Below are 112,227 nucleotides of genomic sequence, written 5' to 3'. Positions count from 1 at the left end.
ACCCCGGGAAGCCATTTCCGGGGTTTGTCGCATTTGCCTGATCCAGATCAACGGCTCTATTTCCGGGCCGCTCATACGACCATGGTCGCGGGACGGCACCGGGCGAAATCTCTAGACTGCGCTTCCAGTAGCTTCAGTAGCCTGAGATAACAATCCATGTACCGTGATCGTATCCGCTTGTCCTCCCTGCACAGCAAGGTAATGAGTGCGGCTGATGCCGCTGGCCTGATCGAGGACGGCATGACCGTCGGCATGAGCGGTTTCACCCGCGCCGGCGAAGCCAAGGCCGTGCCCCACGCCCTGGCCGAGCGCGCCAAGCAGTCGCCGCTGAAGATCAGCCTGATGACCGGCGCCAGCCTGGGCAACGACCTCGACAAACAACTGACCGAAGCCGGCGTGCTCGCCCGGCGGATGCCGTTCCAGGTCGACAGCACCCTGCGCAAGGCCATCAACGACGGCAAGGTGATGTTCATCGACCAGCACCTGTCGGAAACCGTCGAGCAATTGCGCAACAAACAGCTGACCCTGCCGGACATCGCGGTCATCGAAGCGGTGGCGATCACCGAGCAGGGCCATATCGTGCCGACCACCTCCGTCGGCAACTCGGCCAGCTTCGCGATCTTCGCCAAGCAGGTCATAGTCGAGATCAACCTGTCGCACAACGCCAACCTCGAAGGCCTGCACGACATCTACATCCCGACCTACCGCCCGACCCGCACGCCGATCCCGCTGGTGAAAGTCGACGACCGCATCGGCAGCACCGCGATCCCGATCGACCCGGCCAAGATCGTCGGCATCGTCATCAGCGACCAGCCGGACTCGCCCTCCACCGTGCTGCCGCCTGACCACGAAACCCAGGGCATCGCCGACCACCTGATCGCCTTCCTCAAGGGCGAGGTGGACGCCGGGCGCATGAGCAACAATCTCGGCCCGTTGCAGGCCGGCATCGGTAGCATCGCCAACGCCGTGATGTGCGGCCTGATCGAGTCGCCGTTCGAAAACCTGACCATGTACTCCGAAGTGCTGCAGGACTCGACCTTCGACCTGATCGACGCCGGCAAGCTGAGCTTCGCCTCGGGCAGCTCGATCACCCTGTCGAGCCGCCGCAACGCCGACGTGTTCGGCAACCTGGAGCGCTACAAGGACAAGCTGGTGCTGCGTCCGCAGGAAATCTCCAACCACCCTGAAGTGGTGCGTCGCTTAGGCATCATCGGCATCAACACGGCGTTGGAGTTCGACATCTACGGCAACGTCAACTCCACCCACGTCTGCGGCACCAAGATGATGAACGGCATCGGTGGTTCGGGCGACTTCGCCCGCAACGCTCACCTGGCGATCTTCGTCACCAAGTCGATCGCCAAGGGCGGCGCGATCTCCAGCGTGGTGCCGATGGTCAGCCACGTCGACCACACCGAGCATGATGTGGACATCCTGGTGACCGAGGTGGGCCTGGCCGACCTGCGCGGCCTGGCACCACGCGAGCGTGCCCGGGTGATCATCGACAACTGCGTGCACCCGGACTACCGCGCGGCGCTCAACGACTACTTCGAACGCGCCTGTCAGCGCGGCGGGCACACTCCGCACATCCTGCGCGAAGCGCTGAGCTGGCACGAGAACCTGGAAGAAACCGGGCGCATGCTGGCCGGCTGAAACCAGTTCGCCAGCAAGGCTGGCTCCTACAGCTTGAGACCTGCCTCAAGCTGTAGGAGCCAGCCTTGCTGGCGAACCAGGCGGCACGGGATCACCTTGGCGTTTACTGGGTCTGCACCAGGCTCGGGCTCGGTACCTGCAACAGGTACTCGATCAACTCCCCCACCGGCAACGGCCGGCTCACCAGGAAGCCCTGCACCTGGTCGCAGCCAAACGCCCGCAGCAACGCCAGCTGCGCTTCACTCTCCACCCCTTCGGCAACCACCTCCAGGTTGAGGTTGTGCGCCAGGTTGATCATGGCGTGCACCAGCTTGGCGTTTTCCTCGCGCTGCTCCATGCCGCCGACAAAGCTGCGATCGACCTTGAGCAAGGTGATCGGCAAGCTGTTCAGGTGCACGAACGAAGAGAACCCGGTGCCGAAGTCATCCAGCGAAAAACGCACACCCAGGCGGCCCAGGGCATCCATGGTCTGGCGCACCAGTTCGTTACGGCGCATCACCGCCGTTTCGGTCAATTCGAACTCCAGCCAGCGCGCGTCCACGCCATGCTCGACGATCAGCCGGCTCAGGGTCGCCAACAGCTGGCTGTCCTGGAACTGGCGGAAGCTCAGGTTCACCGCCATGTGCAACGGCGCCAGGCCATGCTCGCGCAGGGCCTGCATATCGCTCAGCGCGCGGGAGATGACCCAGTAGCCCAGCGGCACGATCAACCCGCTCTGCTCGGCCAGCGGCACGAACTCGGCGGGCGGCAACAGGCCGCGCTCGGGATGGTTCCAGCGCACCAGGGCCTCGAGGCCGACGATGCACCCATCGGCCAGGTTCAGCCGTGGCTGATAGTGCAGCTCCAGTTCGTCACGGCGCAGGGCGCGGCGCAGCTCGCTCTCCAGGTCGGCGAGGCTGCGGGCATTGCGGTTGATCCGTTCGTTGAACACGTGGAAGGTGCAGCCTTGGCTGCCCTTGGCCTGGCGCATGGCGATGTGCGCATGCCACATCAAGGGGTCGGCGCCAGCCTGGGCGCGGGCATGGGCGATGCCCAGGCTGCAGCCGAGCAGCAGGCTCTCGCCGTCGATCCAATAGGGTTCGGTCAGTGCCTCGATGATCCGCTCGGCCATCCACTCGGCGCGGCTGGCGTCGCGGCGGGTATCGATCAGCAGGGCGAACTCGTCGCTGCCCAGGCGCGCCAACTGGTCGCCGGCTTCCAGCTGCTTCTTCAGGCGGGCGACCACCTGCAGGATCAAGCGGTCGCCGCCCTGATGGCCGAGCGCATCGTTGACGTGGCGAAAATTGTCGAGGTCCAGATGACCCAGCGCCAGGCCACGGCCATCGTTCTCGGCCAGGCGCGCGGTGAGCAGTGCCTGGAAGCCCTGGCGGTTGGCGATGCCGGTCAACGGATCCTGCTCGGCCAAGCGCTGCAAGGTGGCGACCAGCACACCGCGCTCGCGGACATGGCGCAAGGAACGGCGCAGGGTATCGGTGCTCAGTTGCGCCAGCACCAGCCAGTCGCTCACGCCCACTGGTGCGCTGGCCGGCTCCTGCTCCAGCAGCAGGATGGTCGGTAGCTCGCAGCGCCCCGGAGCCGGCTGCAGGGCCGGGGTAGCCAGCACCACCGCCTGGCGGTCATGGGCGAACAGGCTGTCCACCGCCGCCCAGTTCGGCGCGGTCAGCAGCACGACGCTGCCGTCCAGCGGCTGCAGGCACTCGCGCAACTGCACGGCCCATTCCGGCTCATCGGCCAACAGCAGCAAACGCAGGGGTTCGACAGGCGTGGACAAGCGGGCTCCTTAGACGAGGGCGGTGAAACGACGAGCGCGGGCCATCCTACCCGAATAAGTGGAAATGATTTTCACTTTTAATCATTGCCTGTCCATGGCCGCCATCCCGACGCAATTTGACGTGCATCCTGCGCGAAAGTAGCAGAAGCGGCAAATCCGATTCGCGCCCTGCATCACACTGTCAGACGGTCGCGCATTAAAGGCCCCATGCCTGCTAGAATGCGCGGCTATTTTCTGGTGACCCCCGGTTTCTAGCATGTCCCGACTCAATCCCCGGCAACAGGAAGCCCGTGACTACGTCGGCGGCCCTCTTTTGGTGCTCGCCGGTGCAGGCTCCGGCAAGACCAGCGTAATCACGCGCAAGATTGCCCACCTTATCCAGAACTGCGGCATCCGCGCCCAGTACATCGTCGCCATGACCTTCACCAACAAGGCCGCGCGCGAGATGAAGGAGCGGGTCGGCACCCTGCTGCGTCCGGGGGAAGGCCGGGGCCTGACCGTGTGTACCTTCCACAACCTGGGCCTGAACATCATCCGCAAGGAGCACGAGCGCCTGGGCTACAAGCCGGGGTTCTCGATCTTCGATGAGTCCGACATCAAGGCGTTGCTGTCGGACATCATGCAGAAGGAATATTCCGGCGACGACGGCATCGACGAGATCAAGAACATGATCGGTGCCTGGAAGAACGACCTGATCCTGCCACCCGAGGCCCTGGAAAAGGCGCGCAACCCGCGCGAGCAGACCGCGGCCATCGTCTACACCCACTACCAGCGCACGCTCAAGGCGTTCAACGCGGTGGACTTCGACGACCTGATCCTGCAACCGGTCAAGCTGTTCCAGGAACACCCCGACGTGCTCGAGCGCTGGCAGAACCGCGTGCGCTACCTGCTGGTGGACGAATACCAGGACACCAACGCCAGCCAGTACCTGCTGGTAAAGATGCTGATCGGTATGCGCAACCAGTTCACCGTGGTCGGCGACGACGACCAGTCGATCTACGCCTGGCGTGGCGCGCGCCCGGAAAACCTGATGCTGCTCAAGGAGGACTACCCCTCCCTGAAAGTGGTGATGCTCGAGCAGAACTACCGCTCCACCAGCCGCATCCTGCGCTGCGCCAACGTGCTGATCGCCAACAACCCCCACGAGTTCGAGAAACAACTGTGGAGCGAGATGGGCGTGGGCGACGAGATCCGCGTGATCCGCTGCAAGAACGAGGAAGCCGAGGCCGAACGCGTGGCCATGGAGATCCTCACCCTGCACTTGCGCACCAACCGCCCATACAGCGACTTCGCCATCCTTTACCGCGGCAACTACCAGGCCAAGCTGATCGAACTTAAGCTGCAGCACCACCAGGTGCCGTATCGCCTTTCGGGCGGCAACAGCTTCTTCGGCCGCCAGGAGGTCAAGGACCTGATGGCCTACCTGCGCCTGCTGGTGAACCCGGACGACGACAACGCCTACCTGCGCGTCATCAACGTGCCGCGCCGCGAGATCGGCTCGACCACCCTGGAAAAGCTCGGCAACTATTCCACCGAACGCGGCATCTCGATGTACGCCGCCAGCGAGGAGCTGGGCCTGGGCGAGCACCTGGACGCCCGTTACACCGAGCGCCTGCAGCGCTTCAAGCACTGGCTCGACGGGGTCCGCCACAAAGTCGCCCTGGACGATCCGATCGCCGCGCTGCACGAGATGATCCGCGACATCGACTACGAGAACTGGATCCGCCAGCAGACCGCCAGCGACAAGGCCGCGGAGTTTCGCATCAGCAACGTCTGGTTCCTGGTCGAAGCACTGAAGAACACCCTCGAGAAGGACGAAGAGGGTGACATGACCATCGAGGACGCCATCGGCAAGCTGGTGCTGCGCGACATGCTCGAGCGCCAGCAGGAAGAGGAAGAGAACGCCGAGGGCGTGCAGATGATGACCCTGCACGCCTCCAAGGGCCTGGAGTTCCCTTACGTGTTCATCATGGGCATGGAGGAGGAGATCCTCCCCCACCGCTCGAGCATCGAGGCCGACACCATCGAGGAAGAACGCCGCCTGGCCTACGTGGGCATCACCCGCGCGCGCCAGACCCTGGCTTTCACCTATGCCGCCAAGCGCAAGCAGTACGGCGAAATCATCGACTGCACGCCGAGCCGGTTCCTCGACGAACTGCCGCCGGACGACCTGGCCTGGGAAGGCCTGGACGATGCGCCCGTGGAAGTCAAAGCCGCGCGCGGCAACAACGCGCTGGCCGATATCCGGGCCATGCTCAAACGCTGATCAACCATTACTCTTTAACTTTGCCGCTTCTAGCGGCCACCTTTGCTACATCGAGGAATAAACAGTGGAAGCACTGCAGCAGAAGATTCGCGAAGAAGGCATCGTGCTTTCCGACCAGGTACTCAAAGTCGATGCGTTTCTAAACCACCAGATCGACCCTGCCCTGATGCAGCTGATCGGTGACGAGTTCGCTCGCCTGTTCGCCGACTCGGGCGTGACCAAGATCGTCACCATCGAAGCCTCGGGTATCGCCCCGGCGGTGATGACCGGCCTGAAGCTGGGCGTGCCGGTGATTTTCGCCCGCAAGCACCAGTCGCTGACCCTGACCGAAAACCTGCTGACTGCCTCGGTGTACTCCTTCACCAAGCAGACCGAGAACACCGTGGCCATCTCGCCGCGCCACCTCAACAGCAGCGACCGCGTGCTGGTGATCGACGACTTCCTGGCCAACGGCAAGGCGTCCCAGGCGCTGATCTCAATCATCAAGCAGGCCGGCGCCACCGTGGCCGGCCTGGGCATCGTCATCGAGAAGTCGTTCCAGGGCGGCCGCGCCGAGCTGGACAGCCAGGGCTACCGCGTCGAGTCGCTGGCTCGGGTCAAGTCGCTGGAAGGCGGCGTGGTCACTTTCATCGAGTGATGTCGCCTGCTCCGGCCACTTCGCCGGCAAGCCGGCTCCTACAGGTGATCGCATTCCCGCGTAGGAGCCAGCCTTGCTGGCGATGGGCTGCGCAGCAGCCCCGGCAATCACCGGGTTGCCGCCAACCCTGCCAGCAGCAACCGCTGGTATAGCTCCTCCTTCAGCCCCTGCGGCTGCACAAGCCCCATGCGCGCCAACTGCGCCGCATAGGCCTCGGGCGCCGGTGCCTCCAGCGCCGCCTTGCCCAACTCCAGCGCCTCGCTGAGCTTGAACTTGCTCTTGAGCCAATTCAGCGCCCGCAACAAGTCACGCTCCTCGGCCGTGAAATCGCTGCCCAACGGATATTCCGGGAACAATCGCGCATGCCGCGCGCGGGTTGCCTCCAGGCGCTCGGGAGTGTTGTCGGTATAGCGCTCATCCAGCATGAAGTCCTTGGCCAGCTTGCCCGCCGCCTTGGCTCGCTCCATCAGCTCGCGCTGAAAACGAGAGTCACTGATCGCCAGCAACCGCGCAATCACCTCGCTGTCGGTCTGCCCGCGCAGGTCGGCGATGCCGTATTCGGTGATCACGATATCTCGCAAGTGCCGGGGTATGGTGCAGTGGCCGTAGGTCCAGTAAAGGTTGGAGGTCACCTCGCCCCCGGCCTCGCGCCAGCTACGCAACAACAGGATCGAGCGACCGCCCTCGAGCGCGTGCCCCTGAGCCACGAAGTTGTACTGCCCGCCCACGCCGCTGAGCACCCGGCCATCTTCGAGCTGGTCGGCGACACCAGCACCCAGCAAGGTCATGCCGAATACCGTATTGATGAAGCGCGCATCCCGGCGCTGACGGCGCTTGCGCTCTTCCTGGCCGTACAGCTCGTTGATGTAGCTGATGGCGGTCATGGCGAAGCGTGCGCGCTGCTCCAGCGGCATCTCGCGCAGACGCTGGTAGAACGCCCGTGGGCCAAGGAAGAAGCCGCCATGCACCAGCACGCCGTGCTCGTCGGCCGGGCGGCGCACCACACCGGCTTCGGCCAGGGCAAGCAACCCGTTGACGAACATTTCGCTGCAGCCATACAGCCCCTGGGCGAAGGTATCCAGCCCCCCTTCCCGCTCGATCAGTGCCTGCCATGGGCCGACATCCAGCTCATCGAGCAGCGCACGATAGCCTTCGTTGTCGCCCTGGCGTGCCAGCAGCGCCGCCGCCACCGCATCGCCCATGGCGCCGATGCCAATCTGCAGCGTGCCGCCGTCGCGCACCAGGGTGCTGGCATGCAGGCCGATGCAATGGTCCTGGGTATTCACCGGCATGTTTGGCGTGGAGAACAACCGGCGACTTTCGGGCAGGTCGATCAGCAGGTCGAACTGATCCAGGCCCAGCTCCGCGTCCCCTGGCATGTAGGGCAGTTGGTCATGGATCTGGCCAAGCACCAGGATGGTCTCGCCCTCAGCGCGGCGCCGGGCGATCATCGGCAGCAGGTCGAGGGTGATGTCGGGGTTGCAAGACAGGCTCAGGTGATCGCGCCGCTCGGGCGTGGCCGCCACCAGCTGCGCGATCAGGTTCAGCCCCTTGGCGTTGATATCCCGTGCGGCGTGGCTGTAGTTGCTGCTGACGTAGTCCTGCTGGGCCGCGTCGCTGTGCAGCAGGCTACCGGGTTGCATGAAGAACTGCTCGACGCGGATGTTTGGCGGGAGCTTGTCGCCACGCAGATCGGCCAGGTAGGCGAGCTCCTCATAGTCGGCGAATACACGCTCGACGAAAGGCTCAAGGAAACGCCGTTGCAAGCCATCGCCCAACGGTGGGCGGCCGAGGGACAGGGCGGTATAGATGGTCAGACGACGCTCAGGCAACTCGCGGATGCGGGCATACAGCGCGTTGACGAAGGCGTTGGGTTTGCCCAGGCCAAGCGGCAGGCCCATGTGAATATGACTGGGCAGCCTGGCCAGGGCCTGTTCGACAGCCTGGTCGATGGAGCAGCGATACATCTGGGCCTCCTGAGTCATCCGTGGGTTCAGGGGTTGGACACAAGTCGCAGCGGGTTGGTTGCCTGTTCCGGGCCTATCGCTGGGCCATCTGAGCCCGAAAAAAACAAAAGCCCGCCAACAATGGCGGGCTTTACGCGAATCAGATCAGGCTCACAGCCCGGACATCTTCTTGATCGCACCCTTCAGGTCATCATCCGAGCAGTCCGCGCAGGTGCCCTTCGGTGGCATGGCGTTGATCCCGGTGATGGCCTTGGCCAGGATGCCGTCGAGGCCGCCCTGGTGGTCGGCGCGCTCTTTCCAGGCGGCGGTGTCGCCAATCTTGGGCGCGTTCAGCAGGCCGGTGCCATGGCAGGCATTGCAATGCTTGGCGATAATTTCGTCCGGCGTCTTGGCCGCGCCGCCGCCGGCAGTGGCGGCCACTTCCATGCCCTTGCATTCCTGGCCCTGCACGCACACCTGGCCCACCGGCTCTAGCCGCTTGGCGATGTCGTCGTTGGTTGCAGCGGTTGCGCTCATTGCCCAAAGGGCGAATACAGCTGCTGGTACGGCCAGCATCTTCTTGATTTGGTTCACGCGAACACCCTCATGGTGGCTAATCACGCCCGCGGCCACGGAATTGCGAGCGTTGAAAAGTATAGCGGGAACCCAGAAGGCGTGAAACGACCACACTCAGGGAAAGGGTATTGGCGAATCAATGCACTGCGCTGGATCAAAAGTTCGACGGGGTGGCGGCGCTGATCAGCCGGGCCGGCTCGGCGAACGGATTGCGGAAACGGTGCGGGCGGGTGCTTTCGAAGTAGTAGCTGTCGCCGGCTTCGAGAATGAAGATCTCGGTGCCGACCACCAGCTCCAGGCGGCCCTCGAGGAGGATGCCGGTCTCTTCGCCATCATGGGTGAGCATTTCTGCACCGGTATCGGCGCCCGGCGGGTAGACCTCGGTGAGGAACGCGATGGCGCGGTTGGGGTGCGACTTGCCGACCAGCTTCATGGTCACCGCACCGTCGGAGATGTCGATCAGCTCATGGGCCTTGTAGACGATCTGAGTCGGGCTTTCCGGCGCCAGCTCCACCGAGAAGAACTCGACCATGGACATGGGGATGCCGCTGAGCACCTTGCGCAGGGAGCTGATCGACGGGCTCACGCTGTTCTTCTCGATCATCGAGATGGTGCTGTTGGTCACCCCCGCGCGCTTGGCGAGTTCGCGCTGGGACAGGCCCTTGAGCTTGCGGATGGCTTGCAGTCGTTCACCGACGTCCAAAGCGGGAGCCTCCTGAAACGGTCGAGGTGGGGGAAGTGTGAACGATATGATGGCAATGCCGTTCAGTATTTACAACACACAGCCCCGCAGCCTGTCCGCTTCAGCGCCTTATTCGCCGATATAGTCCAGTGGCACGCGCTTGAGATTGCAGAAGATCTGGTACGGAATGGTCCCCGCCTGCATCGCCACGTCGCTGGCCAACACTTGCTTGCCCCACAGCTCGACCGGGCTGCCGACGGTGGCCTCGGGCACCTCGGTGAGGTCGACGCAGAGCATGTCCATCGACACCCGCCCGATCAGCTGGGCGCGCTTGCCGGCCACCACCACCGGAGTGCCAGTCGGTGCCTGGCGCGGGTAGCCATCGGCATAGCCCATGGCAACCACGCCGACCCGGGTCGGGCGCGGGCTGATGAACTTGGCGCCGTAGCCAACCGGCTCTCCGGCAGGCAGTTCGCGCACGCTGATGATCCGCGATTGCAGGGTCATCACCGGCTGCAGACGGGTAGCCTCGGCTTGTGCCACCTCGAAGGGGGTGGCGCCGTAGAGCATGATGCCCGGGCGTACCCAGTCGCTCTTGATGCTCGGCCAGCCGAGCACGGCCGGCGAGTTGCGCAGGCTGCATTCGGCGGCCAGGCCCTGGCGAGCGGCCTCGAACACCGCGACCTGCGCCTCGGTGGCGGCGGCGTCCAGTTCATCGGCGCGGGCGAAGTGGCTCATCAGCACGATGCGCGAAACCTTGCCGCTGGCCAGCAGACGCTGGTAGGCGTCATGGTAGTCCTTGGGGTGAATACCGACCCGATGCATGCCGGTGTCCAGCTTCAGCCAGAAGGTCAGCGGCTTGTGCACCTGCGTCTTTTCAATCGCTTCGAGCTGCCAGGGCGAATGCACCACGCACCACAGGTCATGCTCGGCGATCAGCGCCAGCTCGCTGGCCTCGAAGAAGCCTTCGAGCAACAGTACTGGTGCCTTGATGCCCGCCGCGCGCAGCTCCAGCGCCTCCTCGATGCAGGCCACGGCAAAGCCGTCGGCCTCGGTTTCCAGGGCCAGGGCGCACCGCACCGCGCCATGGCCATAGGCATCGGCCTTGACCACGGCCAATGCCTTGGCGCCGGTCAGCTCACGGGCCAGGCGGTAGTTGTGTCGGAGGGCTTGGAGGTCGATCAGGGCACGGGCGGGGCGCATGGCGGCAGCCTTTTGAAGTGTTCTGGTGTTGATGGGTGGAGCATACCGGCCCTATCGCAGGGCAAGCCCGCTCGCACATTGGCCGGTTGAGCCTGAGTGGGCGTGAGCTTGTCCCGCGATAGAGCCAGTACCGTCGAAGCGCTTACTGGTGCGCAGGCGCGGCATGACCGTGCTTGGCCACTTCCCGGTTGTTGCCGTAGCGGGAAATGTCCAGGCCTTCGGCACTGATCTGCGGTTTCTTGCGCGCGATCAGGTCAGCCAGCAGGCGGCCGGAACCACAGGCCATGGTCCAGCCCAGAGTGCCGTGACCGGTGTTGAGGAACAGGTTACGGAACTTGGTCGCCCCGACGATCGGGGTGCCGTCCGGGGTGGCCGGGCGCAGGCCGGTCCAGAAGCTCGCCTGGCTCAGGTCGCCGCCGCGAGGATAAAGGTCGTTGACGATCATCTCCAGCGTTTCGCGTCGACGCGGGTTCAGCGACAGGTCAAAACCGGCGATTTCAGCCATGCCACCAACACGGATGCGGTTGTCGAAACGGGTAATGGCGACCTTGTAGGTCTCGTCGAGGATGGTCGAGGTCGGTGCCATGTCGCCATTGGTGATCGGCACGGTCAGCGAGTAGCCCTTGAGCGGGTATACCGGCGCCTTGATGCCCAGCGGCTTGAGCATTTGCGGCGAGTAGCTGCCCAGCGCCAGCACGTAGCGGTCGGCGGTTTCCAGCTTGCCGTCGATCCACACGCCGTTGATGCGATCACCAGCGAAGTCCAGGCGCTGGATATCCTGGCCGAAACGGAATTCGACACCCAGCTTGATGGCCATCTCGGCGAGCTTGGTGGTGAACAGCTGGCAGTCGCCGGTCTGGTCGTTGGGCAGGCGCAGGGCGCCGGCCAGGATGTCCTTGACTCCGGCCAGGGCCGGTTCGACGCGGGCGATGCCATCGCGGTCGAGCAACTCGTAAGGCACGCCGGACTGCTCGAGCACGGCGATATCCTTGGCCGCGGCATCCACCTGGGCCTGGGTGCGGAACAGCTGGGTGGTGCCCAGGCTGCGGTTCTCGTAGGCGATGCCGGTTTCGCCGCGCAGCTCGTCGAGGCAGTCGCGGCTGTACTCGGACAGGCGCACCATGCGCTCCTTGTTCACCGCGTAACGGCTGGCGGTGCAGTTGCGCAGCATCTGCGCCATCCACAGGTACTGGTCGACATCGCCGGTCAACTTGATGGCCAGGGGCGCGTGGCGCTCGAGCAGCCACTTGACGGCCTTGAGCGGCACGCCTGGGGCGGCCCAGGGCGAGGCATAGCCGGGCGAGATCTGGCCGGCGTTGGCAAAGCTGGTTTCCATGGCTACCGCCGGTTGGCGGTCGACCACCGTCACCTCGAAACCTTGCCGGGCCAGATAGTAGGCACTGGCGGTTCCGATGACACCGCTACCAAGTACCAGCACTCGCATTGTTCATCCCTCGCACGCGGCTCGCCGCAGTCTTTTGTTGATATGGCATGGATGCGCGCATTGTATGAACTAGAGCCCAGTGCAATTCACTATATAAACGCCTATATTTGGCGAGAATTCTCGGCAATATCGCCTTTCACGGAGGGGCATCCCCTATGAGAACCCAGCACCAGAGCAAGCGTGAACTGGACAAGATCGACCGCAACATCCTGCGGATCCTGCAGAATGACGGGCGCATCTCGTTCACCGAACTGGGCGAGAAAGTCGGGCTGTCCACCACCCCCTGCACCGAGCGCGTACGGCGCCTGGAGCGCGAGGGGATCATCATGGGCTACAACGCCCGCCTCAACCCGCAGCACTTGAAGGGCAGCCTGCTGGTGTTCGTCGAGATCAGCCTGGACTACAAATCCGGCGATACCTTCGAAGAGTTCCGCCGCGCGGTACTCAAGCTGCCCCATGTGCTGGAATGCCACCTGGTGTCGGGGGACTTCGATTACCTGGTGAAAGCTCGCATTTCGGAAATGGCCTCGTACCGCAAGCTACTCGGCGACATCCTGCTCAAGCTGCCGCATGTGCGTGAGTCGAAGAGCTACATCGTGATGGAGGAAGTCAAAGAGAGCCTGTGCCTGCCGATTCCGGACTGAAGCCTCAGACCAGCACCTGACGGGTGCTGGCGATATAGTTGTGGACCAGCTGTTCGGCCGCCGGGTCGATCGGCTGCTGCGGGCCACGGCCGCGGGGGCAGGCCAGGCGCGGCGTGGTGCCGAACAGGCGGCAGATCATCGGCCGCTCTTCATACACCGTGCAGCCATCAGGCCCCAGGTGCACGCAGTCCAGGCGTTCCAGCGCGACGTCCTGCTCGGCCTGGGTCTTGCGCGGCAGGCGGGCCATTTCTTCGGCGGACGTGGTGACCGGGCCGCAGCAATCGTGACAGCCGGGCTCGCACTCGAACGAGGGGATGAGTTCGCGCAGGAAGTGGATCTTGTGGCGGTTGCAGGGCATGACCGAGGACAGAACGATGAATGTGGCTGGATTATAAGCCCAATCGCGCTGCGCCGATGCGACTTGCCCCGCGATTGGCCAACTGCCTATCCTCCCCCTTTCGTCTCAACCCAGGAATCGACCGATGGTCCATAGCGCGCAGCACGCCGCCTCCTACTACGCCGCCAGCAGCGCGCCGCATCCAGACCATCCGTTCCTGCAAGGCGAGCACAGCGCCGATGTGTGCATCGTCGGCGGCGGCTATTCGGGCCTGAACACCGCCATCGAGCTGGCCGAGCGCGGCCTTTCGGTGATCCTCCTCGAGGCGCGCAAGATCGGCTGGGGCGCCAGCGGGCGTAACGGCGGCCAGCTTATCCGCGGCGTCGGCCATGGCCTGGAACAGTTTCTCCCGATCATCGGCGAGGACGGTGTGCACAGCATGAAGCTGATGGGCCTGGAGGCGGTGGAGATCGTCCGCGAACGCGTCGAGCGCCACGCCATCGACTGCGACCTGACTTGGGGTTATTGCGACCTGGCCAACAAGCCCGCCGAGTTGCAAGGCTTCGCCGAAGACGCCGAGGAACTGCGCGGCCTCGGCTATCGCCACCCACTGCGCCTGGTGCAGGCCGCCGACCTGCATACGATCGTAGGCTCCGATCGTTATGTCGGCGGCTTGGTCGACATGGGCTCCGGCCATTTGCACCCGCTCAACCTGGCGCTCGGCGAAGCCGCCGCCGCCAGCCGCCTGGGTGTACGCCTGTACGAGCAATCGCAGGTTACCCGCATCGACTACGGCCCCGAGGTGAAGGTCCACACCGCGCAGGGCCGGGTGCGGGCCAAGACCCTGGTGCTGTGCTGCAACGCCTACCACAACGACCTCAACCGCGAACTGGGCGGCAAGGTGCTGCCCGCCGGCAGCTATATCATCGCCACCGAGCCGTTGGGCGAGGAGCGCGCGCGGCAACTGCTGCCGCAGAACATGGCGGTATGCGACCAGCGTGTGGCGCTGGACTACTACCGCCTGTCCGCCGACCACCGCCTGCTATTCGGCGGCGCCTGCCATTATTCCGGGCGCGACCCAAGGGATATCGCTGCCTACATGCGGCCGAAGATGCTCAAGGTGTTCGCGCAACTGGCCGACGTGCGCATCGACTACCAGTGGGGCGGCATGATCGGCATCGGCGCCAACCGCCTGCCGCAGATCGGCCGCCTGGCCAGCCAGCCCAACGTCTATTACGCCCAGGCCTATTCCGGCCATGGCTTGAACGCCACCCACCTGGCCGCACGCCTGCTGGGCGAGGCCATCAGCGGCCAAGAGGGCGGGCGCTTCGACCTGTTCGCCAAGGTGCAGCACCCGACCTTCCCCGGTGGCAAGCTGATGCGCTCGCCGTTACTGGCGCTGGGCATGCTCTGGTACCGGCTCAAGGAGCTGGTCTGACGCTACCCGCCGAAGCAGGCCATGGACCGTCCTGGGCGCCGCCTGACCAGCGGGGCCGGCGCCATCCGCTAGGCCTTCCAGAACGGCTTGCAGCCCTCTTTCCACGCCTCTTCGCAGCTCAACCCGATATCCTGCAACTGGCGCGCATCCAGGTCCAGCAGGGCCTTGCGGGTGCGCCATCGGTGCAGCATCAGGCCAAGGCGAGTGTCGTAGACCTGGGTTCGCTGCCCTGCCTCCAGTTCCTTGGCCAACAACTGCACACGCACATCGCTCATGCTTCCCATCGCCGTACTCTCCCTACTCAGCTGATACTGTGGAGTGAGCATGCGCGCCAGACGACCGAGGATACAGATCCAACACCGGTTTATTATTTCCATACAGAATTGGCACAAACTCGGCTGAATGCAGTATTTTCTGGCTATCTGTATCGGTACCTGATCCGCACCCTGCGCAGGAGTATCCCGTGACGCTCTACTTCAACCTGGCCGAGCTGCTTGGCTCGCGCATCGAACAAGGCCTCTATCGCCCGGGCCAGCGCCTGCCGTCGGTGCGTGCCCTGAGTGTGGAACACGGCGTCAGCCTGAGCACCGTGCAGCAGGCCTACCGCCTGCTGGAGGACAACGGCCTGGTATCGCCCCGGCCCAAGTCCGGCTACTTCGTCGCCGAGGACCGCCAGCTCCCGGCCCTGCCCGACATCAGCCGACCAGCCCAACGGCCGGTGGATATCTCCCAGTGGGAACAAGTGCTGGAACTGGTGCGCGCCACGCCGCGCCCCGACGTGATCCAGCTAGGCCGCGGCATGCCCGATGTCGACAGCCCCACGCTCAAGCCACTGCTGCGCAGCCTGGCGCAGATCAGCCGGCGCATGGACATGCCCGGCCTGTACTACGACAACATCCACGGCAACGCCCACCTGCGCGAGCAGATCGCCCGGTTGATGCTCGACTCCGGCTGCCGCCTGGGCCCGCCCGACCTGGTGGTGACCACCGGTTGCCATGAGGCGTTGTCATGCAGCATCCGCGCGGTGTGCCAGCCCGGCGATATCGTCGCGGTCGACTCGCCCAGCTTCCATGGCGCCATGCAGACGCTCAAGGGCCTGGGCATGAAAGCCCTGGAGATCCCCACCGACCCGATCACCGGGATCAGCCTGGAGGCCCTGGAACTGGCCCTGGAGCAATGGCCGATCAAGCTCATCCAGATCACCCCCAGCTGCAACAACCCGATGGGCTACATCATGCCCGAAGCGCGCAAGAAGGCCTTGCTGACGCTGGCCCAGCGTTACGACGTGGCGATCCTCGAGGACGATGTGTATGGCGACCTGGCCTACACCTACCCGCGTCCGCGTACCCTCAAGTCATTCGACGACGATGGCCGGGTACTGCTGTGCAGTTCGTTCTCCAAGACCCTCGCCCCCGGCCTGCGGGTCGGCTGGGTGGCGCCAGGGCGCTACCTGGAACGGGTGCTGCACATGAAGTACATCAGCACCGGCAGCACCGCCTGCCAGCCGCAGTTGGCGGTCGCCGACTTCATCGCCGAAGGCCACTACCAACCGCACCTGCGGCGCATGCGCAGCCAGTACCAGCGCGGCCGCGACCTGATGTGCGACTGGGTGACCCGCTACTTCCCGCCCGGCACCCGCGCCAGCCGGCCACAGGGTGGTTTCATGCTATGGGTGGAATTGCCGGAAAGTTTCGATACGCTGCGCCTGAACCGCGCTTTACTGGAACAAGGTGTACAGATCGCCGTCGGCAGCATCTTCTCGGCCTCGGGCAAGTACCGCAACTGCCTGCGCATGAACTTCGCCGCCCGGCCGACGGCGCAGGTCGAGGCCGCCGTGCGCAAGGTCGGTGAAACCGCCCTTCGTCTACTGGATGCCGAACGCACCGACGGGTAACTTTGCGCCGCTTGCCACGGTCAAACCCCATAAGCCCTTGCTACACAGGACGATCCACCCTTGAGACTCCAGCGCGCCTTGCCTGTGCTGCTGGCGCTGCTGCTCGGCCTGTCGGGCTGCGCCAGCGTCGGCACGCCCCGCGAAGTCAGTCAGGCCCTGCCAGCCAGCGACTCGCCGTTCGGCCGTTCGGTGCAGCGCCAGGCCGCGCCCTACGAAGGGCGCTCGGGCTTTCGCCTGCTGCCCAACAGCAACGAGGCGTTTCGCGCCCGCGCCGAACTGATCCGTAACGCCCAGGCCAGCATCGACTTGCAGTATTACATCGTCCACGACGGCCTCAGCACCCGCGCGCTGGTACATGAGCTGCTGCGCGCCGCCGACCGCGGCGTGCGCGTGCGCATCCTACTCGACGACACCACCAGCGACGGCCTGGACAACCTGATGGGTACCCTCGCCGCCCACCCAAACATCCATATCCGCGTGTTCAACCCCCTGCACCTGGGGCGCAGCACCGGGGCGACCCGCGCCGTCGGTCGGCTGTTCAACCTGTCGCGCCAGCACCGGCGCATGCACAACAAGCTGTTCCTGGTGGACAACAGCATGGCCATCGTCGGCGGGCGCAACCTGGGCGACGAATACTTCGACGCCGAGCCCAACCTCAACTTCACCGACATCGACCTGCTGGGCGTCGGGCCTGTGGCCGCGCAGCTCGGCCACAGTTTCGACCAGTATTGGAACAGCGCCCTGAGCCGCCCCATCGGCGACTTCCTCTGGTGGCCGCCCGACGCTGACGACCTGTGGCGCAGCCGGCAGCGCCTGGAAGTGTCCCTGGCCCAGGCGCGTACCCAGCGCAAGGCCCTGTACGACCGGCTCATGGCCTACCAGACCGAACCGCGCCTGGACATCTGGCGCAACGAGCTGATCTGGGCCCACGGCCAGGCACTGTGGGACGCACCCAGCAAGGTACTGGCCGATGACGAGCCAGACCCGCAACTGCTGCTGACCCAACAACTGGCCCCGGACCTGAACGCCGTGCACAAGGAGCTGATCCTGGTGTCGGCCTATTTCGTGCCGGGCGAACCGGGCCTGCTGTACCTCACCAGCCGGGCCGATGCCGGCACCTCGGTCAAGCTGCTGACCAACTCGCTGGAGGCCACCGATGTGCCAGCGGTGCACGGTGGCTACGCGCCCTACCGCCGCGCCCTGCTGGAGCACGGCGTACAGCTGTACGAGCTGCGCCGCCAGCCCGGCTCGCCGCGACTGCGGCTTGGCTTTCACGGCAGCTCTGATTCGAGCCTGCACAGCAAGGCGATGGTCTTCGACCGACGCAAGACCTTCATCGGCTCGTTCAACTTCGACCCGCGCTCGGTGTTGTGGAACACCGAAGTCGGCGTGCTGGTGGACAGCCCGGAGCTGGCTGAGTACACCCGCGAACTGGCGGTGCAGGGCATGGCCCCGGCACTGAGCTACCAAGTGAAGCTGGTGGACGGCAAGCTGGCCTGGGCGACCGAGGACAATGGCCAGCGGCACATGCTGGCGACCGAGCCCGGCGGACTGTGGCGGCGCTTCAATGCCTGGATCAGCAAGGCGGTCGGGCTGGAGAAGATGTTGTAATTGGGATTGCTCGGGGGCGCTTTGCGCCCCTTTCGCGGCACAAGGCCGCTCCTACAGGAGACCGCGATCTTCTGTAGAAGCGGCCTTGTGCCGCGATGGGCTGCGCAGCAGCCCCAGGATGGATCAGGCCGACGCCGGCTCGAAGGCACCCCGCCGCCGGGTCAGCAACACCAACCCCGCCGCGCCCACCGCCATCAGCAACGGCAACGCATGCCCGCTGATCCATTGGCTACCCGCCCCAGCCAGCAACGGCCCGATCAGGCAGCCAATCCCCCACAGCTGCGCCACATGGGCGTTGGCCCGCACCAGCGCGTCATCCCGGTAGCGCTCGCCAATCAGCACCAGCGACAATGTGAACAAGCCACCGGCACTGGCGCCGAACAGCACCCATAACGGCCAGATCGCCAGCGTATGCAACAGCAACGGAATCGCCAGGCTCGACAGCAGCAGGGTCACGGCGCAACCGCTGAACAGCGTGCGCCGCGACATGCGGTCGGCCAGTGCGCCAATCGGCAGTTGCAACAGCGCATCCCCCACCACCACCGTGCTGACCATGAACAAGGCCACTTCAGTCGTGAAGCCCTGCTGCAGGCAGTACACCGGCAACAGGGTGAGGATCATCGCCTCGAACGCGGCGAACAAGGCGATGGCCCAGGCGATCACCGGAAGGCGCCGGCAGAAGCCGAACAGGTCGACGAGGGTAACGCTGCACGCCTCGGTGGTCGGCGCGCCACCGCGCCCCAACAGGATCAACGGCGCGACCAGCAACAAGCCGGTAGCCGCCCAGAACCCGAAATCATCGTCCGAGCCCAGGAAACCCAGCACCAGCGGCCCGGCCAGTTGGCTCAGGGCATAACTGCTACCGTACAGCGCCACCAGCCGACCACGCCACTGCTCGACCACCAGTTGGTTGATCCAGCTTTCGCCGAGGATGAACACCACTGTCAGCGACATGCCGATCATCAGTCGCAGCAACAGCCACAGCGTATAGCTGGGCAGCAGCGCCAGCAGGCCGATCGACAACGCCCCGCCCCACAGGCACAAGCGCATGGCCGTGGGTACGCCGACCCAGCCAGCAAGGCGGCTGGACAAGCTGGCACCGACCAGCACGCCGAGCGCCGGCATCGCCGCCATCACGCCAATGGCAAACCCACCGTAGCCCCAGCCCTCCAGGCGCAAGGACACCAGCGGCATGCTCACGCCGAGCGCGAGCCCGACACTGAGCACTGCGGCCAGTACGGCAAAGTAGGTTCCCCAACGCATCACAGCCTCCTTTCAGCGCAAATCGTGTATGACAGAGACGACAAAGCCGGGACGGCGTGAACCGGCCCGGCTGTCTGCGGATCATCGCGGGGCAAGCCCGCTCCCACGAGCCCCGCAATGAGACGTTACTGGATCACAGCTTGATCCAGGTCGCCTTCAGCTCGGTGTATTTGTCCAGGGCGTGCAGCGACTTGTCACGGCCGTTGCCCGACTGCTTGAAGCCACCGAACGGCGCGGTCATGTCGCCGCCGTCGTACTGGTTGACCCAGACGCTGCCGGCACGCACGGCGCGGGCGGTGTTGTGGGCCTTGGAGATATCCGCGGTCCAGATCCCGGCAGCCAGGCCATACGGCGTATCGTTGGCAATCGCCACCGCTTCTTCGGCGGTGTCGAAAGTGATCACCGACAGTACCGGGCCGAAAATCTCTTCCTTGGCGATCTTCATGGCATTGGTCACGCCGTCGAAGATGGTCGGTTCGACGTAGGTGCCGCCGGTTTCTTCGAGGATGCGCTTGCCACCAGCCAGCAGCTTGGCACCGTCCTGGTGACCGGCGTCGATGTACGACAGCACGGTGTTCATCTGCTGGGTATCGACCAGTGCGCCGACGGTAGTCGCCGGATCCAGTGGGTTGCCTGGCTTCCAGGCCTTGAGGGCCTCGACCACCATCGGCAGGAACTTGTCCTTGATCGAGCGCTCGACCAACAGGCGCGAACCTGCGGTGCAGACTTCGCCCTGGTTGAAGGCGATGGCACTGGCCGCGGCCTCGGCGGCGGCCTGCAGGTCAGGGGCGTCGGCGAAGACGATGTTCGGGCTCTTGCCACCGGCTTCCAGCCAGACGCGCTTCATGTTCGACTCGCCGGCATACACCATCAGTTGCTTGGCGATCTTGGTCGAGCCGGTGAACACCAGGGTGTCGACGTCCATGTGCAGGGCCAGGGCCTTGCCCACGGTGTGGCCGTAGCCTGGCAGCACGTTCAGCACGCCTTTCGGGATACCGGCCTCGATGGCCAGCTGGGCGATACGGATGGCGGTCAGCGGCGACTTTTCCGATGGCTTGAGCACGACCGAGTTACCGGTGGCCAGGGCGGGGCCGAGTTTCCAGCAGGCCATCAGCAGCGGGAAGTTCCAGGGCACGATGGCGCCAACCACACCCACTGGCTCGCGGGTAACCAGGCCGAGCTGGTCGTGCGGGGTCGGCGCGACTTCGTCGTAGACTTTGTCGATGGCTTCGGCAGTCCAGTGGATGGCCTGGGCCGCGCCGGGAATGTCGATGGAAGAGGAGTCACCGATCGGCTTGCCCATGTCGAGGGTTTCGAGCAGGGCCAGTTCCTCGACGTGCTTGCGCAGCAGATCGGCGAAACGGATCAGCTTGGCCTTGCGCTTGGCCGGGGCCAGGCGCGACCAGGCACCGGATTCGAACACCGCGCGGGCGTTGTCGACGGCGCGGTTGGCGTCGGCCAGGTCGCAGCTGGCGACCTTGGCCAGGAAGCGTCCGTCCACCGGGCTCAGGCAGTCGAAGGTTTCACCGGAGGCGGCATCGGTGTATTCGCCGTCGATGAAGGCACGGCCTTCGATCTTCAGTTGCTGGGCACGCTGTTCCCAGTCCGCACGAGTCAGGGTGGTCATAGGAAACTCCTCTCTTGTTAAGGTGCAACGCCGCACTGAGGACTCACGGGCGCTGTCAGAAATTCTGGCCGGGCGACGAACGCACACCGGCACCCGACACCCTAAACCAGGGCGGGGAAACTATCAATATATTTGACACGAATGGCCTAAACGCCTACTGATGTGCATTTTATTAAACAACAACAGGGGAACCACCATGAGCATCGCCAGCATCGTCGATTTTGCCCAGGTACTCACCGAGGCCGAACGCTACCGCCCGGCGGCGGAGAAAATCCTCAAGGGCGAGCCTGACCAGGCTGTCTACAACCATTACGCCAGCCCCTGCGGGCAGTTCGCCGCCGGCGTCTGGGAGGGTGAGGTGGGGCAATGGACGGTGAGCTACACCGAGCACGAATACTGCGAGATCGTCCAGGGCGTGTCGGTGCTGCGCGACCAGGACGGCAACGCCAAGACCCTGCGCGCCGGTGACCGCTTCGTCATCCCGGCCGGCTTCAAGGGCACCTGGGAGGTGCTGGAGCCGTGCCGCAAGATCTACGTGCTGTTCGAGCAGAAGTAAGCACGGGGAGCGGGCTTGCCCGACGATGCCGTTCGGACAGGCATAAAAAAACCCGCGTCCTTTCAGATGCGGGTTTTTTCAGGTTGCCGATCAATTACTTGATCTTGGCTTCCTTGTACACCACGTGCTTGCGGACGACCGGATCGTACTTCTTGATCTCGATCTTGTCCGGAGTGGTGCGCTTGTTCTTGTCGGTGGTGTAGAAGTGGCCGGTACCGGCACTCGAAACCAGACGGATCAATTCACGCATGACGTTCTCCTTAGAACTTTTCGCCGCGAGCGCGCAGCTCGGCCAGCACTACGTCGATACCACGCTTGTCAATGACGCGCATGCCTTTGGCGGATACGCGCAGACGCACGAAACGCTTCTCGGACTCAACCCAGAAACGGTGGTGCTGCAGGTTCGGCAGGAAACGACGACGGGTTTTGTTGTTTGCGTGGGAAATGTTGTTCCCGGTTACTGGACCCTTACCAGTAACTTGACAGACTCTCGACATGACTCAGCCCTCTAAAACCACATGCCCAACCCGGCATGGGTTGGCCGCTTAATCTCTCAGTCTTTGGCGCCAGGCGCCGTGATTCTGGAGGTCTTATCGACCGGATCCGCTGATGCGACAGGCCGAGCCCCTAGAAAAGAGCGCTGCTTTATACCAGAAAGACTACGCTGCAACAACAGAAGATGAGCATCGCCGTGCTGCAAATTGCGCGCGAGCAGCATAGCGACTCGCCCGCCGCACTGTCGACCACTCGTCGCCAGGCAATGGAAAAAGGGAGTGGTCATTTCGGAAAACGCGCACTAGGGTAGGACGATTTCCAGACTGCACCGGCAGATGGGCCATCTCACCAGCCAAGGAGCCACCATGCGTGCCGCCGCCCTCTCCCTCTTTTTCACCGCGCTGTGCACCGCCGGCCTGGCCCAGGCTGCGCCGCTGGCGGTATGCACCGAAGCCAGCCCCGAAGGCTTCGACGTGGTGCAGTACAACTCGCTGACCACCACCAACGCCTCGGCCGACACGCTGATGAATCGCCTGGTCGAGTTCGACGCCGAAGCAGGCAAGGTGGTGCCGAGCCTGGCGCAAAGCTGGACGGTGTCGCCCGACGGCCTGATCTACGACTTCAAGCTGCGCCCGGACGTGAAGTTCCACACCACTCCTTACTTCAAGCCGACCCGCGAACTGGACGCCGACGACGTGCTGTTCAGCTTCCAGCGCATGCTCTATCCCGCCCATGCCTGGCACAAGACCGCTCCAGGCGGCTATCCGCATGCGCAATCGTTGCAACTGGGCAGCCTGATCAAGGCCATCGATGCGCCAGATCCGCATGCCGTGCGCTTCACCCTGACCCACGCCGACGCCACCTTCCTGGCGACCCTGAGCATGGGCTTCGCCTCGATCTACTCGGCCGAGTACGCCGACAAGCTGCTCAAGGCCGGCACCCCGGAAAAACTCAACAGCCAGCCGATCGGCACCGGGCCGTTCGTGTTCCAGCGCTTCCAGAAGGACGCCATGGTGCGTTACCGCGCCAACCCGGATTACTTCGCCGGCAAGCCAGCCGTCGACCCACTGATCTTCGCCATCACCCCGGACGCCAACGTGCGCCTGCAGAAGCTCAAGCGCGGCGAATGCCAGGTGGCCCTGTCGCCCAAGCCGCTGGACATCGCCGAAGCCGGCAAGGATGGCAACCTCAAGGTCGCCACCACCCCGGCGTTCATGACCGCCTTCGTCGCTATCAACAGCCAGCACCCACCACTGGACAAACCCGAGGTGCGCCAGGCGATCAACCTCGCCTTCGACAAGCCGGCCTATCTCAAGGCCGTGTTCGAAGACACTGCCATCGCCGCCAACGGCCCCTACCCGCCCAACACCTGGAGCTACGCCAAGGACCTGCCCGGCTACGCCATGGACCACAAGAAGGCCAAGGCGCTGCTGGCCAAGGCGGGCCTGGCCAAGGGCTTCGAGACCACCATCTGGACCCGCCCGTCGGGCAGCCTGCTCAACCCCAACCCCAGCCTGGGCGCGCAGATGCTCCAGGCCGACCTGGCCAAGATCGGCATCAAGGCCGAGATCCGCACCATCGAGTGGGGCGAGTTGATCCGCCGTGCCAAGGCCGGCGAGCATGACTTGCTGTTCATGGGCTGGGCCGGCGACAACGGTGACCCGGACAACTTCCTCAGCCCGCAGTTTTCCTGCGCGGCGGTCAAGTCGGGGACCAACTTCGCACGGTTCTGCGACAACCGCCTCGACCAGTTGATCAACGCCGGACGCACCACCAACGACCAGAGTGTGCGCAGCCGCCTCTACCAGCAGGCGCAGACGCTGATCCAGCAGCAGGCACTGTGGCTGCCACTGGCCCATCCGACGGCGGCGGCACTGTTGCGCCAAGGCGTGGAGGGTTACCAGGCGAACCCGTTCGGGCGACAGGATTTCAGCAAGGTATCGGTGATTCGCTGAGATCTGGTTGGCTGGACCGGCTCCTACGGGTTAAACCGGTAGGCGCCGGCGTGCCGGCGAAAGAGCCAGCAAGGCCTGTCGCAAGCTAACCCGCCAACCACCCATGCTCGACCATCGACAACGGCTCACCCTCACCGACGATGACATGATCCAGCACCCGGATATCGATCAACGCCAGTGAACGCTTCAAGACCTGCGTCAAGTGCACGTCGTCCTGGCTCGGCTCGCAACTCCCCGACGGATGGTTGTGGCACAGTATCAACGCCGCCGCGTTGTGCAGCAGCGACCGACGCACCACCTCCCGCGGGTAGATGCTCGCCCGGTCGATCGTGCCGCGAAACAGGATCTCGAACGCCAGCGGACGGTGCTTGGTATCCAGGAACAGGCAACCGAACACCTCACTGGCCTCATGCCGCAACATGGCCTTCAAATAGCGCCGCACGGCCTGCGGGCTATCCATGGCCGACTCGCGCTCGATAGCCATCGCCAGGTGCCTGCGACCGATTTCCTGCAATGCCTGCAACTGGCTGAACCTGACCGGGCCCAACCCCAGCTCGCCGACAAACGCCTCGCGGTCGGCCTCAAGCACCTGGCGCAAGCCGCCAAACCTGCGCAACAGACCGCGCGCCAGCTCCAACACATTACGCCCGCGCACCCCGGAACCGAGAAACACCGCCAACAGCTCGGCATCCGACAAGCTACCCGCCCCCCGCAGCAGCAGTTTCTCCCGCGGCCGCTCCTGCGGCGGCCACTCCCTGATGTTCATGCCCCCCCCCTCCTGCGTTACTGCGGCCCCTCCGGGCGCTGTGTTAATCTAGTTCGCTTCGCAGATGCGACGTTCTGCCGCAGGCAGCCAACGTCGCCACCCGCTTTCACTGGAATAAGGCAAGGCCTATGCAGCGGTTGTATCGCAAGCGCATCGTTCTCGGCGTCGGTGGCGGCATCGCCGCCTACAAGAGCGCCGAGCTGATTCGCCGACTCCTGGAACACGGCGCGCAGGTGCGCGTGGTCATGACCCGAGGTGGCGCCGAGTTCATCACCCCGCTCACGCTGCAGGCGCTGTCCGGCCACCCAGTGCACCTGGATCTGCTCGACCCCGCCGCCGAAGCCGCCATGGGCCATATCGAGCTGGCCAAATGGGCCGACCTGGTGCTGATCGCCCCGGCCACCGCCGACCTGATGGCACGCATGGCCCAGGGCATGGCCGACGACCTGCTGACGACCCTGGTGCTGGCCACTGACGCCACCGTGGCCGTGGCCCCGGCGATGAACCAGGCGATGTGGCGCGACCAGGCCACGCAAGACAACCTCGAACTGCTCAAGCGCCGCGGCATCCAGGTGTTCGGCCCGGCCTCGGGTAGCCAGGCCTGCGGCGACGTCGGCCTGGGCCGCATGCTCGAAGCCACGGACCTGGCCTGGTGCGCGGCCGAGAGCTTCAAGCGCGAAGCCCTGACCGGCAAGCACGTGCTGATCACCGCCGGTCCGACCCAGGAAAATATCGACCCGGTGCGCTACATCACCAACCATAGTTCAGGGAAAATGGGCTTCGCCCTGGCCGAGGCGGCCGCCGAGGCTGGGGCCCGGGTAACCCTCGTCACCGGTCCGGTGCACCTGCCGACGCCTGATCGGGTCAGCCGCATCGACGTGGTCAGCGCCCGAGACATGCTCGCGGCCTGCGAGGCGGCCATGCCCTGCGACCTGTTCATTGCCTCGGCTGCGGTCGCGGACTACCGCCCTGAGGTCGTCGCCCCGCAGAAGCTCAAGAAAGATCCCACCACCGGCGACGGCATGCTGCTGCAGATGGTGCGCAATCCCGATATCCTTGCGACCATTGCCGGTCGTGCCGATCGCCCGTTCAGCGTCGGCTTCGCCGCCGAAACCGAGCACCTGCTCGACTACGCCACGCGCAAGCTCAAGGACAAGAACCTCGACCTGATCGTCGCCAATGATGTGGCCAACCCCAGCATCGGCTTCAACAGCGAGGAAAACGCCCTGACCGTGATCGACCGGCAGCAGCATCAAACCCTCTTCGCGCAGACCAGCAAAGGCAAGATTGCCCGCCAGTTGGTCGCCTTCATCGCCGAACGGCTCAACCAGGTTCAATAAGTTACATGCACGCTCTTCAAGCCAAGATCCTCGACCCACGCCTGGGCTCCGAATTCCCCCTGCCGCAGTACGCCACCCCTGGCTCGGCCGGCCTCGACCTGCGCGCCCTGCTCAAGGAGGACACCGTCCTCGAGCCGGGCCAGACCCTGCTGATCCCCACCGGCCTGTCGGTGTACATCGGCGACCCGGGCCTGGCCGCCATGATCCTGCCGCGCTCGGGCCTGGGCCATAAGCACGGCATCGTGCTGGGCAACCTGGTCGGCCTGATCGACTCGGACTACCAGGGCGAGCTGATGGTGTCCTGCTGGAACCGCGGCAACACGCCATTCACCATCACCGTCGGCGAGCGTATCGCCCAGCTGATCCTGGTGCCGGTGGTACAGGCGCACTTCGACATCGTCGAGCAGTTCGACGAGACCCAGCGCGGCGCCGGCGGCTTCGGCCACTCGGGCACCCGCTGAGTCGACAGCCGACCGTCGGGGCCATGGATGGCGAACTCTCTGGCGAAAGCACCGTCCAAGCGTTCAGTTTGTGCCTGCCCAGAAGCCTTTGAATACTTGGAGTCCCAGAGATGAACGACATGGCCCAGCTGGTCCCCGCACTGCCCGACAGCATCTTCCGCGCCTATGACATCCGCGGCGTGGTCGGCAAGACCCTGCATGCCGAGACCGCCTACTGGATCGGTCGCGCCATCGGCGCCCAGACCCTCGCCCAGGGCGAGCCACAGATCTCGGTCGGCCGTGATGGTCGACTGTCCGGCCCGATGCTGGTCGAGCAACTGATCAAGGGCCTGGCCGACGCCGGTTGCCAGGTCAGCGATGTCGGCCTGGTGCCGACCCCGGCGCTGTACTACGCGGCCAATGTGCTGGCCGGCAAGTCGGGCGTGATGCTCACTGGCAGCCATAACCCATCGGACTACAACGGTTTCAAGATCGTCATCGCCGGCGACACTCTCGCCAACGAGCAGATCCAGGCCTTGCTGACGCGCTTGAAGACCAACGACCTGACCCGCGGCGAAGGCCGCGTGGAAAAGGTCGAGATCCTTGATCGCTACTTCCAGCAGATCGTCGCCGACGTGAAGCTGGCCAAGCGCCTGAAGGTGGTGGTCGACTGCGGCAACGGCGCGGCCGGCGTGGTCGCTCCGCAACTGATCGAAGCGCTGGGCTGCGACGTCATCCCGCTGTTCTGCGAAGTCGACGGCAACTTCCCCAACCACCACCCGGACCCGGGCAAGCCCGAAAACCTGGTCGACCTGATCGCCAAGGTGAAAGAGACCGGTGCCGATATCGGCCTGGCCTTCGACGGTGACGGCGACCGCGTCGGCGTGGTGACCAACACTGGCAGCATCGTCTACCCCGACCGTCTGCTGATGCTGTTCGCCCAGGACGTGCTGTCGCGCAACCCAGGCGCCGAGATCATCTTCGACGTCAAATGCACCCGCCGCCTGACCCCGCTGATCGAACAGCATGGGGGCCGCGCACTAATGTGGAAAACCGGCCACTCGTTGATCAAGAAGAAGATGAAGCAGACCGGTTCGCTGCTGGCCGGCGAGATGAGCGGGCACATCTTCATCAAGGAGCGCTGGTACGGCTTCGACGACGGCATCTACAGCGCCGCGCGCCTGCTGGAGATCCTCAGCAAGGCCAGCCAGGACGCCGAAAGCCTGTTCGCCGCGTTCCCGAACGATATTTCCACGCCGGAAATCAACATTGATGTGACCGACGAGGGTAAATTCAGCATCATTGATGCTCTGCAACGCAACGCCGACTGGGGCGATGCCAGCCTGACCACCATCGACGGTGTGCGGGTCGACTACCCCCACGGCTGGGGCCTGGTCCGCGCCTCCAACACCACGCCGGTGCTGGTGCTGCGCTTCGAGGCCGACAGCGCGGCGGAGCTCGACCGTATCAAGGCTGTATTCCGCACGCAGTTGCTGCGGGTCGAACCAGGCCTGCAACTGCCGTTCTGACGACTATCCGTTCCTTACCTGGAGCCCTGCATGACCCTCGATCGCGATGCCGCTTCCCATGTAGCCGAGGTTTTGTCCGAAGCACTGCCTTACATCCGCCGCTTCGTCGGCAAGACCCTGGTGATCAAGTACGGCGGCAACGCGATGGAGAGCGAGGAGCTCAAGACCGGCTTCGCCCGTGACATCGTGCTGATGAAGGCCGTGGGCATCAACCCGGTGGTCGTGCACGGTGGCGGCCCGCAGATCGGCGACCTGCTCAAGCGCCTGTCGATCGAAAGCCGCTTCGTCGACGGCATGCGCGTCACCGACGCGGCGACCATGGACGTGGTGGAGATGGTCCTGGGCGGCCAGGTCAACAAGGACATCGTCAACCTGATCAACCGCCATGGCGGCAGCGCCATTGGCCTGACCGGCAAGGACGCGGAACTGATCCGCGCCCGCAAGCTCACCGTCACCCGCCAGACGCCCGAGATGACCACCCCGGAAATCATCGACATCGGCCACGTCGGCGAAGTCGAGAGCGTCAACACCGACCTGCTGAACATGCTGGTCAAGGGCGACTTCATCCCAGTGATCGCGCCGATCGGCGTGGGTGCCAACGGTGAGTCCTACAACATCAACGCCGACCTGGTGGCGGGCAAGGTGGCCGAGGCGCTGAAAGCCGAGAAGCTGATGCTGCTGACCAACATCGCCGGCCTGATGGACAAGCAAGGTGAAGTCCTGACCGGCCTGACCACCGAGCAGGTCAATGAACTGATCGCCGACGGCACCATCTACGGTGGCATGCTGCCGAAGATCAAATGCGCGCTGGACGCCGTCCAGGGCGGGGTCAACAGCTCGCACATCATCGACGGCCGCGTGCCCAATGCCGTGCTGCTGGAGATCTTCACCGACAGCGGCGTGGGCACCCTGATCACCAACCGCAAGCCGCGCTGATCCAGCCGGGCGCAGACCGTAGGAGCCAGCTTGCTGGCGAAACAAGCACCGCAGTGCATGGCACCGTCTACGCCGGTGTGAGCCGGCAAGCCGGCTCCTACGGACCTTGCGCCGACACACGCAAGAAGATGGCTCAAGGCCACCAACCTTCATCTTTGACCATCAAGAATCCCGGTAAACTGCCGAGACAACGTGGCAGAATGCACGCTCGTTGCAAATAGTTTCTATTTACCTGGAGAACTCGCGTGAAATACGCATCACAAGGACTCGTGCTGGCAGCCGCCCTGGCTGTCGGGTCCATCGCCGGCTGCGCCACTGAAACCTCCACCGCTGTTGCCGTGCAACAGGTCGAAAGCGTCAACCGCCCCTACAGCGGCGTGCGCACGCCCATCGCCGTGGGTAAGTTCGACAACCGCTCCAGCTACATGCGCGGCATCTTCTCCGACGGCGTCGACCGCCTCGGCGGCCAGGCCAAGACCATCCTGATCACCCATCTGCAGCAGACCAACCGGTTCAATGTGCTGGACCGCGACAACATGGGCGAGATCCAGCAGGAAGCCGCCATCAAAGGCCAGGCCCAACGCCTGAAGGGCGCCGACTTCGTGGTCACCGGCGACGTCACCGAGTTCGGCCGCAAGGAAGTCGGCGATCACCAGCTGTTCGGCATCCTCGGCCGTGGCAAAACCCAGATCGCCTACGCCAAGGTGGCGCTGAACATCGTCAATATCAGCACCTCCGAGGTGGTGTACTCCAGCCAGGGCGCGGGCGAATACGCCTTGTCCAACCGCGAAGTCATCGGCTTCGGCGGCACCGCCAGCTACGACTCGACCCTCAACGGCAAGGTCCTCGACCTGGCCATGCGCGAAGCGGTGAACAAGCTGGTCGGCGCCGTCGAAAGCGGCCAGTGGAAACCCCAGGCCCAGTAACGCGAACAAGCCAAGGAAGACCGTTCGATGAACATCACCTCCCCGGCCCTGCGTACCGTCGCGGGCCTGTTGCTGGGCGGCGCCCTGCTGTCCGGCTGCAACACCCCGAAACCCCTGTACCAATGGGAAAGCTACCAGCCGCAGGTCTACAGCTACCTCAAGGGCGACTCCAAGGAAGAACAGGCAATCGCCCTGGAGCGCGACCTGGAGAAGATCAAGGCCAAGAACGGCGCCGTGCCGCCGGGCTATCACGCCCAGCTTGGCCTGCTCTACTCCAGCCTGGGCAAGGATGACCAGATGATCCAGCAGCTGCGCACCGAGAAGGCGCTGTTCCCCGAGTCGGCCAAGTACATGGACTTCCTGATGAGCAACGCCAGCAAAGGGGCCAAGCAATGATCCAGCACCTGTCCCGCCTGATCGTCGGCGTTTGCGTACTGGCGCTGTTCGCTGGCTGCGCCGAGCGCAAGAGCATCGACTACTCGGCCTACAAGCAGAGCCGGCCGAAATCGATCCTGATCCTGCCGCCGCTGAACGAGTCGCCGGATGTAAAAGCCACCTACAGCATGCTGTCCCAGGCTACCTACCCACTGGCCGAAGCCGGCTACTACGTGATGCCGGTCGCCCTGGTGGACGAGACGTTCCGCCAGAACGGCATGACCACGCCGGCCGATATCCATCAGCTGCCAGTGGCCAAGCTGCAGGAGATCTTCGGCGCCGACGCTGGCCTGTACGTGACTGTCAGCGACTACGGCACCCGCTACATGATCCTCAGCAGCGCGACCATCGTCACCGCCAGCGCCAAGCTGGTCGACCTGAAGACCGGCGCCACCCTGTGGACCGGCAGCGCCACCGCCTCGAGCGAGGAAGGCCGGCAGAACCAGGGCGGCTTGATCGGCATGCTGGTAGCCGCCGCGATCAACCAGGTCATCAGCAGCGTGCAGGACGATGCCGGCTACCCGATCGCCGGGATCACCAGCGCGCGCCTGCTGTCGCCGTACCCCAACGGTGGGATCTTGTACGGGCCACGTTCGCCGAAATACGGTACCGACTGACCGATAACGGTAGGAGCCAGCCTTGCTGGCGAACCAGGCGACGCGGTTAATGGCACCGGCTACGCCGGTGTTCGCCGGCAAGCCGGCTCCTACGGATTCACGCCCGCTTTAGAGTCTTCCCACAGCAATGCCGGACAGGTACTACAACACCTGTTTTCATCGCCTGATTAGCATGGACACTTCTCACACTTAGGAGATCCAGCGATGAAAAAAGACGAGGTACCCTACGGCAGCGATGTTTCCGCAGGCAGCTACGCATGCGCGGATTGCGGTTACGAGTACTCCAACCAGAGCAAGAAATCATTGCCGCCCTGCCCCGACTTCAACGTCATCCCCCACCCCAAGCGTGCGTGGAAGATCCTCACTGGCGCCGGCGATGCCGAGCGGGATCCCTACCCCAATGGCCGTTGAATCACAGGCATGAAAAAAGGCGACCCTCAGGTCGCCTTTCTCGTGGCCGCTGCTACCTCAGATACCGTACTGGGCACGGTAGGCTTCGACCGCCGGCAAATGCTGCTTGAGCTGCGGATCGTCGGCCAGGAACTCCAGAACCTGGGTCAGCGAAACGATGCTGACCACCGGGATACCAAAGTCGCGCTCGACTTCCTGAATCGCCGACAGCTCGCCATTGCCGCGCTCTTCGCGGTTCAACGCGATCAGCACGCCAGCGGCCTTGGCCTGCTGGGCGTTGATGATCTGCATGACCTCGCGGATAGCGGTCCCGGCGGTGATCACGTCGTCGATGATCAGCACGTCACCGGCCAGCGGCGCGCCGACCAGGCTACCGCCCTCGCCGTGATCCTTGGCTTCCTTGCGGTTGAAGCACCACGGCACGTCGAGCTGGTGCTGTTCGGCCAGGGCCACCGCAGTGGCCGCCGCCAGCGGAATACCCTTGTACGCCGGGCCAAAGAGCACATCGAAGGGGATCTTGCTGTCGACGATGGCCGCGGCGTAGCAACGCCCCAGCTGGGCCAGCGCGGAACCTGTATTGAACAGGCCGGCATTGAAGAAATACGGGCTGGTACGCCCCGATTTCAGGGTGAATTCACCGAAGCGCAGAACGCCGCGATCGATGGCAAAACGGATGAAGTCGCGCTGATACGGCTGCATGAAAGGTCCCGGACACCACGGATTTAGCTAAATGTGTTGAGCTCGGGTATCATACACGCACGAGATTTTTGGGGCCATTTATGCGGATCATCAGTGTGAACGTAAATGGCATTCAGGCTGCGGCCGAGCGTGGATTGCTCAGCTGGCTGCAAGCCCAGAATGCCGACGTCATCTGCCTTCAGGATACCCGCGCCTCGGCCTTTGAACTCGACGACCCAGCTTTCCAGCTCGATGGCTATTTCCTTTACGCCTGCGATGCGGAGGTGCCCACCCAAGGTGGCGTGGCACTGTATTCGCGCATGCAGCCCAAGGCAGTCATCACCGGCCTGGGCTTCGAGACGGCCGACCGTTACGGGCGCTACCTGCAAGCGGATTTCGACAAGGTAAGTATTGCCAGCCTGCTGCTGCCTTCGGGCATGAACGGCGATGATGACTTGAACCAGAAGTTCAAGTTGATGGACGACTTCGCCAAGTACCTGGACAAGCAGCGTCGCAAGCGTCGCGAATACATCTATTGCGGCTCGTTCTACGTGGCGCAGCAGAAGCTCGACATCAAGAACTGGCGTGACAGCCAGCAGGCGGTCGGCTTCCTGCCGCCAGAGCGCGCCTGGATGGACGCGATCACCGGCGACATGGGCTATGTCGATGCGCTGCGTGAAGTCAGCCGCGAAGGCGACCAGTACAGCTGGTGGCCAGACAACGAACAGGCCGAGATGCTCAACCTGGGCTACCGTTTCGACTACCAGATCCTCACCCCAGGCCTGCGCCGCTTCGTACGCAACGCCCGCCTGCCGCGCCAACCGCGCTTCTCGCAGCATGCGCCGCTGATCGTCGACTACGACTGGACGCTGACCATCTAAACGCATTGGGGCCGCCTCGCGGCCCATCGCCGGCAAGCCGGCTCCTACATGGATCGTGCAAAACCTGTAGGAGCCGGCTTGCCGGCGATGGGCCGCAAGGCGGCCCCGATTGCTATCTGTCAGTCAGCCAGGGCGGCGTTCTGCAGCTCGAAGATCTCGCTCATGCCTTTTTGCGCCAGCGCCAGCATGGCGTTGAAGTCTTCAGGCTGGAACGGCGCGCCTTCGGCGGTGCCCTGCACCTCGATGAAGCCACCGGCGCTGGTCATGACCACGTTCAGGTCGGTCTCGGCGGCGGAGTCTTCGAGGTAGTCGAGATCGAGTACCGCCTCGCCCTGGTACATGCCCACCGACACCGCGGCGATCATGTGCTTGAGCGGGTTGCCGCCCTTGAGGCCGCCGCGCTTCTTGATCACCGCCAGGGCGTCGCACAGGGCGACCATGGCACCGGTGATCGAGGCGGTGCGGGTACCGCCATCGGCCTGGATGACATCGCAGTCGACGTACAGGGTGATGTCGCCGAGCTTGCTCATGTCCAGTGCGGCGCGCAGCGAGCGGCCGATCAGGCGCTGGATCTCGAGGGTGCGCCCGCCCTGCTTGCCACGGCTGGCTTCGCGCTGGTTACGTTCGCCAGTGGAACGCGGCAGCATGCCGTACTCGGCGGTCAGCCAGCCTTGGCCCTGGCCCTTGAGGAAGCGGGGAACACCATTTTCGACGCTGACCGTGCAGATGACCTTGGTGTCACCGAACTCGACCAGTACCGACCCCTCGGCGTGCTTGGTGTAGTTGCGGGTAATGCGGATCGAGCGGAGCTGATCGGCGGCGCGACCACTTGGACGTTTCATCTGGGATACCTGTACCGGGACATTTGAATCTGTCGAGCATTATAGAGCCCGACGCCCGCTGAAGACATGCCTATCGTCGTACCCGCGCTACCTGTCGCCTTTTCCCATCGACTTACGCACCTGCCGGTAGCATGGGCGCCTGGGCCGCACTGCGCTACAATCCTGCGCCTTGCAGCCGGAAGGCTCTCCCCCTATTCACCTGAAGTCGCGAGGTACGCCCCATGGTGCACAGCATGACCGCATTTGCCCGTGTCGAGCGCGCAGGCAGCCAAGGCACCCTGGCCTGGGAGCTGCGCTCGGTCAACCACCGCTATCTCGAACCCCACCTGCGCCTGCCCGAGGCCCTGCGCGACCTCGAGGGCGCGGTGCGTGAAGGCCTGCGCCAAGGCCTGTCGCGCGGCAAGGTCGAATGCACCTTGCGCCTGAGCGAGGACAACGCCGGCAAGCCGCTACAGGTCGACCGCGAGCGCGCTGCGCAACTGGTCGCCGCCGCCGAGACCGTCGCCGGCCTGATCAAGCAGCCAGCCCCGCTCAACCCCCTGGAAGTGCTGGCCTGGCCTGGCGTGCTGGTGGCCGATGCAACCGACCCCCAGGCGCTCAACGCCGAAGCCATCGCGCTGTTCGACGAGGCCCTGGCCGAGCTCAAGGCTGGCCGGCAGCGTGAAGGTGCCGAACTGGCCCGGCTGATCAACGAACGCCTGGACAGCATGGCCAGCGAAGTCACCACCCTGCGCGCCCTGGTGCCGCAGATGCTGGCGGCGCAACGGCAGAAAGTCCTCGACCGTTTTAGCGACATGCAGGCCGAGCTCGACCCACAGCGCCTGGAGCAGGAGATGGTCCTGCTGGCGCAGAAGAGCGACGTCGCCGAGGAACTCGACCGCCTCAGCACCCACGTCACCGAGGTGCGCCGAGTGCTCAAGTCCGGCGGCGCTGCTGGCCGGCGCCTGGACTTCCTGATGCAGGAGCTCAATCGCGAAGCCAACACCCTCGGCTCCAAGGCGTTCGACCCGCGCAGCACCCAAGCGGCGGTCAACCTCAAGGTGCTGATCGAGCAGATGCGTGAACAAGTACAGAACATCGAGTAAGGCCACCCCTACCATGAACCACAGCAGCGGCACCCTCTACATCGTCTCGGCCCCGTCCGGCGCCGGCAAGACCAGCCTGGTCACGGCCCTGATCAAGGACGACCCGCGCGTACGCGTATCGGTCTCCCACACCACCCGAGCCATGCGCCCGGGCGAGGTGCACGGGGTGAACTACCACTTCGTGATTCACGAAGAGTTCAAGACACTGATCGCCCAAGGCGACTTCCTTGAGCACGCCGAGGTGTTCGGCAACTTCTACGGCACCTCGCGCAGCGCGCTGCAGGAAACCCTCGACCAGGGCTACGACCTGATCCTCGAGATCGATTGGCAAGGTGCCCAGCAGGTACGCAAGCTGATGCCCGAGGCGCGCTCGATCTTCATCCTGCCGCCAAGCCAGGAGGCCCTGCGCCAGCGCCTGGACGGTCGCGGCCAGGACAGCGAGGAAATCATTGCCGGACGCATGAAGGAAGCGGTCAGCGAGATGGTGCACTACGACGAATATGAGTACGTCATCATCAATGATGACTTCGCCGTGGCCCTGGAAGAGATGAAGGCGGTGTTCGCCTCGAACCGCTTGCTGCTGGAAAAGCAGCAACAACGCCATGGCGCGCTGCTGAAACAGCTGATCGGCTGAACGCGCATTCGCCGGCAAGCCGGCTCCTCCGGGCGCGACGCCAAACCTGTAGGAGCCGGCTTGCCGGCGAAGGGCTGCCAAGCAGCCCCATTCTTCATTCCTGCAGTGGGATGGTCGCCTGCTGACGCAGGGTAGCCCCCAGGAAATACGCCGGCGCCCGCAGGCGGGACAGCATCATCAGCACGATCCCCAGTGCCGAGATGATCGCCGCGATCACGAACACCAACCCCAGCCCAGCCACATGCGAGCCGCTGCCGAAGTCCGGCGAAGCGCTGTCGATGGCGGTGCGCACGAAGATCACCGACAGGATCACCCCACCCACCAGCGGGCACACGCCGCGCATGAAAAAGTGCCGCACGCTGTCGAACAGGCTGTGGCGGAAATACCAGACACAGGCGAACGCGGTCAGCGAGTAATAGAAGCAGATCATCATGCCCAGCGCGGTGATGGTGTCGGCCAGCACGTTCTCGCTGAGGGTGCGCATGGTCACGTAGAACACGCCCGCGGCGATACCGGCGCAAATGGTCGCGTAGCGTGGCGTCTGCGAACGCGGGCAGACCTTGGCGAAGCGCTGTGGCACGGCACCGTAATAACCCATGGCCAGCAGCGTGCGCGCCGGCGACACGAAGGTCGACTGCAGCGAGGCGGCGGTACTGGCCAGCACGGCAATGGACATCAGGATCGCCAGCGGCCCCATGACCGGGCCGGCCAGGTGGGCGAAGACGTTTTCCTGGATACGCGGGTTGCCCAGGCCCAGGCCTTGATCGCTGATCCCGGCGAACTGCAAGGTGGCGATGGCGGTGAGCAGGTACAAGCCGAGAATCAGCAGCACAGTCCAGGTGGCGGCCTTGCCCGGCACCTCTTCGCTACCCACCGACTCTTCGCTGACGGTCAGGCACACGTCCCAGCCCCAGAAGATGAAAATAGACAGCGACAGGCCGGCGGCAAAGGCGGAGAACGACTCGACACCGAACGGGTTGAACCAGGCCAGGTCGAACGCCAGCGGCGGCGGCGCGGTGGTTTCGCCGAAGGCGGCGAAGGCAAAACCGATCAACACCAAGAGCTGCAAGGCCACCAGGCCATATTGCACCGTCATGGTAGTGGCCATGCCGCGGCAACAAATCCACACCGCCAGGGCGATGAACACGCAACAGGTGCTGACGTTGACCAACAGGTTGTCGGCCAGGGCCGCCAGCGCCTGGTTGCCGGTGATCTGCGCGAGGAACAGATAGAAGAAGTCCACCGCCACGCCCGCCAGGTTGGACAGCACGATGGTGGTGGCCACCACCAGCCCCCAGCCGCCAATCCAGCCGATCATCGGGCCAAAGGCGCGGGCCGACCAGGTAAAGGAGGTGCCACTATCAGGCTCCGCCGAATTAAGCTCGCGGTAACCTAGGGCCACCAGCAGCATCGGCAGGAAGCCGACGATGAACACCGCGGGCAGGTGAGCGCCGACTTCGCGCACGGTCGGGCCAAGCGCGCCGGTCAGGGTGTAGACCGGGGCGATGGTGGAGATGCCCAGCACGACGCTGGCCAACAGGCCGAGCCGCCCCTTGGCCAGGCCCTTGCTGCGCTGGGTGTTGCCCGAGTCGGACGCCGCGTCGGGTGGACGCCCGGCTTCTGTGTATTCATTCATGAGTCTGCGCCGTAACTATTGGAATTGTTTTCACAGGCCCGCCGTAGAGGGCCCGCTTTCACTCATTGAAAGCTCGCGGTGGGGGCACGGTCATCCAGGACCTTCGGCTAACGTCAGGGTGTTTCCCGACGCACCCCCTCCCGTGCAGCATGGGCAATGCAAGCCTCGCGGAACGCCTCGAACAGGCGCAGCGAAACCGGGTTTTCGGCGAAACGCCATTCAGGGTGCCACTGCACGCCAAGCACAAAGCCCGGCGCGTCAGGCATCGACACCGCTTCGATCAGGCCATCCGGGGCCCGTGCCTCGACACGCAGGCCCGGGGCCAGGCGGTCGATGCCCTGGCTGTGCAGCGAGTTGACCTCGAACTGCGCAGCCAGGCCCAGGCGCTCGAACACTCCGCCAGGCTCAATGCCGACCGGGTGCCGAGGGCCGTACTGCACCTCCAGGGGTGCGTCCTCAGGTTCGCGGTGATCCAGGTAGCCGGGCAGTTCCTGCACCCGCTGGTGCAAGCTGCCACCCAGGGCCACGTTCAGCTCCTGGAAACCACGGCAGACGCACAACACCGGCACGCCGGCGACGATCGCCGCCTGCAGCAGGGGCAACGTCAGCCGGTCGCGCGCCAGGTCATGGCGGGTACCTTCCACGCTGGGCGCGCCATTGTAATGATGCGGCTCGACATTTGAAGGCGAACCGGTAAAAAGAATGCCATCCAGGCGTGCCAGCAGCGCCTGCGGGTCGCTGCCACCATCACGCGCCGGCAGGATCAGCGGCAGCCCGGCGAAGCCCGCGGCCTCGACGTACTTGTCACCCACCGTGTGCGACGAGTTCTTCCCCACCTGCTGGCGGCAGGCGCTGACACCGATCAAGGGGACCGCAATTGCGCTCATGGGCTTACACCGTGTGCAGGTACCAGTTGTACTCGAGGTCGGAGATCGACACTTCGAACTCGGCCAGCTCGCTCTCCTTGCAGGCCACGAAGATATCGATGTAGTCCGGGCTGATGTATTGGTTGAGCACTTCGCTGTCGTCCAGCGCGCGCAAGGCGTCGCGCAGGTTGTTCGGCAGGCTCTGCTCCAGTTGCTCGTACGAGTTGCCCTCGATTGGCGCGCCCGGCTCGACCTGGTGGGTCAGGCCGTGGTGGATGCCGGCAAGGATCGCCGCGAGCATCAGGTACGGGTTGGCATCGGCACCGGCCACGCGGTGCTCGATGCGCACGTTGTCACTGCTGTCGGTGGGCACGCGCACGGCCACGGTACGGTTGTCCAGGCCCCAGCTCGGTGCGTTGGGCACGTAGAACTGGGCGCCGAAGCGGCGATAGGAGTTGATGTTCGGGCAGAGGAAGGCCATCGACGCCGGCATGGTCTCCAGCACGCCGCCGATGGCATGGCGCAGCGCGTCGCTTTGCAGCGGGTCGTCGTTGGCGAAGATGTTCTTGCCGGTTTTCTTGTCCAGCAGCGAGATGTGCACGTGCAAGCCGTTACCCGCTTGGCCCGGATAGGGCTTGGCCATGAAGGTGGTGTCCATCTCATGGTCATAGGCGACGTTCTTGATCAGGCGCTTGAGCAAGATCGCGTAGTCGCAGGCCTTGAGCGGGTCGGCGACATGATGCAGGTTGACCTCGAACTGCGCCGGGGCGCTTTCCTTGACGATGGCGTCGGCCGGCAGGCCTTGTTCCTTGGCAGCCTCGAGCATGTCCTGCAGGCAGTCGGCATATTCATCGAGGTCGTCGATCAGGTACACCTGGGTCGACTGCGGGCGCTTGCCCGAAAGCGGCGAGCGTGGCGGCTGTGGCCGGCCGTTGAGGTTGTCCTGGTCGATCAGGTAGAACTCCAGCTCGAAGGCCGCGCAGATATCCAGGCCCAGGGCATCGAACTTGGCCACCACCTGGCGCAGCACTTCCCGCGGGTCGGCGAAGAACGGCGCGCCGTCCAGCTCGTGCATGGTCATCAGCAACTGGGCGGTCGGGCGTTTCTGCCACGGCTCGTCGGACAGCGTGCCGGGGATCGGGTGGCAGACACGGTCGGCGTCGCCGATGTCCAGGCCCAGGCCGGTGCTTTCGACGGTCGAGCCGTTGATGTCGAGGGCGAACAGCGAGGCCGGCAGGTTGATGCCCTTTTCGTACACCTTGTGCAGGCTGGCGCGCTCGATGCGCTTGCCGCGCACCACCCCGTTCATGTCGGAGATCAGCAGGTCGACGTACTGGGTATCCGGATGGGCATCCAGGAACTCATTCATCTCGCGGGAAGAACTGGCGCACGGGGAGACCGACGTCATGGCTGTACATCCTTCGATTTGGAGCGGCGATGTGGGAACTGCGGATGACGCCTCGAAAGGCGACGATGGTGCTGCTGTTGTTCTTTTCACTGGCCCATCGTTGGGGGCTGGTCGCCGACCGGGTGCATTGATTCCGGGGGGCCGTTTCACTATAAAATGGCCCCCACGCAACAGACATTGGCATTTCGGCAAGCAGAGCGTGCATCGATGCAATATCAGATCAACCATGCGGACCTCGCCCTGGTCCTGGCGCTGGAACGCGGGCGCTCCCTGGCCAAGGCCGCCGAGCTGCTCAAGGTCGACGTTTCCACGGTGTTCCGCTCGATCCGGCGACTGGAATCGGCACTGGGCACCGCGCTGTTCGTCAAGAGCCGCAAGGGCTACCTGCCCACCGACACCGCCCAGGCCCTGGCCGAGCAGGCCGAACGCGCCGAGCAGGCGCTGGACGCCGCGCGTATCGCCCTGACCAGCGGCGAGCAGGTGGTCAGCGGCACGGTGCGCCTGACCTGTACCGAGGCGGTGCTGCACAGCCTGCTGTTGCCGGCGCTGGCCGAGTTCATGCCCAACTACCCAGCGCTGTCGCTGGAAATGGGCACCTCCAACACCTTCGCCAACCTCAGCCGACGCGACGCCGACATTGCCCTGCGCCTGACCAATACGCCACCGGAGCACCTGGTGGGCCGTTGCCTGGGCTCGACCAGCTACGTGATCTGTGGGCGTGCGCAGCTGCGCGAGCGGCTCGATGCCTCGCCCGCCAGCGTGCCGTGGATCGCCCCCGACGACTCCATGCAGGACCACGCCACCGTGGTCTGGCGCAACCAGTATCACCCAGGGCTGATCCCGCGCTACCAGTGCAGCGGCATGTCGACCATCGCCCAGTTGGTGACCACCGGCCTGGGCGTGGCGGCGCTGCCCGACTACATGGTTCACGCCCTGCCGGGGGTAGAGGCGCTGAGCGGCCCACTACCGGGCTGCGACACCCAGCTGTGGCTGCTGACCCGCCCGGATTGCCGGGCCTTGCGTTCGGTGCAGACGCTGTTCGAGGAGTTGACCCCGCGCCTGCGCGACGCAATGTTGCGTTAACGCGTCAAGGGCGGTTGTGTCGGCGATGGACGGCAAGCTATTGTCGGGCATCGGCGGTTGGCTCCAATTGCCTGGATCGGCCCTATCGCGGGTCAAGCCCGCCCCCACCTTGCCCCGATTCGGGAACACATGCGTGGGAGCAGGCTTGCCCCGCGATACAGGCGCCACAGGTACACCCGATAAAACAGCCCTTCCCTATTGGCTGGTGATTTTTTAAACTATCGAGTCCGCCTGCCCATTCTGGGCGCACGCCTACCGCATTTGCTACTGAGGAAGACCATGGCCCGCGTAACTGTTGAAGACTGCCTGGAACACGTGGATAACCGCTTCGAGCTGGTCATGCTCTCGACCAAGCGCGCCCGCCAGCTGGCGACCGGCGGCAAAGAGCCGCGCGTTGCATGGGAAAACGACAAGCCCACCGTCGTCGCCCTGCGTGAGATCGCCGAAGGTATCGTCACTCCTGAATTCATCGCCGCCGAAGAGATCGTCACCGAAGATCCGGTGTTCGCCGCATTCGAGGACGAGAACAACGAGGCGGTCTGATTGATGCCTAGTCGACACCGTGCGGCGCAAGGCCCTCTTCTTCAGCAAGAGGTGAACCCATGCCGGGTATAGAAGCCCTCGCCGAACGGCTGTCGACCTATCTAGGCCCCGAACAGGTCAACCTGGTCCGGCGCGCCTACTTCTACGCCGAACAGGCCCACGATGGGCAGCGCCGCCGCAGCGGCGAGCCCTACGTGACCCACCCGCTGGCCGTGGCCAGCATCCTCGCCGACATGCACATGGACCATCAGAGCCTGATGGCGGCCATGCTGCACGACGTGATCGAAGACACCGGCATCGCCAAGGAAGCCTTGAGCCAGCAATTCGGCGAGACTGTCGCCGAGCTGGTCGACGGGGTCAGCAAGCTGACCCAGATGAACTTCGAGACCAAGGCCGAGGCGCAGGCCGAGAACTTCCAGAAGATGGCCATGGCCATGGCCCGCGATATCCGCGTGATCCTGGTCAAGCTGGCCGACCGCCTGCACAACATGCGCACGCTGGAGGTGCTGTCCGGCGAGAAGCGCCGGCGCATCGCCAAGGAAACCCTCGAGATCTACGCCCCCATCGCCAACCGCCTGGGGATGCACACCGTGCGCGTGGAGTTCGAGGACCTCGGCTTCAAGGCCATGCACCCGATGCGCTCGACGTTGATCCACCGCGCGGTCAAGGCCGCCCGTGGCAACCGCAAGGAGATCGTCGCCAAGATCGAGACCTCGCTGGCCAACTGCCTGGCCGCCGACGGCATCGAGGGCGAAGTCAGCGGCCGGCAGAAACACCTCTATGGCATCTACAAGAAGATGCGCGGCAAGCGCCGCGCCTTCACCGAGATCATGGACGTGTACGCCTTCCGCATCATCGTCGACAAGGTCGACACCTGCTACCGCGTGCTCGGCGCCGTGCACAACCTGTACAAACCGCTGCCGGGGCGCTTCAAGGACTACATCGCGATTCCCAAGGCCAACGGCTACCAGTCGTTGCACACCACGCTGTTCGGCATGCACGGCGTGCCCATCGAAATCCAGATCCGCACCCGCGAGATGGAAGAGATGGCCAACAACGGCATTGCCGCGCACTGGCTGTACAAGTCCAACGAGCAGGAGCAGCCCAAGGGCAGCCACGCCCGCGCCCGCCAATGGGTCAAGGGCATCCTCGAGCTGCAGCAGCGCGCCGGCAACTCGCTGGAGTTCATCGAGAGCGTGAAGATCGACCTGTTCCCCGATGAGGTCTACGTCTTCACCCCGAAAGGCCGGATCATGGAGCTGCCCAAGGGCTCCACCGCCGTCGACTTCGCCTACGCGGTGCACACCGACGTCGGCAACAGCTGTATCGCCTGCCGCATCAATCGCCGCCTCGCACCGCTGTCCGAGCCGCTGCAGAGCGGCTCCACCGTCGAGATCGTCAGCGCGCCGGGCGCACGGCCGAACCCGGCCTGGCTCAACTTCGTGGTCACCGGTAAGGCGCGCACGCATATTCGCCATGCCCTCAAGCAGCAGCGCCGCTCCGAGTCCATCAGCCTTGGCGAGCGCCTGCTGAACAAGGTGCTGACCGGCTTCGACAGCAGCCTGGAGCTGATTCCCCAGGAGCGTATCCAGGCCATTCTCAGCGAGTACCGCCTGGAGCTGATCGAGGACCTGCTCGAAGACATCGGCCTGGGCAACCGCATGGCCTACGTGGTGGCCCGCCGCCTGCTGTCCGCCGAGGGCGAGCAACTGCCGGCGCCGGAAGGCCCACTGGCGATCCGCGGCACCGAGGGCCTGGTACTCAGCTACGCCAAGTGCTGCACGCCGATCCCGGGCGATGCCATCGTCGGCCACCTGTCGGCGGGCAAGGGCATGGTCGTGCACCTGGAAGACTGCCGCAACATCAGTGAAATCCGCCACAACCCAGAGAAGTGCCTGCAGCTCTCCTGGGCCAAGGACATCACCGGCGAGTTCAATGTCGAGCTGCGCGTCGAGCTGGAGCACCAGCGTGGCCTGATCGCCCTGCTGGCCAGCAGCGTCAACGCCGCCGACGGCAACATCGAGAAAATCAGCATGGACGAACGCGACGGCCGTATCAGCGTGGTCCAACTGGTGGTCAGCGTGCGCGACCGCGTGCACCTGGCCCGTGTGATCAAGAAACTGCGCACCCTCACCGGCGTGGTCCGCATCACCCGGACACGTGCGTAGTCCGCCAACCGCAAGGAGTCATCATGAGCAAGACCGTCATCAACAGCGACAAGGCCCCTGCCGCCATCGGCACTTACTCGCAGGCGATCAAGGCCGGCAATACCGTCTACATGTCGGGCCAGATTCCGCTCGATCCAAAGACCATGGAGCTGGTCGAAGGCTTCGAAGCCCAGACCGTGCAGGTGTTCGAAAACCTCAAGGCTGTAGCCGAGGCCGCCGGCGGTTCGTTCAAGGACATCGTCAAGCTGAACATCTTCCTCACCGACCTCAGCCACTTCGCCAAGGTCAACGAAGTCATGGGTCGCTACTTCGAGCAGCCCTATCCGGCCCGCGCCGCCATCGGCGTGGCAGCCCTGCCGAAGGGCTCGCAAGTCGAGATGGACGCCATCCTCGTCATCGAGTGATGCCCCAGGCGGCCGGCGCCCTGCCTGCCGCCTTTCCTGCCTGAAGGTCCCCACCATGCGTCATGCCCTGCCCCTCGCGCTGGCAGCCCTGATCCTGGGCGGCTGCGCCAGCCACAAACCTGAAGACCTCGACGGCACCTGGATCAACCAGGACGCCATCGACTCCGCCGTCAAGAGCGGCCGAATCACCCAGACCCTGAACAAACACGGCCTCGCCCTGGAATGGAAGCTGGATGTGGCCAAGCAGGCTGCCAGTTATACCAACGGGTTCGAAGCCGTTGACGGCCACCTGGTAACCGCCAAGGAGCCTTGGGAAGTCAGGTTTTCCGGTGATCAAGGCCAGCAACTCGGCCTCTCCGGCGACACGTTGACCACCAACGACCCGGAGGTCGGTAAACAGCGGTTCGTGCGCAGCAAAACCGCGGGCAACGCTCCATTGGGCGGCAGTTTCGAGAGGGCGCTGTACCAGGCCTACCTGGGCGGCGACTGGAAGATCGTCGAAGGCCAGGGCAAAGGCGCCGTGGTGCGCTTCAGCGACACTGGCAGCGTGACCGGCCTGCCCGGCCCGGATCGTTTCGCCCTGTGCCTGGCCGGCGACTGCGCCGATATGGGGGGTAGCAACGACAGCCTGTGGCTTGAACGCAACCAACGCGGCGCACCGTGGATGTTCAAACGTGACGGCGACACCCTGGAAATCTACCAGGCGGTGAATCTTGCCCAGCCCGATGAAAAACCGCAGCTGACGCCCGGTGCGCGGCAGTGGCTGCTGGAGAAGGATTGACAGATCCAGCCCATTCGCCGGCAAGCCGGCTCCTACAGATTACGCTTCACCTGTAGGAGCCGGCTTGCCGGCGAACTGCCACTCAACGCCCTGCCAGAATGGCCGCATACCCCTCTTTATAACTCGGATACTGCGGCACCCAGCCTAGCGCCCGCGCCCGCGCATTGCTGCAGCGCTTGCTGCCGGTACGCCGCACGCGTTGCTCATCCGACCATTCGGTCACCCCAAGATACCCGCGCAACCAAGCCACCACGTCAGCCAGCGGCGCCGGGTCGTCATCCACGCCGATATAGCAATCATCGAGCGCTACACCCTGGGCATCAGACTGCAGCAGATGCGCCAGCAAGCTCGCGGCATCCTCGGCATGGATCCGGTTGCCATACAAGGGCGGCTCCTCGGCTACACGATAGCCCTGACGAACCTGACTCAGCAGCCACTCTCGGCCCGGGCCATAGATACCGGTCAGGCGCACGATGCTGGCAGGGATGTCACTTTCAAGGGCCAGACGCTCCGCTTCCAGCATCACCTTGCCGGAATAGCCTTCAGGCGCGGTGCTGGCGGTCTCGTCGATCCACTCGCCATCCTGCTGCGCATAGACACTGCTGCTGGAAACGAACAGCAGGCGGCGCGGCGCCTGGCCGTTGCGCTCAAGCCACCCCAGCACATGGCGTAACCCCTCGACATAGGCGGCCTGGTAGCCGGCCTCGTCATGCTGGTTGGCGGCCACGCAGTACACCAGGTAGTCAGGCGCGCACTCGGGCCAGGCCTCAGGTTGGCGGCGATCAGAAAGATCGGCGGCAATGGGCCGCACGCCTTCGGGCAGCTGATCGACCGAACGCCGCAAGCCGCTGACCTGCCAGCCTTGAGCAAGCAGTTGGCGGGCCAGGCGGCTGCCCACATCACCGCAACCCACGATCAAAGCTGAAACGTCTGACATACCAAATCTCCCAATGCGAAAGGCGCAGGCTATCGGGTTAACGCGATCAACGGCTATACCAAGGTCAAAAAAAGCAATCTCATTACTTTTGTTAACAAGAATTACTTGCAATAATGGCCGCCTTGTCTGTTCTCGGCCTGCTTCGAGGCCTTGAAGAACTCAACCCATTTCTCTTCATCAGGTCCGGCCAGCATGACACGCACTCAACCTTCCGCTTCGCCAACCCCGTCGCGCGCCTGGCGCGCCATTGCCGCGCTGATGTTCAGCCTGGTACTGGCCCCGGCAGCCATGGCCGAAGAGCCTGTCGCCGCTACCCCGGCAGCCGCCGCTGTCGCCGCCCCGGCCACGCCTGCCGCCGAAGGCCAGGCCCCGGTTGCCGCACCGACCGACGCGACTGCTCCGCTGGAAGGCCAGGCCCCGACCGACGAGAACGTCCAGGCGATGGTCGAAGACACTTCGCTGGGCATGGCCCACGACCTGTCCCCCTGGGGCATGTACAAGAACGCCGACGTGGTGGTGAAGGCCGTGATGATCGGCCTGGCCATCGCCTCGATCATCACCTGGACCATCTGGATCGCCAAAGGCTTCGAGCTGATGGGCGCCAAGCGCCGCCTGCGTGGCGAGATCGCCGCCCTGAAACGCTCGGTGAGCCTGAAAGAGGCCAGCGAGGTGTCGAACAAGGAAGGCACCCTGGCCCACACCCTGGTGCATGACGCCCTCGAGGAAATGCGCCTTTCGGCCAACGCCCGCGAGAAAGAAGGCATCAAGGAGCGCGTCAGCTTCCGCCTCGAGCGCCTGGTCGCCGCCAGCGGCCGTACCATGAGCAGCGGCACCGGCGTGCTGGCCACCATTGGCTCCACCGCCCCGTTCGTCGGCCTGTTCGGTACCGTCTGGGGCATCATGAACAGCTTCATCGGCATCGCCAAGACCCAGACCACCAACCTTGCCGTGGTCGCCCCCGGTATCGCCGAAGCCCTGCTGGCCACCGCCCTGGGCCTGGTCGCGGCGATCCCGGCCGTGGTCATCTACAACGTCTTCGCCCGCTCCATCGCCGGCTACAAGGCCCAGGTGTCCGACGCCTCCGCGCAGGTCCTGCTGCTGGTCAGCCGTGATCTGGACCACCAGGGTGGCGAGCGCGCCGCCCCGCACATGGTGAAAGTGGGGTAAGCCATGGGCCTGCATCTCAACGAAGGTGGCGACGATCTCGCCGAAAACCACGAAATCAACGTTACGCCGTTCATCGACGTGATGTTGGTGCTGCTGATCATCTTCATGGTTGCTGCCCCCTTGGCCACGGTCGACATCAAGGTCGACCTGCCCGCCTCGACCGCCAAGCCTGCGCCGAGGCCCGAGAAGCCGGTGTTCGTCAGCGTCAAGGCCGACAAGAAGCTGTATGTCGGCGATGACCAGGTGGCCCAGCCCGACCAGCTTGGCAGCATGCTCGATGCCAAGACCAAGGGCGACAAGGAAACCACCATCTTCTTCCAGGCTGACAAGGGCGTCGACTATGGCGACCTGATGGAGGTGATGAACACCATGCGTGCCGCCGGTTACCTGAAGGTCGGCCTGGTCGGACTCGAGACGGCAGCCAAGAAATGACGAAAACGCGCTCGAACATGGCGCGCTACGGTGGCAGCCTGGCACTGGTGCTGGGTGTGCACGCGGTCGCCGTGCTGCTGACGCTCAACTGGTCGGTGCCCCAGGCCATCGAACTGCCACCGGCAGCGATGATGGTTGAGCTGGCACCGCTGCCCGAGCCCGCGCCGCCGCCGCCGCCGAAGGCCGCCCCGAAACCACCGACGCCGGTCGAGGAACCGCCGCTGCCGAAACTGGCCGAGGCGCCCAAGCCGAAGATCGCCATCCCCAAGCCGCCCAAGCCCAAGGCCAAGCCACAGCCGCCCAAGCCTGAGAAAAAGCCTGAGCCGCCGAAGGACGAGCCACCAGCCAAGGACGATGTCGCGGACACGCCGCCGAGCAACTCGCCACCGCAGAAGTCGGCGGCGCCACAGCCAAGCATCGCCTCCAACAGCAACGCCTTGCCGAGCTGGCAAAGCGACCTGCTGCGCCACCTGGCCAAGTACAAGAAGTACCCCGAGGACGCTCGCCGTCGCGGGCTGCAGGGCATCAACCGCCTGCGCTTCGTGGTCGATGCCGAGGGCAAGGTGGTGTCGTACTCGCTGGCCGGTGGTTCCGGCAGTGCGGCCCTGGACCGGGCGACGCTGGAGATGATCCGCCGCGCCGGCACGGTACCCAAGCCGCCAGCAGAGCTGCTGAACAATGGCACGATCGAGGTGGTCGCGCCGTTCGTCTACTCTCTGGACCGACGCTGACGTTTTTGTTTCTGTCACAAAACGGCAAGTCTGATAACGTGCGTCTATCGATTGCAGCCGCTATGCTGGGGCCGCAACTTCATGGACGCACGTTATGACCCTCACCGAACTCCGCTACATCGTCACCCTCGCGCAAGAGCAGCACTTCGGCCACGCAGCCGAGCGTTGCCACGTCAGCCAGCCGACTCTGTCGGTGGGCGTGAAGAAGCTCGAGGATGAACTCGGCGTGCTGATCTTCGAGCGCAGCAAGAGCGCGGTGCGCCTGACCCCGGTCGGCGAGAGCATCGTCGCCCAGGCGCAGAAGGTCCTTGAGCAAGCCCAGGGCATCCGCGAACTGGCCCAGGCCGGCAAGAACCAGCTCACCGCCCCGCTCAAGGTCGGCGCCATCTATACCGTGGGCCCGTACCTGTTCCCGCACCTGATTCCGCAGTTGCACCGGGTCGCACCGCAGATGCCGCTGTACATCGAGGAAAACTTCACCCACGTGCTGCGCGAGAAGCTGCGCAATGGCGAACTGGACGCAGTGATCATCGCCCTGCCGTTCAACGAGGCCGACGTGCTGACCCTGCCGCTGTACGACGAGCCGTTCTGCGCGCTGATGCCGGCCGACCACCCGTGGACCGCCAAGGACACCATCGACACCGCGCTGCTCAACGACAAGAGTCTGCTGCTGCTCGGCGAGGGCCACTGTTTCCGCGACCAGGTGCTCGAAGCCTGCCCGACCCTGAACAAGGGTGGCGAAGGCGCCAAGCACACCACGGTCGAATCCAGCTCGCTGGAAACCATCCGCCACATGGTCGCCTCGGGCCTGGGCGTGTCGATCCTGCCGCTGTCGGCGGTGCACAGCCATCATTACGCCCCGGGGGTGATCGAAGTGCGCCCACTGACCGCGCCCGCACCATTCCGTACCGTCGCCATTGCCTGGCGCGCCAGCTTCCCGCGGCCGAAGGCCATCGAGATCCTCGCCGACTCGATCCGCCTCTGCTCGGTGGCCAAGCCGCCCGTGGAACAACCGGCCTGAGCCCATGACCGAGCTGTCGAACGTCCCGGTCACCACGCTCAAGGGCGTAGGCGATGCCATGGCGGAAAAACTCGCCAAGGTTGGCCTGGAGAACCTGCAAGACCTGCTGTTCCACCTGCCGTTGCGCTATCAGGACCGCACCCGGGTGGTGCCCATCGGCCAGTTGCGCCCAGGCCAGGACGCAGTGATCGAGGGTGTGGTCAGCGGCGCCGACGTGACCATGGGCAAGCGCCGCAGCCTGGTGGTACGCCTGGGCGACGGCAGCGGCTCGCTGAGCCTGCGCTTCTACCACTTCAGCAACGCGCAGAAGGAAGGCCTCAAGCGCGGTACCCACCTGCGTTGCTACGGCGAAGCGCGCCCGGGCGCCTCGGGCCTGGAGATCTACCACCCGGAATACCGCGCGCTCAACGGCGACGAAGCGCCACCGCCGGTGGAACAGACCCTGACGCCGATCTACCCGACCACCGAGGGCCTGACCCAGCAGCGTCTGCGCCTGTTGTGCCAGCAGAGCCTCGGCCTGCTCGGTCCGCGCAGCCTGCCCGACTGGCTGCCTGACGAGCTGGCCCGTGACTATCAGTTGGCACCGTTGAGCGACGCCATCCGCTACCTGCACAACCCGCCGGCCGATGCCGACCTCGACGAGTTGGCTGAGGGGCACCATTGGGCCCAACACCGGCTGGCCTTCGAAGAGCTGCTGACCCACCAACTATCCCAACAGCGCCTGCGCGAAAGCCTGCGCAGCCTGCGCGCGCCGGTGCTGCCCAAGGCCAGCCGCCTGCCGGCGCAGTACCTGGCCAACCTCGGCTTCAAGCCAACTGGCGCGCAACAACGGGTCGGCAACGAGATCGCCTACGACCTCAGCCAGCCAGAGCCGATGATGCGCCTGGTCCAGGGCGATGTCGGCGCGGGCAAGACCGTGGTCGCCGCGCTGGCCGCCCTGCAGGCCTTGGAGGCCGGCTACCAGGTGGCATTGATGGCGCCTACCGAGATTCTCGCCGAACAGCACTTCATCACCTTCAAGCGCTGGCTCGAACCGCTGGGCATCGAGGTCGCCTGGCTGGCCGGCAAGCTCAAGGGCAAGGCCCGTGCCAGCGCCCTGGAGCAGATCGCCAGCGGCGCGCCAATGGTGGTCGGCACCCACGCACTGTTCCAGGAAGAAGTACAGTTCAAGCACCTGGCCCTGGCGATCATCGACGAACAACATCGCTTCGGCGTGCAGCAGCGCCTGGCCCTGCGCAAGAAAGGCGTCATGGGCCAGCTGTGCCCGCACCAGTTGATCATGACCGCCACCCCGATCCCACGCACCCTGGCCATGAGCGCCTACGCCGACCTGGACACCTCGGTCCTCGATGAATTGCCGCCCGGTCGTACACCGGTGAACACCGTGCTGGTCGCCGACAGCCGTCGTTTCGAGGTGGTCGAGCGAGTCCGCGCCGCCTGTGCCGAAGGTCGTCAGGCCTACTGGGTGTGCACCCTGATCGAAGAATCCGAGGAGCTGACCTGCCAGGCCGCCGAGAGCACCTTCGAAGAGCTGGGCAGCGCCCTGGGCGAACTGCGCGTGGGCCTGATCCACGGGCGCATGAAGCCTGCGGAAAAAGCGGCGGTGATGGCCGAGTTCAAGGCTGGCGAGCTGCAACTGCTGGTGGCTACCACGGTAATCGAGGTCGGCGTCGACGTACCCAATGCCAGCCTGATGATCATCGAGAACCCCGAGCGCCTGGGCCTGGCCCAACTGCACCAGTTGCGCGGTCGGGTTGGCCGAGGCAGCGCAGTGAGCCATTGCGTGCTGCTCTACCATCCGCCACTGTCGCAGATCGGTCGCGAGCGCCTGGGCATCATGCGCGAAACCAACGATGGCTTCGTCATTGCAGAGAAGGACCTGGAGCTGCGTGGCCCCGGCGAGATGCTCGGTACCCGGCAGACCGGCTTGCTGCAGTTCAAGGTCGCCGACCTGATGCGCGACGCCGACCTGCTGCCGGCCGTGCGCGACGCCGCCCAGGCCCTGCTGGCACGCTGGCCGGCGCACGTCAGCCCGCTGCTCGACCGCTGGCTACGCCACGGCCAGCAATATGGCCAGGTGTGACGCCCGTCCCATTATGGATCCAGCTTGCCGGTCAGGCTGGTTATACTTCGCGTTTAAAAGAATCAATGGATACAGACCATGACTGAAGTTGCCCTGGATACCGCAACCCCACACGCACCGTCTGTCATCCGGCTGTTGCTCGAAAAACTCGGCGTGACCTACCGCGAGGTCGCCGAGCACCCTGGGTTGCCAGCCGCCTCGCGGGTCCAGGCGGTGCTGCTCGACGACGAGATCGGCGCACTGATGGTGCTGTTCCCGCACAGTCAGCTGCTGGACCTCAAGCGCCTTGAAGAGCTGACCGGCCGTAAGCTGACCGCCGTGCCCCTGGCGCGCCTCAAGCACATGCTCGACAAGCATCACCTCAAGACCCTGCCCGCCATCCCGGCGCTGACCAGCTCGCCGTGCCAGTACGAGAAGAGCCTGCTGGACAACGAGACCCTGTTGATCCAGTCGGGTGAAGCCGGGCTGCTCCTGGAAATCGGCCGTACCGCCTTCAAGAAGATGCTGGCCAAGGCCAGCGCCAGCACCTTCGGCCAGCCGATCAGTGATATTCGCCTCAGTTTCGAGCAGTTGGACGGCCCGCCCAAGGAAGTCATCCGCGCCGTCCAGGCCTTCACCGCCCGTCGCATCCAGCAGCGCTTGGAGCAGACCATCGAGATCCCACCGCTGGCCGACACCGCGCAGAAAATCATCAAGCTGCGCGTCGACCCCAACGCCAGCATCGACGACATCACCGGCGTGGTGGAGACCGACCCCGCCCTGGCCGCGCAGGTGGTCAGCTGGGCAGCCTCGCCCTACTACGCCTCACCCGGCAAGATTCGCTCGGTGGAGGACGCGATCGTGCGCGTGCTGGGCTTCGACCTGGTGATAAACCTGGCCCTGGGCCTGGCCCTGGGCAAGACCCTGAGCCTGCCCAAGGACCACCCGCAGCAGGCCACGCCGTACTGGCAGCAGTCTATCTACACCGCCGCGATAATCGAGGGCCTGACCCGCGCCATGCCGCGCGCCGAACGCCCGGAGGCCGGCCTGACCTACCTGGCCGGCCTGCTGCACAACTTCGGCTACCTGCTACTGGCCCACGTCTTCCCACCGCACTTCTCGCTGATCTGCCGACACCTGGAGGTCAACCCGCACCTGTGCCACAGCTATGTGGAACAGCACCTGCTGGGTATCAGCCGCGAACAGATCGGTGCCTGGCTGATGAAGCTTTGGGACATGCCGGACGAACTATCCACGGCCCTGCGCTTCCAGCACGACCCGGAGTACGATGGTGAGTATGCGGCCTTCCCCAACTTGGTGTGCCTGGCAGTGCGCCTGCTGCGCTCGCGGGGTATCGGCTCGGGCCCGCAGGACGAGATCCCGGATGCCCTGCTCGAGCGCCTGGGGCTGACCCGCGACAAGGCCGAAGAAGTGGTGAACAAGGTGCTGGAGGCCGAAGCGCTGCTGCGCGAATTGGCGTCGCAGTTCCACGTGCAGCATTAAGTCGAGGGGTGCTTGGCGCCCCATTCGCCGGCAAGCCGGCTCCTGCAGAAGATGCGTACCCCTGTAGGAGCCGGCTTGCCGGCGAACCCGTCACATAGGATCTCAGGCTTTCTTCTTCGGTTTCAGGTACTTCATCAAGCCCTGGAACCAGATCACCAGCGCCGGATTACCCTTGATCTGGATGTTCTTCTCCTGAATCCCCTGCATGAACGCCAGCTGCTTGTTGCCCGCCTGCAGCGTGGCAAAGCCGTACGCGGCATCCTTGAAGGCAATGGCGAACGCCGGCTGCGGGTGCAGGCCCCCCTGGCTGGTGATGCGCAAGTCCTTGACGATGAAGTGCCGGGCAACCTTGCCGTCGAGCGTCTGCATCTGGAAGACCAGGTCCTTGTCCTGCAGCTGCTGCTGGAACGCCGGGTTGTTGCGGCTGGCCTTGGCCATCAGCAAGCCCATGGCCCAGAGAAGAAAACGAAACTTCATCAACGCCCCTCGAATGAAAAATGACTGAGACGCGCAGTTTATCCGTTTCCCGCCCTGTTTATGCAAGTTCGCCGCATTTGGTTACCAGAAACGCAACGGGCGCCTCTCGGCGCCCGTCAGGATGACCTGCAAATCACTTTTTCTTGGCAGGCTTGGCCGGAGCGTTGACGCTGTCACGCAGGTTCTTGCCTGGCTTGAAGGCGACGGTATTGCTGGCCTTGATCTTCACCGGCTCGCCGGTCTGGGGGTTCTTGCCGGTGCGGGCGCCACGATGGCGTTTTTCGAAGGTCCCGAAACCAACCAGGGTGACGGTGTCCTTGTCGAGCGCGCCGGTGATGCTGTCGAGAATCGCGTTCAGGACAATATTGGCCTTTTCCTTGGTCAGATCGGCCTTTTCGGCGATGACGGCGGCGAGTTCTGGTTTACGCATAGTGAAGCCTCTTTGACGGGATTTCTTGTTGTTATGCCGTGCTGCCGAACAGAGCAGCGCTCAAGGCACCGCAGGCTCTAGCCTGCGGTAGACGTCAGTGAGGATGGCATGCCGGCCAGGACCGCGCCAGTATCTGGGCGGCCATTGTCGCGGCAAGAACAGGATAATTCCGACAGAACGCCCGCTATTTACGCCATAAGGGCCGGCAACTGCCGATTCAACGCGAGTTTTTCCATGACCGCGCCACCGGTCAGGGCATAGCCCAACAACTGCCCATCCGCGCCGTGGCAGAGCACTTTCAGATCGGCGCCGCTACCTTCGACCACCCAGGTACCCTCATGGCCGACAGGCGGTGGCGAGACCACCAAGGGACAAGCCGGGGTCTTCACCGTGACCGGCATCGGCCCGTAGCTGACCGTGGTTGGGTTGCCGGCCAGGGTCTGGGCCAGGGCACGGGCGCAGGTCATCAAGGGCATCACATACAGCAGGTTGATGCCGTCGACCTCGGCGCAGTCGCCCAGGGCGAAGATATTGGCGTGGGAGGTACGCAGCTGGCGGTCGACCACCACGCCACGGTTGACCTGCAAACCCGCCGCCGCAGCCAGGTCGGTGCGTGGACGCAGGCCGATGGCCGACACCACCAGGTCGCAGGGGATCACGCGGCCATCGGACAGGTGCGCCTCGAGCGCTTCGCCGACCCGCTGCAGACGGGTCAGTATCGGCCCCAGGTGGAAACGCACGCCCAACCCTTCCAGGCCGGCCTGCACAGCGCCGGCCGCCGCAGGATGCAGCAGGGTCGGCATGACCTGCTCGCACGGTGCCACCACTTCGCAATGCAGGCCGCCCAAGGTCAGGTCATTGGCGAACTCGCAGCCAATCAGGCCGGCGCCGAGGATCAGCACCCGCTGCTTGCCGGCGGCCGCTGCGCGAAAACGGGCATAGTCCTCGAGGTCGTTGATCGGGAAGATCAACTCGCCAGTATCGCCTTCGACCGGCACCTGCACGGTTTGCGCCCCCCAGGCCAGCACCAGGTCACGGTACTCGACCGCCTCCTCGCCGATCCACAGGCGCTTGTGGCCCGGGTCGATGCCGCTGATGCGGGTGTGGGTGCGGATTTCGGCCTTGAGCTGCTCGGCCATGGCGCCAGGCTCGGCCATGCACAGGCCGTCGGCGTCCTTGTGCTTGGCAAAGCCGGTGGAGAGCATGGGCTTGGAATACGAGCGACCGTCATCGGCGGTGATCAGCAGCAGCGGCGTGTCGCCATCGAGCTTGCGAAACTCGCGCGCCAGGTTGTAGCCGGCCAGGCCGGTGCCAATGATCACCACAGGGGACGTCATGTCGTGCATTCCTTCTTCAGAACTTGAGGGGGCGATCAGCCGATGGCGATCATTTCGAAGTCGCTCTTGCCCACGCCGCAGTCGGGGCACAGCCAATCTTCCGGCACATCTTCCCAGCGGGTGCCGGGGGCGATGCCGTCATCCGGCCAGCCTTCGGCTTCGTCGTAGATCAGGCCGCAGACAATACATTGCCACTTCTTCATTCGGTGCTGTTCCTTGGTCAGGCTCGGGAGTGCGTTGCCGCTGATGGTTGGCGCGGGACAACCCGCGGCAAGACCATCGCGCAATCTTTGGTGGGCTTTTTTACTGGCCCTGCTGGCAGGATGCAAGCCACAAGGGCAAACATGCTAAGCTCGCCGCCTCTCTGGCCTGTATCAAGCATACCGACGTGCCGTACGAAACCCCGCAAGCAGCCGCTGTCGCGTGGCTGCCGTATCCACAGCTGGCGAGCACGCTCGACCAGCCGACTTTGGACTGGCTGTTCGACGAAGGCTCCCTGACCCGCCGCCTGACCCGCCTCTCCCATGACCACTTCAGCGTCACGCCCCTGTTCGAGGGCTGGCAGGCGCTGCGCGACGACGAATGCGCGGCCCTGGGCCTGGCGCCTGGCGCGCAAGGCTGGGTGCGCGAGGTGTACCTGCGTGGCCATGGCCAGCCGTGGGTGTTCGCCCGCAGCGTGGCCGGGCGCAGTGTCCTGGAGCGCGGTGGCCTCGACCTGGAAACCCTGGGCAGCCGCTCGCTCGGTGAGCTGCTGTTCTGCGACCAGGCATTCGTCCGTCACCCCATCGAGGCCTGCCGTTATCCACAGGCCTGGCTCCCCACCGAGGCTGCCCAGGCCGGGCTCTGGGGCCGGCGCTCGCGCTTCGAGCGCGCCGGCCTCGACCTGCTGGTGGCCGAGATCTTCCTGCCGACCCTGTGGGCCGCGGCCCAGGAGGCGAACCGCTGATGTACCTGAACCTGCTCAAGTCGCTCAATCGCCTGCACCCCAGGGCCTGGGACTTCATCCAGCTCAGTCGCATGGACCGGCCCATCGGCATCTACCTGCTGCTGTGGCCGACCCTGGTCGCGGTGTGGATCGCCGGCAACGGCGCACCCAGCGTGAAAAACGTGCTGATCTTCGCCCTCGGCGTGGTGCTGATGCGCGCCGCGGGCTGCTGCATCAACGATTTCGCCGACCGCAAGGTCGATGGCCACGTCAAGCGCACCGCCGACCGACCACTGGCCAGCGGCCGGGTCAAGCCGCGCGAGGCCCTGGGGTTGTTCGCGCTGCTGGTGGCGGTGAGCTTCCTCCTGGTGCTGTGCACCAACGCCAGCACCGTCTGGCTGTCGTTCGGCGCCGTGGCCCTGGCGTTCTGCTACCCATTCATGAAGCGCTACACCTACTACCCACAGGTGGTGCTGGGCGCGGCCTACTCCTGGGGCATCCCCATGGCCTTCACCGCTGCTGGCGGCGAGCTGCCGGCCAGTGCCTGGCTGCTGTACCTGGCCAACCTGCTGTGGACGGTGGGCTACGACACCTACTACGCCATGGTCGACCGTGACGACGACCTGAAGATCGGGGTGAAATCCACCGCGATCCTGTTTGGCGAGGCCGACCGGGTGATCATCCTGACCCTGCAACTGCTGTCGCTGGGCTGCCTGTTGCTGGCCGGCAACCGCTTCGAACTGGGCGGCTGGTTCCATCTGGGGCTGCTGGCAGCGGCGCTGTGCTTTGCCTGGGAGTTCTGGACGACGCGCACGCTGGACCGCGACGCCTGCTTCAAGGCATTCCTGCACAACCATTGGGCGGGGATGCTGATCTTCATCGGGGTGGTACTGGATTACGCCTTGCGCTGACGCCGGCGGCCTCGTTCGCCGGCAAGCCGGCTCCTACAGGGTGGTGTTGTAGGGGCCGGCTTGCCGGTGAACAGGGCATCACTGGCTCAGGGCTTGGCCACGTGCCAGACGTCCTTCATGCCATCGCCGGTGGTATCCCCGGCCTTCTTGTCCTTGACGAAGGTATACAGCGGCTTGCCATCGTAGGCCCACTGCATCGATCCATCGTCGCGGGTGACGTGGCTCCACTTGTCCTTCGGCGCCTCGTCGTCCTTCTTGACCATCAGCGGCGGCCAGTTCTTGGCGCACTCGCCACTGCACATGGACTTGCCGCCAGCATCCTTGTCGAAGGTATACAGGGTCATGCCGTCGTGGTCGACCCACATGCCGTCCTTCTCCATGGCGTGATGAGCCGACGCCACCCCCGGCGCTGCCAGCGCAGCGCAAAGGGCCATCCAGCTCAGCGTATGTCGTGTCATTGGAATCACCATCGTTTCGGGGGTGGAAGAAGTGTTGCCCGCCGCCATGGCGGCCCCTTGAAGCCTAGTCCAGTCACGCAATGGCGCCAGAACCGCCCATGAGCTGTCACACAGCTGCAATAATTCCGTTATCTAATGCGGGCCAAGACATCGTTCCTGGGAGAGGTAATTGAGCATGGTTGGCAGAAACATTCTGATCGTCGACGACGAAGCGCCTATCCGCGAGATGATCGCCGTTGCATTGGAAATGGCCGGCTATGACTGCCTCGAGGCAGAGAACTCGCAGCAGGCCCACGCCATCATCGTCGACCGCAAGCCGGACCTGATCCTGCTCGACTGGATGCTGCCGGGCACCTCGGGCATCGAACTGGCCCGGCGCCTCAAGCGCGACGAGCTGACCGGCGACATCCCGATCATCATGCTCACCGCCAAGGGCGAAGAGGACAACAAGATCCAGGGCCTGGAAGTTGGCGCCGACGACTACATCACCAAGCCGTTCTCGCCCCGCGAACTGGTCGCGCGCCTTAAAGCCGTGCTGCGCCGCACCGGGCCGAGCGACAGCGAGGCACCCATCGAGGTGGGCGGGCTGCTGCTCGACCCGATCAGCCATCGCGTGACCATCGACGGCAAGCCCGCCGAGATGGGCCCCACCGAATACCGCCTGTTGCAGTTCTTCATGACCCACCAGGAGCGCGCCTACACCCGCGGGCAGCTGCTCGACCAGGTCTGGGGCGGCAACGTCTACGTCGAGGAGCGCACCGTCGACGTGCACATCCGGCGCCTGCGCAAGGCACTGGGTGAAGCCTACGAAAATCTGGTACAAACCGTCCGCGGCACCGGTTATCGCTTCTCGACAAAAAGCTGAGCGAAGCCCCTGGCACCCGCTGTACAAGGACTGTCAATTGAACCAGAACTGGCACGCGACCCTGATTCGCCACATGTTGCTGCTGATCACCGCCTGCCTGATCGGCGGCCTGGTCAGCGGCTATTACGGCTGGAGCCTGGCCATCGGCCTGGCGCTTTACCTGGCCTGGACGCTCAAGCAACTGCTGCGCCTGCACGATTGGCTGCGCAATCACCAACCCGACGAAGCACCACCCGACGGCTACGGCCTGTGGGGCGAGGTGTTCGACAGCATCTACCACCTGCAGCGCCGCGACCAGCGCGTGCGCGGCCGCCTGCAGGCGGTGATCGACCGGGTCCAGGAGTCCACCGCGGCGCTGCGCGACGCGGTGATCATGCTCGACAGCGACGGCAACCTTGAATGGTGGAACCGCGCCGCCGAGACCCTGCTGGGCTTCAAGACCCCGCAGGACGGTGGCCAACCGGTGACCAACCTGGTCCGCCACCCCCGGTTCAAGGAGTACTTCGAGTCGCAGAACTACGCCGAGCCGCTGGAAATCCCCTCGCCGATCAACGACCGCCTGCGCGTGCAACTGCACCTCACCCGCTATGGCAACAACGAACACCTGATGCTGGTGCGCGATGTCACCCGCATCCACCAGCTCGAGCAAATGCGCAAGGACTTCGTCGCCAACGTCTCCCACGAGCTGCGCACGCCGCTGACGGTTATCACCGGCTACCTGGAAACCCTGCTGGACAACGTCGAGGACGTGAACCCGCGTTGGAGCCGCGCCCTGCAACAGATGAACCAGCAAGGCGCGCGCATGCAGACCCTGCTCAACGACCTGTTGCTGCTGGCCAAGCTCGAAGCCACCGACTACCCGTCGGACAACCAGCCAGTGCTGGTCGATACCCTGCTCGGGGCGATCAAGAACGACGCCCAGGCGCTGTCCGGCCCGCGCAACCAGAGCATCACCCTGGAAGCGGCCCCCGGCATTCGCCTCAAAGGCAGTGAGTCGGAGCTGCGCAGCGCCTTCTCCAACCTGGTGTTCAACGCGGTCAAGTACACCCAGGACCAAGGCAATATCCGCATCCGCTGGTGGGCCGACGAACAAGGCGCGCACTTGAGCGTGCAGGACTCAGGGGTGGGCATCGACGCCAAGCACCTGCCGCGCCTGACCGAGCGCTTCTACCGAGTCGACTCCAGCCGCGCCTCCAACACCGGCGGCACCGGGCTTGGCCTGGCGATCGTCAAGCACGTGCTGATGCGCCACCGCGGCCGCCTGGAAATCAGCAGCGTGCCTGGACATGGCAGCACCTTCACCTGTCATTTTGCGCCGGCACAGTTGGTACCTGGCAAGAATTGACCCGTAGGAGCCGGCTTGCCGGCGAACCAAGCGACGTGGTGGTTCGCCGGCAAGCCGGCTCCTACAGTTGCCAATGGCAGCACGCCCCTTTGCTTTTGCGGCTTCAGCCGCTACATTGGATCCCCTGTGCCAGCCATCGCTGGCACTTTTTTTCTCCCATTCTCAAAGACGGACCCCGTAAAAACCCCATCATGGACCCTTCCCCTGGTATCAGCCTCACCTCGTTGTTCGCCGATTTCGGCATGATTCTCTTCGCCTTGTTCCTGGTGCTGCTCAACGGCTTCTTCGTCGCCGCCGAGTTCGCCATGGTCAAGCTGCGCGCCACCCGCGTCGAGTCCATCGCCGAGCTGCATGGCTGGCGCGGCAGCATCCTGCGCAAGGTGCACAACCAGCTCGACGCCTATCTCTCGGCCTGCCAGCTGGGTATCACCCTGGCCTCGCTGGGCCTGGGCTGGGTCGGCGAGCCGGCGTTCGCCCACTTGCTCGAGCCACTGCTGGCCTATATCGGTGTCGACACCCCCGAGCTGATCAAGGCGATCTCGTTCTTCGTCGCCTTCTTCGTGATCTCGTACCTGCATATCGTGGTCGGCGAGCTGGCGCCCAAGTCGTGGGCGATCCGCAAGCCCGAGCTGCTGTCGCTGTGGACCGCCGTGCCGCTGTACCTGTTCTACTGGGCTATGTACCCAGCCATCTACCTGCTCAACGCCAGCGCCAACACCATCCTGCGCATCGCCGGGCAAGGCGAGCCTGGCCCGCACCACGAGCACCACTACAGCCGCGAGGAGCTCAAGCTGATCCTGCACTCCAGCCGTGGCCAGGACCCGAGCGACCAGGGCATGCGCGTGCTGGCCTCGGCGGTGGAAATGGGCGAGCTGGAAGTGGTCGACTGGGCCAATTCGCGCGAAGACATGGTCAGCATCGATGCCCGCGCGCCGCTCAAGGAGATCCTCGCGCTGCTGCGCCGGCACAAGTTCAGCCGCTACCCGGTGTACGACGCCGAGCGCGAAGAGTTCACCGGCCTGCTGCACATCAAGGACCTGCTGCTGGAGTTGGCCGAGCTGGATCACCTGCCCGAGACCATCGACCTCGAAGACCTCGCGCGCCCGCTGGAGCGCGTTTCCCGGCACATGCCGCTGTCCCAGCTGCTGGAGCAGTTCCGCAAGGGCGGCGCGCACTTCGTGCTGGTCGAGGAAGCCGACGGCAAGGTCATCGGCTACCTGACCATGGAAGATGTGCTGGAAGTGCTGGTGGGTGATATCCAGGACGAACACCGCAAGACCGAGCGCGGCATCCTCGCCTACCAGCCGGGCAAGCTGCTGGTGCGCGGTGATACGCCGCTGTTCAAGGTCGAGCGCCTGCTGGGCGTGGACCTTGACCATATCGAGGCGGAAACCCTGGCCGGCCTGGTCTACGAGACCCTCAAGCGGGTGCCCGAGGAAGAGGAAGTGCTGGAGGTCGAAGGCCTGCGCATCATCATCAAGAAGATGAAAGGGCCGAAGATCGTGCTGGCCAAGGTGCTGAAGCTCGATTGACCCGAGAGCCCGCGCCTACATCCGTGGGTGCGGGCTTGCTCCGCAAGGCGTCATGGATTCCCTGCGGTAAAGTCCGGCAAACCACCGATTGGCCGGTCGAACTGATACGGGATCGACTCAAGCGCCAGCCCCACATTGCGCTGCACCACGAAATGCAGGTGCGGCCCGCTGCTGTTGCCGGTGTTGCCCGACTTGGCCAACGCCTGCCCCTGGGTCACTCGCTGCCCCTCGCCCACCACCACCGAACCGCGCATCAGGTGCAGGTAAACCCCCATGGTGCCGTCCGGGTGCAGGATCCTGACGAAATTGCCCGCCGGATTGTTGCCCCGCCCGCTCTGGTTGTTCTCGATCTTCACCACCACTCCACCGCGTGCCGCGATGATCGGCGTGCCTTCGGGCATGGCGATGTCCATGGCATAGCGGCCCTTGGGCCCGAAGTGGCTGAAACGCCCGTTGGGGCCCTGGCTCAGGCGGAACGGCCCACCCTTCCAGGGGAACGGATAACGGTAGCCCTGCGGGCGCTGGCCCGGATCGCCCATGGCGTAGCGGAACTTGGTGTCGTACTTGAGGCGGGCCCCTTGGCGAGCCTGCACCACGCTGAGGATCAGGTTCGAGCGCGGCGGCACCAGGCGCCGGACGATGCGCGGGGCGTTACCGCCCTGGGCATTGGCCAGGCGCTCCACACGCAGTTCAACTTCCATCGGCACGAACAGCTCATTGCGCGCGACAAAGCGCACGCCGCCGGCGAAATCCTCGGTCTTCAGCCGCACCTGGCCGTCCAGGCGCTCGACCATGGGTTCGCGGAACACGAAAACCTTGGCGCCCACGCTGGGTCGGTCGGAATAGGAAACCACGCCATAGGTATCGGTGGTCTTGTAGATGGTCATGGCCAGGCTCGACGCCGAGGCCGTGAGCAAGGCACAGAACAGCAGCAGTCGGGAGGGCGGCATGATGGTGGCTTTTTGACAGTTGCGTTCTGTCGAAGCCTAGCAGCCGGATTTGAGAGGGATATGACAGTTGGTCGGGTGACAAGTAGGAGCCCGCCTTGCTGGCGAAGCAAGCGTCGCGGTGCCTGGCACCGGCTGCGCCGGTGTTCGCCGGCAAGCCGGCTCCTACGGGGTCAGGGCAGCAAACCGATATCAGGCGCCTGGGGTGAAGTGCTTCTGCGCCGTGCCCCGGGCGATCAGCCGCGACAGGTAGTCGAGCTTCTGCGCATCCTGGTCGACGAACTTGAAGGTCAGTTGCAGCCAGTCGCTCTCAGGCTTGGGTTCCAGCGCCGCGATGGCGTGCAGGTAGCCGTTCAGCCGCGCGGTCTCGGCGTTCTCGCCCTGCTCCAGATCCAGCACCGCACCTTCGAGCACCTGCGGCAGGTTGGCGCTGCGTCGCACCACCAGCAACGCCTCCTTGAGGCTCAGGGCCTTGATCACGCACGGCTGGGTGCCGCTGGCCAGGCGCAACTGGCCTTGGCCACGGCCGCTCTGCGCAGAAGCGGCGGCGCTCTTGGGCGTCGGCGCGTTGATCAGCGGCTTGGCCGCCGGTGCCGCTGCCACCGCCGGCGCGGCGACCTTGGCCGCTTCCGGGCGACCGCCGGTCAAGGCGCTCAGCGAGTCGTTGGCGAACGCCGAGTTGACCCGCGCCGGCGCGCTGGCCATCAGGCTGTCGAGCTTGCCGATCTTGGTCAGGGACTTCTTCACCTTGGTCAACAGCTGCTCGTTGGTGAACGGCTTGCCGACGAAGTCGGAGACGCCGGCCTGGATGGCCTGGATCACGTTCTCCTTGTCACCACGGCTGGTCACCATGATGAACTGCATGGTCTTCATCTCTTCCTGCTGGCGGCACCAGGTCAGCAGTTCGAGGCCGGACATCTCCGGCATCTCCCAGTCGCACAGGACCAGGTCGAAACGTTCCTTGCTCAGCATGGCCATGGCCTTGCGGCCGTTGACCGCATCCTCGATCACCATGCCCGGGAAGGCATTTCGCAGGCACTTCCTCACCAGATCGCGGATGAACGGCGCGTCATCCACAACCAGTACATTGACTTTACTCATCGATACTCCTCTTGAATCCCGACTAGCATACCGCCGACTGATGGCCATTTGCCAAACCACTGGTCACGCCGGGACTTCTCACACGGTTCGCGGGTGCCTGCTGGTGCTCGACCGCAAACGAAAACGCCCGGCGAGTGCCGGGCGTTCATGCTCGGGAGCAACCTTATTTATCGTCCGGTTCAGCCGGAACATTAGCGATTTCGCCCTCATCGAACGCTTCGCCCTGCACCTCGGCCTTCATGCGCTTGAGGCCCATGTGGCGCACGTCGGTGCCGCGCACCAGGTAGATCACCAACTCGGAGATGTTGCGTGCGTGGTCGCCAATGCGCTCCAGCGAACGCAGGGCCCAGATCACGCTGAGCACGCGGGAGATCGAACGCGGATCTTCCATCATGTAGGTGACCAGCTCGCGCAGCGCGGTCTTGTACTCGCGGTCGATGGTCTTGTCATACTGGGCCACCGACAGCGCCAGGTCGGCGTCGAAGCGGGCAAAGGCGTCCAGCGCGTCGCGGACCATGTTGCGCACCTGGTCGCCGATATGGCGCACCTCGACATAGCCGCGTGGCGACTCGCCTTCCTCGCACAACTGGATGGCGCGGCGGGCGATCTTGGTCGACTCGTCGCCGATGCGCTCGAGGTCGATCACCGACTTGGAGATGCTGATGATCAGGCGCAGGTCGGAGGCCGCCGGCTGGCGACGGGCGAGGATGCGCACGCACTCCTCGTCGATGTTGCGCTCCATCTGGTTGATCTGTTCGTCGACTTCGCGCACTTGCTGGGCCAGGCCCGAGTCGGCCTCGATCAGCGCGGTGACGGCGTCGTTCACCTGTTTCTCGACCAGGCCGCCCATGGCCAGGAGGTGGCTGCGCACCTCTTCGAGCTCGGCGTTGAACTGCTGGGAGATGTGGTGGGTAAGGCTTTCTTTGTTGATCATCGTTTCGCTCCGCGAAGAAGCTGCAAGCTTCAGGCAGCCTAATGTGATTCGTGTCGTTCCTTGGCCTGTAGGAGCGGCCTTGTGTCGCGAAAGGGCTGCAAAGCAGCCCCGGCAATGTGTACATCACGGCTGAGATCCCGGGGCCGCTTCGCGGCCCTTTCGCGACACAAGGCCGCTCCTACACAGGCACCCTATGGTCGGTGGTTAGCCGTAGCGCCCGGTGATGTAGTCTTCGGTCTGCTTCTTCGCCGGGTTGGTGAACAGGGTGTCGGTATCACCGAATTCGACCAGTTTGCCCATGTACATGAACGCGGTGTAGTCCGAAACCCGGGCCGCCTGCTGCATGTTGTGGGTCACGATGACGATGGTGTACTTGGATTTCAGTTCGTAGATCAGCTCTTCGACCTTCAGCGTCGAGATCGGGTCCAGTGCCGAGCACGGCTCGTCGAGCAACAGCACTTCCGGCTCCACGGCGATGGTCCGGGCGATCACCAGACGCTGCTGCTGGCCGCCGGACAAGCCCAGGGCCGAGTCATGCAGGCGATCCTTCACTTCATCCCACAGCGCGGCGCCCTTGAGCGCCCATTCCACGGCCTCGTCGAGCACGCGCTTCTTGTTGATGCCCTGGATGCGCAGGCCGTAGACCACGTTCTCGTAGATGGTCTTGGGGAACGGGTTGGGCTTCTGGAACACCATGCCCACGCGGCGGCGCAGCTCGGCCACGTCCTCGCCCTTGCGGTAGATGTTGTTGCCATACAGGTTGATGGCGCCCTCGACGCGGCAACCGTCGACCAGGTCGTTCATGCGGTTGAAGGTGCGCAGCAGCGTGGACTTGCCGCAGCCGGACGGGCCGATGAAGGCAGTCACGCGCTGCTTGGGGATGTTCATGCTGACGTCGAACAGCGCTTGCTTGTCGCCGTAGAACAGGGACAGGCCGGGAACTTCGATGGCCACGGTCTCTTCGGCAAGGCGCAGGCTCTGCTTGTCGCGGCCCAGGGCCGACATGTCGATGCCGTGGGTATGAGCTTCGTGTTGCATGTTCTTACTCCATTTGAAGCTGCAAGCTTCAAGCTGCTAGCTGCAAGTTTGGACAGAGCGGCAATCTGCTTGGAGCTTGCCGCTTGTGGCTTAAAGCTGAACTCAGTGGTCGAGGGCCTTGTACTTCTCGCGCAGGTGGTTACGGATCCACACCGCCGAGAGGTTGAGGGTGGCGATCACCAGCACCAGCAGCAACGCGGTGGCGTACACCAGCGGCCGCGCGGCCTCGACGTTGGGGCTCTGGAAGCCGACGTCATAGATGTGGAAGCCCAGGTGCATGATCTTCTGGTCCAGGTGCAGGTACGGGTAGTTGCCATCCAGCGGCAACGACGGCGCCAGCTTCACCACCCCCACCAGCATCAGCGGGGCCACTTCGCCAGCGGCGCGAGCCACGGCGAGGATCATGCCGGTCATCATGGCCGGGCTGGCCATCGGCAGGACAATCTTCCACAGGGTCTCGGCCTTGGTCGCGCCCAGGGCCAGCGAGCCCTCGCGCACGGTACGCGGGATCCGCGCCAGGCCTTCCTCGGTGGCCACGATCACCACCGGCACCGCCAGCAACGCCAGGGTCAGCGAGGCCCACAGCAGGCCAGGAGTGCCCAGGGTCGGCGCCGGCAGCGACTCGGGGAAGAACAACCGGTCGATCGAGCCGCCCAGCACATAGACGAAGAAGCCCAGGCCGAACACGCCATAGACGATCGCCGGAACACCCGCCAGGTTGTTCACCGCAATGCGGATCAGCCGGGTCACTGGGCCCTGCTTGGCGTATTCGCGCAAGTACACCGCAGCCAGCACACCGAACGGTGTGACGATCACGGCCATGATCAGGGTCATCATCACGGTGCCGAAGATAGCCGGGAAGATACCGCCTTCGGTGTTGGCCTCACGCGGGTCGTCGCTGAGGAACTCCCACACCTTGCTGAAGTAGGCGCCCATCTTGGTCAGGCCGGACATGGCGTTCGGCTGGATCGCGTGGACCACCTTGCTCAGGTTGATCTCCACTTCGCGGCCGTTGCCGTCACGGGCCACCAGGCTGTCGCGGGCGAAGGCCTGGTGCAGGCCGGTCAGGCGCTCCTCGATGGCCTTGTAGCGGTTGTTCAGCTCGGCGCGCTCGGCATCCATGTCGGCCTGGGCGGCGGCATCCAGCTTGCCGTTGAGCTCGAGCTTGCGCGCTTGCAGCCGCAGACGCTCGAGACCATGGTTGATGGCGCCGATGTCCTTCTTCTCCAGCTTCACCAACTGGTCGTTGAGCTCGCTGGCGCGCTTGAGACGGGCCTGCAGTTCGTTCCAGGCCTCGGGGCCCTGGGCGACCACGCGGCCTTCTTCCTTGACGCTGACCAGGTAGCCGTAGAAGTTGCCCCACTCGCGGCGCTCCAGGGCGATCAGGTCGGTCGGTTTTTGCTGGTCCACCAGCCAGTCACCGACCAGCCAGGTGAAGTCGCTGCCGTTGAGGTCGCGGTTGCCGATCTTGACCAGCTCGCGGGTCATGAACTCCGGGCCCTGGTCGGGCACCGGCAAACCGGCGCCCTTGAGGCGTTCACGCGGTACCTCTTCCTTCTGCACCACTTCGCCGATGATCACATGGTCGGCCTGGCCGGGTACCTTGTAGGTGGCCTGGATCAGGTCGGCCGGCCAGAAGTGGCCCAGGCCACGGACGGCGATCACGGCCAGCAGGCCGACGGTCATGATGACCGCCATGGCCACCGCGCCACCGCTGATCCAGACGCCAGGGGCGCCGCTCTTGAACCAGCCTTTGAGGGAATCCTTTTTCACGGATCTCTACCTTTCTATCAAAGCGACGAGTATTTCTTGCGCAGGCGCTGGCGAATCAGCTCGGCCAAGGTGTTCATCACGAAGGTGAACATCAGCAGCACGAGGGCGGCGAGGAACAGCACACGATAGTGGCTGCCGCCGACTTCCGACTCAGGCATTTCCACGGCCACGTTGGCGGCCAGGGTGCGCATGCCCTCGAACAGGTTCAACTCCATCACCGGGGTGTTGCCGGTGGCCATGAGCACGATCATGGTCTCACCCACCGCGCGGCCCATGCCGATCATCAGCGCCGAGAAGATACCCGGGCTGGCGGTGAGGATGACCACGCGGGTCAGGGTCTGCCAGGGCGTCGCGCCCAGGGCCAGGGAGCCCAGGGTCAGGCTGCGCGGCACGCTGAACACGGCGTCTTCGGCGATGGAGTAGATGTTCGGGATGACCGCGAAGCCCATGGCGATACCCACCACCAGGGCGTTGCGCTGGTCGTAGGTGATGCCCAGGTCGTGGCTGATCCACAGGCGCATGTCGCCCTTGAAGAACCAGCTCTCGAGGAACGGACTCATGTACAGGGCAAACCAACCGATCACCAGGATCACCGGAATCAGGATCGCCGCTTCCCAACCATCCGGGATACGCAGACGGATCGACTCCGGCAAGCGGCTCCAGCTGAAGCCCGCCACCAGGATGCCGATCGGCATGATCAGGAACAGGCTGAACACGCCCGGCAGGTGGCCTTCGAGGTACGGCGCGAGGAACAGGCCGGCGAAGAAACCAAGGATCACCGTCGGCATCGCTTCCATCAGCTCGATCACCGGCTTGACCTTGCGGCGCATGCCCGGGGCCATGAAGTAGGCGGTGTAGATGGCGGCGGCGATGGCCAGCGGCGCGGCCAGGATCATCGCGTAGAACGCGGCCTTGAGCGTACCGAAGGTCAGCGGCGACAGGCTCAGCTTGGGTTCGAAGTCGGTGTTCGAGGCAGTCGACTGCCAGACGTACTTGGGCTCGTCGTAGTTCTCGTACCAGACCTTGCCCCACAGCGCGCTGAAGGAGATCTCAGGGTGCGGGTTGCGCAGGCTCAGGGGCAGCAGCTTGCCGCCCGCCTCGATGATGACGCGGTTGGCGCGCGGCGACAGGGCGAGGACACCCGCGCCGTCAGCCACCGACTCGACCAGCAGGGTACGGTGCGCGGTACTGTGGAATACGCCGAGCTTGCCGTCGCTGTCCAGGGCGATGAAGCCCTTGCGGCGCTCCTCGGCGTCGATCTGCACCACCGGCGCCTTGCTCAGCTGGAAGCTGCGAATCAGCTTGAAGCGCGACTCGCCATCCGGGTCGCGGGCCATGAACCACTGGCTCAGGCCACCCTTGGAATCGCCGAAGATCAGCGAAATGCCGCCGACCAGCTGGGCGGTCGCGGTGATTTCGGTGTCGCCGTTCTCGGACAGCTTGTAGCGCCCGTTGAGGCTCTTGTCGCGCAGGTTGAAGACATCGGCGGTAGCCCGGCCGTTGACCACGTACAGCCACTGCTGACGCGGATCGATGAAGATGTTCTTCACCGTCTCGGTCATCTGCGGCAGCTCGATGCGGTTCTGCTCGGTAGTGACCTCGCCGGTCATCATGTTCTCGGTGCGCGCCAGCTCGATGACCTGCAGGTGCGAACCGGTGGAGCCGGCCAGCAGCAAGGTCTCGCCATTGACGTTGACGCTCACGTGTTCCAGAGCACGGCCCTGATCGTCGAGGGTGAAGGCGTCCTGACCATAGGGGAAGTCGATGCCCGCCTCGATGGTCTTCTTGTTGTCCGGGTAGGTGATCTTGTAGGTGTGGTGGAACACGATCGCCTGGCCGTTGGACAGGCCCAGCACCACCAACGGGCTACCCGGTTGGTCGGTGCTGATCGAACTGACCTGGGCGCCGGCCGGCAGCGGCAGGTCGACGCGCTTCACCTCGGCACCGGTCTTGGTGTCGAAGAACAGCGCCTGGCCCTTATCGGAAACGCGCATGCCCACGAGGTTCTGTTCCTCGAGGGCGATCAGCAGCGGCTTGCCAGCATCCTGCTGCAGCCAGGTCGGCTCCAGGGCTTTCTTGCTGGTCAGTTCGGCGCCCTGGAACAACGGCAGCACCACGTAGGCCAGGTAGAAGAAGATCAGCGTGATCGCCGCCAGCACGGCCAGCCCGCCCACCAGGACGTACCAGCGGGTCAGGCGATCCTTGAGCGCGCGCAGGCGGCGCTTGCGTTGCAACTCGGGCGTATTGAAGTCAATCCGCACGGGAGGAGAATTTTGGGTCATGGTGGAGTTGGCCAGATCATTCATGCGCACACCCTAGCGGTCCCGTATGACAAAAACATGACAGTGCAGTGACGCAACAAAGCCCGACGCGCAGGAGCCCTGGCCTCGGACTGACGAATTCATGGAAAGAGGCCGGCGCATTCGCTGCCGACCTCTTCCGGTTACTGCCTAATTACTTCTTTGCAACGTTGCCAGCGTGGGACAGGCCCAGGTCAGCCAGGGTCTTGTCGACCACTTTGGCAGGCAGCGGGATGTAGCCGTCCTTGACCACGACCTGTTGGCCGGCTTGCGACAGCACCAGCTTGACGAACTCGGCTTCCAGCGGGGCCAGCGGCTTGTTCGGCGCCTTGTTGACGTAGACGTACAGGAAGCGCGACAGCGGATAGGTGCCGTTCAGGGCGTTGGCCTCGTTGTCTTCAACGAAGGCGCCGCCTTCTTTCTTGGCCAGTGGCACGGTCTTGACGCTGGCGGTCTTGTAGCCGATGCCCGAGTAGCCGATGCCGTTCAGCGACGAACTGATCGACTGCACGACCGAAGCCGAGCCAGGTTGTTCGTTGACGTTAGGCTTGAAGTCGCCTTTGCACAGGGCTTCTTCCTTGAAGTAGCCGTAGGTGCCGGATACCGAGTTGCGGCCGAACAGCTGCACTGGCTTGTTGGCCAGGTCGCCGGTCACGCCCACGTCGCCCCAGGTCTTCACGTCAGCCTTGCCACCGCACAGGCGGGTGGAGGAGAAGATGGCGTCGACCTGAGCCATGGTCAGGCCTTTGATCGGGTTGTCCTTGTGCACGAACACGGCCAGGGCGTCGACGGCAACCGGAATGGCGGTCGGCTTGTAGCCGTACTTCTGCTCGAAGGCCTGCAGCTCGACGTCCTTCATCTTGCGGCTCATCGGGCCCAGGTTGGCGGTACCTTCGGTCAGCGCGGGTGGCGCGGTGGAGGAGCCGGCGGCCTGGATCTGGATATTTACGTTCGGATATTCCTTCTTGTAGGCCTCGGCCCACAGGGTCATCAGGTTCGCGAGGGTGTCGGAACCGACGCTGGAGAGGTTGCCCGATACACCGGTGGTCTTGGTGTAGGTCGGGATTGCAGGATCGACAGCGGCGACCGCATTGGCGGCAGCGACGCCAGCGGCGGCAAAGGTCAGGGCCGCCATCAAACGCTTCAGTTTCATGCCTTGCTCCTAGCAGGAATATCGTAGGGGTTGTGATGGAACGGGCCCAAGTATCTGCAGGCCGCATGAACACTCTATGACTCGAATGTGACAATTGAATGAAAGGCCATCACCGGTTACCGGGATGGCCTTTTCAGGATGTTGCAGGAGGGGGCAGGCAGGTTTGGCCCATTCGCCGGCAAGCCGGCTCCTACAGGTATTACGCGCCCTTGTAGGAGCCGGCTTGCCGGCGAACCGTCAGCGTTTCCTGGCCAGCAGGTAGATACCCACGGCCAGACCAACGGCACACAGGCAAGCCACATAGTACGCAGGCGCCATCGGGCTGAACTTCAGCAGCGCGGTCACCACCATCGGCGTCAGCCCACCAAAAATCGCGTAGGCCAGGTTGTAGGAGAACGACAACCCACTGAAACGCACCACCGGTGGGAACGCCTTGACCATCACATAGGGCACGGCGCCGACGATGCCCACGCACAGGCCGGTCAGGGCATACAGCGGGAACAGCAGGTCCGGACGGGTCGGCAGGCTGTGGTAGAAGGCCCAGGAAGAGGCCAGCAACGCCAGGCTGCCGACGATGAACACCCGCCCCGCGCCAAAGCGGTCGGCCAGGCTGCCGGCGCCGATGCAACCGACACTGAGCAGGACGATGGCCAGGCTGTTGGCCTTGAGCGAATCGGTGGGGCTGACGTGGTACAGGCTCTGCAGCAGCGCCGGGGTCATCAGGATCACCACCACGATGCCGGCCGACAGCAGCCAGGTGAGCAACATCGACAGGATGATCGCGCCACGATGGTCGCGCAGCACCGCGCGCAGCGGCAGCTCTTCGGCCAACGCCTTGCGCTCCTGCATCTCGGCGAACACCGGGGTTTCGTGCAGCCAGCGGCGCAGGTAGACGGCGAAGAAGCCGAACACCCCACCGAGCAGGAACGGGATCCGCCAGGCGTAGTCCGCCACCTCCTCCGGGCTGTAGACCGTGTTGATCAGCGTCGCCACCAGCGAGCCCAGCAGGATGCCCGAGGTCAGGCCGGCGGTCAGCGTGCCGCAGGCATAACCGGTGTTGCGCGCCGGTACATGCTCGGAGACGAACACCCAGGCGCCAGGCACCTCGCCACCGATAGCCGCGCCCTGGATAACCCGCATCAGCAGCAGCAGGATCGGCGCCCACAGGCCGATCTGCGCATAGGTCGGCAGCAGGCCCATCACCAGGGTCGGCACGGCCATCAGGAATATGCTCAGGGTGAACATCTTCTTGCGCCCGAGCAGGTCGCCGAAGTGGGCCATGACGATGCCGCCCAGCGGCCGCGCCAGGTAGCCGGCGGCGAAAATGCCGAAGGTCTGCATCAGGCGCAGCCACTCGGGCATGTCGGCCGGGAAGAACAGCTTGCCTACCACCGTGGCGAAGAACACGAAGATGATGAAGTCGTAGAATTCCAGGGCACCGCCAAGGGCGGACAGCGAGAGAGTCTTGTAGTCACTGCGGGACAGCGGCCGGGATGGCTGCTCGATACGGGTCTGCGCGGAGGTCATCGCTGTTGTTTCTCTTATAGGTCTGCGGACCGCTTGGCATGCGGCTTCTCGGAGGTCAGGCAGCGAAGATAGCAAATTGCCGAGCCGCGCTCATAGCGGTACAAAATCCATACAGATATTCATGAATGTGCGGTCGTCGCTGGCTGTGCGGGTATATATACTGCCCGTTCGTAGGAAAAGGTTGCTTCTACTGAGGGATATTGTGCGAAAACGTCGGTCAGTATCGTCGGACTGTTTCGCAGAGTCTCCCTTCGGCCGCCTCCCGAAGCGAAATCAGCGTAGTATGCGTGTTGCTGAATCGTTTTTACGGCGTCCATTACTGCGCCACCAACGAAGCGTCACGGGTCAGAGGCCCCACCGCATGATTGAGCTCGAACAAGAAGATCCTATCCCGCAGGGCGACCTGGCCTTGCAGATCACCGCGCTGCCACGCGAAACCAACGGTTTCGGCGATATCTTCGGCGGCTGGCTGGTCGCCCAGATGGACCTGGCCGGCACCGCCATGGCCAGCCGCGTCGCCGGTGGCCGAGTGGCCACTGTGGCCATCGACCGCATGGCCTTCCTGGTGCCGGTAGCCGTGGGCGCGCAGCTGTCCTTCTATACCCAGACCCTGGAAATTGGCCGCAGCTCGATCCAGATGATGGTCGAGGTATGGAGCGACGACCCGCTGTCCAGCGAATGGCGCAAGGTTACCGAGGCGGTGTTCGTGTTCGTCGCCATCGATGGCAGTGGCCGTACCCGTTCGGTGCCTCGTCGCTGAGCCGAGCGAGCGGTAAACTCATTGCACGTCACCGGGTCCAACGACCCGACAGACAATCCATGAGACGAGCGCAATGGCTAACTTCCAGGTCGACACCGAGCTACACGGCGAACTCAACTGCTGGCGCATCACCAGCGACCATGCCGAACTACTGATCGCCCAGCAGGGCGCGCAAGTCCTCAGCTACCAGCGGATCGGCGAACCGCCGCTGCTGTGGCTGAGCGACCAGGCCATCTTCCGCCAGGGCAAGTCGGTGCGCGCCGGCGCCCCGGTGTGCTGGCCATGGTTCGGCATCTTCGAGCGCAACCCCGATTCGGTCAAAGCCATGTACACAGGCGGGCAAGCACCGGCCCACGGCCTGGTGCGCGGGCGCGACTGGCAATTGCTGAATGTCGAGGAAACCGGCGACACCCTGCGCATCGAGTTCGCGCAGCCCGAAGCCCTGGGCGATCTGCCGGGTTGGCCGCACGAAGTCGAGCTCAAGCTGGTGGTGGAACTGGGCCAGCAACTGCAGCTGACCCTTACCAGCTATAACCTTGGCAACACCGATGTCACCCTGAGCCAAGCCCTGCACAGCTACTTCGCGGTGAGCGATGTGCGCCAGGTACAAGTGGAAGGCGTGGACGGGTTGGCCTATATCGAAACCCTGGCCAACTGGGAACAACGCAAGCAGCAGGGCAACCTGGGTTTTGCCGGCGAGACTGATCGCATCTACCTGAACGCGCCTGAGCGACTGGCGATTGTCGATCCGCACTGGAACCGACGCATCACCCTCACCGCTGGCGGCTCACGCACCGCGGTGATCTGGAACCCCTGGATCGACCGCGCCCGCGACCTGCCGGACATGGCCGACGATGGCTGGCAGCGCATGCTGTGCATCGAGACGGCGAATGTGATGGATGATGTGGTGACGCTGAGGCCGGGGGCCAGTCATTCGATGAGCGTGGCGATCGGTAGCGAAGCGCTCTGATTCAATAGTTTCAGCTGCCGGCGAACAGGCTTCACAGATCGGCGTCTTCCACCACCCTCACCTGCCCGGCATCCAGGGCATACGCCGCATCCGCCAGGTCATTGCTGACCGTCTCCACCTTCAGCGTGCCGGTCACCCACAGCGGCGTGTAGATATCGTCGATTTTCAGCCCCTTTGGATAGCGCACCAGCACCAGCTGGTTCGGTGGCGGCGGCGGCACGTGGATGCATGCCCCTGGGTAGGGCACCAGGAAGAACAGCGTGCTGTTGCCCTTGGCATCGCTTTCCAACGGCACCGGGTAGCCACCCAGGCGAATCTGCTTGCCGTTCATCGCAGCGACGGTCTTGGTCGAATACATCACCGCCGGCAGGCCCTTGCTCTGCTTCAGCCCACCCTTGGCGGTGAAGGTGCCCAGGGCTTCCGGGGAGTTGTGGTCGATCTCGGGCATCTGCTCGAGGGCCTTCTGGTCCGACTTGGGCATCAACTCCAGCCAGTCGGTCTCAGGCAGCTCGGCATGGGCCAGGGTGCTGGCCAGCAGCAGGGGAAGGAGAAATAACGCACGCATGCTCGGCAACTCAGGATGAATTGCCGGGCATTCTAGCGGGAATTCAGCGTTTCTTGATGAAGCCGTAGATCACCAGCAGGATGATCGCGCCAACCAGGGCGCCGAAGAAGCCTGCGGCCTGCCCGGCCTGGTAGATGCCCAGTGCCTGCCCGCCATAGGTGGCGGCCAGCGAGCCGGCAATGCCGAGGAGGATGGTCATGATCCAGCCCATGCTGTCGTCCCCTGGTTTCAGGAAACGCGCCAGCAGGCCGACGATCAGGCCGATGAAGATGGTTCCAATGATGCCCATGGCAATCCCTCTGTGGTGAAGATGGAACAAGCCAAAGCCTAGTCAGCGCTTTGGCATGTTGCCATCTCAGAGCGGCATTGCCTGGCAGAAGTTCGATCAGCCGACGATCAACGCCTCTACTTCGGCAATCTTGGCCTTGAGCGTGGCCATGTCGGCGCAGCGCAGGGTGGCATGACCGACCTTGCGTCCGACCTTGAACGCCTTGCCATAGTGATGCAGGTGGCAGTCGTCGATGGCGATGACCTTGCCCACCGCCGGCACCTCACCGATGAAGTTGAGCATGGCGCTTTCGCCGACCTTGGCGGTCGAGCCCAGCGGCAGGCCGGCCACGGCGCGCAGGTGGTTCTCGAACTGGCTGCACTCGCTGCCTTCGATGGTCCAGTGCCCGGAGTTGTGCACGCGCGGGGCGATCTCGTTGGCCTTCAGGCCACCGTCGACCTCGAAGAACTCGAAGGCCATCACGCCGACATAGTCGAGCTTTTGCAGCACACGGCCGACATAGTCCTCGGCCAGGGCCTGCAGCGGGTGCCCCTCACTGGCCACCGACAGTTTGAGGATGCCGCTGTCGTGGGTGTTGTGCACCAGCGGGTAGAAGCGCGTTTCGCCATCGCGGGCACGCACAGCCACCAGCGAGACCTCGCCGGTGAACGGCACGAAGCCTTCCAACAGGCACGGCACGCTGCCCAGCTCGGCGAAGGTGCCGACCACATCCTCGGGCTTGCGCAGGACCTTCTGGCCCTTGCCGTCGTAACCCAGGGTGCGGGTCTTGAGCACGGCCGGCAGGCCGATGCTGGCCACGGCAGCGTCGAGATCGGCTTGCGAAAGGATATCGGCGAACGCCGGGGTCGGGATGCCCAGGTCGCGGAACAGGCTCTTTTCGAACAGCCGGTCGCGGGCGATCCGCAGCGCTTCGGCGCTCGGGTACACCGGCACGAACTGCGAGAGGAAGGCAACGGTTTCGGCCGGCACGCTCTCGAACTCGAAGGTCACCAGGTCGACTTCGTCGGCCAGTTGGCGCAGGTGGTCCTGGTCGCCGTAGTCGGCGCGCAGATGCTCGCCCAGTGGTGCGGCGCAGGCGTCCGGCGCCGGGTCGAGGAAGGCGAAGTTCATGCCCAGCGGGGTGCCCGCCAAGGCCAGCATGCGGCCCAGCTGGCCACCACCGATTACACCGATCTTCATATATTCAGCCTCAAGCCTGACGCGGGTCTGGATTGTCCAGCACGGTGTCGGTCTGCTCGGTGCGGAACTGCTTGAGCGCCGCGTGGAACTGCGGGTGCTTGGCACCGAGGATGCTCGCCGAGAGCAACGCCGCGTTGATCGCGCCGGCCTTGCCGATGGCCAGGGTGGCAACCGGCACGCCGGCCGGCATCTGCACGATCGACAGCAGCGAGTCGACGCCCGACAGCATCGACGACTGCACCGGCACACCCAGCACCGGCAAGTGGGTCTTGGCGGCGCACATGCCTGGCAGGTGGGCTGCGCCACCGGCACCGGCGATGATCACCTCGATGCCGCGGCCCTCGGCCTCCTCGGCGTACTGGAACAGCAGGTCCGGCGTGCGGTGGGCGGAAACCACCTTCACTTCGTAGGGAATGCCGAGTTTTTCCAGCATATCGGCGGTGTGGCTAAGGGTGGACCAATCGGACTTGGAGCCCATGATCACGCCAACCAGTGCACTCATCGTCGAGCCTCTTCGCTTGTGCGCCCGCAGGCGCGTCAAAAAACAACAAGCCACGCGGGACGACCGGCGTGGCTTGTTTGCTGATCATGACCGGATCTATCCGGTCGAGGGGCCGCGCAGTATAGCGTAACGATGGACGATCACGGCACCCCTGGCGACCAACTGTCGCCCTTATTTTTCGGGGGTTTGGCTGACTTTCGGGTCAACTGAGCCACCCTCCAGCTTGCGCCACAGCAAGCGCACGTTGGCCTTGCGCACCAGGGCGCAACGGTACAGGCGGATTTCCAGCGGCACATGCCACTGACTGCCACCGCAGATCGCCAGCTCGCCCCGCTCCAGCTCGCCGCGCATCGACAACTTCGGCACCCAGGCGATACCCATGCCTTCCAGGGCCATGCTCTTGAGACTGTCGGCCATGGCGGTTTCATAGACCGTGGTATAGCGCAGGTTGCGCTGGCGCAGCAGCAGGTTGACCGAACGACCAAGGAAGGCACCGGCGCTGTAGGCCAGCAGCGGTACGCTGCCCTCGCCTTCCAGGTCGAACAACGGCTTGCCGTCGGTGCCCACCGCGCACACCGGAAGCATTTCGGTGTTGCCCATATGCAAGGACGGGAAGATCTCGGCGTCCATCTGCAACGCCGCGTCCGGGTCGTAGAACGCCAGCATCAGGTCGCAGCCACCCTCGCGCAGGGCATGCACGGCATCTCCGACGTTAGTCGCAACCAGGCGGGTGGCGATGTTCAACCCATCGTTGCGCAGCTGTGCCACCCAACGGGGGAAAAAGCCCGATGCCAGCGAGTGCGCGGCGGCCACCTGGATCACCTCGCCCTGGCCACCTTCGAGGTGGTGCAAGTGGCGCAGCACTTCGCTCAACTGGTCGACAACGGTGCGCGCGGTTACCAGAAACAGCTGCCCGGCCTCGGTCAATTCGATGGGGGTGCGGGAACGATTCACCAAGGTCAGCCCCAGCGCCGCCTCCAGGCTGCGAATGCGCCGGCTGAAGGCAGGCTGAGTAACGAAGCGGCGCTCGGCCGCCTGCGAAAAACTACGGGTAGAGGCCAGGGCACTGAAGTCTTCCAGCCACTTGCTTTCGAGGTTCATCGACTACTCCGCAACGCGTGCACCAAAATGGAACACGCTCGATTGTCAATCGGCGTCACATCAAACCGTATGCCGTTTGCGCATAGGTTAGCGTGCAACAGCATTGGCCGCAAAATCTGGGCAGCCCTAGGATTGGCGCCATTCCGGCAGGTGCCGGGTCAAAATCGAGATGATATCTATCATGTCTTCCGCTGCATCGTTCCGCGTCGAAAAAGATCTGCTTGGTACCCTTGAAGTCCCTGCCGATGCCTACTACGGCATCCAGACCCTGCGCGCTGCCAACAACTTCCACCTCTCCGGCGTTCCGCTGTCGCACTACCCGAAACTGGTAGTCGGCCTGGCGATGGTCAAGCAGGCCGCTGCTGACGCCAACCGTGAGCTGGGGCACCTGAGCGATGCCAAGCACGCTGCCATCAGCGCAGCCTGCGCCCGCCTGATCAAGGGTGACTTCCACGAACAGTTCGTGGTGGACATGATCCAGGGCGGTGCTGGCACCTCCACCAACATGAACGCCAACGAAGTCATCGCCAACGTCGCGCTGGAGCACATGGGCCACCAGAAAGGTGAGTACCAGTACCTGCACCCGAACAACGACGTGAACATGGCGCAGTCGACCAACGACGCCTACCCGACCGCGATCCGTCTGGGCCTGCTGCTGGGCCACGACGCCCTGCTGGCCAGCCTCGACAGCCTGATCCAGGCCTTCGCCGCCAAGGGTAAAGAGTTCGACCATGTCCTGAAGATGGGCCGTACCCAACTGCAAGACGCCGTGCCGATGACCCTGGGCCAAGAATTCCGCGCCTTCGCCACCACCATGACCGAAGACCTGCAGCGCCTGCGCTCGCTGGCCCCGGAACTGCTGACCGAAATCAACCTGGGCGGCACCGCCATCGGTACCGGCATCAACGCCGACCCTGGCTATCAGGCCCTGGCCGTGCAGCGCCTGGCGACCATCAGCGGTCAGCCGCTGGTCCCGGCCGCCGACCTGATCGAAGCCACCTCCGACATGGGCGCCTTCGTGCTGTTCTCCGGCATGCTCAAGCGCACCGCGGTCAAGCTGTCGAAGATCTGCAACGACCTGCGCCTGCTGTCCAGCGGCCCACGCACCGGCATCAACGAGATCAACCTGCCGGCGCGCCAGCCAGGCAGCTCGATCATGCCAGGCAAGGTCAACCCGGTTATTCCCGAGGCCGTCAATCAGGTGGCCTTCGCCATCATGGGCAACGACCTGGCCCTGACCGTCGCCGCCGAAGGTGGCCAACTGCAGTTGAACGTGATGGAGCCGCTGATCGCCTACAAGATCTTCGACTCGATTCGCCTGCTGCAACGCGCCATGGACATGCTGCGCGAGCACTGCATCGTCGGCATCACCGCCAACGAACAGCGCTGCCGTGAACTGGTCGAGCACTCGATCGGCCTGGTCACCGCCCTGAACCCGTACATCGGCTACGAAAACGCCACCCGTATCGCCCGCGTCGCCCTGGAAACCGGCCGCGGCGTGCTGGAACTGGTGCGCGAAGAGAAGCTGCTGGACGAAGCGATGCTCAACGACATCCTGCGTCCGGAAAACATGATCGCTCCCCGTCTGGTTCCGCTGAAGGCGTAACCCAGGCCGCTGCAAACAGTCTCACCAGGTCGAGGGACTAGACACCTCTCAACCTTTCAAGGGCCCGAGCGCACGCTCCGGGCCCTTTTTTTATGCCTGCGCTTCAAACCCTGTGCCATCTCTTTAGGAGCGGCATATAACTTGCTCGCTAAAGCTTCTCAGCCCAACGGGACGCCGAGCATGTTGCACAGCCACCTCACCACCCTCAACGCGGTTTCGCTGATCCTCACGGTGTTCCAGGAGGACGGCGTCGACCCGCAGCAGATGCTCGCCGGCAGCGGCATAGGCCCGGCCGACCTGGGCCATGCCGACGCCCGCATCACCACCCAGCAGGAACTGCAAGTCTGCGCCAACGCCGTGGCCCGCCGCGCGGACATCGGCCTGGAGCTGGGCCGGCGCATGCATGTGTCGTGCTACGGCATGCTCGGTTACGCCCTGCTCTCCAGTGCCACTTTGGGTGACGCCCTACGCCTGGCGCTGCGCTTTCCGGCACTGCTGGGAACAGTCTTCCAGCTCCGCCTGGTGGACGATGGCCAGCGTATCTGGGTCAGCGCCAGCGAGCACTACGACGCGCCGGGTCTGGCTGCATTCAATGCCGAGTTCTGCCTGGGGTCGCTCAAGGTGATCTGCGACGACCTGCTGGGGCGCCCGCTACCATTGCTGGCGGCCCGCTTCGAACACCCCCGCCCCCGCTATCACCCGCTCTACGACAGTGCATTCCAATGCCCCCTGGGCTTCTCGGCGAGCGACAACGCGTTCGCCTTCGAGCGCCGCTGGATGGACATGCCGCTGCCGCTGGCCGACCCGGTCACCCACAAGGCGATGAGCGAGCGCTGCCGGCGCCTGAACCTGGAGTTCACCGGGCGCCAGGCCTGGCTGGGGCGGATTCGCCAGCTGCTGCTCCAGCAGCTGGATGCGGCGCCCGGGCTGGAGGGCTTGGCGCGGCAGATGAACTGCTCGTCGCGCACTTTGCGCCGGCACTTGCAGGCGCTGGGCAGCAGTTATCAACAGCTGCTCGACGAGCTGCGCTTCGAACGGGCCAAGCAATTGCTGGCCGAGGACCAGATGCCGATCTATCGCATCGCCGAAAGCCTCGGCTTCAGCGAAACCGCCAGTTTTCGCCATGCCTTCCAGCGCTGGAGCGGCGTGGCGCCCAGCCATTTTCGCGGTTGACCTGCCCCGCGATAGGTCGGCCAGGATGGCTTGGCCACATCGATCCCCTTTTGGCCGTTGCCATCGTTCTCCCTCACCTGGCTGCCCAGCAGAATTGGTCCACGCCAGCCCCACCCGGAGAACAATAAATGCTGACGATCTATTCCGATGACCACCGCCTGCACCATGGCCGCTGCGAGCTGATCGACGGCAAGCTGATGCCCTGCTTCGAAATGCCCTCCCGTGCCGACCACGTCCTGGAGCAGGTCAAGCAGCGCAATCTCGGCCCCGTGCAGGGTCCAAGCGATTTCGGTCGTGCCCCGTTGCAGCGCATTCACAGCGCCGACTACCTGAACTTCTTCGAAGGCGCCTGGGCACGCTGGGCGGCCCTCGGCCAGCAAGGCGACCTGCTGCCGTTCACCTGGCCCGCGCGCACCCTGCGCCAGCTCAAGCCCAGCGGCCTGCACGGCGAGCTCGGCTACTACAGCTTCGACGCCGGCGCGCCTATCACCGCCGGCACCTGGCAGGCCGCCTACAGCGCCGCCCAAGTGGCCCTGACCGCCCAGGCCGCGATCCAGCAGGGCGCCCCAGCGGCCTTCGCCCTGTGCCGCCCGCCTGGGCACCACGCCGCCGCCGAGGTGATGGGCGGCTACTGCTACCTGAACAACGCTGCCATCGCCGCCCAAGCCTTCCTCGACCAGGGCCGGCGCAAAGTGGCCATCCTCGACGTCGACTACCACCACGGCAACGGCACCCAGGACATCTTCTACCACCGTGGCGATGTGTTCTTCGCCTCGATCCACGGCGACCCGCAAGACGAATTCCCGTTTTTCCTCGGCTATGCCGACGAAACCGGCGAAGGCGCGGGTGAAGGTTGCAACATCAACTACCCACTGCCCGCCGGTAGCGATTGGAGCGTCTGGAGCGGCGCCCTGGAAGACGCCTGCCAGCGCATCGACCGCTATGACCCCGAGGTGTTGGTGATCTCCCTTGGCGTGGATACGTTCAAGGACGATCCGATCTCCCAGTTCAAGCTGGACAGCCCGGACTACCTGGCCATGGGCGAGCGCATCGGCCGGCTCGGCAAGCCCACCCTGTTCGTGATGGAAGGCGGCTATGCCGTGGCACAAATCGGTATCAACGCGGTCAATGTGCTGGAAGGCTTCCAGCGCGCCCAGCCAGGAGCCTGATCATGGCCAGACTGAAAACGTTGCTCGCCCCGCTCGTCACCGCCGGCCTGCTCGCCGGCGCGCTCCAGGCCCATGCCGAACAGCGCGCCTTGCGGGTCTTCAACTGGTTCGACTACATCACCCCGCAGACCCTCAGCGGTTTCCAGCAAGACAGCGGCGTGAAGCTGGTCTACGACATCTTCGACACCAACGAGGCGCTGGAGGCCAAGCTGCTCACCGGCAACTCCGGCTACGACGTGGTGGTGCCCTCCAATGTGTTCCTCGCCAAGCAGATCGAAGCCGGCGTGTTCCAACCGCTGGACCGCGCCAAGCTGCCCAACTGGCAGCATCTGGACCCGGCGCTGATGAAGCTGATCGAGGCCAACGACCCCGACAACCGGCATGCGGTGCCCTACATGTACGGCACCGTGCTGATCGGCTTCAACCCGGCCAAGGTCAAGGCCGCGCTCGGCGACGACGCGCCGGTGGATAGCTGGGACCTGATCTTCAAGCCAGAGAACATTGCCAGGCTCAAGCAATGCGGCGTCGCGCTGCTCGACTCACCGTCGGAGATCCTGCCGCTGGCCTTGGCGCACCTGGGCCTGGACCCCAACAGCGGCAAGCCGGCAGACTACCAAAAGGCCCAGGACCTGTTGCTGCAGATTCGCCCGTACATCACTTACTTCCACTCCTCCAAGTACATGGCCGATATGGCCAATGGCGACATCTGCGTGGCGGTGGGTTATTCGGGCAGCTTTTCCCAGGCCGCCAACCGGGCGCGCGAGGCGAACAACGGCGTGGTGGTGGACATGCGCCTGCCCAGGGAAGGCGCGCCGATCTGGTTCGACATGCTGGCAATCCCGAAGAACGCGGCCAACCCCGCGGATGCCCACGCCTTCATCAATTATCTGCTGCGCCCAGAGGTCATCGCCCCGATCAGCGATTTCGTCGGGTACCCCAACCCGAACAAGGACGCCACCGACAAGGTCAGCCCGGCGATCCGCGACAACCCGAACCTGTATCCGACCGCAGAGGCGATGGCCAAGCTGTATACCCTGAAGCCGTTGCCACGGGATGCCGAGCGGGCGCGGACCCGGGCCTGGACCCGGATCAAGTCGGGCACTTGACGTTATTGGGGCTGCTCTGCAGCCCCAGTTCAGCGTCGCCAGGCCTTGCGCAGGCGCATCAAGGCGTCCGCAACCTGGGCTTGCGGCACTGCGGCGAACCCCAGCACCAGCCCTGCGCGGTTATCCACAGGCACTTGACTGTCCTCCAGCCAGAATGAGCTCAGCGGATTCACCTCCACCCCAACCGCCTGCGCCTGCGCTACCAGTGCCTGCTCCCGCGCAAAGTTATCCACATCCACTTTCACATGCAGCCCCGCCGCCACCTCGGGCATCGCCCCCAACCCCGGCACATCCAGCGGCCAGCCGGCCATCAGCACATCGCGCCGCGCCAACGCCGCCCGCCGCATCCGTCGGATATGCCGCTGGAAATGCCCCTGGGCCATGAACTGCGCCATCACCCACTGGGTACCCACCTCCGAGTGACGCACCGCCAAGGCCCGACCACGGCTGAATGCCTGCACCAGGTGCACGGGCAGTACCAGGTAACCCAGGCGCAGCGCGGGGAAGGCAATCTTGCCGAAGGTGCCGACATACAGCACCCGGCCTTGCCGATCCAAGGTCGCCAGCGGTGCCAGTGGCGCGCCGCTGTAGCGGTACTCGCCGTCATAGTCGTCCTCGATGATCCAGCCCTGTTCCCGCTCTGCCCAGGCCAGCAGCGCCAGACGCCTTGCCAGGCTCATGGTGACACCCGTCGGGTACTGGTGGGCTGGCGTCACATAGGCCAAGCGGCAGTCCGCCAGGCCCGTGCAATCCATGCCCTCGTCGTCCACCGGCATGCCCCTGAGCTGTGCCCCGGCCAAGGCAAACGCGTGCCCCGCCGCGCGGTACCCAGGGTTTTCCACAGCCACGGCATCACCTGGCTGCAGCAGCAACTGTGCACAAAGGCTGATGGCCTCCTGGGCGCCATGGGTGATCAAAATTTGTTCAGCGGTGCAGGAGAGCCCCCGCGACCGGCGCAAGTAAGTGGCAATCAACTCACGCAGCGCCAGCTCCCCCGCCGGGTCGCCATAGCCGAGAGCCGAAGGATCGGGGTTTCGCCAGAAACCCGCATGCAGCTTGGCCCACACCTCGAACGGGAACAGGTCATAGGCCGGCACGCCCACCCGGAAAGCACGGGGAGCGCCATTTTTTGGCGGCGGCAAATGGTGCTTTTGCAGACGCTGCAACGGCACGCTGGAAGCTGCCAAGCTGGATAAATCCTCAGTATCAAAAGGAGAAAATGTGGATAACTCTGTTGATAAACCCAGGGATAACCCTGTGGACAGTTGTGTGGATAGTTTTTCCAGCTGGCTGACATAGGTGCCGTCGCCCACCCGACTTTCAATGAAACCTTCGGCGTACAACTGGTCGTACGCCCGCACCACGCTATTGCGCGACAACCCCAGGATCGCCGCCAGGTCGCGGGTGGCGGGCAAGCGCGTACCACTGCCCAGCCGACCGTCCAGCACCCGCGCGCGCAAGGCCTGGTACAGCTGCTGGCTAAGGCCGCGGCGCCGGTCAAGGACGATGCCGGCAGGATCGAACGGCAAGGCATGGGACGCTTCGCGCATGGTATTGGACCTATGAAAACTACCGTGAATGGCTCTTACACAGAACCAATAGCCTGCCTAGCATGAGGTCATTCGACAAGGACCCATCCCATGTACAACAGCAAAGCGCACCAGGAACACGACCTCTGCCGGCTGCACCTGCACATGCAGCAGACCCGGCTGGCCACGCTGGTCAGCCACGGCGAACAGGGCCTGCTGGCCAGCCACTTGCCGGTGCTGCTCGCCCCGGACGAAGGTGAGTTCGGCACCGTCTACGGCCACCTGGCACGGGCCAATCGCCAGTGGCAGGACCTGGCGCAAGGCGGTGAAGCACTGCTGGTGTTTCCCGGTGCCGATGCCTATGTCAGCCCAGGCTACTACCCAAGCAAGCACGGCAACCCCAGAACGGTGCCTACCTGGAACTACACGGCGGTTCACGCCCACGGCCCGGTCGAAGTGATCCACGACGCCACAGCGCTGCTGGCGATCGTCAGCAGCCTGACCGATCGCCACGAGCAGGGGCGCGACACCCCCTGGAAAACCACCGACGCCCCTGCGGACTACCTCGACGGCATGCTCCGCGCCATCGTCGGCATTCGCCTGCCCATCACCCGTCTGCAAGGCGCGCGCAAACTCAGCCAGAACCGTTCGGCCGAGGATATCGCTGGCGTGCGCGCGGGCCTGGCGGCCAGCACCGACTACCTGGACAACCAACTCGCCGCGCAGATGCGCGATTTCTAAAGGAAAAGCCCCATGACCCGCGTTACCTTGCGCCCGGTCGGCGCCGACGATCACTCAGCCTGGCTGCCTCTGTGGCAGGCCTACCTGCGCTTCTATCAGACCGAACTGGCCGACAGCGTCAGCGCCAGCACCTGGCAGCGCCTGCTCGACCCCAACGAGCCGACCCACTCGACCCTCGCCTGGGTCGATGGCAAGGCGGTGGGCATGGTCAACTTCATCTACCATCGTTCCAACTGGAGCATCGAGCATTCCTGTTACCTGCAGGACCTCTATGTCGACAACGCGCAGCGCGGCCTGGGCATCGGCCGCCAACTGATCGAGCAGGTGTACGCCACGGCAAAGGCCGCCGGCTGCAGCAAAGTGCACTGGCTGACCCACGAAACCAACGCCACCGCCATCAGCCTGTACGAGCAGGTTGCCGAGCGCCCGGGCTTCATCCAATTTCGCAAGGCACTGTAGGCCGATCATGAGCGATGCATTGAACTGGACACCTGCCGGTACACCCAAGGCCGAGCCCCTCGAAGGCCGTTTCATCCGCCTGGAAAAGCTCGACCCGGCGCGCCATGGCGACGATCTATGGGACGTGCTGCAAGGGCCGGGCTCGGACCCGCTGCTGTGGGACTACCTGCCCTATGGCCCGTTCGCCGAACGCGCCAGCTTCCAGCGTTGGCTCGACGGCAACGCCGCCAGCCGCGACCCGCTGTTCTACAGCGTGATCGACCTTGCCAGCGGCCAGGTGCAGGGCATTCTCAGCTACATGTCGATCGTGCCCGAGCAGGGCCGTTTCGAGATCGGCCACATCGCCTTCGGCGCGGCCATGCAGCGCACGCCCAAAGGCACCGAGGCGGTCTACCTGCTGAGCCAGCTGGGCTTCGCGCTGGGCAACCGCCGGCTGGAGTGGAAGTGCAACGACGCCAACGCCCGCTCCAAGCGTGCGGCCGAGCGCTTTGGCTTTGTCTTCGAAGGGGTATTCCGCAATCACATGGTGGTGAAGGGGCGCAACCGCGACACGGCCTGGTATTCGATTACCAACGGTGAATGGCCAGCGGTAGCCGCAGGGTTCGAACGCTGGTTGAGTATGGATAACCAGCAACCTGAAGGTCAGGTGCGATCGCTGGAAGCTTGCCGCAAAGGCTGATGATCTGTTCGCCGGCAAGCCGGCTCCTACAAGGGCAGTGCCATGGTTGTAGGAGCCGGCTTGCCGGCGAACATGCCACTTCTCCAGCAAAAAAAGGGGAGCCTAAGCTCCCCAGAGGTTAACCGCTTACAGATGAAGGCTTCGGTCAGCCTTCGATCTCGATCAGGATCTCGCCCGGGGTCACCCGGTCGCCCTTGGCCACATGGATAGCCACCACCTTGCCGGCGATAGCCGCCTGCACTTCGGTCTCCATCTTCATCGCCTCGGTGATCAGCACAGCCTGGCCGGCCTTGACCACATCGCCTTCCTTGACCAGCACATCGACGATGTTGCCCGGCATGCTGGTACTGACATGGCCCGGCGCGCTGGCTTGCTTGCGCTTGCTGCCACCACCGCCGACGAACTCGTTGAGCGGCTCGAACACCACTTCCTCCGGCATGCCGTCGATGGACAGGTAGAAGTGACGCTTGCCTTCGGCCTTGACGCCGACACCGGTGATGTCGACGCGGTAGGTCTCACCGTGCACGTCAATGACGAACTCGGTGGGCACACCCTCGCCCCCCACCGAAGCCACGCCGCCGGCCTCCGGAATTGGCAGCAACGCTTCAGGGGTCAGGGTGCCGGCGGCACGCTCCTCGAGGAACTTGCGCCCGATGTCCGGGAACATGGCGAAGGTCAGCACATCCTCTTCGTTCTGGGCCAAGGCGCCGATATCGGCGCGCAGCTTGGCCATTTCCGGTTTGAGCAGGTCGGCCGGGCGCACGTCGATCACCTCCTCGCTGCCGATGGCCTGACGCCGCAGTTGCTCGTTGACCACACCCGGGGCCTTGCCGTAGCCGCCCTGCAGGTACAGCTTCACCTCGTTGGTGATGGTCTTGTAGCGCTCGCCGGCCAGCACGTTGAAGAACGCCTGGGTCCCGACGATTTGCGAGGTCGGGGTGACCAAAGGCGGGAAGCCAAGGTCTTCGCGCACCCGCGGGATCTCCGCCAGCACTTCGTTCATGCGGTTGAGCGCGCCCTGCTCCTTGAGCTGGTTGGCAAGGTTGGAAATCATCCCGCCCGGCACCTGGTTGACTTGCACGCGGGTGTCCACAGCGGTGAATTCGCTTTCGAACTGGTGGTACTTCTTGCGCACGGCGTAGAAGTACAGGCCGATCTCCTGGAGCAGCTCCAGGTCCAGGCCGGTGTCGAACTCGCTGCCCTTGAGCGCGGCGACCATCGACTCGGTGCCCGGATGGCTGGTGCCCCAGGCGAAGCTGGAGATCGCCGTGTCGATATGGTCGGCGCCGTTTTCCACCGCCTTGAGCTGGCACATGGCGGCCAGGCCGGCGGTGTCATGGGAGTGGATGAACACCGGCAGCGACTGCTCGGCCTTCAGCGCCTTGACCAGCTCGCCGGTGGCGAACGGGGTCAGCAGGCCGGCCATGTCCTTGATCGCCACCGAGTCGCAGCCCATGGCTTCCATCTGCTTGGCCTGCTTCACGAAGGCGTCGATGGTGTGCACCGGGCTGGTGGTGTAGGCGATGGTGCCCTGGGCGTGCTTGCCAGCGGCCTTGACCGCCTCGATGGCCACGCGCAGGTTACGCACATCGTTCATGGCGTCGAAGATGCGGAACACGTCGATGCCGTTGACCGCGGCCTTGGCGACGAAGGCCTTGACCACATCGTCGCTGTAATGACGGTAGCCCAGCAGGTTCTGCCCACGCAGGAGCATCTGCAGACGGGTGTTGGGCAGCGCGTTGCGCAACTTGCGCAGGCGTTCCCACGGATCTTCCTTGAGGAAGCGCACGCAGGCGTCGAAGGTTGCGCCACCCCAGACTTCCAGCGACCAGTAGCCGACCTTGTCGAGCTTGTCGCAGATCGGCAGCATGTCTTCGGTGCGCATGCGGGTGGCCAGCAAGGACTGGTGGGCGTCGCGCAGGATCGTGTCGGTAACAAAGATTTTCTTGGACATTATTCGGTTCCTCACAGGCCTGCGTGGGCGGCGATGGCGGCGGCGATGGCCAGGGCCAGCTCTTCGGGTTTGCGCTTGATCGAGTAGTTGGTCAGTTCGGGGTGGCTTTCGACGAAGCTGGTGTTGAACTGGCCGCTACGGAATTCCGGATTGCGCAGGATCTCCTGGTAGTACGCGGCGGTGGTCTTCACCCCCTGCACGCGCATGTCGTCCAGGGCCCGCAGGCCGCGGTCCATGGCCTCTTCCCAGGTCAACGCCCAGACCACCAGTTTCAGGCACATGGAGTCATAGAACGGCGGGATGGTGTAGCCGGTGTAGATGGCCGTGTCGGTGCGCACGCCCGGGCCGCCCGGGGCGTAGTAGCGGGTGATCTTGCCGAAGCTGGGCAGGAAGTTGTTCTTCGGGTCTTCGGCGTTGATGCGAAACTGCAGGGCGTAGCCGCGGTGCTGGATGTCTTCCTGCTTGATCGACAGTGGCAGGCCGGAAGCGATACGAATCTGCTCTCGGACGATATCGATACCGGTGATTTCCTCGGTGATGGTGTGTTCCACCTGCACCCGGGTGTTCATCTCCATGAAATACACCTCGCCATCGGCGAGCAGGAACTCCACGGTACCGGCGTTCTCGTAGTCCACCGCCTTGGCCGCGCGCACCGCCAGGTCGCCGATGTAGGCGCGCTGTTCTGGGGTCAGCTGTGGGCTTGGGGCGATTTCGATGAGTTTCTGGTTGCGCCGCTGGATCGAGCAGTCGCGCTCGAACAGGTGCACCACGTTGCCGAAGCTGTCACCGAGGATCTGCGCCTCGATGTGCTTGGGGTTGACGATGCACTTCTCGAGAAACACTTCCGCCGAGCCAAAGGCCTTGGTGGCCTCGGAAATCACCCTGGGGAAGTTCTGTTCCAGTTCCTCGCGGCTGTTGCACCGGCGAATGCCGCGCCCGCCGCCGCCGGAGGTGGCCTTGAGCATCACCGGGTAACCGATGCGGTCGCCTTCGCGCAGGGCTTCGTGGATATCGGCAACGTTGCCTTCGGTGCCTGGGGTCACCGGCACCCCGGCCTGGATCATGGTGCGGCGCGCTTCGGTCTTGTCGCCCATGCGGCGAATGACCTCGGCGGACGGGCCTATGAACTTGATTTCGCGTTCAGCGCAGATCTCCGCCAGTTCGGCGTTTTCCGACAGGAAACCATAGCCCGGGTGCAGGGCGTCACAGCCGGTTTCCACAGCGAGGTTCACCAGCTTGCGCGGGTTCAGGTAGCCGGCCAGCGGCTCGGCACCGATGCTGTAGGCCTCGTCGGCGCGCTTGACGTGCAAGGCGTGACGGTCGGCGTCGGAATAGATCGCCACGGAGCGAATGCCCATTTCGGCGCAGGCACGCACGATCCGAACTGCGATTTCACCCCGGTTGGCGATCAGGATTTTTTTTATCACTGGAGTCTTCCCAAAGCCGTAGGAACAGACGATCCGGTTCTACCGGTCGGCGCGTGACCAGACGTCGCTGGCCAGTCGCGTATTCACCCTAGCGCTGAAGGTCGATAAACAAAAATCAATATTTGTTAGAGATAGTATTAGCAAAGGCTTATAGTTCGGTAACAAGGTTTTGCCGGAGCCCCGGAAAAAATGCGTAAGTCCTTGATGCGTATGACTTTGCGTCAATTGCAGATCTTCAACGAGGTGTGTGATCTGCGCTCCTACAGCCGGGCCGCCGAAGAGATGGCGCTGACGCAACCCGCCGTTAGTCTACAGATCCGCCAGCTCGAGGAGCTGGTGGGCCAGCCGCTGTTCGAGTACGTCGGCAAGAAGCTCTACCTGACCGAAGCCGCCGAGGCGCTGCAACGCGCCAGCCGGGATATCTTCGGGCGCCTGGAGAACCTCGACATGCAGCTGTCGGATCTGCAGGGCTCACTGCAGGGCCAGCTGAAACTGGCGATCGAATCCAGCGCCAAGTACTTCGTGCCACACCTGTTCGCCGCCTTCAAGCAGCGCCACCCGGAGGTCAACCTCACCTTGACGGTGGTCAATCGGGCCCAGGCGATCCGACGGCTGTCGGACAACCGCGACGACCTGATCATCATGTCGATGGTGCCCCAGGACATGGGCCTGGAGTTCCTGCCCTTCCTCAACAACCCGATCATCGCGGTGGCGCCGCCGGAGCATCCGCTGTGCCAACTGCCGAGCCTGCGCCTGCAAGATCTCGAGCCTCATACCTTGCTGGTCCGCGAACAGGGCTCGGGGACACGCAAGGCCTGCGAGGAATACTTCAAGGACAAACGCGTGCACTTCAGCCAGACCCTGGAGGTAGCCTCCACCGATTCACAGCGCGAATGCGTGGTGGCCGGGCTGGGCATCGCCCTGCTGACCCGCCATGCGGTGAACCTGGAACTGGCCACCGGCGTGCTCCGCGAGCTGCCGGTCGAAGAGCTGCCGCTGTACCGCAGCTGGTGCCTGGTGCAGTCCAAGAGCAAGCGGCAATCGCCGGTGGCGCTGGCGTTTCAAGCGTTCATCCGCAGCGAACGTGCAATGATCAGCGGGCTTGTTGAGCGTTTCTCTGGGAAGTTGCCGCCGATACCTGCCACACCGTGAGGTCCTGCAGGTCGGGGTAGTCGGCCAGCTCGCGCAGCAACTGGCGCTGGTCGCAGTAGCATTCGATCGCGCGGCGGAACTCCATGCGGCGCTGATCCTTTTCCTGCTGCTTGCGAGCCTTGGCGTTGGGTTGGTACACACCGTCGTGATCACGTGCCATTGCCTGTCTCCCAGAAAGGATGCGGGGAGTTTCAGGGTGAGCCTTGGGGTTTACGGTTTGGTGGTGAAAGGGTGACAAAACCGTGAAGCTTGAGGATAAGCCCGCTCCCACGCCAGTCGCATGCACGAACAGCGTGCAGGTCAGTCGTCGGTGGCCTTGATCGACTTGGGCGACAGGCGCAGGCTGCGCAAGCTGCGCTTCACGCTCTTGAGGTGGTTGACCAGGCTCGGCCCGCGGGCCATGGCCACGCCCATGGCCAGCACGTCGATCACCACCAGGTGGGCGATGCGCGAGGTCAGCGGGGTGTAGATCTCGGTGTCTTCGTGCACGTCAATGGCCAGGTTGACCGTCGACAGTTCGGCCAGCGGCGTCTGGCTCGGGCACAGGGTGATCAGGTTGGCGCCGCTCTCGCGCACCAGGTTGGCGGTGATCAGCAGATCCTTCGAGCGCCCCGACTGCGAGATACACACGGCCACGTCGCCCGGTTTCAAGGTCACCGCCGACATCGCCTGCATGTGCGGGTCGGAATAGGCCGCGGCGCTGAGCAACAGACGGAAGAACTTGTGCTGGGCATCGGCCGCCACCGCCCCGGACGCACCGAAACCGTAGAACTCCACGCGCTGGGCCTGGGCCATGGCCGTCACCGCCTGCTGCAAGGCCTGTGGATCGAGGTGCTCGCGCACCTCCATCAGCGTGTGCAGGGTGGTGTCGAAGATCTTCAGGCTGTAGTCGGCGACCGAGTCGTCTTCATGGATGGCGAACTGGCCGAAACTGGCCCCGGCGGCCAGGCTCTGCGCCAGCTTGAGCTTGAGGTCCTGGAAGCCCGAGCAACCGATCGCCCGGCAGAAACGCACGATGGTCGGCTCGCTGATTCCCACGCTGTGCGCCAGGTCGGCCATCGAGCTGTGCATGACGGCAGCCGGATCTAGCAGCACGTGGTCGGCCACTTTGAGTTCCGATTTGCGCAGCAGGTGCCGCGATTGGTCGATATGTTGCAACAGATTCACGGGCTGGACTCGGTTATGATCGGCGTGCCGGGATGTAGCTTTCTTGTAGTTATACTACATGCTTGCCAACCCGCCCAGCTAAACGAACGTGGAGAGTGGTGGTTTGACTATTCCTTGCGACATCCTGGTTTTCGGCGGTACGGGCGACCTGGCCCTGCACAAACTGCTGCCGGCGCTCTACCACCTGTATCGCGAGGCCCGTCTACACAACGCCGTGCGGATCATTGCCCTGGCTCGGCGGCCACTGCCGCGCAACGACTACGTCAAGCTCGCCGAGCGCCATTGCCGGGCACAGATCGCCCGCCAGGATTTCGACGAGGATGTCTGGCAGCGCTTTTCGGCGCGGCTGGACTACTTCCCCATGGATGCCGCGCAAAGCGCCGACTTCGGTCGCCTGGCCCGCTATCTGGGCGAGCCCGGCGGGCTGACCCGTATCTACTACCTGGCCACCGCGCCCAAGCTGTTCGTCCCCATCGCCAACCACCTGCGCATCGCCGGCCTGGCCGACAGCGAGGCGCGCATCGTGCTGGAGAAGCCCATCGGCCATTCGCTGGAATCGGCCACCGCCATCAATGAGGCGATCGGCGCGGTGTTCGACGAGTCCCAGGTATTCCGCATCGACCACTACCTGGGCAAGGAGACAGTGCAGAACCTCATGGCCCTGCGCTTCGCCAATGCCCTGCTGGAGCCGGTGTGGCGCAACAGCCAGGTCGATCATGTGCAGATCAGCGTGTGCGAGACCCTTGGCGTGGAAAACCGCGGCGCCTACTACGACCGGGCCGGCGCCACCCGCGACATGCTGCAGAACCACCTGCTGCAGCTGCTGTGCCTGGTGGCCATGGAGCCGCCGGCGCAGTTCGAGGCCGAGGCGGTACGCGACGAGAAGGTGAAGGTCCTCCGCGCGCTCAAGCCGATCACCGGCCAAGACGTACAGGACAAGACCGTGCGCGGGCAATACGCCACTGGCAAGATCGGCGGCCAGGAAGTCCCTGCCTACTACTTCGAGAAGGATGTGGACAACGACAGCGATACCGAGACCTTCGTCGCGGTGCAGGCGCACGTCGAGAACTGGCGCTGGGCCGGGGTGCCGTTCTACTTGCGCACCGGCAAGCGCATGGCGCGGCGCTCGTCGCAAATCGTCATCCAGTTCAAGCCCGTGCCCCATGAGTTGTTCAGTGGCGGGCAGGTCAACCAGTTGCTGATCCAGTTGCAGCCGGACGAGCACATCAGCCTGCGCATGATGACCAAGAGCCCGGGCAAGGGCATGCGCCTGGCACCGGTCGAGCTGGACCTCAACCTGGCCCAGGCCTTCGCCCAGACTCGCCGTTGGGAGGCCTACGAACGCCTCCTGCTGGATGTGCTGGAAGGCGATTCGACGCTATTCATGCGCCGCGACGAAGTCGAGGCCGCCTGGGCCTGGATCGACCCGATCCTGCAAGGCTGGCAAGAGCACTTCCAGGCCCCGCGCCCCTACCCCGCTGGCAGCAATGGCCCGGAGCAGGCCAACAGCTTGTTGGCACGCCAAGGGAGCCATTGGCATAGCTGAAAGATCTCCCTCTGCCGAGGGGACCCCTGATTCGCTGATCCTCACCCCAGGCGACGTATTCCACGTCGCCCTACCAAACGAGGCAGCAAAACCATGTATATCGAAACCAAGAACTGGACCGCACAGAACGACAAAATGCCAGGCAACGCCCGCTTTGTGGTTTCCGGCACCGTCACCGTCGGCCACCCAGGCATCAATGCCGAACTGAGTGTCCGCGCACGCCAGGACAAGTCCTTGGCCCTGGCGCTGGACCTTAACGTCAGCAAGGCTGATGGCTTCTTCACTCAAGTGGTGACCGACAAGACCGTCAGCCTTGAACTGTCGGGCGATCACGGCAACATTCCTAAAGTGGATATCTTCCACGATGGCAAGCTGATCACCAGCATCACCGAAATCACCGAAACCCACTGATCAATGTGTTGCAACCACCTCTCAGGCTTTCCATTGAGTGTGTGGTTGCTGCAACAAGGCCTTGAACGCAGCGGCGTCCACCGGCCTGCTGATCAGGTAACCCTGGACTTCATCGCAGCCGTGCTCGCGCAGGAATGCCAGTTGCTCCAGGGTTTCCACGCCCTCGGCCACGACCTTCAATTGCAGGCTCTTGGCCATGGCGATGATCGCCCGGGTAATGGCCGCGTCCTGGCTGCCGTCGAGCAGACCGCGGATGAACGCCTGATCGATCTTGACGTAGTCCACCGGGAAGCGCTTGAGATAACTCAACGACGAATAACCGGTGCCAAAATCGTCGATGGCCAGCTTCACGCCCAAGGCATGTAACTGCTCGAAAGTGACGATGATGTGCTCGACGCTGTCGATCAACTGGCTTTCGGTCAGTTCCAGCTCCAGCAGATGTGGCGCCAGCCCCGACTCCTGCAGGACCTGGCGCACCAGGCTGACCAACTTGCCCTGGCGCAATTGATACACCGACAAATTCACCGAAACCCGCACTTCCATGCCCTGGCGCAACCATTCGCAAGCCTGCCAGCAAGCCTGGCGCAGGACGAACTCACCCATCGGCGCGATCAGCCCGGTTTCCTCGGCCAGGCCGATGAACTCGCTGGGCGGCACCATGCCCCAGTCAGGGTGCTGCCAACGCACCAACGCCTCGGCCGCGTGCAACTGCCCGGTGCGCAAGCACAGCTTGGGCTGGTAGTAGACCAGCAACTGCCCCTCGTCGATCGCCTTGCGCAACTGGTTCTCCAGTTGCAGTCGCTCCAGGGTGCTGGCGCGCAGGCTCTCGGTGTAGAACTGGAAGCTGTCGCCGCCCAGGTGCTTGGCGTGCTGCTTGGCCATGTCGGCCTGGCTGAGCAGCGCATTGAGGTCGAAGTTGGCGTCAGACAGCAGGCTGATACCCACCGAGGCGCTGATCACGACCTCGTGCCCGCCCACCCGCTGCGGTACGCGCAGCTTGTCCAGCAAACGGCTGGTGACGCGCACCAGGCTGGACAGGTTGGTGTAGCCATCGAACAACACCGCGAACTCGTCGCCGGACAGCCGCGCCACGGTGTCGGCCTCGGGTACCGCATTGGCCAGGCGCTGTGCCATCTTCTTCAGCAACTGGTCGGCCAGCTCGTGGCCCAGGCTTTCGTTGAGCAGCTTGAAGCGGTCCAGGTCGACATGCAGCAGCGCCAGGCTCCGGCCGTTCAGGCGGATGCGCTGCGCCGCCTCGTGCAGGCGCAGGCGGAACAGCGCGCGGTTGGCAAGGCCGGTGAGCTCGTCGTAGTGCGCCAGGTAGCGCAGCCGCTCTTCCGACTCACGGCGCGCCGACAGGTCGGTGAAGAAGCCGACGATATTGACGATCTTGCCCCGGCCGTCACGCACGCTGTTGAGCTGCAGCCATTGCGGGTACAGCTCGCCGTTCTTGCGCGCCTCGACCAGCTCGCCCTGCCAGCGTCCCTGCTGCTCCAGCGCCTGGTCGATGGCCTGGCTGTGGCGCCGCGCATCGCGGCTGCAAGGCAGCTCCAGGGCGTTGCGGGCGATCAGTTCGGCGCGGCCATAGCCGGTGACGTCGCAGAACGCCTGGTTGACCGCCAACAACTGGAACTCGGCATCAAGGATGGCGATGCCTTCGCTGGCCGCCTCGAACACCGTGGCCGCCAGGCGTTGCTGCTCTTCCTGTTCTTTTTGCGCGGTGATGTCGCGGCGCGTGCCAAGCATGCGCAGGACCTTGCCCGCGGCGTCGCTCTCCACCGCCCGGCCGCGGTCCTCGATCCAGCACCAGTGGCCCTGGGCGTGGCGCACGCGGTACTCGACGCGATAGTCCTCGGTGCGGCCCTTGAGGTGTTCGACCAGGGTCCGGCGCAACAGCGGCAGGTCATCGGGGTGCAGGCGCGGCTTGAGGTCGGCGGCCACCGTGCGCACCTGCTCGGCGTCCAGGCCGAACAGCGCGTGCAGTTGGGTGTGGTGGACCTCGTCGGTCTCCAGGTTCCAGTCCCACAGGCCCAGCTCGCTGGCTTGCAGTGCCAGGGCCAGGCGTTGCTCGCTCTTGCTCAGGGCCTGGATGGCCAGGTCCAGCTCGTGGCTGCGCTGGGCCACCCGCTGCTCCAGGCCAGCCTGGGCTTGGCGCAGTTCGTCCTCGGCCTGACGGCGCTGACGCACCTCGGCGCTGAGTTGGTGATTGAGGTCCTCGCCGTGCCGTTGGGCACTTTGCAGGTGCTCGATCAGCGCCTGGTTCTGAAACCGCCGCAGCAGGCCGCGCTCGATCAACCGGTTGACCTGCCAGGCCACCACCACGAACGCCGCCAGCAGGATCAATCCAAGCCAGCCCCAGCCCCGCAGGTGGCCGGCGTCGTAGACGAACAGAAAAGCGACCGGCGGCAACAGGCAAGGCAGGGCGAAACTGAGAAACGCCGGCAGGCTGACGGCGTAGGCGACGCTGGCCGACAGCGCCGCCGCGCCGAGCAGGCCGAACACCCAGGCCTGCTGCACGAAGTTGTCCACCGGCGCCAGGGCAATCGCCGCGCAGGCCAAGGTCAGGCCGCTGAAGGCCGAGCCGAGCAGGAACATCCGTCGCCAAGCCGGCCTGGCCTGACGTACCGGGGTGGCGCGCTCGAACGCCGCCACCTGAATCACCCGCAGCGCCACCAACGCCAGCAGCCAGGCCAACCACACGCCCACCAGCAGGTAGCGCCCAGGGCTCCAAAGCAACCAGGCGCACAGCAAGCCGTTGAGCAGCATGAACAACGTGGGCAGCAAGGAGCCCTGATAAAGCAGGCGGGTACGCTCGATCGACAGCTGCGTGGCGAATTGCCTGCGAACGCTCCGTGTCGTCTGCGGCGATGCTCCGATCGCCATGCAATCCTGGGTCATATGGCCTGGGTTCTTGTGGTGTTCTTGTTATGGCAAACCGCAAATGTGCAGCGAGCATACACAAGCGTCGCCTCGGACCAAACTGCTCTGCGTCATGATTTCGAAAATGTCCCATCCGTCTAACTGCGACCGCTCAACCACGGGCCCTGGCCAGCGGCGCCGATGAACGGTTGGACGAACCCGTGGCGATTTGCGCCGCCGGCGTTTGCCCCTGCCTGCGCGCGGCCATAGAATGCCCGGATGCACAATGATGACCTCTCCCTCCTGCTGAACTCCCTCAACGACGCCCAACGCCAGGCCGTAGCCGCCTCGCAGGGGCGCCAACTGGTATTGGCCGGCGCCGGCTCGGGCAAGACCCGGGTGCTGGTGCACCGTATCGCCTGGCTGATCCAGGTCGAACAGGCCTCGGCGCATTCGATCCTGTCGGTGACCTTCACCAACAAGGCCGCGGCGGAAATGCGCCAGCGTATCGAGCAACTGCTGGGTATCAACCCAGCCGGCATGTGGGTGGGTACCTTCCACGGCCTGGCGCATCGCTTGCTGCGCGCCCACTGGCAGGAAGCAGGCCTGGCGCAGAACTTCCAGATCCTCGACAGCGACGACCAGCAGCGCCTGATCAAGCGGGTGATCCGCGAGATGGGCCTGGACGAGCAAAAGTGGCCGGCGCGCCAGGTCCAGTGGTTCATCAACGGGCAGAAGGACGAGGGCCTGCGCCCGCGCCACATCCAGGCCAGCGGCGACCTGTTCCTGGCCACCATGCGCGACATCTATGTGGCCTACGAACAGGCCTGTGATCGCGCCGGGGTCATCGATTTCTCCGAACTGCTGCTACGCGCCCTCGACCTGTGGCGCGACCAGCCAGACCTGCTGCACCACTACCAGCGCCGCTTCCGGCACATCCTGGTGGACGAGTTCCAGGACACCAACGCCGTGCAATACGCCTGGTTGCGCCTGCTCGCTTGCGGCGGCGACAGCCTGATGGCGGTGGGCGACGACGACCAGTCGATCTACGGCTGGCGCGGCGCCAAGATCGAGAACATCCACCAGTACACCGCCGACTTCCCCGACGCCGAGCTGATCCGCCTGGAGCAGAACTACCGCTCCACCGGCGGCATCCTCAAGGCCGCCAACGCCTTGATCGCCAACAACAGCGGGCGCCTGGGCAAGGAACTGTGGACCGACATGGGCGAGGGCGAACCGCTCACGCTGTACGCCGCGTACAACGAGCACGACGAAGCGCGCTACGTGGTCGAGACCATCGAAAGCATCATCAAGCAGGGCAGCGCGCGCAACGAGATCGCCATCCTGTACCGCTCCAACGCCCAGTCGCGGGTGCTGGAAGAGGCCCTGCTGCGCGAGCGCGTGCCCTACCGCATCTATGGCGGCCAGCGCTTCTTCGAGCGCGCCGAGATCAAGAACGCCATGGCCTACCTGCGCCTGCTCGAAGGCCGCGGCAACGACGCCGCGCTGGAGCGGGTGATCAACGTGCCGCCGCGCGGCATCGGCGAGAAAACCGTCGAGGCGATCCGCGAACACGCCCGGCACAGCCAGCTGTCGATGTGGGACGCCATGTGCCAGCTGCTTGCCGCCAAGGCCCTCAAGGGCCGTGCCGCCAGCGCCCTGGGGGCATTCATCGAACTGCTCGAGAACCTCGCGGCCAAGGTCCTGGACATGCCGCTGCACCTGATGACCCAGACCGTCATCGAGCAATCCGGGCTGATCATCTACCACCAGGAAGAAAAGGGCGAGAAAGGCCAGGCCCGGGTGGAAAACCTTGAGGAACTGGTCAGCGCCGCGCGCAACTTCGAAACCAGCGACGAAGACGCCGACCTGTCGCCGCTGTCGGCCTTCCTCGGCCACGCATCGCTGGAGGCCGGCGACACCCAGGCCGACGAGCACGAGGACAGCATCCAGCTGATGACCCTGCACAGCGCCAAGGGCCTGGAGTTCCCCTACGTGTTCCTGGTGGGCATGGAGGAAGGCCTGTTCCCGCACAAGATGAGCCTGGAAGAACCCGGGCGCCTCGAAGAGGAGCGCCGCCTGGCCTATGTCGGCATCACCCGGGCCATGCGTCAGCTGGTGATGACCTACGCCGAGACCCGTCGCCTGTATGGCAGCGAGACCTACAACAAGGTGTCGCGTTTCGTCCGCGAGATTCCGGCCGGGCTGGTGCAGGAAGTGCGCCTGTCGAACACTGTCAGCCGCCCGTTCGGCGGCGCCAAGACACCCGCCAGCAGCCTGTTCGCCAATGCCAACATCCCGCAGACCGCATTCAATCTGGGCCAACGGGTGCAGCATGCGGTATTCGGCGAGGGGGTGATCCTCAACTTCGAGGGGTCCGGCGCCCAGGCCCGGGTGCAGGTGAATTTCTCCGAAGGTAGCAAGTGGCTGATGCTCGGTTACGCCAAGCTGGAAGCCATATGACCGAACTGAACGGCACACCTCATGTAGGAGCGGCTTTGCGGCCCTTTCGCGACACAAGGCCGCTCCTACAGGTAACACGCACTTCCGGCCAATCAGGCAAAAGCTCGAAACATCTTGTCGCTGGCTATGTCTGTCAGTTCATGTGCACCATGACGCGCGTGCAATCCACACAAACGGGAATCCCCATCTTATGCAACGTTTTCTTAGCATCGCTCTGGCGCTCTGCGTCGGCCTGACGCTGAGCCTCGACGCCAACGCCAAGCGCTTCGGTGGTGGCAAGAGCTCGGGCTCCGCGCCTATCCACCAGACCCGCCAGGCCACCCCGACCACGCCTGCCGCCGCACCTACCGCTCCAGGCCGCGCACCGGCAGCCGCCAGTGGCGCTTCGCGCTGGCTGGGCCCGCTGGCCGGCCTCGCCGCTGGCGGCCTGCTGGCCTCCATGTTCATGGGCGACGGCTTCCAGGGCATGCAGATCCTCGACTTCCTGATCATGGGCCTGATCGCCTTCCTGGTGTTCCGCTTCATCGCCGCGCGCCGTCGCCAACAGCAGCCGCAACACGCTGCCGCCGGCCACGCTCCGTACCAGCGCGAAGCCCAGCCGCAGGCCGCCCCGCAGTCGATCTTCGGTGGTTCCGCCGCTCCGGCCGCCGCCCCGGCGATCAACGCCCCGGCCTGGTTCAACGAAGCCAGCTTCCTGGCGGCCGCCCGTTCGCACTTCCAGTCGCTGCAGCAGCACTGGGACGCCAACGAAATGGACAAGATCGCCGAGTTCGTCACCCCGCAGATGCTCGACTTCCTCAAGCGCGAGCGCGCTGAACAGGGTGAAGGCTTCCAGTCCACCTACATCGACGACCTCGATGTGCAACTGGACGGCGTCGACGAGCGCACCGACCAAACCGACGCCACCCTGACCTTCCGTGGCGTGTCGAAGACCTCGCGTTTCGACCAGGGCGAAGCCTTCAGCGAAAGCTGGCACATGGTTCGCGCCCATGGCGAAAACCAGCCTTGGCTGCTGGCCGGTATCCGTCAAAACGGTTAACCGTCGCACGTTGCAGAAAAAACCCCGGGCCTGTCCCGGGGTTTTTGCTTTTGCCAGAGCGGCCTACTAGGGTATAACGCGCAGCGTTGTCATAAGGTCAGAGGATGTGAACCGTGGAAGAAGTGATCGAACAACTCCGTGAAGCCAACGAGCCGGTACCGGTGCCGCTGGAACTGCCGGACGAAGATCAACTGGTGGAGATCGAGGAACAGCTGTTCATCAACATCCCCTTCGTGTTCAAGGAATACCTGCTGACCGTCAGTGACGTGGTATACGGCAGCCTCGAGCCGGTGACCGTGACCGACCCGCAATCCCATACCTACCTGCCGGAGGTCGCAGCCAATGCCTGGGACGCCGGCGTGCCCCGCGACCTCATTCCGATCTGCCAGGACGGAGACGATTTCTACTGCGTCGAAGAGGACGGCACCGTGGTGCTGTGGTCTGGCGCAGAGGAGATCGTCACCGAGGAAAGCTGGGAATCGGTGTGGCATTGGGCGCGGGATGTCTGGCTGGAGAGCTGATCCTTGCGCCCCTGTGTAATGGCATGTCATGAACAGAATAAACACAGGAAAAATAATGGCTTATAGCCATTAAAGCGCCTACTATCGCCAGGCTTTCTGCGCCTGGCGACATCGCTACCGCTCCATCCCCTCGGACGACGGTGAAAACTCGCGCAGAAAGCGATTACCGCTCAGTGCGGCTCGCGGTTGTTTTCCAGGGTTTCCAGCAAGGCCACCTGCATGCGTGTATGCACGCGAATCAGCCAGCGCCACAGCAACGCCACCACCACCGCCGCCACCACCGCGATGACCAGCAACAGCTCGCTGGTCGGCAGGATGCTCGCTGACAAGGCCGACAGTAGCAGGAAGATCACCAGTAGCGACAACAGCGGAATCACCTCGGCAATCACCCGCCGGACCCGCTGGGTGTGCCGCCCGGCCATCTCCGGCTTGACCCCCATCTCTGCCAACAGCATCGACAGCGCCTTGAGCTTGCGATATGCGGCAATCAGGAACGGCAGCGACAGCAGCAACGCCGCGCCCCAGATCAGCGCCTTCTGCTGACCGGCATCAACGACCCACTCGCTGAGCCAGGCGCCGATCCGCCCGGCGAAGTAACCGCCACTGAAGAAGATCGCGATGACCAGCGCCAGGTTGACCCCCACCTGCAGCAAAATGCGCCGGATCATCGCCGCCAGCATGGCCCCTTCGCCCTGGGGCTGAATGCTGCGCAGCCACTCGCCATACAGCGACAGCACCCGCGCCAGGCGGCTGGGCACCACCTTGCCAAGCCTCAGCGACAACGGGTCGGCGGCGCGGATCAGGTAAGGCGTGAGCAAGGTAGTGATGGCCGACACCGCGACTGCCACCGGATAGAGGAAGTCACTGGTGACCTGCAAGGTCATGCCCAAGGCGGCAATGATGAAAGAGAACTCACCGATCTGCGAAAGGCCCATGCCCACCCGCAGCGACGTGCGTCCGTCGTTCCCGGCAATGAACGCGCCCAGCCCACACGAGAGCATCTTGCCCAGCACCACCGCCAGGGTGATCACCACGATTGGCCAGGCGTATTCGAGCAGGATCGAAGGGTCGATCATCAGGCCGATGGCAACGAAGAAAATTGCGCTGAACAGGTCGCGAACCGGTTCGATCAGGCGCTCGATCTTCAGCAACTGGCGCGACTCAGCCATGATCGCGCCAATCAGGAAGGCGCCCAGCACCATGCTGTACTCCAGCTTGACCACCAGCAGGCAGAAACCGAAGCACAGCCCCAGCACGGTGATCAGCAGCATCTCGTTGCTTTCGAACTTGGCCACGTAGGCCAGCAGCCGCGGTACCAACAGGATGCCAACGACCAGCGCGACGATCATGAACAGCGACAGCTTGCCCACCGTCGAGAACACCTCGCCGGAACTCACCGTGCCGCTGACCGCTATGCCCGACAACAGGGCGATGATACCGATACCGAGGATGTCCTCGACGATCAGCACACCGAAGATCAGTTGGGCGAAGCGCTCGTTCTTCATCTTCAGGTCGTTGAGCGCCTTGACGATGATGGTGGTCGAGGAGATCGCCAGGATCGCGCCGAGGAACAGCGAGTCCATGGTGTTCCAGCCGAACCAGCGGCCGATCTCGAAACCGATCCAGATCATCAGGACGATTTCCAGGAAGGCGGCGATGAATGCCGTGGCGCCAACCTTGAACAACTTGCGCAGGCTGAATTCCAGGCCCAGGCAGAACATCAGGAAGATCACCCCCAGTTCGGCAAGGGTCTTGATGGTGTCTTCATCGTGGATCAAGCCGAATGGCGGCGTATGCGGGCCGATGATGAAGCCAGCGACGATGTAGCCCAGCACCACCGGCTGCTTGAGCCGGTGGAAGAGAATGGTGACCACCCCGGCGACCAGCATGATCACCGCCAGATCCTGGATGAAGCTGATGGCATGCATGGCGTGATACTCCTTGTAGGGTGCAGGGGGCGAACCGCTCCTCCCCTGGAAAAGCCCAGGGCGCGGAGCAGGCACATACTGATGTGATAGACGCATAAAGCCCACATTGCGTGGGCCCCGTCAGGTTAACATCGCGCCTTGCCGCAAAATGCCGATGCAATATGCAGAAACAGATCGGCAGATCCGACACCGCCGATGGCAAAATCAGCGTGACGATGGAGCGTCAGCCGACGTCCCGTACCAGGATGGGAAACCTCAAAAAGGGGAACAGAAGTGTCTGCAGATACCCGCCCCGATTCAGCGCAAATTCACCGTGAGCTCTCTATGGAACCTGGAAACGCCCAGCTGACCATGACCGTCCTGATGACACCGGACATGGCCAACTTCTCTGGCAACGTACACGGCGGCACCCTGCTCAAGTACCTCGACGAGGTCGCCTATGCTTGCGCCAGCCGCTATGCCGGCACCTATGTGGTGACCCTGTCGGTGGACCAGGTGATCTTCCGCGAGCCAGTGCATGTCGGTGAACTGGTCACCTTCCTGGCATCGGTCAACTACACCGGCAACACTTCGATGGAAGTGGGCATCAAGGTGGTCACCGAGAACATTCGCGAGCGCTCGGTACGCCACTCCAACAGCTGCTTCTTCACCATGGTCGCGGTGGACGACGATCGCCGTCCGGTGAAAGTGCCGCCGCGCCAACCGCAGAGCAGCGAAGAGAAGCGCCGCTTCCTCCAAGGCCAGCAGCGCCGGCAGATCCGCCAGGAGCTGGAACAGCGCTACCAGAACCTCAAGACCGATTCGATCTAGAAGTTCAGGCGCTGCGCCTCGAAGCGTACCCGTGGGTGGGCGATGCGATCCTGGGCCCGCACCAGCTGTAGTTCATAGCTGGCGCAGGCCTGGGTTTCCAGCAACACCTCATGCACGGCAGCGGCGGTGAACTCGAAGGCTTGCAGCCAGTTGTCGCCAAGCAGCACCCGGGCGAGGAACAACCCTGACGTCAGGTCGCCCACCCCTACCGGCTGACGCGGGAACGCCAACAGTGGCCGACGCAGATGCCAGCTGGCTTCGCGGGTCACCAGGAGCATCTCGAAGGCATCGTCCGCGCGCTGTGGATAATTCAGGTGCTTGACCAGCACAACCTGCGGCCCACGCTCCAACAACCCGCGCGCCATGCCCACGCAATCCTCCAGCGACTGCGCGCGACGGCCACAGAAACTGTCCAGCTCGAGCTGGTTGGGGCACAGGATATCGGCCTTGGCCACGGCCTGCTCGAGCAGGAACTCACTGACCTCGGCCGGCACGATGCAGCCTTTCTCGGCATGCCCCATGACCGGATCGCACAGGTACAGGGCCTTGGGGTTCACCGCCTTGATCCGCTCGACACCGGCGAGGATCGCCCGGCCTTGCTCGGCGCTGCCCAGGTAACCCGACAGCACCGCGTCGCAGTGGCCCAGCTCGCCAATGTTGGAAATGCCTTCCACCAACGCTGGAATTTGCGCCGGGGCAAGCACTTCCCCCGACCACTGTCCATACTGAGTATGGTTGGAGAACTGCACGGTATTGAGCGGCCAGACATTGACCCCGACCCGCTGCATGGGAAATACCGCAGCGCTGTTGCCAGCGTGTCCGAAGACCACATGGGACTGAATGGCGAGCAAGTGCGGCGTACGTTTCATGCAGGACAATTCCGAAACTGTGTGAATAAGTGTGCGGCCCGCAGTATGAACCCGATTGCCATCTGTACGACAGGCCAGAGACGCAGTTAAGCTGGATCGACCTGTCTGGAGCTTACGCAAATGCTGACCCTGGAAAACCTTTTCGTCCTGATGCTGGTGGCGACCGCAGGCGCCTGGCTGTGGCACAACCACGGGCTTCGCGAAAAGGCCCTGGCGCGGGTCAAGCAGCATTGCGCCAAGCTCGACCTGGAACTGCTCGACGACGCCGTGGCGCTCAAGCGCATCGGCCTGGTCCGTGACGCCAATGGCCGCAAGCGCCTGGCGCGCATTTACAACTTCGAGTTCACCGTCACCGGCGAACAGCGCCACCCCGGCACCGTCACCCAGTTCGGTGCCCACACCATGCAGATCGAACTGGCGCCCTACCCCTTCGAGATCAAGACCCCGCCTCGCACCGACAATGTCATCGAGATGCAGCAGTGGCGCCAGGAGCATAACCGCTGGCGCAATTGATCAGTGGTCCAGGCGACAGGCCTCGATCGCAGCGTGCAGGGCCTGCAACGGTTGCGGCCGGGCGAAGATCAGCTCGATCCGCGAGTCGTTGCGCCATTCGCTCGCGCGCCAGTCCAGTGCGCCCCTCTCCAGGCCGTTGAACGACATCCACCCAGCCGCGCTGTGGATAACCCCTTTGGCCCGGCGCCACGGCCATTGTTCAAGGACCCGGCCCAATACCGTCTCATCGAAGCACTGACTGGGGTGCCAGCGCCAGCCGATGCTCCAGCCGCCATCACCTTGCTGGTCCTGGCGGATCGGCTGGCGAGGGTCTGCCCACAAGGCAGGTAACGGCGCCGTGCCGTTGTCCACAGGCAAAGTGGCCGGCGCTACCGAAACTTGCGCCAGCGATGCTGGCAACTCCTCGAGGGAAAGCGCACCAAACTCGGCCCAGATGGCCGGCACCTCGGGCAACTGGGCAGTTATCAACAAGCGTGTGGGCTCATCCACAGCATCCGCCTTGTTGATAACCAGCAGCCCCGCCCGCTCCAGCGCCTGTTGCTGGGCAGGCGGCAAAACCTCCCCACGCGCCAGCGCCGCGCCATCCAGCACCATCAGTAGCGGCTGTACCGCCAGTACCCCGGTCCATGGCGCCTGGCCCAGTTGTTCCAACAGTTGCAGCGGATGGCCAAGGCCGGATGGCTCTATCAACAACCGATCGGGGCGGGCCTGGCGCAGCAGGCGGGCCAGGCCGACCTGAAATGGCGCGCCATTGACGCAACACAGGCAACCGCCGGCTACCTCGCCAATGGCGATACCGGCGTCGTCACGACTGAGCAAGGCGGCGTCCAGGCCGATCTGGCCGAACTCGTTGACCAGCACTGCCCAGCGCTCGTTCGCCGGGCGCTGGTCGAGCAGGTGATGGACCAGGCTGGTCTTGCCAGCGCCCAGGGGGCCGGCGATCACATGGGTGGGGATGTTACGCAGCATGATTGGCTATCGGCGAAGAAGGTTGCATCAGTCTAACCTGTGCCAGGGTGGCTGGTCCCACGATGGCACTCACGCCAGCCAATCCAGGCTTAACAACAAGCGCCGCTCACCCGCAGGCGTCGGTGGCGAACGGTGGATAAGCCCACCCCCCTCATTGCCCAGCCAACGCTCCCCTTTGAGCAGCGCCACCTCTCCCGCTACCAGCCGCTGAATGTTATCCACAGGCGGCGGCTCGAACTGCAACCGCGACCGATCCAACCGCCCCTCCTCCAGCCACTCGCTGCCGGCCCCGGCGTATGTGCTCAACAACCGTAACGGCACATGATCCACGTGAAAACGCGGGCACATGGCGCCCTCCAGCACCCGCAAACGCAAACCGATACGACGCGCCCCGAGCAAGCAGGTAAAGGCCTCGACCAGCCACACCACATCGGCGACGAACCCCTCATAGCCATGCAGGTCCGAGGCCTCCTTGAGCAGCCCCGGCAAAACCGGCACCTGCTGTTCGTTCACCTCGACCACCCGCTCATCGGCCAGCAACTGGCCCTGGCTCAGCAGCAGCCCGGCAAAGTCCTCCACCTGGGCCGGCAGGCGGCGCTGCCAAGTGGCCAGATTGACGTCATCGGCGAGGATCTCGGTCAGTACCCGCGGCGAATCCGCGAACACCTGACGGCGGTCCACAAGGCTCATGCCGCCGCTTCCTCATGCCAGGCACCGAACGGGTCCGCCAGGCGCAGCCAGCCCATCGGCCCCAGTTCCATTTCTTCATCGGTCAGCAGGCAAGCCTCCAGCTCTGTGGATAACTGCGCAAAATCGATGTTCTGCCCAATGAACACCAGCTCCTGCCGGCAATCGCCGGATTCCACCGTCCACTGCTTGAGGATCGCCGCGGTATTCTCTTCATCCTGCGGCCATTGTTCGCGTGGCACGAACCGCCACCAGCGCCCGGCCAGACCATGGCGCATCATGCCGCCGGCCTGGGACCAACTGCCGGCCTCCTGGAACTTGCTGGCCAGCCAGAAGAAGCCCTTGGAACGCAGCAACCGCCCATTGCTCCACGGTCTGTGGATAAAGTCGAAGAAACGCTGCGGATGGAACGGCCGGCGTGCCTGCCAGGTGGTCGCGGCGATGCCGTACTCCTCGGTTTCGGGCACATGCTCGCCGCGCAGCTCCTGCAACCAGCCTGGCGCCTGGGCCGCCTGGTCGAAGTCGAACAGCCCGGTGTCGAGGATCCGTGACAACGCCACCTGGCCCATTACCATCGGCACGATCTGCGCCCGGGCATTGAGGCTGCGCAAAATGGCAAGCAACTCCTCGCGCTCGGCCTGGCTGATCAGGTCGATCTTGCTCAGCAGCAGCACATCGGCGAACTCGACCTGTTCGATCAACAGGTCGCTGATCGAACGTTCGTCTTCCTCACCCAAGGTTTCCCCGCGGCTGGCGAGGCTGTCGGCGGCCTGGTAGTCGCGCAGGAAATTGAGGCCATCAACCACCGTGACCATGGTGTCCAGCCGCGCCATGTCGCTCAGGCTGCGGCCCTGCTCGTCACGGAAGGTGAAGGTTTCGGCCACCGGCAGCGGCTCGGAGATGCCGGTCGACTCGATCAGCAGGTAGTCGAAGCGACCTTCACCGGCCAAGCGGGCCACTTCTTCCAGCAGGTCTTCACGCAAGGTGCAGCAGATGCAACCGTTGCTCATCTCCACCAGTTTCTCTTCGGCGCGGTTAAGGCTGACGTTGCGCTGCACCTCGCTGGCGTCGATGTTGATTTCGCTCATGTCGTTGACGATCACCGCGACACGCAGGTCGTCGCGGTTGCGCAGCACATGGTTGAGCAGCGTGCTCTTGCCGGCGCCAAGGAAGCCGGACAGCACGGTGACAGGAAGGCGGTTGGGCATGACGGACCTCATCGGGCAGGCGCATTCGAAGCGATGCATTGCATGATGTTATATTATAACAATACAATTTCGCCAAGCCGTGTTGCCGAACGGTCGACTGGAGAGCGTCATGAAACTACCTGGCATCGTCGCCATGCTATTGCTCGCATTGCCCCTGCAACTCCCCGCCATGCCTCGCAGTGACCTGGCTTTGTGCACACGCAGCGCCACCCTGCTCGCCTGCCAGGACAGCAAGGGCAACTACTACAGCGTGCGCACCGAAGGCAGCACTTTCTACCTGCGCGGCTATGAAGCGGCGAGCAAACGCCTCTGGGCGCAAACCAACAGCCGTTATGGCGGCCTGACCTTTTTCAGCGGGCTGGCCAGTGATGGTGAAGCCTGGGTCGGTTATAGCCAACGCATCGGCTGGACCACACGCAATCGAGTCTCCAGTTCCAGCGGCGAGCGTTTCAACCTGCATTGCAGCCTCATCGGCGGTTGCCGTTGAACCACCCACAGGATGCTTCCATGACCACCCTTACCCTCCCCGATATCGCCGCCCAGAACAGCCAGCAAACCCTGGCTCTGGACTGGGTCGGCATGTGCGGCATCGCCCTGCCGCTGTTGATCGATGGGCGCAACGTGACAGCCTACGCCGATGCTGGCGTAAGCCTCGACGATGGCGCTTCGCGGGGCATACATATGTCACGGCTGTACCTGGCCTTGGAGGCGCTTGAACACCAAGCACTGGCAGCGCAACGGTTGCGCGACATTCTCGACCAGTTTCTGGCCAGCCACGCCGGCCTGTCGCACAGGGCCTACCTGCGCCTGACCTTCGATCATCTGCTCAAGCGACCGGCGCTGGTCAGCCCCCTGTCCGGCTGGAAACGCTACCCGGTGAGCCTGGATGCCCGTTTGGAAAACGAAATGTTCCACGTGGAACTATCGGTGCACATTCCCTATTCCTCGACCTGCCCTTGCTCGGCGGCGCTGGCTAGGCAGCTGATTCAGGCGCAGTTCGACAAAGACTTTGCCGATCAGCCGTTGAATCGGAACGAGGTTCGCCAGTGGCTTGGCAGCAGTAACGGAATTGTCGCGACGCCCCATAGCCAGCGAAGCCTGGCCAAGTTGCAGGTGCGACTTGCCGAGGACGATATCAGGCTCGCGGAGCTGATCGACCACGCCGAGGCGGCACTGGGTACTGCGGTGCAGACAGCGGTAAAGCGCGCCGATGAACAAGCCTTCGCCCTGGCCAACGGCCAGAACCTGATGTTCTGCGAGGATGCCGCGCGGCGGCTGCACCAGGCGCTGCGTCAACTGAAGTGGGTGCGGGGGTTCAGCGTGCGCGTGGAACATGCAGAGAGCCTGCATGCCCACGATGCGGTGGCCGAGAGTCGTTATGCCTGGCTCGATGGCTCGGCATAGGCCGCTCAACTTCGAGGTTTGACGCCCCCGCAGTCATTGCCCAACCACACGGCCCGGGTGTCCATGCTGCCCTGCTGCTGCACACCGGACGCATTGAAGGTGCCATTGACCTTGGTCAGGAACTCACGATCACTGAGGAAAGTAGCCTGGCCTTGACCCTGGGCTTTCGGGCAACTGAACTGGAATTTCCAGACATTGCCCGTGCGCTCGGTGATCTTCTGCGTACAGCCCGACTGCGGGTCCTGTAACGGAATGTCATCGGTCTTGACCTGCTCCGGGGTCAGGCAGGAGCGCACACCCTTGCCGCCCACGGTGATGCCCTGCTTGGCCAATGCCCCTTCCATCATCGCCCGTTGCTCAGGTGGCAGGTTCTTCAACTGCCCGAGCATGAAAGCCATGTCCGGCAGTGGCTTGCCATCGACCTGCATGTTGCTGGTGGTCAACTCCCACAAGCCAGGTTGCAGCATCTGCGCGTGAACCAGCGGGCTGCCCAGGCCGAACATCAGGGCAAGCAATGGCAGGCGAATCTTCATGGGTCAAAACTCCAAAAAATACCGGCTCTGGCCGGACTAGCCGTTAGACGCCGAAATCGCCTGCAGGTTGCAGGCGACCCCTGGAACGTGGTCTGTTAGCGGCAGTGCTCACGGCAAGCAGGATGCGTATGGATTACCACAGCCCCTACTTCTTCGGTTACGTGCTCGGCCTGATTCACCTGCTCGGCATCGCCGCCGCGCTGCACGCGGTGTTCACCGTGCGCACCGCCCAGGGTGCTATCGCCTGGGCCATGTCCTTGCTGTTCATTCCCTACTTCACCCTGATCCCCTACCTGGTGTTCGGCGCCCGTTCCTTCTATGCCTACATCCAGGCGCGGCGTCAGGCCAACCAGGAAATGCACGTGGCCATGGCCAACCTGAACTGGCGGCCCTGGGTGGAGGAAGCACTCACCGCCCGCGAGTCGGACAGCTACGCGGCCCTGCGCGCGATGCCCAAGCTGGGCCGCATGCCGTGCCTGGCCAACAACGAGGTGAAGTTGCTGATCGACGGCGAGGCCACCTTCGAGGCGATCTTCTCGGCGATCCGCGCCGCCCGCGATACCGTGCTAGTGCAGTTCTTCATCATCCACGACGACGCCCTGGGCCGGGAGTTGCAACAACTGCTGCTGAGCAAGGCTGCCGAAGGCGTGCGGGTGTTCGTGCTATATGACCGGGTCGGCAGCCATGCCCTGCCGGCCAGCTACAGCCAGGCGCTGCGCGATGGTGGTGTACAGATCCGGGCCTTCGCCACGCGCCGGGGCTTGTTCAATCGCTTCCAGGTCAACTTCCGCAACCACCGCAAGATCGTGGTGGTCGATGGCCTGCTGGGTTTCCTCGGTGGCCACAATGTCGGCGACGAGTATCTCGGCGCCCACGCAAAGCTGTCGCCATGGCGCGACACCCATGTGCAAATCAGCGGCCCGGTGCTGGCCTGCCTGCAAGAGTCGTTCGCCGAGGACTGGTACTGGGCCACGCGCCAGCTGCCACCGTTGATCCTGCCAGACACCTACCCCGAGGACGGCGTGCTGTGCCAGGCCCTGGCCAGTGGCCCGGCCGACCCCCAGGAAACCTGCGCGCTGTTCTTCCTCGAGGCGATCCATTCGGCCACCCGCCGGGTATGGATCACCAGCCCCTATTTCATCCCCGACGAGGCGATCTTCGCCGCCCTGCGCCTGGCGGTGCTGCGCGGCGTGGATGTACGCATCCTGATCCCCTCGCGCCCCGACCACCGCATCGTCTACGCCGCCTCCAGCCTGTTCGCCTTCGAAGCAGTCCGCGCCGGGGTGCGCATGTTCAGGTATCAACCGGGCTTCCTGCACCAGAAGGTGGTACTGGTGGACGACGAAATCAGCGCCATCGGCAGCGCCAACCTGGACAACCGCTCGTTCCGCCTGAATTTCGAGATCACCCTGCTGACCGTGGACCGCGCCTTCGCCGATCAGGTCGAGCAGATGCTGGAGCGGGATTTCGAGCTGGCCAGGGAGATCACCGCAGAGGACAGCCGCGACACGCACCGCCTGCAACAACTGGGAATGCGCATCGCACGGCTGATTTCACCGATTCTGTAACGGCTAGCGGCAGAGATCCTCACGGGTCCACGGCAGGTCGTGGTGGCCGTCGGCGTAAGGTTTCACGGCGAGGATCTGGTGCAGGTTGATCCAGCCCTTGGTGAAGGCGTAGGCGCAACCTGCCAGGTACAGGCGCCAGATACGCAAGGTCTTTTCCGGCACTAGCGCGGCGGCGCGATGCAGCTGGTTCTCCAGGTTCTCGCTCCAATGGTTGAGGGTCTTGGCGTAGTGCAGCCGCAGGCTTTCGACGTCGACCACCTCCAGGCCCGCCTCACAAATCCGTGCAGTGATCATCGAGATATGCGGCAGCTCGCCATGGGGGAACACATAGCGGTCGATGAAGTCGCCCGCGCCGCGGCCGACAGGGCGGCCATCGACATGCTTGGCAGTGATGCCATGGTTCATCACCAAGCCGCCTTCGCGCACGGCACCGAACAGCCGTTTGCAGTACAACTCGAGATTGGCGTGGCCGACATGTTCGAACATGCCGACGCTGACCACTTTGTCGAAGCGGCCATCCTGGGGCAGGTCGCGGTAGTCGAGGATCTGCAGCTCGACCTTGTCACCCAGGCCTTCGTCCTGGACCCGTTGACGACCAAGCTTCAGCTGCTCTTTGCTCAAGGTGATGCCGAATACCTTGGCGCCGTACTCACGAGCGGCGAAGCGCGCCAGCCCGCCCCAGCCACAACCGACATCCAGCAGGTAATCGCCAGCCTGCAGGCGCAGCTTGCGGCACAGGTGGTCGAACTTGTCTTGCTGAGCCTGGGCCAGGGTGTTGTCCGGCTCCTTGAAATAGGCACAGGAATAGACCATGTCCGGGTCGAGCCACAGTTGGTAGAACTCGTTGGACAGGTCGTAGTGATAGGAAATGGCTTCGGCATCGGTGGCCTTGTCATGGGCAGTGCGCGCCGGCACTGCCTCGTCTTCATCTTGAAGCAAGGCATCGCTGAGCTCGTCACAAACCCGGATGACTTCGCCGATATCGCCTTCCAGCTCCAGCTTGCCCTCGACGAAGGCTGATCCCAGCTCGTTGAGATTGGGGTGGGTAAGCTGGGTAATGAGTTGTGGTTCCTTGACCACGATGGTGACTTGCGGGCTCGGCCCCAGATCGAACTGGTTGCCGTCCCACAGCTTGACGCGCAAAGGTAAGTGCAAGCTCTGCAACGCAGGTGGAAGTTGCGCAAGCATTCATGACCCTCCCTTTCATTGAAACCGGACGCCGCAGCTTAATTTTCGGACGCCACCGGATCAGGGTAGTTCATTCGTAGGAAGTTTCCGTTAATCGCGACCATGGTCTAGCGCCCTATGCAACGCCGCGCACAACAGATTGTATACAATTTAGCTTGCGCAGACTAACCTTGTGGCCCTCTTCGCTTCCTCACACTCTCGGAGTAAAACCCATGAAATCCTATGACGTGGTGATCATCGGCGGCGGCCCCGGCGGCTATAACGCGGCGATTCGCGCCGGCCAGCTGGGCCTGAGCGTGGCCTGCGTCGAGGGGCGCTCGACCCTCGGCGGTACCTGCCTGAACGTCGGTTGCATGCCGTCCAAGGCATTGCTGCACGCTTCCGAGCTGTATGAGGCCGCCAGCGGCGACGAGTTCGCCCACCTGGGGATCGAGGTCAAGCCCACCCTCAACCTCGGCCAGATGATGAAGCAGAAAGATGAAAGCGTGACTGGCCTGACCAAGGGCATCGAATACCTGTTCCGCAAGAACAAGGTTGACTGGATCAAGGGCTGGGGCCGCCTGGACGGGGTTGGCAAGGTGATCGTCAAGGCCGAGGATGGCAGCGAAACCACCTTGCAGGCCAAGGACATCGTCATCGCCACTGGCTCGGAACCTACGCCGCTGCCTGGCGTGACCATCGACAACCAGCGCATCATCGACTCCACCGGTGCCCTGTCGCTGCCCCAGGTGCCCAAGCACCTGATCGTCATCGGTGCCGGGGTGATCGGCCTGGAGCTGGGTTCGGTATGGCGTCGCCTGGGTGCCGAAGTCACGGTGATCGAGTATCTGGACCGTATCTGCCCTGGCACCGACGAAGAAACCGCCAAGACCC

Annotated in this window: 106 protein-coding genes and 1 pseudogene (1 of these 107 cut by a window edge); 57 read left to right on the top strand and 50 right to left on the bottom strand. The window is 64.2% G+C overall.

The annotated features are described in order from the left end of the window. Positions 1-156: 156 nt before the first annotated feature. Positions 157-1,650, top strand: a complete 1,494-nt coding sequence (locus tag E3U47_RS01855; RefSeq protein ID WP_023631270.1) for an acetyl-CoA hydrolase/transferase family protein — start codon at positions 157-159, stop codon at positions 1,648-1,650. 103 nt (positions 1,651-1,753) lie between these two features. Here the strand turns inward: E3U47_RS01855 and E3U47_RS01850 are convergent, their stop codons facing one another. After that, the gene (locus tag E3U47_RS01850) at positions 1,754-3,421 is read right to left on the bottom strand and encodes a bifunctional diguanylate cyclase/phosphodiesterase (protein ID WP_134689218.1); all 1,668 of its coding nucleotides are present in this window, start codon (positions 3,419-3,421) and stop codon (positions 1,754-1,756) included. Positions 3,422-3,677: 256 nt separating this feature from the next. Between E3U47_RS01850 and rep the strand changes: the two genes are divergently transcribed. Both rep and E3U47_RS01840 read left to right on the top strand, forming a co-directional pair. Next, entirely contained in the window at positions 3,678-5,687 is a 2,010-nt protein-coding gene (rep, locus tag E3U47_RS01845) for a DNA helicase Rep (RefSeq protein ID WP_134689217.1), read from the top strand. 64 nt (positions 5,688-5,751) lie between these two features. Then, entirely contained in the window at positions 5,752-6,324 is a 573-nt protein-coding gene (locus E3U47_RS01840; RefSeq protein WP_011536381.1) for a xanthine phosphoribosyltransferase, read from the top strand. A 107-nt stretch (positions 6,325-6,431) separates the two neighbouring features. Here E3U47_RS01840 and E3U47_RS01835 read toward each other — a convergent pair whose 3' ends face one another. The 5 genes from E3U47_RS01835 to dadA form a co-directional block, all read right to left on the bottom strand. Continuing rightward, on the bottom strand, positions 6,432-8,291 hold the full coding sequence (locus E3U47_RS01835; RefSeq protein WP_134689216.1) for an acetyl-CoA hydrolase/transferase C-terminal domain-containing protein: 1,860 nt from the start codon (positions 8,289-8,291) through the stop codon (positions 6,432-6,434). A 150-nt stretch (positions 8,292-8,441) separates the two neighbouring features. Next, positions 8,442-8,864, bottom strand: a complete 423-nt coding sequence (locus E3U47_RS01830; protein WP_177414180.1) for a cytochrome c5 family protein — start codon at positions 8,862-8,864, stop codon at positions 8,442-8,444. A gap of 136 nt (positions 8,865-9,000) precedes the next feature. Beyond that, the gene (locus tag E3U47_RS01825; protein WP_134689215.1) at positions 9,001-9,549 is read right to left on the bottom strand and encodes a cupin domain-containing protein; all 549 of its coding nucleotides are present in this window, start codon (positions 9,547-9,549) and stop codon (positions 9,001-9,003) included. Positions 9,550-9,657: 108 nt separating this feature from the next. After that, positions 9,658-10,731: an alanine racemase gene (gene alr, locus E3U47_RS01820; RefSeq protein ID WP_134689214.1), complete on the bottom strand. Its 1,074-nt coding sequence runs from the start codon at positions 10,729-10,731 to the stop codon at positions 9,658-9,660. A 142-nt stretch (positions 10,732-10,873) separates the two neighbouring features. Further along, on the bottom strand, positions 10,874-12,175 hold the full coding sequence (dadA, locus tag E3U47_RS01815) for a D-amino acid dehydrogenase (protein ID WP_134689213.1): 1,302 nt from the start codon (positions 12,173-12,175) through the stop codon (positions 10,874-10,876). A gap of 155 nt (positions 12,176-12,330) precedes the next feature. Here dadA and dadR point away from each other — a divergent pair, with 155 nt between their 5' ends. Then, a complete protein-coding gene (gene dadR / locus E3U47_RS01810) occupies positions 12,331-12,819 on the top strand; it encodes a transcriptional regulator DadR (RefSeq protein ID WP_003258963.1) in 489 nt (162 codons plus the stop codon). 4 nt (positions 12,820-12,823) lie between these two features. Here the strand turns inward: dadR and E3U47_RS01805 are convergent, their stop codons facing one another. After that, complete coding sequence (locus E3U47_RS01805; RefSeq protein ID WP_134689212.1) at positions 12,824-13,177, bottom strand: YkgJ family cysteine cluster protein; 354 nt, start codon at positions 13,175-13,177, stop codon at positions 12,824-12,826. 124 nt (positions 13,178-13,301) lie between these two features. Between E3U47_RS01805 and E3U47_RS01800 the strand changes: the two genes are divergently transcribed. Next, complete coding sequence (locus E3U47_RS01800) at positions 13,302-14,594, top strand: FAD-binding oxidoreductase (protein ID WP_134689211.1); 1,293 nt, start codon at positions 13,302-13,304, stop codon at positions 14,592-14,594. Positions 14,595-14,662: 68 nt separating this feature from the next. On the opposite strand, the gene E3U47_RS01795 is transcribed toward E3U47_RS01800, so the two are convergent. Further along, positions 14,663-14,878 carry a DUF1127 domain-containing protein gene (locus tag E3U47_RS01795; protein ID WP_134689210.1) on the bottom strand — a complete coding sequence of 72 codons (216 nt, stop codon included), beginning with the start codon at positions 14,876-14,878 and terminating at the stop codon, positions 14,663-14,665. 179 nt (positions 14,879-15,057) lie between these two features. Between E3U47_RS01795 and E3U47_RS01790 the strand changes: the two genes are divergently transcribed. Together E3U47_RS01790 and E3U47_RS01785 are read left to right on the top strand one after the other, a co-directional pair. Further along, complete coding sequence (locus E3U47_RS01790) at positions 15,058-16,488, top strand: PLP-dependent aminotransferase family protein (protein ID WP_134689209.1); 1,431 nt, start codon at positions 15,058-15,060, stop codon at positions 16,486-16,488. A gap of 60 nt (positions 16,489-16,548) precedes the next feature. Next, entirely contained in the window at positions 16,549-18,099 is a 1,551-nt protein-coding gene (locus tag E3U47_RS01785) for a phospholipase D family protein (RefSeq protein WP_134689208.1), read from the top strand. 123 nt (positions 18,100-18,222) lie between these two features. Here E3U47_RS01785 and E3U47_RS01780 read toward each other — a convergent pair whose 3' ends face one another. Further along, positions 18,223-19,362, bottom strand: coding sequence for an MFS transporter (locus E3U47_RS01780; protein ID WP_134689207.1), 1,140 nt, complete (start codon positions 19,360-19,362; stop codon positions 18,223-18,225). Between the two features lie 133 nt (positions 19,363-19,495). Continuing rightward, positions 19,496-20,989: an aldehyde dehydrogenase gene (locus tag E3U47_RS01775; RefSeq protein WP_134689206.1), complete on the bottom strand. Its 1,494-nt coding sequence runs from the start codon at positions 20,987-20,989 to the stop codon at positions 19,496-19,498. Between the two features lie 196 nt (positions 20,990-21,185). Here E3U47_RS01775 and E3U47_RS01770 point away from each other — a divergent pair, with 196 nt between their 5' ends. Then, positions 21,186-21,545, top strand: coding sequence for a cupin domain-containing protein (locus E3U47_RS01770; protein ID WP_134689205.1), 360 nt, complete (start codon positions 21,186-21,188; stop codon positions 21,543-21,545). Positions 21,546-21,639: 94 nt separating this feature from the next. Here E3U47_RS01770 and rpmG read toward each other — a convergent pair whose 3' ends face one another. After that, positions 21,640-21,795 carry a 50S ribosomal protein L33 gene (rpmG, locus tag E3U47_RS01765; protein WP_003253507.1) on the bottom strand — a complete coding sequence of 52 codons (156 nt, stop codon included), beginning with the start codon at positions 21,793-21,795 and terminating at the stop codon, positions 21,640-21,642. 10 nt (positions 21,796-21,805) lie between these two features. After that, on the bottom strand, positions 21,806-22,042 hold the full coding sequence (gene rpmB / locus E3U47_RS01760) for a 50S ribosomal protein L28 (protein WP_003258972.1): 237 nt from the start codon (positions 22,040-22,042) through the stop codon (positions 21,806-21,808). Between the two features lie 363 nt (positions 22,043-22,405). Between rpmB and E3U47_RS01755 the strand changes: the two genes are divergently transcribed. Continuing rightward, positions 22,406-23,995: an ABC transporter substrate-binding protein gene (locus tag E3U47_RS01755; RefSeq protein ID WP_134689204.1), complete on the top strand. Its 1,590-nt coding sequence runs from the start codon at positions 22,406-22,408 to the stop codon at positions 23,993-23,995. 85 nt (positions 23,996-24,080) lie between these two features. On the opposite strand, the gene radC is transcribed toward E3U47_RS01755, so the two are convergent. After that, the gene (gene radC, locus E3U47_RS01750; RefSeq protein ID WP_134689203.1) at positions 24,081-24,761 is read right to left on the bottom strand and encodes a DNA repair protein RadC; all 681 of its coding nucleotides are present in this window, start codon (positions 24,759-24,761) and stop codon (positions 24,081-24,083) included. 128 nt (positions 24,762-24,889) lie between these two features. On the opposite strand from radC, the gene coaBC reads away from it, so the two are divergent. From coaBC to E3U47_RS01710, 8 genes and pseudogenes are all read left to right on the top strand, one after another. After that, entirely contained in the window at positions 24,890-26,101 is a 1,212-nt protein-coding gene (gene coaBC / locus E3U47_RS01745; RefSeq protein ID WP_134689202.1) for a bifunctional phosphopantothenoylcysteine decarboxylase/phosphopantothenate--cysteine ligase CoaBC, read from the top strand. Between the two features lie 5 nt (positions 26,102-26,106). Continuing rightward, the gene (gene dut, locus E3U47_RS01740; RefSeq protein ID WP_134689201.1) at positions 26,107-26,562 is read left to right on the top strand and encodes a dUTP diphosphatase; all 456 of its coding nucleotides are present in this window, start codon (positions 26,107-26,109) and stop codon (positions 26,560-26,562) included. Between the two features lie 134 nt (positions 26,563-26,696). Then, a pseudogene (locus E3U47_RS01735) lies at positions 26,697-28,070 on the top strand (phosphomannomutase/phosphoglucomutase); the annotation flags it as partial. 30 nt (positions 28,071-28,100) lie between these two features. Further along, complete coding sequence (gene argB / locus E3U47_RS01730) at positions 28,101-29,006, top strand: acetylglutamate kinase (RefSeq protein ID WP_134689199.1); 906 nt, start codon at positions 28,101-28,103, stop codon at positions 29,004-29,006. 245 nt (positions 29,007-29,251) lie between these two features. Beyond that, positions 29,252-29,932 carry a CsgG/HfaB family protein gene (locus E3U47_RS01725; RefSeq protein WP_028689939.1) on the top strand — a complete coding sequence of 227 codons (681 nt, stop codon included), beginning with the start codon at positions 29,252-29,254 and terminating at the stop codon, positions 29,930-29,932. Positions 29,933-29,959: 27 nt separating this feature from the next. Beyond that, on the top strand, positions 29,960-30,328 hold the full coding sequence (locus E3U47_RS01720) for a DUF4810 domain-containing protein (RefSeq protein WP_134689198.1): 369 nt from the start codon (positions 29,960-29,962) through the stop codon (positions 30,326-30,328). Beyond that, positions 30,325-30,984, top strand: coding sequence for a DUF799 domain-containing protein (locus E3U47_RS01715; RefSeq protein ID WP_134689197.1), 660 nt, complete (start codon positions 30,325-30,327; stop codon positions 30,982-30,984). The genes E3U47_RS01720 and E3U47_RS01715 overlap by 4 nt, the downstream gene beginning before the upstream one ends. A 204-nt stretch (positions 30,985-31,188) precedes the next feature. After that, positions 31,189-31,395, top strand: a complete 207-nt coding sequence (locus tag E3U47_RS01710; protein ID WP_134689196.1) for a hypothetical protein — start codon at positions 31,189-31,191, stop codon at positions 31,393-31,395. Between the two features lie 57 nt (positions 31,396-31,452). On the opposite strand, the gene pyrE is transcribed toward E3U47_RS01710, so the two are convergent. Next, positions 31,453-32,094: an orotate phosphoribosyltransferase gene (pyrE, locus tag E3U47_RS01705; RefSeq protein WP_011536401.1), complete on the bottom strand. Its 642-nt coding sequence runs from the start codon at positions 32,092-32,094 to the stop codon at positions 31,453-31,455. An 80-nt stretch (positions 32,095-32,174) separates the two neighbouring features. On the opposite strand from pyrE, the gene E3U47_RS01700 reads away from it, so the two are divergent. Continuing rightward, the gene (locus E3U47_RS01700) at positions 32,175-32,954 is read left to right on the top strand and encodes an exodeoxyribonuclease III (RefSeq protein WP_134689195.1); all 780 of its coding nucleotides are present in this window, start codon (positions 32,175-32,177) and stop codon (positions 32,952-32,954) included. Between the two features lie 119 nt (positions 32,955-33,073). Here the strand turns inward: E3U47_RS01700 and rph are convergent, their stop codons facing one another. Further along, positions 33,074-33,796, bottom strand: coding sequence for a ribonuclease PH (gene rph, locus E3U47_RS01695; RefSeq protein WP_134689194.1), 723 nt, complete (start codon positions 33,794-33,796; stop codon positions 33,074-33,076). 221 nt (positions 33,797-34,017) lie between these two features. Between rph and E3U47_RS01690 the strand changes: the two genes are divergently transcribed. Both E3U47_RS01690 and gmk read left to right on the top strand, forming a co-directional pair. Continuing rightward, on the top strand, positions 34,018-34,881 hold the full coding sequence (locus tag E3U47_RS01690) for a YicC/YloC family endoribonuclease (protein WP_134689193.1): 864 nt from the start codon (positions 34,018-34,020) through the stop codon (positions 34,879-34,881). A 13-nt stretch (positions 34,882-34,894) separates the two neighbouring features. Next, a complete protein-coding gene (gene gmk / locus E3U47_RS01685; RefSeq protein ID WP_134689192.1) occupies positions 34,895-35,515 on the top strand; it encodes a guanylate kinase in 621 nt (206 codons plus the stop codon). Positions 35,516-35,609: 94 nt separating this feature from the next. Here the strand turns inward: gmk and E3U47_RS01680 are convergent, their stop codons facing one another. The 3 genes from E3U47_RS01680 to E3U47_RS01670 form a co-directional block, all read right to left on the bottom strand. Beyond that, positions 35,610-37,151: an APC family permease gene (locus E3U47_RS01680; protein ID WP_134689191.1), complete on the bottom strand. Its 1,542-nt coding sequence runs from the start codon at positions 37,149-37,151 to the stop codon at positions 35,610-35,612. A gap of 113 nt (positions 37,152-37,264) precedes the next feature. Further along, positions 37,265-38,038: a gamma-glutamyl-gamma-aminobutyrate hydrolase family protein gene (locus E3U47_RS01675; protein WP_134689190.1), complete on the bottom strand. Its 774-nt coding sequence runs from the start codon at positions 38,036-38,038 to the stop codon at positions 37,265-37,267. 4 nt (positions 38,039-38,042) lie between these two features. Beyond that, the gene (locus tag E3U47_RS01670; protein ID WP_134689189.1) at positions 38,043-39,425 is read right to left on the bottom strand and encodes a glutamine synthetase family protein; all 1,383 of its coding nucleotides are present in this window, start codon (positions 39,423-39,425) and stop codon (positions 38,043-38,045) included. A gap of 207 nt (positions 39,426-39,632) precedes the next feature. On the opposite strand from E3U47_RS01670, the gene E3U47_RS01665 reads away from it, so the two are divergent. The 5 genes from E3U47_RS01665 (at position 39,633) to E3U47_RS01645 (ending at position 44,404) form a co-directional block, all read left to right on the top strand. After that, the gene (locus E3U47_RS01665; RefSeq protein ID WP_134689188.1) at positions 39,633-40,508 is read left to right on the top strand and encodes a LysR family transcriptional regulator; all 876 of its coding nucleotides are present in this window, start codon (positions 39,633-39,635) and stop codon (positions 40,506-40,508) included. A gap of 279 nt (positions 40,509-40,787) precedes the next feature. Beyond that, entirely contained in the window at positions 40,788-41,051 is a 264-nt protein-coding gene (gene rpoZ, locus E3U47_RS01660) for a DNA-directed RNA polymerase subunit omega (protein WP_008091595.1), read from the top strand. A 59-nt stretch (positions 41,052-41,110) separates the two neighbouring features. Then, complete coding sequence (spoT, locus tag E3U47_RS01655) at positions 41,111-43,219, top strand: bifunctional GTP diphosphokinase/guanosine-3',5'-bis pyrophosphate 3'-pyrophosphohydrolase (RefSeq protein WP_134689187.1); 2,109 nt, start codon at positions 41,111-41,113, stop codon at positions 43,217-43,219. A 23-nt stretch (positions 43,220-43,242) separates the two neighbouring features. Further along, on the top strand, positions 43,243-43,623 hold the full coding sequence (locus E3U47_RS01650; protein ID WP_003253379.1) for a RidA family protein: 381 nt from the start codon (positions 43,243-43,245) through the stop codon (positions 43,621-43,623). 55 nt (positions 43,624-43,678) lie between these two features. Further along, positions 43,679-44,404, top strand: coding sequence for a hypothetical protein (locus E3U47_RS01645; RefSeq protein WP_134689186.1), 726 nt, complete (start codon positions 43,679-43,681; stop codon positions 44,402-44,404). Between the two features lie 82 nt (positions 44,405-44,486). On the opposite strand, the gene E3U47_RS01640 is transcribed toward E3U47_RS01645, so the two are convergent. Then, a complete protein-coding gene (locus E3U47_RS01640; RefSeq protein ID WP_134689185.1) occupies positions 44,487-45,341 on the bottom strand; it encodes an SDR family oxidoreductase in 855 nt (284 codons plus the stop codon). A gap of 192 nt (positions 45,342-45,533) precedes the next feature. On the opposite strand from E3U47_RS01640, the gene exbB reads away from it, so the two are divergent. The 6 genes from exbB to E3U47_RS01610 all read left to right on the top strand — a co-directional run bounded on the left by exbB (position 45,534) and on the right by E3U47_RS01610 (position 52,257). Then, the gene (gene exbB / locus E3U47_RS01635; protein ID WP_134689184.1) at positions 45,534-46,508 is read left to right on the top strand and encodes a tonB-system energizer ExbB; all 975 of its coding nucleotides are present in this window, start codon (positions 45,534-45,536) and stop codon (positions 46,506-46,508) included. A gap of 3 nt (positions 46,509-46,511) precedes the next feature. Further along, positions 46,512-46,940 (top strand): TonB system transport protein ExbD, encoded by a 429-nt coding sequence (gene exbD / locus E3U47_RS01630; protein ID WP_134689183.1) that lies wholly within the window; start codon positions 46,512-46,514, stop codon positions 46,938-46,940. Then, complete coding sequence (locus E3U47_RS01625; protein ID WP_134689182.1) at positions 46,937-47,671, top strand: energy transducer TonB; 735 nt, start codon at positions 46,937-46,939, stop codon at positions 47,669-47,671. Before exbD ends, E3U47_RS01625 begins: the two co-directional genes overlap by 4 nt. Before the next feature lie 94 nt (positions 47,672-47,765). Further along, on the top strand, positions 47,766-48,692 hold the full coding sequence (locus tag E3U47_RS01620; protein WP_134689181.1) for a hydrogen peroxide-inducible genes activator: 927 nt from the start codon (positions 47,766-47,768) through the stop codon (positions 48,690-48,692). Between the two features lie 4 nt (positions 48,693-48,696). Next, positions 48,697-50,775 (top strand): ATP-dependent DNA helicase RecG, encoded by a 2,079-nt coding sequence (gene recG, locus E3U47_RS01615; RefSeq protein WP_134689180.1) that lies wholly within the window; start codon positions 48,697-48,699, stop codon positions 50,773-50,775. 78 nt (positions 50,776-50,853) lie between these two features. After that, on the top strand, positions 50,854-52,257 hold the full coding sequence (locus E3U47_RS01610; protein ID WP_134689179.1) for an aminoacyl-tRNA deacylase and HDOD domain-containing protein: 1,404 nt from the start codon (positions 50,854-50,856) through the stop codon (positions 52,255-52,257). 102 nt (positions 52,258-52,359) lie between these two features. On the opposite strand, the gene E3U47_RS01605 is transcribed toward E3U47_RS01610, so the two are convergent. The 4 genes from E3U47_RS01605 to E3U47_RS01590 all read right to left on the bottom strand — a co-directional run bounded on the left by E3U47_RS01605 (position 52,360) and on the right by E3U47_RS01590 (position 54,704). Next, the gene (locus E3U47_RS01605) at positions 52,360-52,734 is read right to left on the bottom strand and encodes a helicase (RefSeq protein WP_134689178.1); all 375 of its coding nucleotides are present in this window, start codon (positions 52,732-52,734) and stop codon (positions 52,360-52,362) included. 133 nt (positions 52,735-52,867) lie between these two features. Next, positions 52,868-53,164, bottom strand: coding sequence for an HU family DNA-binding protein (locus tag E3U47_RS01600; protein WP_134689177.1), 297 nt, complete (start codon positions 53,162-53,164; stop codon positions 52,868-52,870). Positions 53,165-53,352: 188 nt separating this feature from the next. Next, entirely contained in the window at positions 53,353-54,501 is a 1,149-nt protein-coding gene (locus E3U47_RS01595) for an NAD(P)/FAD-dependent oxidoreductase (RefSeq protein WP_134689176.1), read from the bottom strand. Between the two features lie 35 nt (positions 54,502-54,536). Next, positions 54,537-54,704, bottom strand: a complete 168-nt coding sequence (locus E3U47_RS01590) for a rubredoxin (protein ID WP_011536423.1) — start codon at positions 54,702-54,704, stop codon at positions 54,537-54,539. 185 nt (positions 54,705-54,889) lie between these two features. Between E3U47_RS01590 and E3U47_RS01585 the strand changes: the two genes are divergently transcribed. Together E3U47_RS01585 and ubiA are read left to right on the top strand one after the other, a co-directional pair. Next, positions 54,890-55,447 (top strand): chorismate lyase, encoded by a 558-nt coding sequence (locus tag E3U47_RS01585; protein WP_134689175.1) that lies wholly within the window; start codon positions 54,890-54,892, stop codon positions 55,445-55,447. Continuing rightward, a complete protein-coding gene (gene ubiA, locus E3U47_RS01580; RefSeq protein WP_134689174.1) occupies positions 55,447-56,337 on the top strand; it encodes a 4-hydroxybenzoate octaprenyltransferase in 891 nt (296 codons plus the stop codon). Before E3U47_RS01585 ends, ubiA begins: the two co-directional genes overlap by 1 nt. Positions 56,338-56,423: 86 nt before the next feature. Here ubiA and E3U47_RS01575 read toward each other — a convergent pair whose 3' ends face one another. Continuing rightward, positions 56,424-56,795, bottom strand: coding sequence for a hypothetical protein (locus E3U47_RS01575; RefSeq protein WP_134689173.1), 372 nt, complete (start codon positions 56,793-56,795; stop codon positions 56,424-56,426). Between the two features lie 175 nt (positions 56,796-56,970). Between E3U47_RS01575 and phoB the strand changes: the two genes are divergently transcribed. From phoB to E3U47_RS01560, 3 genes are all read left to right on the top strand, one after another. Next, a complete protein-coding gene (gene phoB / locus E3U47_RS01570; protein ID WP_003253341.1) occupies positions 56,971-57,660 on the top strand; it encodes a phosphate regulon transcriptional regulator PhoB in 690 nt (229 codons plus the stop codon). A gap of 73 nt (positions 57,661-57,733) precedes the next feature. After that, positions 57,734-59,005, top strand: coding sequence for a phosphate regulon sensor histidine kinase PhoR (gene phoR, locus E3U47_RS01565; RefSeq protein WP_256660212.1), 1,272 nt, complete (start codon positions 57,734-57,736; stop codon positions 59,003-59,005). Positions 59,006-59,196: 191 nt separating this feature from the next. After that, positions 59,197-60,537 (top strand): hemolysin family protein, encoded by a 1,341-nt coding sequence (locus E3U47_RS01560; RefSeq protein WP_134689171.1) that lies wholly within the window; start codon positions 59,197-59,199, stop codon positions 60,535-60,537. A 50-nt stretch (positions 60,538-60,587) separates the two neighbouring features. On the opposite strand, the gene E3U47_RS01555 is transcribed toward E3U47_RS01560, so the two are convergent. From E3U47_RS01555 to E3U47_RS01520, 8 genes are all read right to left on the bottom strand, one after another. Next, complete coding sequence (locus E3U47_RS01555; protein ID WP_134689170.1) at positions 60,588-61,487, bottom strand: peptidoglycan DD-metalloendopeptidase family protein; 900 nt, start codon at positions 61,485-61,487, stop codon at positions 60,588-60,590. A 189-nt stretch (positions 61,488-61,676) separates the two neighbouring features. Beyond that, positions 61,677-62,585 carry a response regulator gene (locus tag E3U47_RS01550; RefSeq protein ID WP_134689169.1) on the bottom strand — a complete coding sequence of 303 codons (909 nt, stop codon included), beginning with the start codon at positions 62,583-62,585 and terminating at the stop codon, positions 61,677-61,679. A 163-nt stretch (positions 62,586-62,748) separates the two neighbouring features. Next, positions 62,749-63,519 (bottom strand): phosphate signaling complex protein PhoU, encoded by a 771-nt coding sequence (gene phoU / locus E3U47_RS01545; RefSeq protein ID WP_023630537.1) that lies wholly within the window; start codon positions 63,517-63,519, stop codon positions 62,749-62,751. A gap of 204 nt (positions 63,520-63,723) precedes the next feature. Then, the gene (pstB, locus tag E3U47_RS01540) at positions 63,724-64,557 is read right to left on the bottom strand and encodes a phosphate ABC transporter ATP-binding protein PstB (protein WP_134689168.1); all 834 of its coding nucleotides are present in this window, start codon (positions 64,555-64,557) and stop codon (positions 63,724-63,726) included. A 102-nt stretch (positions 64,558-64,659) separates the two neighbouring features. Then, positions 64,660-66,330: a phosphate ABC transporter permease PstA gene (gene pstA / locus E3U47_RS01535; protein WP_134689167.1), complete on the bottom strand. Its 1,671-nt coding sequence runs from the start codon at positions 66,328-66,330 to the stop codon at positions 64,660-64,662. 17 nt (positions 66,331-66,347) lie between these two features. Next, on the bottom strand, positions 66,348-68,636 hold the full coding sequence (locus tag E3U47_RS01530; RefSeq protein ID WP_134689166.1) for an ABC transporter permease subunit: 2,289 nt from the start codon (positions 68,634-68,636) through the stop codon (positions 66,348-66,350). A gap of 148 nt (positions 68,637-68,784) precedes the next feature. Beyond that, positions 68,785-69,783 carry a phosphate ABC transporter substrate-binding protein PstS gene (locus tag E3U47_RS01525; protein WP_134689165.1) on the bottom strand — a complete coding sequence of 333 codons (999 nt, stop codon included), beginning with the start codon at positions 69,781-69,783 and terminating at the stop codon, positions 68,785-68,787. Positions 69,784-70,020: 237 nt separating this feature from the next. Next, on the bottom strand, positions 70,021-71,310 hold the full coding sequence (locus E3U47_RS01520; RefSeq protein WP_134689164.1) for an MFS transporter: 1,290 nt from the start codon (positions 71,308-71,310) through the stop codon (positions 70,021-70,023). Positions 71,311-71,671: 361 nt separating this feature from the next. On the opposite strand from E3U47_RS01520, the gene E3U47_RS01515 reads away from it, so the two are divergent. Then, a complete protein-coding gene (locus E3U47_RS01515) occupies positions 71,672-72,070 on the top strand; it encodes an acyl-CoA thioesterase (RefSeq protein ID WP_003253317.1) in 399 nt (132 codons plus the stop codon). Positions 72,071-72,143: 73 nt separating this feature from the next. Further along, positions 72,144-73,040, top strand: a complete 897-nt coding sequence (locus tag E3U47_RS01510) for a D-hexose-6-phosphate mutarotase (protein ID WP_134689163.1) — start codon at positions 72,144-72,146, stop codon at positions 73,038-73,040. 31 nt (positions 73,041-73,071) lie between these two features. On the opposite strand, the gene E3U47_RS01505 is transcribed toward E3U47_RS01510, so the two are convergent. The 5 genes from E3U47_RS01505 to E3U47_RS01485 all read right to left on the bottom strand — a co-directional run bounded on the left by E3U47_RS01505 (position 73,072) and on the right by E3U47_RS01485 (position 76,676). Further along, entirely contained in the window at positions 73,072-73,605 is a 534-nt protein-coding gene (locus tag E3U47_RS01505) for a DUF3299 domain-containing protein (RefSeq protein WP_134689162.1), read from the bottom strand. 43 nt (positions 73,606-73,648) lie between these two features. After that, a complete protein-coding gene (locus E3U47_RS01500; protein ID WP_023629866.1) occupies positions 73,649-73,894 on the bottom strand; it encodes a GlsB/YeaQ/YmgE family stress response membrane protein in 246 nt (81 codons plus the stop codon). Positions 73,895-73,990: 96 nt separating this feature from the next. Beyond that, the gene (locus E3U47_RS01495; RefSeq protein ID WP_134689161.1) at positions 73,991-75,073 is read right to left on the bottom strand and encodes a 5-(carboxyamino)imidazole ribonucleotide synthase; all 1,083 of its coding nucleotides are present in this window, start codon (positions 75,071-75,073) and stop codon (positions 73,991-73,993) included. A 10-nt stretch (positions 75,074-75,083) separates the two neighbouring features. Beyond that, positions 75,084-75,575 (bottom strand): 5-(carboxyamino)imidazole ribonucleotide mutase, encoded by a 492-nt coding sequence (gene purE, locus E3U47_RS01490; RefSeq protein ID WP_134689160.1) that lies wholly within the window; start codon positions 75,573-75,575, stop codon positions 75,084-75,086. A 171-nt stretch (positions 75,576-75,746) separates the two neighbouring features. Then, on the bottom strand, positions 75,747-76,676 hold the full coding sequence (locus E3U47_RS01485; RefSeq protein WP_134689159.1) for a LysR substrate-binding domain-containing protein: 930 nt from the start codon (positions 76,674-76,676) through the stop codon (positions 75,747-75,749). A 181-nt stretch (positions 76,677-76,857) separates the two neighbouring features. Here E3U47_RS01485 and aspA point away from each other — a divergent pair, with 181 nt between their 5' ends. The 4 genes from aspA to E3U47_RS01465 all read left to right on the top strand — a co-directional run bounded on the left by aspA (position 76,858) and on the right by E3U47_RS01465 (position 81,730). Further along, positions 76,858-78,282, top strand: coding sequence for an aspartate ammonia-lyase (gene aspA, locus E3U47_RS01480; RefSeq protein WP_134689158.1), 1,425 nt, complete (start codon positions 76,858-76,860; stop codon positions 78,280-78,282). A gap of 180 nt (positions 78,283-78,462) precedes the next feature. Next, the gene (locus E3U47_RS01475) at positions 78,463-79,455 is read left to right on the top strand and encodes an AraC family transcriptional regulator (protein ID WP_134689157.1); all 993 of its coding nucleotides are present in this window, start codon (positions 78,463-78,465) and stop codon (positions 79,453-79,455) included. A gap of 128 nt (positions 79,456-79,583) precedes the next feature. After that, the gene (locus tag E3U47_RS01470; protein WP_134689156.1) at positions 79,584-80,624 is read left to right on the top strand and encodes a histone deacetylase family protein; all 1,041 of its coding nucleotides are present in this window, start codon (positions 79,584-79,586) and stop codon (positions 80,622-80,624) included. Positions 80,625-80,626: 2 nt separating this feature from the next. Beyond that, a complete protein-coding gene (locus E3U47_RS01465) occupies positions 80,627-81,730 on the top strand; it encodes a polyamine ABC transporter substrate-binding protein (RefSeq protein WP_134689155.1) in 1,104 nt (367 codons plus the stop codon). A gap of 29 nt (positions 81,731-81,759) precedes the next feature. Here the strand turns inward: E3U47_RS01465 and E3U47_RS01460 are convergent, their stop codons facing one another. Beyond that, on the bottom strand, positions 81,760-83,280 hold the full coding sequence (locus tag E3U47_RS01460) for a PLP-dependent aminotransferase family protein (protein ID WP_134689154.1): 1,521 nt from the start codon (positions 83,278-83,280) through the stop codon (positions 81,760-81,762). Positions 83,281-83,370: 90 nt separating this feature from the next. Here E3U47_RS01460 and E3U47_RS01455 point away from each other — a divergent pair, with 90 nt between their 5' ends. From E3U47_RS01455 to E3U47_RS01445, 3 genes are read left to right on the top strand one after another with little or no spacing between them, the layout of a single operon-like run. Next, positions 83,371-84,000: an FMN-binding negative transcriptional regulator gene (locus E3U47_RS01455; protein ID WP_134689153.1), complete on the top strand. Its 630-nt coding sequence runs from the start codon at positions 83,371-83,373 to the stop codon at positions 83,998-84,000. Between the two features lie 12 nt (positions 84,001-84,012). Further along, the gene (locus E3U47_RS01450) at positions 84,013-84,459 is read left to right on the top strand and encodes a GNAT family N-acetyltransferase (RefSeq protein ID WP_134689152.1); all 447 of its coding nucleotides are present in this window, start codon (positions 84,013-84,015) and stop codon (positions 84,457-84,459) included. Positions 84,460-84,466: 7 nt separating this feature from the next. After that, positions 84,467-85,138 (top strand): GNAT family N-acetyltransferase, encoded by a 672-nt coding sequence (locus E3U47_RS01445; RefSeq protein WP_134689151.1) that lies wholly within the window; start codon positions 84,467-84,469, stop codon positions 85,136-85,138. A 145-nt stretch (positions 85,139-85,283) separates the two neighbouring features. Here E3U47_RS01445 and oadA read toward each other — a convergent pair whose 3' ends face one another. Then, entirely contained in the window at positions 85,284-87,092 is a 1,809-nt protein-coding gene (gene oadA, locus E3U47_RS01440) for a sodium-extruding oxaloacetate decarboxylase subunit alpha (protein WP_134689150.1), read from the bottom strand. 11 nt (positions 87,093-87,103) lie between these two features. Beyond that, the gene (locus E3U47_RS01435; RefSeq protein WP_134689149.1) at positions 87,104-88,519 is read right to left on the bottom strand and encodes an acetyl-CoA carboxylase biotin carboxylase subunit; all 1,416 of its coding nucleotides are present in this window, start codon (positions 88,517-88,519) and stop codon (positions 87,104-87,106) included. Between the two features lie 204 nt (positions 88,520-88,723). On the opposite strand from E3U47_RS01435, the gene E3U47_RS01430 reads away from it, so the two are divergent. Continuing rightward, on the top strand, positions 88,724-89,671 hold the full coding sequence (locus E3U47_RS01430) for a LysR family transcriptional regulator (RefSeq protein WP_167659419.1): 948 nt from the start codon (positions 88,724-88,726) through the stop codon (positions 89,669-89,671). Here the strand turns inward: E3U47_RS01430 and E3U47_RS01425 are convergent. Further along, positions 89,613-89,831, bottom strand: coding sequence for a PA3496 family putative envelope integrity protein (locus E3U47_RS01425; RefSeq protein WP_134689147.1), 219 nt, complete (start codon positions 89,829-89,831; stop codon positions 89,613-89,615). The genes E3U47_RS01430 and E3U47_RS01425 overlap by 59 nt on opposite strands. Positions 89,832-89,971: 140 nt before the next feature. Next, on the bottom strand, positions 89,972-90,838 hold the full coding sequence (gene hexR, locus E3U47_RS01420; protein ID WP_023630201.1) for a transcriptional regulator HexR: 867 nt from the start codon (positions 90,836-90,838) through the stop codon (positions 89,972-89,974). Between the two features lie 103 nt (positions 90,839-90,941). On the opposite strand from hexR, the gene zwf reads away from it, so the two are divergent. Next, a complete protein-coding gene (gene zwf, locus E3U47_RS01415) occupies positions 90,942-92,384 on the top strand; it encodes a glucose-6-phosphate dehydrogenase (protein ID WP_134689146.1) in 1,443 nt (480 codons plus the stop codon). Between the two features lie 93 nt (positions 92,385-92,477). Beyond that, positions 92,478-92,795, top strand: a complete 318-nt coding sequence (locus E3U47_RS01410) for a hypothetical protein (protein ID WP_134689145.1) — start codon at positions 92,478-92,480, stop codon at positions 92,793-92,795. A 21-nt stretch (positions 92,796-92,816) separates the two neighbouring features. Here E3U47_RS01410 and E3U47_RS01405 read toward each other — a convergent pair whose 3' ends face one another. Then, complete coding sequence (locus tag E3U47_RS01405; RefSeq protein WP_134689144.1) at positions 92,817-95,678, bottom strand: GGDEF domain-containing phosphodiesterase; 2,862 nt, start codon at positions 95,676-95,678, stop codon at positions 92,817-92,819. Positions 95,679-95,933: 255 nt separating this feature from the next. Between E3U47_RS01405 and uvrD the strand changes: the two genes are divergently transcribed. From uvrD to E3U47_RS01390, 3 genes are all read left to right on the top strand, one after another. Continuing rightward, positions 95,934-98,117, top strand: coding sequence for a DNA helicase II (uvrD, locus tag E3U47_RS01400; RefSeq protein ID WP_134689143.1), 2,184 nt, complete (start codon positions 95,934-95,936; stop codon positions 98,115-98,117). A 190-nt stretch (positions 98,118-98,307) separates the two neighbouring features. Then, the gene (locus tag E3U47_RS01395) at positions 98,308-99,156 is read left to right on the top strand and encodes a Tim44 domain-containing protein (protein ID WP_134689142.1); all 849 of its coding nucleotides are present in this window, start codon (positions 98,308-98,310) and stop codon (positions 99,154-99,156) included. A gap of 113 nt (positions 99,157-99,269) precedes the next feature. Next, positions 99,270-99,677, top strand: a complete 408-nt coding sequence (locus E3U47_RS01390; protein ID WP_134689141.1) for an SMI1/KNR4 family protein — start codon at positions 99,270-99,272, stop codon at positions 99,675-99,677. 170 nt (positions 99,678-99,847) lie between these two features. Here the strand turns inward: E3U47_RS01390 and E3U47_RS01385 are convergent, their stop codons facing one another. Next, positions 99,848-101,605, bottom strand: a complete 1,758-nt coding sequence (locus E3U47_RS01385) for a cation:proton antiporter (protein WP_134689140.1) — start codon at positions 101,603-101,605, stop codon at positions 99,848-99,850. 324 nt (positions 101,606-101,929) lie between these two features. Here E3U47_RS01385 and E3U47_RS01375 point away from each other — a divergent pair, with 324 nt between their 5' ends. Beyond that, entirely contained in the window at positions 101,930-102,415 is a 486-nt protein-coding gene (locus tag E3U47_RS01375; RefSeq protein WP_023629682.1) for an acyl-CoA thioesterase, read from the top strand. Here E3U47_RS01375 and pdxY read toward each other — a convergent pair. After that, the gene (gene pdxY, locus E3U47_RS01370) at positions 102,412-103,284 is read right to left on the bottom strand and encodes a pyridoxal kinase PdxY (RefSeq protein WP_134689138.1); all 873 of its coding nucleotides are present in this window, start codon (positions 103,282-103,284) and stop codon (positions 102,412-102,414) included. The two genes, E3U47_RS01375 and pdxY, sit on opposite strands and share 4 nt — an antisense overlap. 120 nt (positions 103,285-103,404) lie before the next feature. Between pdxY and E3U47_RS01365 the strand changes: the two genes are divergently transcribed. Beyond that, positions 103,405-103,797, top strand: a complete 393-nt coding sequence (locus E3U47_RS01365; RefSeq protein WP_134689137.1) for a DUF3301 domain-containing protein — start codon at positions 103,405-103,407, stop codon at positions 103,795-103,797. Here the strand turns inward: E3U47_RS01365 and E3U47_RS01360 are convergent, their stop codons facing one another. From E3U47_RS01360 to zigA, 3 genes are all read right to left on the bottom strand, one after another. Further along, positions 103,798-104,766, bottom strand: a complete 969-nt coding sequence (locus E3U47_RS01360; protein ID WP_134689136.1) for a GTP-binding protein — start codon at positions 104,764-104,766, stop codon at positions 103,798-103,800. Positions 104,767-104,835: 69 nt separating this feature from the next. Continuing rightward, positions 104,836-105,456, bottom strand: a complete 621-nt coding sequence (locus E3U47_RS01355) for a DUF1826 domain-containing protein (protein WP_134689135.1) — start codon at positions 105,454-105,456, stop codon at positions 104,836-104,838. Further along, entirely contained in the window at positions 105,453-106,661 is a 1,209-nt protein-coding gene (gene zigA / locus E3U47_RS01350) for a zinc metallochaperone GTPase ZigA (RefSeq protein WP_134689134.1), read from the bottom strand. The genes E3U47_RS01355 and zigA overlap by 4 nt, the downstream gene beginning before the upstream one ends. Before the next feature lie 109 nt (positions 106,662-106,770). Between zigA and E3U47_RS01345 the strand changes: the two genes are divergently transcribed. Together E3U47_RS01345 and folE2 are read left to right on the top strand one after the other, a co-directional pair. Continuing rightward, positions 106,771-107,148 carry a glutamine synthetase gene (locus tag E3U47_RS01345; RefSeq protein WP_134689133.1) on the top strand — a complete coding sequence of 126 codons (378 nt, stop codon included), beginning with the start codon at positions 106,771-106,773 and terminating at the stop codon, positions 107,146-107,148. A 20-nt stretch (positions 107,149-107,168) separates the two neighbouring features. After that, positions 107,169-108,065, top strand: a complete 897-nt coding sequence (gene folE2, locus E3U47_RS01340; RefSeq protein ID WP_134689132.1) for a GTP cyclohydrolase FolE2 — start codon at positions 107,169-107,171, stop codon at positions 108,063-108,065. A gap of 5 nt (positions 108,066-108,070) precedes the next feature. On the opposite strand, the gene E3U47_RS01335 is transcribed toward folE2, so the two are convergent. Beyond that, the gene (locus E3U47_RS01335) at positions 108,071-108,598 is read right to left on the bottom strand and encodes a DUF3617 domain-containing protein (RefSeq protein ID WP_134689131.1); all 528 of its coding nucleotides are present in this window, start codon (positions 108,596-108,598) and stop codon (positions 108,071-108,073) included. A 128-nt stretch (positions 108,599-108,726) separates the two neighbouring features. On the opposite strand from E3U47_RS01335, the gene cls reads away from it, so the two are divergent. After that, positions 108,727-110,166, top strand: coding sequence for a cardiolipin synthase (cls, locus tag E3U47_RS01330; RefSeq protein ID WP_134689130.1), 1,440 nt, complete (start codon positions 108,727-108,729; stop codon positions 110,164-110,166). 3 nt (positions 110,167-110,169) lie between these two features. Here cls and cfaB read toward each other — a convergent pair whose 3' ends face one another. After that, on the bottom strand, positions 110,170-111,354 hold the full coding sequence (gene cfaB / locus E3U47_RS01325) for a C17 cyclopropane fatty acid synthase CfaB (protein WP_134689129.1): 1,185 nt from the start codon (positions 111,352-111,354) through the stop codon (positions 110,170-110,172). 212 nt (positions 111,355-111,566) lie between these two features. On the opposite strand from cfaB, the gene lpdA reads away from it, so the two are divergent. Beyond that, on the top strand, positions 111,567-112,227 hold the beginning of the coding sequence (gene lpdA, locus E3U47_RS01320) for a dihydrolipoyl dehydrogenase (protein ID WP_134689128.1). Its footprint extends 740 nt past the window's final position; the window shows 661 of its 1,401 coding nt (coding positions 1-661); its start codon is at positions 111,567-111,569; its stop codon lies beyond the right edge, outside the window.

The organism is Pseudomonas sp. RIT623, assembly GCF_004519305.1.
In the GTDB taxonomy this organism is placed as follows: domain Bacteria; phylum Pseudomonadota; class Gammaproteobacteria; order Pseudomonadales; family Pseudomonadaceae; genus Aquipseudomonas.
This window is presented reverse-complemented; position numbering and strand designations above follow the sequence as displayed.

What these genes read in the sequence shown, in the direction of transcription:
- E3U47_RS01460 (WP_134689154.1), bottom strand. Translation starts at nt 83,280, where the DNA reads ATGCGCGAAGCGTCCCATGCCTTGCCGTTCGATCCTGCCGGCATCGTC.
- E3U47_RS01675 (WP_134689190.1), bottom strand. Translation starts at nt 38,038, where the DNA reads ATGAGCGCAATTGCGGTCCCCTTGATCGGTGTCAGCGCCTGCCGCCAG.
- rpoZ (WP_008091595.1), top strand. Translation starts at nt 40,788, where the DNA reads ATGGCCCGCGTAACTGTTGAAGACTGCCTGGAACACGTGGATAACCGC.
- ubiA (WP_134689174.1), top strand. Translation starts at nt 55,447, where the DNA reads ATGTACCTGAACCTGCTCAAGTCGCTCAATCGCCTGCACCCCAGGGCC.
- phoR (WP_256660212.1), top strand. Translation starts at nt 57,734, where the DNA reads ATGTTGCTGCTGATCACCGCCTGCCTGATCGGCGGCCTGGTCAGCGGC.
- uvrD (WP_134689143.1), top strand. Translation starts at nt 95,934, where the DNA reads ATGCACAATGATGACCTCTCCCTCCTGCTGAACTCCCTCAACGACGCC.
- alr (WP_134689214.1), bottom strand. Translation starts at nt 10,731, where the DNA reads ATGCGCCCCGCCCGTGCCCTGATCGACCTCCAAGCCCTCCGACACAAC.
- E3U47_RS01600 (WP_134689177.1), bottom strand. Translation starts at nt 53,164, where the DNA reads ATGCGTAAACCAGAACTCGCCGCCGTCATCGCCGAAAAGGCCGATCTG.
- E3U47_RS01485 (WP_134689159.1), bottom strand. Translation starts at nt 76,676, where the DNA reads ATGAACCTCGAAAGCAAGTGGCTGGAAGACTTCAGTGCCCTGGCCTCT.
- E3U47_RS01530 (WP_134689166.1), bottom strand. Translation starts at nt 68,636, where the DNA reads ATGAATGATCTGGCCAACTCCACCATGACCCAAAATTCTCCTCCCGTG.
- E3U47_RS01715 (WP_134689197.1), top strand. Translation starts at nt 30,325, where the DNA reads ATGATCCAGCACCTGTCCCGCCTGATCGTCGGCGTTTGCGTACTGGCG.
- E3U47_RS01605 (WP_134689178.1), bottom strand. Translation starts at nt 52,734, where the DNA reads ATGAAGTTTCGTTTTCTTCTCTGGGCCATGGGCTTGCTGATGGCCAAG.
- E3U47_RS01780 (WP_134689207.1), bottom strand. Translation starts at nt 19,362, where the DNA reads ATGCGTTGGGGAACCTACTTTGCCGTACTGGCCGCAGTGCTCAGTGTC.
- E3U47_RS01755 (WP_134689204.1), top strand. Translation starts at nt 22,406, where the DNA reads ATGCGTGCCGCCGCCCTCTCCCTCTTTTTCACCGCGCTGTGCACCGCC.
- recG (WP_134689180.1), top strand. Translation starts at nt 48,697, where the DNA reads ATGACCGAGCTGTCGAACGTCCCGGTCACCACGCTCAAGGGCGTAGGC.
- E3U47_RS01700 (WP_134689195.1), top strand. Translation starts at nt 32,175, where the DNA reads ATGCGGATCATCAGTGTGAACGTAAATGGCATTCAGGCTGCGGCCGAG.
- E3U47_RS01425 (WP_134689147.1), bottom strand. Translation starts at nt 89,831, where the DNA reads ATGGCACGTGATCACGACGGTGTGTACCAACCCAACGCCAAGGCTCGC.
- E3U47_RS01355 (WP_134689135.1), bottom strand. Translation starts at nt 105,456, where the DNA reads ATGAGCCTTGTGGACCGCCGTCAGGTGTTCGCGGATTCGCCGCGGGTA.
- zigA (WP_134689134.1), bottom strand. Translation starts at nt 106,661, where the DNA reads ATGCCCAACCGCCTTCCTGTCACCGTGCTGTCCGGCTTCCTTGGCGCC.
- E3U47_RS01445 (WP_134689151.1), top strand. Translation starts at nt 84,467, where the DNA reads ATGAGCGATGCATTGAACTGGACACCTGCCGGTACACCCAAGGCCGAG.
- E3U47_RS01805 (WP_134689212.1), bottom strand. Translation starts at nt 13,177, where the DNA reads ATGCCCTGCAACCGCCACAAGATCCACTTCCTGCGCGAACTCATCCCC.
- E3U47_RS01385 (WP_134689140.1), bottom strand. Translation starts at nt 101,605, where the DNA reads ATGCATGCCATCAGCTTCATCCAGGATCTGGCGGTGATCATGCTGGTC.
- E3U47_RS01510 (WP_134689163.1), top strand. Translation starts at nt 72,144, where the DNA reads ATGGCTAACTTCCAGGTCGACACCGAGCTACACGGCGAACTCAACTGC.
- E3U47_RS01410 (WP_134689145.1), top strand. Translation starts at nt 92,478, where the DNA reads ATGTATATCGAAACCAAGAACTGGACCGCACAGAACGACAAAATGCCA.
- E3U47_RS01800 (WP_134689211.1), top strand. Translation starts at nt 13,302, where the DNA reads ATGGTCCATAGCGCGCAGCACGCCGCCTCCTACTACGCCGCCAGCAGC.
- E3U47_RS01645 (WP_134689186.1), top strand. Translation starts at nt 43,679, where the DNA reads ATGCGTCATGCCCTGCCCCTCGCGCTGGCAGCCCTGATCCTGGGCGGC.
- E3U47_RS01520 (WP_134689164.1), bottom strand. Translation starts at nt 71,310, where the DNA reads ATGACCTCCGCGCAGACCCGTATCGAGCAGCCATCCCGGCCGCTGTCC.
- E3U47_RS01500 (WP_023629866.1), bottom strand. Translation starts at nt 73,894, where the DNA reads ATGGGCATCATTGGAACCATCTTCATCGGCCTGATCGTCGGCCTGCTG.
- E3U47_RS01595 (WP_134689176.1), bottom strand. Translation starts at nt 54,501, where the DNA reads ATGACGTCCCCTGTGGTGATCATTGGCACCGGCCTGGCCGGCTACAAC.
- pyrE (WP_011536401.1), bottom strand. Translation starts at nt 32,094, where the DNA reads ATGCAGCCGTATCAGCGCGACTTCATCCGTTTTGCCATCGATCGCGGC.
- E3U47_RS01770 (WP_134689205.1), top strand. Translation starts at nt 21,186, where the DNA reads ATGAGCATCGCCAGCATCGTCGATTTTGCCCAGGTACTCACCGAGGCC.
- E3U47_RS01560 (WP_134689171.1), top strand. Translation starts at nt 59,197, where the DNA reads ATGGACCCTTCCCCTGGTATCAGCCTCACCTCGTTGTTCGCCGATTTC.
- E3U47_RS01690 (WP_134689193.1), top strand. Translation starts at nt 34,018, where the DNA reads ATGGTGCACAGCATGACCGCATTTGCCCGTGTCGAGCGCGCAGGCAGC.
- E3U47_RS01720 (WP_134689198.1), top strand. Translation starts at nt 29,960, where the DNA reads ATGAACATCACCTCCCCGGCCCTGCGTACCGTCGCGGGCCTGTTGCTG.
- E3U47_RS01775 (WP_134689206.1), bottom strand. Translation starts at nt 20,989, where the DNA reads ATGACCACCCTGACTCGTGCGGACTGGGAACAGCGTGCCCAGCAACTG.
- cls (WP_134689130.1), top strand. Translation starts at nt 108,727, where the DNA reads ATGGATTACCACAGCCCCTACTTCTTCGGTTACGTGCTCGGCCTGATT.
- E3U47_RS01625 (WP_134689182.1), top strand. Translation starts at nt 46,937, where the DNA reads ATGACGAAAACGCGCTCGAACATGGCGCGCTACGGTGGCAGCCTGGCA.
- E3U47_RS01360 (WP_134689136.1), bottom strand. Translation starts at nt 104,766, where the DNA reads ATGCTGCGTAACATCCCCACCCATGTGATCGCCGGCCCCCTGGGCGCT.
- E3U47_RS01375 (WP_023629682.1), top strand. Translation starts at nt 101,930, where the DNA reads ATGGAACCTGGAAACGCCCAGCTGACCATGACCGTCCTGATGACACCG.
- E3U47_RS01640 (WP_134689185.1), bottom strand. Translation starts at nt 45,341, where the DNA reads ATGTCAGACGTTTCAGCTTTGATCGTGGGTTGCGGTGATGTGGGCAGC.
- pstB (WP_134689168.1), bottom strand. Translation starts at nt 64,557, where the DNA reads ATGCAACACGAAGCTCATACCCACGGCATCGACATGTCGGCCCTGGGC.
- E3U47_RS01555 (WP_134689170.1), bottom strand. Translation starts at nt 61,487, where the DNA reads ATGCCGCCCTCCCGACTGCTGCTGTTCTGTGCCTTGCTCACGGCCTCG.
- E3U47_RS01515 (WP_003253317.1), top strand. Translation starts at nt 71,672, where the DNA reads ATGATTGAGCTCGAACAAGAAGATCCTATCCCGCAGGGCGACCTGGCC.
- E3U47_RS01335 (WP_134689131.1), bottom strand. Translation starts at nt 108,598, where the DNA reads ATGAAGATTCGCCTGCCATTGCTTGCCCTGATGTTCGGCCTGGGCAGC.
- folE2 (WP_134689132.1), top strand. Translation starts at nt 107,169, where the DNA reads ATGACCACCCTTACCCTCCCCGATATCGCCGCCCAGAACAGCCAGCAA.
- dadA (WP_134689213.1), bottom strand. Translation starts at nt 12,175, where the DNA reads ATGCGAGTGCTGGTACTTGGTAGCGGTGTCATCGGAACCGCCAGTGCC.
- E3U47_RS01670 (WP_134689189.1), bottom strand. Translation starts at nt 39,425, where the DNA reads ATGACGTCGGTCTCCCCGTGCGCCAGTTCTTCCCGCGAGATGAATGAG.
- rep (WP_134689217.1), top strand. Translation starts at nt 3,678, where the DNA reads ATGTCCCGACTCAATCCCCGGCAACAGGAAGCCCGTGACTACGTCGGC.
- E3U47_RS01575 (WP_134689173.1), bottom strand. Translation starts at nt 56,795, where the DNA reads ATGACACGACATACGCTGAGCTGGATGGCCCTTTGCGCTGCGCTGGCA.
- E3U47_RS01405 (WP_134689144.1), bottom strand. Translation starts at nt 95,678, where the DNA reads ATGGCGATCGGAGCATCGCCGCAGACGACACGGAGCGTTCGCAGGCAA.
- E3U47_RS01495 (WP_134689161.1), bottom strand. Translation starts at nt 75,073, where the DNA reads ATGAAGATCGGTGTAATCGGTGGTGGCCAGCTGGGCCGCATGCTGGCC.
- phoB (WP_003253341.1), top strand. Translation starts at nt 56,971, where the DNA reads ATGGTTGGCAGAAACATTCTGATCGTCGACGACGAAGCGCCTATCCGC.
- rph (WP_134689194.1), bottom strand. Translation starts at nt 33,796, where the DNA reads ATGAAACGTCCAAGTGGTCGCGCCGCCGATCAGCTCCGCTCGATCCGC.
- E3U47_RS01345 (WP_134689133.1), top strand. Translation starts at nt 106,771, where the DNA reads ATGAAACTACCTGGCATCGTCGCCATGCTATTGCTCGCATTGCCCCTG.
- cfaB (WP_134689129.1), bottom strand. Translation starts at nt 111,354, where the DNA reads ATGCTTGCGCAACTTCCACCTGCGTTGCAGAGCTTGCACTTACCTTTG.
- purE (WP_134689160.1), bottom strand. Translation starts at nt 75,575, where the DNA reads ATGAGTGCACTGGTTGGCGTGATCATGGGCTCCAAGTCCGATTGGTCC.
- E3U47_RS01590 (WP_011536423.1), bottom strand. Translation starts at nt 54,704, where the DNA reads ATGAAGAAGTGGCAATGTATTGTCTGCGGCCTGATCTACGACGAAGCC.
- E3U47_RS01795 (WP_134689210.1), bottom strand. Translation starts at nt 14,878, where the DNA reads ATGGGAAGCATGAGCGATGTGCGTGTGCAGTTGTTGGCCAAGGAACTG.
- E3U47_RS01395 (WP_134689142.1), top strand. Translation starts at nt 98,308, where the DNA reads ATGCAACGTTTTCTTAGCATCGCTCTGGCGCTCTGCGTCGGCCTGACG.
- dut (WP_134689201.1), top strand. Translation starts at nt 26,107, where the DNA reads ATGCACGCTCTTCAAGCCAAGATCCTCGACCCACGCCTGGGCTCCGAA.
- rpmB (WP_003258972.1), bottom strand. Translation starts at nt 22,042, where the DNA reads ATGTCGAGAGTCTGTCAAGTTACTGGTAAGGGTCCAGTAACCGGGAAC.
- oadA (WP_134689150.1), bottom strand. Translation starts at nt 87,092, where the DNA reads ATGTCCAAGAAAATCTTTGTTACCGACACGATCCTGCGCGACGCCCAC.
- E3U47_RS01835 (WP_134689216.1), bottom strand. Translation starts at nt 8,291, where the DNA reads ATGTATCGCTGCTCCATCGACCAGGCTGTCGAACAGGCCCTGGCCAGG.
- exbD (WP_134689183.1), top strand. Translation starts at nt 46,512, where the DNA reads ATGGGCCTGCATCTCAACGAAGGTGGCGACGATCTCGCCGAAAACCAC.
- rpmG (WP_003253507.1), bottom strand. Translation starts at nt 21,795, where the DNA reads ATGCGTGAATTGATCCGTCTGGTTTCGAGTGCCGGTACCGGCCACTTC.
- phoU (WP_023630537.1), bottom strand. Translation starts at nt 63,519, where the DNA reads ATGATCAACAAAGAAAGCCTTACCCACCACATCTCCCAGCAGTTCAAC.
- gmk (WP_134689192.1), top strand. Translation starts at nt 34,895, where the DNA reads ATGAACCACAGCAGCGGCACCCTCTACATCGTCTCGGCCCCGTCCGGC.
- radC (WP_134689203.1), bottom strand. Translation starts at nt 24,761, where the DNA reads ATGAACATCAGGGAGTGGCCGCCGCAGGAGCGGCCGCGGGAGAAACTG.
- E3U47_RS01365 (WP_134689137.1), top strand. Translation starts at nt 103,405, where the DNA reads ATGCTGACCCTGGAAAACCTTTTCGTCCTGATGCTGGTGGCGACCGCA.
- exbB (WP_134689184.1), top strand. Translation starts at nt 45,534, where the DNA reads ATGACACGCACTCAACCTTCCGCTTCGCCAACCCCGTCGCGCGCCTGG.
- E3U47_RS01665 (WP_134689188.1), top strand. Translation starts at nt 39,633, where the DNA reads ATGCAATATCAGATCAACCATGCGGACCTCGCCCTGGTCCTGGCGCTG.
- E3U47_RS01710 (WP_134689196.1), top strand. Translation starts at nt 31,189, where the DNA reads ATGAAAAAAGACGAGGTACCCTACGGCAGCGATGTTTCCGCAGGCAGC.
- E3U47_RS01855 (WP_023631270.1), top strand. Translation starts at nt 157, where the DNA reads ATGTACCGTGATCGTATCCGCTTGTCCTCCCTGCACAGCAAGGTAATG.
- E3U47_RS01650 (WP_003253379.1), top strand. Translation starts at nt 43,243, where the DNA reads ATGAGCAAGACCGTCATCAACAGCGACAAGGCCCCTGCCGCCATCGGC.
- spoT (WP_134689187.1), top strand. Translation starts at nt 41,111, where the DNA reads ATGCCGGGTATAGAAGCCCTCGCCGAACGGCTGTCGACCTATCTAGGC.
- E3U47_RS01610 (WP_134689179.1), top strand. Translation starts at nt 50,854, where the DNA reads ATGACTGAAGTTGCCCTGGATACCGCAACCCCACACGCACCGTCTGTC.
- coaBC (WP_134689202.1), top strand. Translation starts at nt 24,890, where the DNA reads ATGCAGCGGTTGTATCGCAAGCGCATCGTTCTCGGCGTCGGTGGCGGC.
- dadR (WP_003258963.1), top strand. Translation starts at nt 12,331, where the DNA reads ATGAGAACCCAGCACCAGAGCAAGCGTGAACTGGACAAGATCGACCGC.
- E3U47_RS01450 (WP_134689152.1), top strand. Translation starts at nt 84,013, where the DNA reads ATGACCCGCGTTACCTTGCGCCCGGTCGGCGCCGACGATCACTCAGCC.
- E3U47_RS01680 (WP_134689191.1), bottom strand. Translation starts at nt 37,151, where the DNA reads ATGAATGAATACACAGAAGCCGGGCGTCCACCCGACGCGGCGTCCGAC.
- E3U47_RS01465 (WP_134689155.1), top strand. Translation starts at nt 80,627, where the DNA reads ATGGCCAGACTGAAAACGTTGCTCGCCCCGCTCGTCACCGCCGGCCTG.
- pdxY (WP_134689138.1), bottom strand. Translation starts at nt 103,284, where the DNA reads ATGAAACGTACGCCGCACTTGCTCGCCATTCAGTCCCATGTGGTCTTC.
- E3U47_RS01455 (WP_134689153.1), top strand. Translation starts at nt 83,371, where the DNA reads ATGTACAACAGCAAAGCGCACCAGGAACACGACCTCTGCCGGCTGCAC.
- E3U47_RS01505 (WP_134689162.1), bottom strand. Translation starts at nt 73,605, where the DNA reads ATGCGTGCGTTATTTCTCCTTCCCCTGCTGCTGGCCAGCACCCTGGCC.
- E3U47_RS01620 (WP_134689181.1), top strand. Translation starts at nt 47,766, where the DNA reads ATGACCCTCACCGAACTCCGCTACATCGTCACCCTCGCGCAAGAGCAG.
- E3U47_RS01525 (WP_134689165.1), bottom strand. Translation starts at nt 69,783, where the DNA reads ATGAAACTGAAGCGTTTGATGGCGGCCCTGACCTTTGCCGCCGCTGGC.
- E3U47_RS01550 (WP_134689169.1), bottom strand. Translation starts at nt 62,585, where the DNA reads ATGAGTAAAGTCAATGTACTGGTTGTGGATGACGCGCCGTTCATCCGC.
- E3U47_RS01470 (WP_134689156.1), top strand. Translation starts at nt 79,584, where the DNA reads ATGCTGACGATCTATTCCGATGACCACCGCCTGCACCATGGCCGCTGC.
- E3U47_RS01430 (WP_167659419.1), top strand. Translation starts at nt 88,724, where the DNA reads ATGCGTATGACTTTGCGTCAATTGCAGATCTTCAACGAGGTGTGTGAT.
- E3U47_RS01475 (WP_134689157.1), top strand. Translation starts at nt 78,463, where the DNA reads ATGTTGCACAGCCACCTCACCACCCTCAACGCGGTTTCGCTGATCCTC.
- argB (WP_134689199.1), top strand. Translation starts at nt 28,101, where the DNA reads ATGACCCTCGATCGCGATGCCGCTTCCCATGTAGCCGAGGTTTTGTCC.
- aspA (WP_134689158.1), top strand. Translation starts at nt 76,858, where the DNA reads ATGTCTTCCGCTGCATCGTTCCGCGTCGAAAAAGATCTGCTTGGTACC.